Source organism: Aeromonas sp. 1805 (assembly GCF_013085525.1).
In the GTDB taxonomy this organism is placed as follows: Bacteria; Pseudomonadota; Gammaproteobacteria; order Enterobacterales; family Aeromonadaceae; genus Aeromonas; species Aeromonas hydrophila.
The window spans coordinates 4338270-4453612 of the sequence record NZ_CP038515.1 but is presented as its reverse complement, the minus strand read 5'-3'; the positions used below and the strand labels follow the sequence as shown (position 1 = coordinate 4453612).

Sequence of the window (115343 nt, the reverse complement as noted above, 5' to 3'; positions counted from 1 at the left end):
GCGGCTCGACCTACGTTGACCGGCAGGGGTTGCTGTACCGCAACCCTGACCCGGAGACGGGGGCAGGCATTCAGGCGGGCACCATCGACTATTCCAACGGGTTGGCGGTGCTGGCTGACTGGGCCGCCGGTCAGGTCGCCCAGCCGGCGCTGCAGTCGCTGGCCACCTCGTTCAGTGCCCAGTCGGTGGATGCGGTGACGTTCCGCACCCCGGGCGCCCCGCTGGCACCGGGCAGCCTCTACATCAGCGCCAACACCGCCAGCGGCCGCCGCATCGAGGCCACGGCAGACGGGGACGGCTATTTCACCACGGCTGACATGGATGGCCGGGTCAACTACCAGACCGGGATCGTGGTGGTGCGCTTTGGCCGCAAGGTCACGGCCGCCGGCAACGAAACCCAGCCCTGGTATGACCCCGCCCAAGTCGGCGAGGACGGCAAGATCTGGAAGCCGGTCAGCGTGGTGGCTGACACCATCCGGTTCAACTGCGTGGTGTTCAGCTATCTGCCGCTCGATGCCGACATCATCGGCCTGGATCCGGTGCGCCTGCCGTCCGATGGCCGGGTGCCGTTCCTGCGCAAGGGCAACACCGTGGTGGTGCACAGCACCCAGCGCGCAGCGTTCCCGCTCGGAGTGTCGGCCGGCCAGCAGCTCAACACCGGCCGCACCCGGCTGGCCTACGCCCATGTGGAGGACAAGAACGGCAAGCGACTGGCTGACGCGCTCTACAGCGCCGACCTGGACAGCGGGGTGGTCACCCTGGCCACCCCGCTGAACCTGACCGGCTACGTGGAGCCGCTGACCGTGGTACACCGCATCGAGGATATGAGCCTGGTCAGCGATGTGGAGATATCCGGCCGGCTGCAGCTGACCCGTCCGCTGTCACACGCCTACTCGGCCAGTGACACCTACGTGTCGAGCGCGCTGATCATGGGCAACCTGTGGGCCCGCTATACCAGCCTGTTCGATCAGAAAACCTGGACCAACAAGTGGCAGGACTATGTGGACGGTGACCAGTCAACGGCCCAGTACAACGACACCGACTATCCGCTGCTGCTGACCAACCGGGCCACCATCGAGGAGCGCTGGGCGATCATCTTCCAGTCCAGCACCACCTTTGTGCTGGTCGGGGAGCATGTGGGCCAGATCGCGCTGGGGGATGTGAATACCGACTTTGCCCCCACCAACCCGAACAACGGCCAGCCCTATTTTCGGCTGGACAAGCGCGGGTGGGGGGCAGGCTGGGCAAATGGCAACGTGCTGCGTTTCAACACCCAATCGGCCAACTTCCCGATCTGGGCGATCCGCACCGTGCTGCAGTCGGTGGCGGCCAGCCAGAGCGACAAGTTTGAGCTGCAGCTGCGCGGCAACGTCAACCGCTAACCGGTGGGGCACTCTTTGTTACCGAGAGTGCCCCACCCCTTATTTTGTCGTGGGGCACCGAGCCCCACTGATGGAGATAAACACGATGGCTTATCCGGTGAAGTGGTATTCGAGCAATATGCAGGGGGCCGGCAACCTTGGCGACACTACCGAGGGCGCGCTGACATCCCTGCTCAAATCAATTCTGGTAACCGGTTTCGGTACGCTGGCCATCAATGCCCTGTCGTTCGATACCGCCAAGGGCTGGGCGGTGGCGACCATCACCGGTGGCCATGCCTATCTGCAGGACTCGGTGGTGCAGGTCGATGGCGTGAGCCCGGCCGCTTACAACGGCGAGCACCGGGTCATGCTGGTGACTGCTACTCAGGTCTGGTTCGAGCTGGATGGGGGCAACCCTGGGTCGGCGGGGTCGGGTGCCTCAATGACCATGAAGGTGGCCCCGCTGGGGTGGTCGCTGACCCATGAGAGCGGTGACGGCAAGGTAGCCATCTATCGGCCGGCAAATATCAGCGAGTCGGGTAACGTCTCGCTGCGTATCGACAACTCAGCATTTTCAGGATGGTCAGGCCCGACTTACATGGGCTACCTTGCCAAGATCCAGATGGTCGAAGATGTGACCGATATCAATACCTTCACACTGATCAATGATGCCCGTTGGCCAGCAACGGCCCGCTATAGCGATAAGCGGTGGGATCTTATTGGCGACAGCCAGCTGTTCTATTTTTTGCCTACGTATGGCCTTGCCAATTATCAAGCCCTGTTCGCCTTTGGCTATATCAAATCTTTGCGCCCAGGCGACCGATATCACGCGATCTCATTGCACTACGGATCTATGGCTGCTGATGACGGTAACCGCCGCTGGAACATGGGCGCTGGTGCCAGTTTTACCAGTTATTACAATAACGCATTGACCTTTGACGACACCAACTATCGTGTTTTGGCTCGGCCATATAGCCAGTTATTTGGCACTGTAGGATGGTGGCTGAAAGGGATATTCCCTCGTTTTGGTACTGGCATGTCTGCCCCCAATGGTCCTGATAACGGGTTCTATATGTCGGTTGACCCGATCATGATATTGGAATCGGGTAACCACTTGCGGGGATATCTCCCAGGCCTTGTTTGCCCGTTTAGTAGTAATGGGCCCTGGAGTAGGAAAAATTTCGGCAACCTGCCAGCCCTACCCAATAAGGTGGTGCGTTTTATGTTTGCCGCATTTAATGAGCAAACGTCATACGGCCCTACCATGATGGGGTTCGATATCACTGGCCCTTGGAGGTAACCATGGCAACCCTGGCCGATACCATCAAGAGCACAGGCGGCCTGCTGGCCTATTGGCCGCTCACTGACAATACCGACCAGAGCGGTAATGGCCGGCATCTGACCACAATGGGGGCACCAACCTTTGGGGCTGCCCCAATGAGCACGGATGGGCACCCATCCGTACTGACACCTGACAGCGGTTCAACGCTGCGTATCGCCCAATCTACCTTGCCAAAGATCAGGGCCGTTGAGGGTTTTTTTAGACTAAACGGTGGCAAGAGTGCCGATTACAGTACCGTGTTTGGTCTCAATCAGCCGGCGACAGGATTCAATAGTCGCTTCATCCTGCTGTATGGCGGCTCGGTAGGTGTCTGTTCTTATCAGGCCATCAGCCCTTTGGGGGGAATACCTTCTACAAGTCGCTGACCAAGACCTGGGATGAGCTGTCGTATTCAGCACATCACTTCGTTGTGCAATTGAACGATGCCGGCACAACCACCGAGGTGTTTATCGACGGGGTAAAAGACCCGGCCATGTCGGTGCCGATGGATGTGTTCTTGCAGATAGCCGGGAGCTACTTGACGGTGGGGGCCTTTTACTACAACGGCGCGGTGGGGGGTGGCGCAGGGAATGGTCAGTTGAGTGACATGGCCATTTATGACCGCCCACTGACCCAGACCGAGATCACTGGTCGCCAGCAATACAAAATGCCGGAGCCAGTATTACGTCTTTTTTCAAACACGATCCGCGTAGCTAACCAAGAGCCCCGTAGCCAATTCATCCCGCAGGATGTTGTTTGGCGCGGTACTCCAACGATGTATGCCGGCCCCCTGCCAACCTTAAAACTGTCAGCCTTGGTCATGACAAAGGGGCGGGATCTCTGCTGGATCCGTGACGGTGTACAAAACGTAGCGCAGGGCTATATCCGCAGCACGGTGACCATCAACGGGGTGGGGGGCGCCGGCGCGTGCTCTGCTTTACCCAGGACGGCGATCTGGTCGGCGAGACCTACAGCCGGGCATCTGATGGGGTATATCAGTTTGACCTGCTGTGGTTGAACCGGCGTTATATGGTGGTGGCTCAGGATGACCCAGCCTATGGCCCTGCTGATTACAACGCGGTGGCCGCAGACTACCAAGCGCCAGCCCCATACCCTGCTGATGGTAGCGTGGTCCCGACTTTGTTACGTCAATAACCCAAGGAGCACCGCATGCTCAAGTTCAGTGACACGGTGCGCACCGCCCGCGCCCAGGTGCTGGCCACGGCCATCGACACCGGCAGCGCCGGGCCCGCCACCTTGAAGATCTACACCGGTGGCCGGCCTGCCCCCGGGGCCGCCATCACCAGCCAGCAGCTGCTGGTCACGCTCCAGTTCCAGAACCCCTGCGCGCAGTCGGTGACGGTTGGGGTGCTGACCCTCAAGCCGCTGGTCGAGCAGATGGCCACCAGTAACGGCTCCCCCGCGTGGGGGCGTATTTTTAACCGAGACGGCGCCTTTGTGGCAGATCTCGATGTGGGGCCGTCGGCCAGTGGGGCTGATCTGGAGATCCCCACCGACGAGCTGTTTGCCGGCGCCCTGGTGCGCATCAATACCGCTACCATCACCGAACCCTAACCGGAGCCACCTATGGCCAGAAAGGACGCCTCCCTTGAGCTGCGCAAGGCCCGCCAGAGCAATGGCAACCTGGAGCTCAACCAGGCCATGGTGGTGCGCTATGTGGCGGTGCTGCAGGGCACCAGCCTGCCGCCAGTGCTGGCCTGTTCGCCCGGGTTGGTACTGCCTGCGGTGGTGGCCGGCCAAGTCGCAGCCCCCGCGCTGGCAGTCGATGCAGGGCTGATCTACCCCGCTGCACTGACCAGCCAAGCCCCGGCCGTCGCCGCCGAGTTCGACGGCACTATCGTGATCTCCTGCAGCATGGCGGTGACCACCGAGGCGGTGACTCACCGCATCGAGGCCGGCTATGACGTAAACGTGTTCAGGGGGCCAAGCCATGCCGTTGCCAGCGACTGGGAACCGTCCGGCACAGTCAGCAGCGGAGTAACCAGCGACTGGCAGCGCCCTGATACGGTGCAGGCTACCCCGGCAGCAGACTGGCAAGAGTCTGCGCCGGTGCCGGCCAGCGTGGTGCAGGTGAGCGAAGTCATGCCCAAGCGCTATGAGCTGGCCCGTGGGATCTATGAGGAAGGGGTGCCGACCAGCACGGCCCACGGCCAGCCGTTCGACAACCTGCCGCCAGGGCATGCTGCCATCAGGACGCTGTGGGTCGAGGCTGCACCGGTAGATCGCTGGCAGGTGAGCGGCTACCGCAACCCTCCCCGCTTTGACAAGGTTTGGCAGGCTGACCTGTGGCAGGAGGGGGTCAAGCTCGGCAAAGCTACCGCCGGCCAGCAGTGGGGGCACGGTACGCCCAAGCACTGGCGCTGGCAGGAGCGCTGGGAGGAGGCCAAGCAGCCAGACCGAGGCCTCAGCCCGGATCCTAAGCCGCCGATCATCCCAGAGCGCCCCGACAAGCGCACCAAGGTGCTGGCGTTCGGCCGCAAGCGCGGCGACGCCTCGCTGGAGTTTGTCTGGTATGGGCAAGATGCCCGCATCGTTATCCTGACCCGGAGGGTTTATCTGGTGAGTAACACAGCAAGCATTGTGCGGGTACGGGATGGGCTCGACATCCCGGCCACCACTGTGAGTATCGAGCTCGATACCGACTCCTGGGCATGGCAGTTCAGTGCCCAGATCCCGCGCATCGCAGCGGCGGCCCTGACCGATGAGGAAGAGGTGAGCATCCACATCAACGGCCAGCAGTGGGAGTGCGTGTGCGATGGCTGGCAGTCGAGTCAGAGTTTTGCCCGCGAGTCGGCCACCCTGACCGGTCGCTCGCGCACCGCCTACCTGTCGCCGACCCATGTCTTGTCGCAAGCGGTGAGCGAGAGCTCGGCGGCCACCATGGCCCAACTGGCAGCGACTGTGCTGCCGTTTGGCTGGACACTGGACTGGCAGGCGACGGATTGGCTGGTACCGGCCGGATTTTTCAGCCTGGATAACCAGACCCCGATCGAGGTGGTCAAGTACCTGGCCGAGGCGGCTGGCGGCTTTGTGCTGCCACACCAGCGCAATCAGCACCTGGTCATCAAGCCGCGCTATCCGACCGTGCCCTGGCAGCTTGAGAGCGCTCTGGCCGATGTGGCTATCCCCCGCGCCATCATCACCACCCTGGGCAGTGACTTCCAGCCAGGTCATGCCGCCAACGGGATTTGGGTCAGTGGTGGCCATCAGGGGATCAGTGCACGGGTAGTACGCCAAGGTAGCGCAGGTGAACAGCAGGCACAGAGCATCACCCATCCGCTGGTGTGTGATGTGGCGGCAGCCCGTGCCCAGGGTGTAGTGGGGCTGGCCAAGAGCATGCCGAGGCGTACCCAAACCATCGCCCTGCCGCTCTCAAGCGATACGGGCCTTATCCTGCCCGGGGCACTGCTCGCCGTGGATAGTTGGAAGGGCTATAACAGGGGCGTCAGGGTCTCTGCTGAGCTGCAGAACAAGGCCATGACGGTACGCCAGACTCTCAGCGTGGAGCGATTTGTATGAACCTGTTTAAGCGATTCCTTGAGCTAGTCCCCGGTGCCGATCCACTGTTGGTTGGCACCGTGACCTCTGTGGGCTCTACCACAACCACCCTGGATACATTGGCGGGTGGGACAGTTACAGTACGGGGCACAGGGGTAGCCGTCGGCAAGAAGGCGTTTTACAGGGGAGGGGAACTGGCAGGGGAGGCGCCGGATTTACCGACCTATGAGATAGAGGTTTAATGCCGGTTTAACGGCCTTATCAAACTCAGCGATTCCTGAGCCATCAAGTTTGATAAACTGCCGAGCTGGTAGCTTTTCATTTTCACCGCCAGTCTTTTTCATTTTCGGCGGCGGGCTACACCTTTCATGACAATACCCGACCGGCTGAATACTAGTACAGGTTGTTTAGCTGTCGCCTCAGCCATCAGGGTTAATTGTTTGTTTTATCATTATCGGTCTTGTCATGTTGGCAAGCCGTGCAGAAGGGCGGGGAGGCCGGTCCCGCTCCGGCAGGCTGACGGCAGGCCCCTTGGGCGGCATTTGTCCCACGCTTTGCTCATTTTCCCTGCGATTCAACACATCAGAGCACCTTATCGCGGCAAGATGAGGTATCTTATGCCCCGATTTCATCCATTAAACGGATCCGAGACCCCATATGATCATCAAACCCAAGGTTCGCGGCTTTATCTGCACCACCACTCACCCGGTCGGTTGTGAAGCCAATGTTCGTCGCCAGATCGCTTATACAAAGGCCAAGGGCACCATCGAGAATGGTCCCAAGAAGGTGCTGGTGATCGGCGCTTCCACCGGTTATGGCCTGGCTTCCCGCATTGCCGCCGCCTTCGGCTCCGGCGCTGCCACCCTCGGTGTCTTCTTCGAAAAAGCCGGCAGCGAGACCAAGACTGCCACCGCCGGCTGGTACAACTCCGCTGCCTTCGACAAGGCCGCCAAAGAGGCGGGCCTCTACGCCAAGAGCATCAACGGCGATGCCTTCTCCAACGAATGCCGCGCCAAGGTGATCGAGCTCATCAAGCAGGATCTGGGTCAGATTGATCTGGTGGTCTACTCCCTGGCCTCACCGGTGCGCAAACTGCCGGATACCGGCGAAGTGGTGCGCTCTGCCCTCAAGCCCATCGGCGAGGTCTACACCACCACCGCCATCGATACCAACAAGGATCAGATCATCACCGCCACCGTCGAGCCGGCGAATGAGGAAGAGATCCAGAACACCATCACCGTCATGGGCGGTCAGGATTGGGAGCTGTGGATGGCCGCCCTGCGCGATGCAGGCGTGCTGGCCGACGGCGCCAAGTCCGTGGCCTACTCCTACATCGGCACCGACCTGACCTGGCCAATCTACTGGCACGGTACCCTGGGCCGCGCCAAGGAAGATCTGGACCGCGCCGCCGCCGCCATCCGTAGCGATCTGGCTGCCAAGGGCGGCACCGCCCACGTGGCCGTGCTGAAATCCGTGGTGACCCAGGCCTCCTCTGCCATTCCGGTGATGCCGCTCTACATCTCCATGGCCTTCAAGATCATGAAGGAGAAGGGCATTCACGAAGGCTGCATGGAGCAGGTGGATCGCATGATGCGCACCCGTCTCTACGCTGCCGACATGGCGCTGGACGATCAGGCCCGCATCCGCATGGATGACTGGGAGCTGCGCGAAGACGTGCAGCAGACCTGCCGCGACCTGTGGCCGTCCATCACCAGCGAGAACCTCTGTGAGCTGACCGACTACACCGGTTACAAGCAGGAGTTCCTGCGTCTGTTCGGTTTCGGGCTGGACGAGGTCGATTACGATGCGGATGTGAATCCGGACGTGAAATTCGATGTGGTCGAGCTCTGAGTCTGACCCAAGTGAAAACAGGGCCCCGCGGGGCCCTGTTTTTTTGGCAAAAATCCCGCTAAGTTGCGGAATTTTATTATCCGCGATCACCTTTTTCCCATATCAAACCCGCTAGTCTGGCGGTGATCGGATCACATGACGGCATTGCCGAGGTACGGAAGCTATGACCACTCCACATGAAGCGCCCAAAAAGCGCCAACTCCCCACTGTCTATACCCTGCTTTTCATCATCATCGCCCTGATGGCGGCCCTGACCTGGGTGCTGCCGGCGGGAAAATACAACTACGTGACGGCCAAGACCCAGCAGCCGATTGCGGCGGCGGCCGTGGCCGACTACAGCGGCGATGAGCGGCTGTTGCCGGTGCCCGGCAGCTACACCGAGCTCCCTTCCCAACCGCAGGGGGTATTCGAGGTGCTCAAGGCGCCCATCCAGGGCTTCCACAAGGCGGCCGACGTGGCGCTGTTCGTGCTCATCATCGGCGGTTTTCTGGCGGTGACCATGCAGAGCGGGGCACTGGATGCCGGGGTGGGGGCCATCGTGCGCGGCTTTGCCGGGCGCGAGCGGCTGCTGATCCCTGTGCTGATCGCCCTGTTTGCCCTCGGCGGCTCCACCTTCGGCATGGCGGAGGAGACGGTGGCCTTCTGGGCACTGATCGTGCCGGTGATGATGGCGGCGGGCTTCGATCGCATGGTGGCGGCAGGGATCATCCTGCTTGGCTCCGGGGTCGGGGTGCTTGCCTCCACCGTCAACCCGTTTGCCACCGGCATCGCCTCCGGTTTTGCTGGCATCCCCATTGGGGAGGGGATTGGCCTGCGGGTTGTGCAGTGGCTGCTGCTGGTGATCTTCGCCTCCTGGTTCGTGATGCGCTACGCCAAGCAGGTGCAGCAGGACAAATCCCGCTCCGTGCTGGCCGACATCGCCTATGACGACGAGTTCTCCCAGATGAAGAGCGGCAATCTCGCCTTCAGTGGCAAGCAGAAGCTCACCATGCTGGTCTTCTTCGGCACCTTCCTGCTGATGATCTATGCGGTGGTGCCCTGGTCGGATCTGGGCATCGACCTGCTGCCCACCCTGGGCTGGTGGTTCGACGAGCTCTCCACCCTGTTCTTCAGCGCCTCCATCCTGATTGCGCTGATCAACCGGATGCCGGAGTCCAACTACGTGGCGACCTTCCTCAACGGGGCGCGGGACCTCATCGGGGTGGCGCTGGTGGTGGCGGTGGCACGCGGCATCTATGTGGTGATGGAGCATGGGGTCATCATCGACACCATACTGCACTGGGCCGAGGGGCTGGTGAGCGGGCTGTCGTCATCGGTGTTCATCCTGATGGCCTATCTGGTGCACATCATCCTGAGCTTCTTCATTCCGTCCACCTCGGGGCTGGCGACCGTCTCCATGCCGCTGATGGGGCCGCTGGCAGACTTCTCCGGGATCTCGCGGGATCTGGTGATCACCGCCTATCAGTCCGCCTCCGGCTGGATCAACCTGTTCGCCCCCACCGCCGCCCATCTGGTGGCGGGGCTGGCGCTCGCCAAGATCCCCTACGATCGCTTCGTGCGCTGGGTGCTGCCCTTCATCATCGGGGTGGCCCTCATCACCATGGCGGTGCTGGTGGCCGGTGCCCTGCTGCATGGCTGATGGCGCGGCTAGAAAACGACAGACAACAAAAAGGCTCCCGCGGGAGCCTTTTTCATGAGCCTTGCTTACTGCTTGTAGCCCTTGAGGAAGCGGGCGAGACGGCCGATGGCCTCTTCCAGCTCCTCTTCCCGGGGCAGGAACACCAGCCGGAAGTGATCCGGTGCCGGCCAGTTGAAGCCGGTGCCCTGCACCAGCAGCAATTTTTCCTGCTGCAGCAGATCGAACACCATCTTCTGGTCGTCGCGGATGTCGTACACCTTGGGATCGAGGCGCGGGAACATGTAGAGCGCCCCCTTGGGTTTGACGCAGGAGACGCCAGGGATGTCGTTGAGCAGCTCCCACGCCTTGTCGCGCTGGCGGCGTAGACGGCCGCCCGGCAGGATCAGCTCGTTGATGCTCTGATAGCCACCCAGGGCGGTCTGGATGGCGTGCTGCATCGGCACGTTGGCACAGAGCCGCATGGAGGCCAGCATCTCCAGCCCCTCGATGTAGCCCTTGGCGCGGCCCTTGGGACCGGTGATGACCATCCAGCCCTGACGGAAGCCGCAGGCGCGGTAGGCCTTGGAGAGGCCGTTGAAGGTCACCACCATCACATCGTCGCACAGGGTGCAGACGCTGGTGTGGGAGATGTCGTCGTAGAGGATCTTGTCGTAGATCTCGTCGGCGAAGATGATGAGGTTGTGCTGGCGGGCGATCTCGATCACTTCCAGCAGGAACTCGCTGCCGTAGACGGCGCCGGTCGGGTTGTTGGGGTTGATCAGCACCAGGCCGCGGGTACGCGGGGTGATGCGGGCGCGGATGTCGTCGAGATCCGGATACCAGTCGGCCCCTTCGTCGCAACGATAGTGCACCGCATGGCCGCCGGAGAGGGTCACTGCCGCGGTCCACAGCGGGTAGTCGGGGGAGGGCACCAGCATCTCGTCGCCATTGTTGAGCAGCGCCTGCATCGCCATCACGATGAGCTCGCTGGCACCGTTGCCGATGTAGATGTCGTCGATGTCGACCTTGCGCATCCCTTTCTGCTGGTAGTACTGCATCACCGCCTTGCGGGCCGAGAACAGCCCCTTGGAGTCGCAGTAGCCCTGGCTGAGCGGCATGTTGAGGATCACATCCTTGATGATCTCTTCCGGCGCATCGAAACCGAACGGGGCCGGGTTGCCGATGTTGAGCTTGATGATGCGGTGGCCTTCGTCTTCGAGACGGCGAGCTTCTTTATGCACCGGGCCGCGGATGTCATAGCAGACATCGTCGAGCTTGTGCGACTTGTCGATAGTGAACATGGTGACTGTGATTCCTTCCCCTGGGGGCGCGTTGGCGAAAAAGGCGTTTTTTAGTATCAAATTTCTTTTCCCCTATTCTTCACAGAATTGAATGCTAGAACAATCCTCTTTTTAGTAGAATTCCCTGATTTTTAGCCCTAAAACAGGGTTGCCAAAACGTTAAATTCAGCACGATCGTTTGTGGTAACCGAGTTTCACCAGTGAAAGATGAGGGGCTGATTAACAAAGCTACCCGACTGTGTTGAAATATTCACTCTCGCTGGCACGATTGGCTTGCGTGAAAAATGTCATTATTTTTGTCGGCGCCGGCCCAAAAAGCAGAGCATGTGGTCTGTGCGCCATGCTGGCGCCGCCTGGCGTCGATATCGAAGGAGTTCCCATGCAAGCCCCCGCAGTTGGTCGCTACCGTCATTTCAAGGGTGGGTATTATCAGGTGTTGACCCTGGCCCTGCACACTGAAACCGGGGAGCAGCTGGTGATCTACCAGAGCGAGCAGGATGGCGCCGTCTACGCCCGCCCGGTGGTCATGTTCATGGAGTGGATCGAGCATCAGGGAGACGTGGTGAGCCGTTTCACCCCGGTTGCCGGCTAAGGCTGACCATTGACCATGAAAAAGGCGCCTGACGGCGCCTTTTTCACAACGTGAACTTACTGGTAGAGACCCAGGTTCTCTTTGGCATAGGCTTCGAAATCGGTGCAACCACCGATGTGCTGCTCGTCCAGGAAGATTTGCGGCACGGTATTGACCGGCTTGCCGGCGCTCTTGGCCAGATCTTCCTTGGTGATGCCTTCGGCGTGGATGTCCACGTAGCGGAATTTGAAATCGTCACGCTGTTCAACCAGCTGCTCGGCGATCTGTTTGGCACGGACACAATAGGGGCAACCGGGACGACCAAAAATCACTGCAAACATGTTCTCTCTCCATTCATATGAGGCTGGGGACAGGATAGCCCCGCCTCGTGACTAGTCAAAGTGGAAATTGTCGATACGGCCGTTCGCCATCTTCGATAAGGCGGCACTTCGCCGGCCGTCATCGTCAATCACCTTGCGGCAGCTCAACCCTGATCGGCGATCTGGATCGGCTGCTGCTGATAGATGCTCTCCAGCACTCCCTTCTCGAACACGGTCCAGGGCCAGGCGGCCTTGCTGGCGCGGTAGCGCTCGTGGGTTGCCGGATCCTGCGACAGGCCGCGCTGGAACATCACGAAGGCCTTGCGCTGGCCGCCGGCGGTGTCAATGAAGCCCACCAGGTTGGAGGTGCCGGTGATGGTGCCGGTCTTGGCGTGCACCTTGTTCTTCATCATGGGGGCGGTGACGCTGCGCCGCCAGGCCAGGGTGCCATCCACCTGGGAGCTTGGCAGCAGCTTGATGAGGCCAAGCTCGGCATCATTTTTCTGGATGAAGTTCAGCACCGACAGCATCTGGCGGGCGCTGATGAGGTTGTGGGCAGAGAGGCCCGAGCCGTCGGCCAGGGTGGCGTTGCCCAGATCGATACCGTTCTTGGTCAGGATGGCGCGCACCGCCATGGTGCCGCTGCGATAGCTGCCCGGCTTGTTGTAGTAGTGGCGGCCCACGGTCTTGAGGAAGGTATCGGCATAGAGGTTGTCCGATTTCTTCAGCATCTTGGCCAGCATCACCGGCAATGAGACCGAGTAGTGGGTACCCAGCGTCTCGGCATTGTCCGGCGACTTGTGGGTGACCCGCAGCAGGCCGTCATGCTTGATGCCGGCACGGTCCATGGCCCAGCGGATGTTGTCCCAGCCCCAGGCCTCCACGTCGTGGATGGCGAAGCGCAGCCCCTGGGGCTCCTTGTTCGGCGTGATGCAGCCCTTGAGCTCGTAGAAGTTGCCCTTGGCCATGTCCACTTCCAGTGCGCAGAACTGGCGCGCCATGTCGGCGTAGCTCATCACCTCCACGTTGTCGGCACCGATGCCGATGGGCACGCCGGTAGCCACGTTGCCGGTGGCGGGTTTGCCGATCTGGGTGGCGGTGATGGTGCCGTAGGCGCAGTTCTTGTCGATGATGACCGAGGAGACCGGGGCGGCGAAACAGAGAGTCTGATCCCCCCACGACCAGCCATTGCCGCGCTCGTAGCCGTTATAGGCGCCGGTGTTGACGTAGACGTTGCCCTTGATGCGGTTCACGCCGAGCTGCTTGAACAGGGCCAGCAGGTCCATCCGTGACAGGGTGGGGTCGCCGACGAAGTTGATCCAGATGTCGCCATTGATGGCATCACCCTGTTTGGCGCCAGGCTGAGCCTGGATGTCGGTGGCAAAGCGGAAGTCGGCGCCGAGCTCGAGACGGGCTGCCAGGGCGGTGAGTACCTTCATGGTGGAGGCGGGGGCGATCATCTGATCCGCATGGCGGGCAAATTCAACCCCGTTGTTGCCCTGCACTATGATGGCGTACTGGCCACCCTGAGGGGGTGTCAGCGGGGCGGCCTGGGCCGCCAGGGAAAAGAGAGCACAAAAACCAATCAACAGCCGCTGCATAACATCCTCTAAACGTGACGAAGGGGCTCGGCAGTGGTGCCGGCCCTGACAATTCAACCTTGTTTCACCCGCCGATGCGGGATCGACCGTGGCAAAGCCATTCATACGATTCATGCCGGTCGCCACTGGCCATCACGCCATCGAGTTGGCGGTGCGATAGCGACCCTCATAATCAAAAATCTTCTCTTTTATCTGCCAGAACCGCCCCGCTTTGCGGGCGATGACGAAATCGGGGTGGCGAAACTGGCTTTGCGCCGCCAGCACGCTCGCCAGGGTAGCAAATTCGGGTTCCAGACCCGGAGCGGGCCAATGATGACGCACAAAGACCTGTTGAAACAAGCGCCGTGCGCCCTGGGAGTGGAATCCGAAGTACTCATTGAGGGTGAGACCATCCTCATCGTGGTAGGTCACCTCCAGCCGCTCCCCCTGTTTGCCGCGCCCTGCGGTGAGGGTCAGCCCGGCGCAGCGGATCACCATGCAATCCTTGAGATTGAGCGCCTCTTTGAGCTTGTCGTCAGGATCCACCAGCAGTTGATCGCAGCTCTGGCAGCGGCGGGCGGCGATGTCGTTTTCGCTGCCGCAAGCGGGGCAGATCTTGGCGCGAAAGCGATAGTCGCACTCCTCGCGATGGCCCTCGTCATCTTCAAACAGCCCCTGACAGCGGCGACCGTAGTGCTCGATCACCTTGCCATCCTCGTCGGTCTTGCCCCAGAAGGTGTTGGCAAAGCCGCAGGCGGGGCAGAGCACCTGCACCGGCTCGGTGCCGGCGTGGGGTCTGGGCTCCCCCACTTCGGGGGCGAACAGGTTGAAGTTGTTGCCCGCATAGTCGAGCACCAGACAGTCCGTTTTGCCGGGCGAGAGGCGCAGGCCGCGACCGACGATCTGCTGGTAGAGTGACACCGACTCGGTGGGGCGCAGCATCACGATGAGATCGACGTGGGGGGCGTCGAAGCCGGTGGTGAGCACCGCCATGTTGACCAGAAACTTGAGCTCGCGCGCCTTGAAGGCGTTGATGAGGGCATCGCGCTCCGGCCCCGGCGTCTCGCCGGTGATGAGGGCCGCCTGCTGGCCTCTGGCGCCCAGCAGGCCATGAATTTCGCGGGCATGCTCGACGGTGGCGGCGAAGATCATCACCCCCTGCCGGTCGGCCGCATACTCCAGCACCTGGCTCAGGATATGGGGGGTGACCCGCTGCTGACGCTTGAGCTCGCCATTGAGATCCGCTTCGCTGAAGAGGCCATTCTCCCGCGCCACCAGCTTGCTGAAGTCGTAGTGGACGATGGGGGCATCCACCAGCCTGGGCGGCGTCAGGTAACCGTTTTTGACCATAAAACGCAGCGGCAGCTCGAACACGCAGTCGCCGAACAGCCGCTCGCCGTGGCTTTTGACCATGCCGTGGTAGTGGCGCCGGTAGATCCAGCCCAGCCCGAGCCGATAGGGGGTGGCGGTGAGGCCGAGAATTTTGAGGGCCGGATTGGCGGCCTTGAGATGGTCGATCACCTGATGGTACTGGCTGTCGTCATCAAGCGAGACCCGATGGCACTCGTCGATGATGAGCAGCGAAAACGCCCCATCGAAGGCAGCCAGATTGCGCGCCACCGACTGCACCGAGCCAAACACCACCTGGGCGCTCGCCTCCTTGCGATCCAGCCCTGCGGCGAAGATGTCGGCCTTGAGCCCCCACGCCTCGTATTTGGCGTGGTTCTGCTCCACCAACTCCTTGACGTGGGCCAGCACCAGCACCCGGCCGCGCGCCTTGCGGGCCAGTTCGGCGATCACCAGACTCTTGCCGGCCCCGGTGGGCAGCACCACCACGGTGGGATCCGGGTGCTGACGAAAATGGCTGATCACGGCGTTGACGGCGTCGGTCTGATAGGGTCTGAGGACGAACATGCAGGCTTGGGTGTGTCGATATGGGGTGGTGCAGGATGGCGCCATTATAGGGATCTTGGCGCAAAAAAACAGCGGGCCGGCATGGTGCCGGCCCGCTGGCGATGATGTCTTCGCTTAGTGGAAGGGGAAGACGTAGTTCATCCAGCTGGCCATGCGCAGCAGCACCTTGCGCATCACCGAGACATGGTGGAAGTGCTTGGTGTAGATGGCAGCCTGGCCGCTGGCCCCGGCGATCACCTGATACTTGGGCCATTCGGGGTCGGTGATGGAGATGAGCACCGGCAGGCGGCCCGGCTGAACGGCACTGGCCTGATCCAGCAGGCCGGCGTTGGCCTGCACGTTGCCGGCGGCGATGGCCGGGATCACGGCGGTCACCTGGCCCTGGAAGATCTTGCCGGGGATGCCGTCGATCACCACTTCGGCCTCATCGCCCACCGCCAGACGCTGCATGCTGTTCTGCCAGAACCAGCCCACATAGGCGGTCTCGTCCTTGTGAATGAAGGTCATCACCGGGCGGTACATGAAGGGGGTGGCTATCATGCCGGGGCGCAGGGCCAGCTGCACCACGTGGCCGTCGCTCGGGGCATAGACCACTGTCTGTTCGACCTGATACCTGGCCTCGTCGAGCTGGGCCTGCAGATCTTCCAGCGTCGCCTGTTGTTGCTCGATCTGGGCCACGATGTCGTCCACGTTGGCCTGGGTGACGTCGAGGTCACGCTGCTTGCCGACGCCGCGACGCATCAGGTCGCTGGCGCGATCCCGGTCGAGCTTGGCGGAGCGCAGCCTGGCCTCGATGGACTTGAGGTGGTTGCGGTTGGATTCAACCCGCGCCGTCAGGCTGTCCGCCCTCAACTGGAAGGGGGCGGCATCCAGGCGAAACAGCACGTCACCCTTCTTCACCGGCTGGTTGGCCTGTACCGGCACCTCGATGACCCGGCCCTTGACCAGCGGCACGATCGGGGTGGAGACGTAGTAGTTGCGCGCCATCTCGGAGTAGGGGTGGTTGTAGTTCATCAGCATGATCAGGGTGCCGATGAGCAGCACGCCACCCAGTGCGGCGGTGGGCACGGTCCACTTGTTGAGCGGGATACGGAAAATTTTGAAGATGGCCACGCAGACGGCCGTGTAGGTCAGGATCAGTAGCAGGTCCATGATTTATCCCTGTTGCTCGGTCTGTTCGATGGTATTGAGGCGGGCCTTGAGGTCGGCCAGCTCCTGTTTGAGCTGCTGGATATCATCTTCATCCTGCTGCAGCCGCTGGTTGAAGCCCCAGCCCCGCTCGGGACGATAGAGGGTGGCCCAGATCCAGAGGAAGGGCCACAGCACGTGCAGCGTGAACAGACTGACCCAGCCGGCCACGTGAATGGCGTCCTGATGGGGGTGTTGACGATGTTTGGCTATTTCATAGGGAATGTCGTGAATGACGATGACCCCATAAAAAATGACCAAACCCACAAAAAAAAGCAGACCAAGAGCAAAATAATCGAGTGCCATTTACGCCTCCGCTGGCTTGACGCACCGCATTGTCATTGGGAACAGGGCTCTGCAAGGCAGTCAGCCACCTGATTTCCCTCCTGTCGGGCCCGAAATCTTAAGTTGTTTTGTTGTACTGAAGCTTAAGTAGTTTCCAAGTCGTCAAAACAGACGCTGATGTTGTTGGGGGCAAGTCCGTAAAGTCGTATCCATGACAAGGACTTACGCTGGGAGTATGGCATTGCTGAAGGGAAATGTTCAGCAAAAAAAGGAGCCCTGACGGCTCCTTTTTTGACATGGTTGGCGTGGATCAACTTTCGCTGGGCTTGTTGATCAGCGCAGGCCTGAATTTCACCAGGAAGGCCACCGTGACGATCAGGGTGCTGGCCAGTCCAATCATGGTGGAGACGCCCATCTCCAGCCCGAACCCGATGGGGGCGTTGGCCAGGTAGGTGAACACCACGGCGGTCATGAACATGGCGGGAATGGTGCAGACCCAGTGCAGCTTGCCCTCTTTGGCGAGGTAGGCCGCCGCCGCCCACAGCATCATCACCGCAGTGGTCTGGTTGGCCCAGCCGAAGTAGCGCCAGATCACCCCGAATTCGGCCTTGGAGATGATGAAACCGAGGATGAACATGGGGATGGCGATCAGCAGTCGCTTGGCCATGGGTTTCTGGGTCAGTTTCAGGAAGTCCGCGACGATGAGGCGGGCACTGCGAAACGCGGTGTCACCGGAGGTGATGGGCAGGATCACCACGCCGAGGATGGCCAGGATGCCGCCGATGGTGCCGAGCAGGCTGGTGGAGACCTCGTGCACCACGGCAGAGGGGCCGCCGCTGGCCAGGGTGGCGTTGAGCGCCTCGGTGCTGTCGTAGAAGGAGAGACCCAGGGTGCACCAGATGAGGGCGATGATCCCTTCACCAATCATGGCGCCGTAGAAGATGAAGCGGCCGGAGCTCTCGTTTTGCATGCAGCGCGCCATCAGCGGTGACTGGGTGGCGTGGAAGCCCGACACGGCGCCGCAGGCGATGGTGATAAAGAGCAGCGGCCAGAGCGGCAGCTCGGTCGGGTGCAGGTTGGAGAAATCCATCCCGGTGTTGTAGAAGCCTTTGCCGGAGACGATGAGGCCGATGATGAGGCCGACCGACATGAACACCAGCAGCGCGCCGAAGATGGGGTAGAAACGGCCGATGATCTTGTCGATGGGGACTATGGTCGCCAGGATGTAGTAGGCGAAGATGGCCGCAATCCAGTAGACCAGATCGGTGGAGGTGAGGTTGGCCAGAAGGCCTGCCGGGCTCAGCACGAACACCACGCCCACCAGCATCAACAGCACCACGGCGAACAGGTTCATGAAGTGCTTGGCGGTGGTGCCGAGGTGTTCACCAACCACGGTCGGCACCGAGGCGCCCTTGGCGCGCACCGACAGCATGCCGGAGAAGTAGTCGTGCACCGCACCGGCGAAGATGCAGCCGAATACGATCCAGAGCATGGCGACCGGACCGTAGAGGGCGCCCAGGATGGGGCCGAAGATGGGGCCGACGCCGGCGATGTTGAGCAGCTGAACCAGATAGACCTTCTTGTCCGACATGGGGACATAGTCCACCCCGTCCGCCATGGTGATGGCGGGGGTTTTCAGCTCCGGCTTGGGGCCGAATATCCGTTCGATGAATTTGCCGTATACGAAATAGCCGGCTATCAGCAAGCCGACACAGAGGAAGAACCAGATCATTGCTACGCTCCTGCTTTGTTATTGTTGGGTGTGCGCGGCCAGTGTAGGGGCTTGCTCTGTTGACGGCAGGTAAAACGGCATGAGCGGTCATATGGCGGACCGAGCGGTCGGCGCTCGTGATCCGGCTCACATCGCGGGGCTTACTCCAGCCCCAGCATCTCCTTCAACTCCTTCAGGTATCGGCGACTGACCGGCACCCGGGTGCCGCTCGGCGTCACTATCTCCGCCAGCTGGTTCTCCAGCAGCCGGATCTCGAAGATGGCGGCCGGGGCCACCAGATACTGGCGGTGGCAGCGCAGCAGCGGGGTCTTCTCCTCCAGTGATTTGAGGGTGAGCTGGGTGTGAAACAGCTCGCCCTGGCTCGCCACGTGCACTCCGCCGAGATCGGAGAAGGCGTACTCCACCTGCTCGATGGGCAGCAGCCGTACCCGGTTGTGCAGGTAGCCAGGGATGTGGCGAATGGCGGGGGCGATCGCCGTCATGGGCTGGGGGCTGAGATCTTGCCTGAGTCGCGCCAGCGTCTTGGCGAGGCGGGCCGGCTCCACCGGTTTGAGCAGGTAGTCGAAGGCGTTCTCCTCGAACGCCTGGATAGCGTACTCGTCAAAGGCGGTGACGAAGACGATGCGGGGCAGGGGATCGAGCATAGCCACCAGCTCCATGCCGCTGAGCTTGGGCATCTGGATGTCGAGAAACACCACGTCGGGTTTGAGCCGCTGAATAAGCGGCAGCGCCTCGATGGCGTTGGCGGCCGCGCCCAGCAGTTCGATATCGGGCTCGGCGGCCAGGTGCTGCATCAGCTCCTCGCGGGCGTAAAGCTCGTCATCGACGATGAGGGTGCGGATCATGGGGTTCTCCTGCGTGGTTGGGGTAGTGAGTGAAGATGGTGTGGGACGGCGGCCGGATCATGGCAATTCCCTTGGCAGGGTGACGGAGACCCGGGTCCAGCAGTCGGGCTCGCAACTGACGCTCAGGCCATAGCGGTTGCCGAAGGCGCTCTTGAGGCGTCGGTCCACCAGGGTCATGCCGAGCCCGTCGCCGGCCGGTTTCTCCTGCCAGGTGCCGGCATTGTCCTCCACGTGAATGGTGACCCGCTCTGCCGTCTGCTCGGTGTAGAGGCGAATGTGTCCCTGCTCCAGCAGGGTGGAGATGCCGTGCTTGATGGCGTTCTCGATGAGGGGCTGCAGGGTGAAACTCGGCAGCTTGAGGTCGGCGAGGGCCGGCGGGATCTCGTTTTGCACCGTCAGCCGGTCGCCAAAGCGGGCCAGCTCGATCTCCAGATAGGATTGGCAGTGCTCCTGCTCTTCTTGCAGGGTGGCCAGGCCACTCTGGCGCTTGAGGTTCTTGCGAAAGAACAGGGAGAGGTGCAGCAGCAGTTGGCGCGCCCGCTCCGGTTCGCGCCGGGTGATGGCGCTGATGGTGTTGAGGGTGTTGAACAGAAAGTGGGGATTGATCTGGGCCTGCACCAGCTTGAGCTCGGACTGCACCAGCAGTCGCTGCTGCTGCTCCAGCCGGCCGGTCAGCAACTGCTGGGAGAGCAGGTTGGCAATCCCTTCCCCCAGGGTGTGGTTGATCTTGAGAAACAGCCGCTTCTTGGGCTCATAGAGCTTGATGGTGCCGATCACCCCCTCGTCGCCGTGCAGCGGGATCACCAGCACCGAGCCGAGCTGGCACTGGGGCGAGATGCTGCAGCGGTAGGGCTGGCTGTTGCCGTCGGCAAACAGCACCTTGTTGCGGGTGATGGCCTGCATGGTGATGGCCGAGGTGATGGGGGTACCAGGCTGGTGATGATCCTCGCCGATGCCGATGAAGGCGAGGATCTTGTCGGTATCCGTGATGGCGACGGCGCCGACCCCGGTCTCCTCCTGGATGATGCGGGCAATCTTGTGGCTGGCCTCGGGGGTGAAACCCTGGCTCATGATGCCGACGGTGCGGTTGGCTATGTTGAGCGCCTTGGCGGAGAAGACCCGGGAGAACTTCTCGTACATCTGCTGCTGATCGCGGATCATGCTGATGAAGAGCGCGGCGCCGCAGGAGTTGGCCAGGATCATGGGGGTGGCGATGGTGCGCACCAGCAGCAGGGATTTATCGAATGGCGTGGCCACCAGCAGGATGATCACCATCTGCATGATCTCGGCGTAGAGGGTGGTGAAGAAGGCGATGCGCGGCTCGAACAGCGCATCCATCTTGCCCGCCCGCATCAGCCGCCAGTGCACCAGCCCACCCAGCAGCCCCTCGCAGGTGGTGGAGATGGCGCAGGCGAGATCGGTGAAGCCGCCCAGGGTATAGCGGTGCAGGCCGCCGGTCAGCCCCACCAGAAAGCCCACCAGTGGGCCCCCCAGCAGCCCGCCCAGCACGGCGCCGACGGCGCGGGTATTGGCGATGGCGTCGTCGATGTCCAGCCCCACGTAGGTGCCGAGGATGCAGAAGCAGGAGAAGGTAATGTAGATGAGCACCTTGTGAGGCAGCCTGACCGAATAGTTGGCCAGCGGACGCAGCAGCGGACTCTTGGAAAAGAGGTAGGCGATGACCAGGCTGACGCTCATCTGTTGAAGCAGGGAGAGGACCAACTGCATAAAAAACGTTCCTCAGAGTCCGTGCCGAAAAAAGCGGCAACCTTGAATAAATGTGATCAGGATCTTGTTCTGCGGGGCGCCAGGGCGGGATTGCGGCCGCAGTGTGCCAGAAACGTGAAATAAAACCATATTAAATCAGCATGTTAAATTGATATTTGTGTAATCGCCCAAGGGTTGATATTGCTGGATGGAGCATGAATGTATCCGCTGGATACGCCACACGGAGGTGGCATGCTCCGCCCGGCCCCTTGGCTGGGCGTTTTTTATCCATGGTGGATGGCGAACAATTTTGCGGGCAATCGAGTGATTATTCAGGTTTGTCCAATGAGTTATCCCCAGCTTCTGGGGATAACTCAGAAGGCAAAATAGTAACAGAAGCGTCGGGTCAGGTTGAAAAACAGCCGTTGCCCCTCATCCAGCTCTTCCTGCTTGATAAATGATTTGATGGTGCGCTCATCTTCCCGCAGGTCGATCATCGCCACCCCTTCCGGCCGCTGTGCCTTGATGTAGGGCAGCACCTTGGGTTTGAGCGGCATGGTGGGCTCGGTGGAGAGCACCAGCGCCACCGAGTCGTCTGAGAGCATCACCAGCGAACCGGGCGGATAGACCCCCAGCACCTTGATCAGCAGCTTGACCAGATCCTGGTCGAATTTCTTCTGCGACAGCTTGTAGAGCTGGCTGATGGCCTGGCTCGGCGCCGCCGGCGTGGCGCTGTTGCGCGGGTGCAGCAGCTCGTCATAGTAATCCACCAGCCCGATGATCCGCGCCAGCGGCGGGATCTCGCCCCCCTTGATGCCGAGCGGAAAGCCGCTGCCATCGAGGCGCTCATGATGCAGATGGGCCACCTGGCGGATCTTGGGCTCGAAGGCCTGCAGCTGGGTCAGCATCTCCAGCCCGTACTGGGGGTGCATGTTGAGGAAGTTTTGCTCTGACTTGTTGAGCTCCCCCCGTTTCTGGGTGATCTGGGTCGGGATCTTCAGCTCGCCGATGTCGTGCACCAGGCCGGCCAGCCCGGTCTCTTCGATTTCAATGGGGTTCATGCCGAGCTCGCGGGCCATCAGCATGGCGATGAAAGCCACGTTCAGGCTGTGCTGCAGCAGGATGTCGGTATGCGGGCTGCGAATGAGGTGCAGGCCGAGCGGGCCTTCGTGAGCACTGATGCGGGCGGCGGCGTTGCGCACTATCTGCGCCGTGTTGGCGAGCCCTTCGTCTGGCTTGAGGTTGAGTGCCCCCAGCGCATCGCGCAGCTCGGACATGGATTGGCCGAAGGCCTTGTCGGCGGCGCGCAGAGAACGGCGAAAGGCTTTCTCATCAAACGGGGCAGGGCCGCTATCCACCAGCTCTTCGATGATCGACAGGTCAGGTCCGGCGGAAGGAATGTCACCGCGCAAGATGGGCTCGATAGGCAGGTCGCTCTTGTCAGGGTCCACCATCAGCAGGCTGAGATCGAGATGGCGAATGATGTCGAGTTGCTGCTGATCCTTGATCTTGAATGCATTGAACATAAAAGGGTGGTTAGTCCATCCCGTGGGGAGATGGATGTAGTGGCCTACCCGCAACTGCTCGATGGAGGCTTGTATCAGCGCCATACGCTAGCTCGCATTTCATGAATGCCTATGAACAAGCTAGCAAAATTAAGCAGATAGACAAACAAAAAAGCCCGCGCATGTGCGCGGGCTCTCGAGTCGGTTCAGCTTATCAGGCTTTGGACTTCTTCTTGCCTTCAACCTTGGCTTCAACCTTGGCCGCTACCTGAGCGTCTTCGGTGAAGGGACGGCCGTAGTAGGTGTCCAGCAGGATGGCTTTCAGCTCGCTGATCAGCGGGTAGCGCGGGTTGGCGCCGGTGCACTGGTCATCGAAGGCTTCCACGGCCAGCTGGTCAACCTTGGCCAGGAAGTCAGCTTCAGACACGCCGGCTTCACGGATGGAGGCCGGGATGCCCAGGGTGGCTTTCAGCTCGTCCAGCCATACCAGCAGCTTCTCGATCTTGGCGGCGGTACGGTCACCGGCGGCAGTCAGACCCAGGTGGTCGGCCACTTCGGCGTAGCGACGGCGAGCCTGCGGACGGTCGTACTGGGAGAACGCAGTCTGCTTGGTCGGGTTGTCGTTGGCGTTGTAGCGGATCACGTTGCTGATCAGCAGGGCGTTGGCCAGACCGTGCGGAATGTGGAACTCGGCACCCAGTTTGTGGGCCATGGAGTGGCACACACCCAGGAAGGCGTTGGCGAACGCGATACCGGCGATGGTGGCAGCGTTGTGCACTTTCTCGCGAGCAACCGGGTCGTTGGCACCGTTCTGGTAGCTGGACGGCAGGTACTCTTTGAGCAGTTTCAGGGCTTGCAGCGCCTGACCGTCGGAGTACTCGTTGGCCAGTACGGAAACGTAGGCTTCCATGGCGTGAGTCACGGCATCGATACCGCCGAAGGCACACAGGGATTTGGGCATGCCCATGACCAGATTGGCGTCGACGATGGCCATGTTCGGGGTCAGCTCGTAGTCGGCCAGCGGGTATTTCATGCCGGTGGCGTCATCGGTCACGACCGCAAACGGGGTCACTTCAGAACCGGTACCGGAAGTGGTGGTGATACAGACCAGTTCGGCCTTCACGCCCATTTTCGGGAACTTGTAGATACGCTTGCGGATGTCCATGAAGCGCATGGCCAAGTCTTCGAACGCGGTTTCCGGGTGCTCGTACATCACCCACATGATCTTGGCCGCATCCATCGGTGAACCACCGCCCAGCGCGACGATCACGTCCGGCTTGAAGGAGTGGGCCATCTCGGCGCCTTTGCGTACTACAGACAGAGTCGGGTCGGCTTCTACTTCGTAGAACACTTCCACTTCCATCTTCAGGCCCTTGAGCAGACGAACCACTTCGTCGGCGTAGCCGTTGTTGAACAGGAAGCGGTCGGTCACGACCAGTGCGCGCTTTTTACCTTCCAGGTCGCCCAGGGCGATCGGCAGGGAACCACGACGGAAGTAGATGGATTTCGGAAGTTTGTGCCACAGCATATTTTCTGCCCGTTTTGCGACTGTCTTCTTGTTGATCAGGTGCTTGGGACCCACGTTTTCGGAGATGGAGTTACCACCCCAGGAACCGCAACCCAGCGTCAAGGACGGTGCGATGGCAAAGTTGTACAGGTCACCGATACCACCCTGGGTGGTCGGGGTGTTGATCAGGATACGGGCGGTCTTCATCTTGTCGCCGAAGTACTTGATGCGGTCGGCGTTGCGATCCTGGTCGGTGTACAGACCGGAGGTGTGGCCGATACCACCGAGGTTGACCATGGTGCAGGCCATTTCGACGGCTTCTTCGAAGTTCTTGGCACGGAACATACCCAGGGTCGGGGAGAGCTTCTCGTGAGCGAACTCTTCCTCTTCACACACTTCCAGACCTTCACCGATGAGGATCTTGGTGGTGGGGGGCACGGTCACGCCGGACATTTCGGCGATCTTGGTGGCAGGCTGGCCCACGATGTTGGCGTTCATGGCACCGTTGATCAGGATGACCTTGCGGACCTTGTCAGCTTCTTCTTTGGTCAGCACATAACCGTTGTGAGTCGCGAAACGCTCTTTCACCTGGTCATAGATGGAGTCAACCACGATGACGGCTTGCTCGGAGGCACAGACCACGCCGTTGTCGAAGGTTTTGGACATCAGGATGGAGGCGACGGCGCGCTTCACATCGGCAGTTTCGTCGATGACAACGGGTACGTTACCGGCACCCACACCGATGGCAGGTTTGCCAGAGGAGTAAGCGGCTTTCACCATGCCCGGGCCACCGGTGGCCAGGATCAGGTTGATGTCGTTGTGCTTCATCAGGGCGTTGGAGAGTTCAACGGTCGGTTGATCGATCCAGCCGATGATGTCTTTCGGTGCACCGGCGGCAATGGCTGCATCCAGTACCAGCTTGGCAGCGGTATTGGTGGAGTTCTTGGCACGGGGGTGCGGGGAGAAGATGATGGCGTTGCGGGTCTTCAGGGAGATCAGAGATTTGAAGATCGCAGTGGAGGTCGGGTTGGTGGTCGGTACGATACCGCAGATGATACCTACCGGCTCGGCAATGGTGATGGTGCCCATCTCGTCATCTTCACTGAGGATGCCGCAGGTCTTCTCTTCTTTGTACTTGTTGTAGATGTATTCGGAGGCGAAGTGGTTCTTGATAACCTTGTCTTCGATGATACCCATACCGGACTCTTCCACGGCCATCTGGGCCAGGGGGATACGGGCATTGCTGGCGGCCAGGGCGGCGGCACGGAAGATCTTGTCTACCTGCTCTTGCGAGAAGCTGGCGAATTCACGCTGGGCTTCTTTGACGCGGGCGACCAGTGCATCCAGTTCAGCCATATTGGTTACTGCCATGTTTATCTCCTGATGATTTGAAAACTGTTTAGTAAGACGTTGGCAATGCCCGGCAATTATAGATGCCCTGTCAAGAACAGAATCACCACAACGGGGTATTTACATGCCTTACTAAATCGCTTTCTGAGTCGATTATAGAGCGGGGCTGACTCAGAAAAACTTGATCTGGATCATGTGTAACAAAAGAACAAAAGAAATTTTGTTTCACAATACATGTTTGCCAGATGTTGCGCAGTTGTTGAGTGGGCCAGAAGCGGGATGAATGGGGCGTGAACAGGGGCTCACGCACCATTTTTCAAGCAGTTAGCACGATTACGTCCCAGTGTCCCCGGTGCGGACCCTGGGGCAGTATGGGGGCGGCATTGTGATAGAAACGGCGATCATCCAGGATCAGATACTCGCCAGCGTTTAATTGTTGTTGAAAAAATGGTTGTTCTTTTAATCCATGATAGAGCTGCAAGGCGCCGCCGCTGACCCCGTCACTGCCACAAAAGAATACCCCGATGAAATCAAAGCCGTCCTGATGCACGCCTTCCGGGGCGGGCGGCACGCTTTCACCTTCGCCGGTGACGATGCGCATCTGGTGAATGCCGATGGCCTGGCCATCCGCCAGCCGGGTGTGGCGGGCAAAGCGGGTCAGCATCAGCTGGAAGGTGGGGTGGGCGACGAAGGCGGGATCCAGCTCGGCATAGGTTCTGGGCACGTCCCCCAAAAACTTGTTGATGGCGGCCGCCTGAAAGAAGACGCCGTTGTCGAGGGGATAAAAGCGGCTGCCCTCTTTTTCAACCCGGCCGTAACGGCGTTCGCGAAAGCGGCCCTGGATATAGGGATCAACCGGCAGCCGGTCGAAGAAACCCAGTAGGGGGGCGACACTGCCAGTGGGCAGTGAATCCAGATGCCATTGCAACTTGATGTCCGTATCAATCATTACAAAATCCTTTTTTACGAAGATGAAATGTTGCGCCAAAACTCCGTGGCCGCATAAAACTCGAAGTGATTTTATCAGAGTGTTAAATGGCGACAATATTTATTAACAACTTGATATGTTGAATTTCGTCGTGACATTAGAGGAACTAACTGAAAAGCCACGGAAAGGGTGAGATTATTTGATTGGTGAAGGTTTCGGCCATGGTGTAAATTTACGCACGGTTTATCGGGGTGGCCCGCAGGGCCTCGTTCTACTTCTGGATGGCGCCTATGGCAGCAATTGACGTCTCTTTATATCTGAAGTTTTTCATCGGTTTGTTCGCAATCATCAACCCGCTCGGCCTGTTGCCGGTGTTTGTCAGTCTGACCAGCCATCAAACGCCGGAAGAGCGGATGAAGACCAACACCACCGCCAACATTGCGGTGATGATCATCCTGCTGGTCTCCATGTACATGGGGCAGCTGATCCTCGATGGTTTCGGCATCTCGCTGGCGTCGTTTCGCATTGCCGGCGGCTCGCTCATCACCCTGATCGCCTGGTCCATGCTGCAGGGCAAGCTGGGGGAGGTGAAGCACAACAAGCAGGAGAAAGGGGAGCTCGCCGCGCGGGAATCTGTCGCTGTGGTGCCGCTGGCGTTGCCGTTGATGGCCGGCCCCGGTGCCATCTCCTCCTCTATTGTCTATGCCAGCCAGAGCACCTGGTCCCAGATGCTGGGGATGTCGGTGGTAGTGATGGTGTTTGCCTTCTGCTCCTGGCTCATCTTCCGCGCCGCCCCCCTGCTGTTCAAGGTGATGGGCAACACCGGCATCAACGTGGTCACCCGGATCATGGGTCTCATCATGATGTCGCTTGGCATCGAGATCATGGTGGCGGGGATCAAGGGGGTCTTCCCCGGATTGATGTGATTCAGGTCTGTTTTGTTGGAGCCGGTCCTCGTGACCGGCTTTTTATTGTTTCTTTTTTGTTGGTCATTTCCTAGAATCGAGCGGGTTTGTATAAAAAACGTCCATCACGCGATATTTAAATTCTGAATAATTGGTTAAAAGCTGCTTTTTTGACCATGAAGCCCAGTCCTGCCTGACAATATCTATTGCATTATCAGAAATGTCAGGGAATTATGCTGGCAGCGGGGTACTTATCCCGTTGATGGGAAATTGCATGGAATGTTCTTGTGGAGTATGGAAATGACTCATAAAAAAACAATGATTAATACCCTCTTGGTGGCAGCACTGTTCGGCGGTGTCAACGCGGCACAAGCCGCCGATGTTCCCGCAGGTACCAAACTGGCTGACGTTCAGCAGCTGGTAAAAGGCAATGGCTCCGAGCCTGCCACTCTCGACCCGCACAAAACCGAAGGAACGGTTGAATCCAATATTCTGCGTGACCTGTTCGAAGGTCTCGTTGCCTCCGGCCCCAAAGGGGAAGTGCTTCCCGCCATGGCCGAGTCCTGGGAAACCAAGGACAACAAACACTTCGTGTTCCACCTGCGCAAAGATGCCAAGTGGTCCAACGGGGATCCCGTGACAGCCCACGATTTCGAGTTCGCCTTCAAGCGGGCCGTGGATCCCAAGACGGCGTCTCCCTACTCCTGGTATCTGGAGATCCCGACCATCGTCAATGCCAGCGAGATCATCGCCGGCAAGAAAGCGGCCGACACCCTGGGCGTGAAGGCAGTGGACGACTACACCTTCGAGGTGCAGCTGGAGAAGGCGGTGCCTTACTTCGTCAGCATGCTCTCCCACACTACCACCTACCCGGTGCCGAAGAAGGTGATCGAGAAGTTCGGTGACAAGTGGACCCAGCCCGGCAACATGGTATCCAACGGTGCCTATGTGCTGAAGGATTGGGTGGTCAACGAGCGCGTCGACGTCGAGCGCAACCCGAACTACTGGAACAACGCCAAGACCGTCATCAACAAGGTGACCTATCTGCCGATCCAGTCCACCAACGCCGAGCTGAACCGCTATCTGGCTGGCGAAGTGGATCTCACCTACAACATGCCCATCGAGCGCTTCAAGCAGATGAAGAAAGAGCTGCCGAACGAGGTTAAGGTGAGCGGCTATGTCGGTACCTACTACTACCAGTACAACTTCAAGCACAAGCCGTTTGATGATGTGCGGGTGCGTACCGCCCTCTCTTATGCCATCGACCGCAACGTGATCGCCGACAAGGTGATGGGCAAGGGCGAGACTCCGGGCTACACCCTGGTGCCTGATTTCGTGGACGGCTTCAAGCCGGTGGCGCCGGCCTGGTCCAAGCTGACCCAGGCAGAGCGCGATGCCAAGGCGAAAGAGCTGCTGACCGAAGCCGGTTTCGGCCCGGGCAAACCGCTCAAGTTCGAGCTGCTCTACAACACCGACGACAACCACAAGAAGGTGGCGGTTGCCGTGGCTTCCATGTGGAAGAAGCTGGGCGTGCAGGTGAGCTTGGTCAACCAGGAGTGGAAAACCTACCTGGAAACCAAGAAGCAGGGTCAGTTTGATGTGGGTCGTGCCGGCTGGATCGCCGACTACAACGAAGCCTCTTCCATGCTGGATCTGATGCAGACCACCCACGGCAACAACGACGGCAAATACTCCAACCCGGCGTTTGACAAGCTGATGAACGAGTCGCGCAATCAGGTGGATGCCGATGCCCGCAACAAGCTCTATGTGCAGGCTGAAGAGATCCTGGCCAAGGACATGCCGATCGCTCCCATCTATCAGTACGTGACCTCCCGCATGGTCAAGTCCTACGTGGGCGGCTACCCGGCCAACCCGCTGGACAACCTCTACAGCAAAGACATGTACATCATTGCTCACTGAGTAAAGTAACACGTCGCATAACAAAGCAGGCCCGCCGGATGGCGGGCCTTTATTACAACCGCGACCCTTTGGAAGCAGTACAGGACAGGAATTGTCTATGTTGAAATTCATTTTTAAACGTCTACTGGAAGCGATCCCGACTCTGCTGGTCTTGATCACCGTCTCCTTCTTCATGATGCGTTTCGCGCCGGGCAACCCCTTCACCAGCGAACGCTCCCTGCCGCCGGAAGTACTGGCCAACATCGAAGCCAAATATGGCCTCGACAAGCCCATCGGCGTGCAATACCTCACCTATCTGGGCAATCTGGTGCAGGGCGACCTCGGTCCCTCCTTCAAATACAAGGACTTCACCGTCAACGATCTGGTGAGCCAGGCACTGCCGGTATCGGCCAAGATTGGCTCCTTCGCCTTTCTGTTTGCGGTGACGCTGGGGGTCACCTTCGGCACCATTGCCGCCTTGAAACAGAATACCGTCATCGACTACCTGTTGATGTCGTCGGCCATGGTCGGGGTGGTGATCCCGGGCTTTGTGTTGGCCCCCTTGCTGGTGTTGCTGTTCAGTATCCATCTCGGCTGGTTCCCGGCCGGTGGCTGGCAGGGCGGCGGGGTGCAATTCATGGTACTGCCGGTGTTCGGCATGATGATGTACTACATCTCCGCCATCTCGCGGATCATGCGGGGCAGCATGATCGAGACCATGAACTCCAACTTCATCCGGACCGCCCGCGCCAAGGGCTTGCCGCTGCGTCACATCATCCTCAAACACGCGCTGCGTCCGGCCATGCTGCCGGTGGTCTCCTATCTGGGACCGGCGTTCGTCGGCATCATCACGGGTTCCGTGGTGATCGAGACCATTTTCGGCCTGCCGGGGATTGGCCAGCTGTTCGTCAACGGTGCCCTCAACCGTGATTACTCCATGGTGCTCGGTCTGACCATTTTGGTCGGCGCCCTCACCATCACCTTTAACGCCGTGGTCGATATTCTCTATGCCTTTATCGATCCCAAGATCCGTTACTAAGTCGGGAGTACATCATGGTTGTCACAACTGAAAAACGCGAAGCCGTCGAGGCGTTCGCCCAGCAAGTGGAAGTGGTGGAAGGACGCTCCCTGTGGAAGGATGCCCGTCGCCGTTTCCTGCGCAACAAGGCTGCGCTCACCAGCCTGATCATCCTGACCATCATCGGTCTGGCGGTGATCGTGGGGCCACATCTGTCCCAATACACCTTCGACGATCCTGACTGGGGCGCTATGCAGGCGGCTCCGGACATGGAAACCGGCCACTGGTTCGGCACCGACAGCCTGGGGCGCGATCTGTTCGTGCGCACCCTGCTCGGCGGGCGCATCTCGCTGATGGTCGGCATCATGGGTGCCATGGTGGCCGTCATCATCGGTACCCTCTACGGCGCGGCCTCCGGTTTCATCGGCGGTCGGGTCGATAGCCTGATGATGCGGGTGCTTGAGATCCTCAACGCCTTCCCCTTCATGTTCTTCGTGATCATGCTGGTGACCTTCTTTGGCCGCAACCTGGCGCTCATCTTCATCGCCATCGGCGCGGTGAGCTGGCTCGACATGGCGCGGATCGTGCGAGGCCAGACCCTGAGCCTCAAGAGCAAGGAGTTCATCGAGGCGGCTCACGTCTGCGGCGTCTCCAAGTGGAAGATCATCACCCGTCACATAGTGCCGAACGTGCTGGGTATCGTGGCGGTCTACGCCACCCTGCTGGTGCCGGGCATGATCATGTTCGAATCCTTCCTGAGCTTCCTGGGGCTGGGCGTACAAGAGCCCATGACCAGCTGGGGTGCTCTGCTGGATGAAGGCTCCAAGTCGATGGAAGTGGCCATCTGGCAACTCCTGTTCCCCGCCGGTTTCATGGTGGTGACCCTGTTTTGCTTCAACTTCCTCGGGGATGGTCTGCGTGACGCCCTCGATCCGAAGGATCGCTGAGAAAGCGGCGAAAGATCGCTGACAGAACGGCGAAGAAGCGCTGAAACAACGCGCCGAAGGGCCGCAGAGTGCGGCTCAATCGGGCGGATAGCGCATCGGATCGACAGGAAAACGTCACGAAAGATCGATAAGGAGTTTTTATGAAATTACTGGATGTAAAAGATCTGCGGGTCGAGTTCAAGACCCCGGACGGCAATGTGGTGGCGGTCAACGACCTCAACTTCTCCCTCGCTGCGGGCGAGACCCTGGGGATCGTCGGTGAGTCCGGTTCGGGCAAGTCCCAGACCGCGTTCGCCATCATGGGGCTGCTGGCCAAGAACGGTGTCATCACCGGTTCGGCCAAATTTCAGGGCGACGAGATCCTGAATCTGCCGGAGCACAAGCTCAACAAGATCCGCTCCGAGAAGATCGCCATGATCTTCCAGGACCCCATGACCTCGCTCAACCCCTACATGAAGGTGAAGGATCAGCTGATGGAAGTGCTGATGCTGCACAAGGGCGTCAGCAAGGCCGAAGCGTTCGAAGAGTCGGTGCGCATGCTGGATGCGGTCAAGATCCCGGAAGCGCGCAAGCGGATGGGGATGTATCCTCACGAATTTTCCGGTGGCATGCGCCAGCGGGTGATGATCGCCATGGCGCTGTTGTGCCGGCCGCAACTGCTCATCGCCGACGAGCCGACCACCGCGCTGGACGTGACCGTGCAGGCCCAGATCATGACCCTGATGAACGAGCTCAAGCGCGAGTTCAACACCGCCATCATCATGATCACCCACGACTTGGGCGTAGTGGCGGGCATCTGCGACAAGGTGCTGGTGATGTATGCCGGCCGTACCATGGAGTACGGCAAGGTCAACGACATCTTTTATCGCCCGAGCCACCCCTATACCGAGGGCTTGTTGCGGGCCATTCCCCGCCTCGACACCGAAGGGGAAGAGCTGCCCACCATCCCGGGCAATCCACCCAACCTGCTGCGTCTGCCCACCGGCTGCCCCTTCCAGGAGCGCTGCCACCGGGTGAGCGAGATTTGCGGCAAGCAGTCGCCAATTCTGACGCCGTTCAACGACGGTCGGGAGCGGGCCTGCCACTGGGTATCGGATGCCATGATCAAGGGAGTGAACTAAATGGGGACTGACAAGAAACTGCTGCTGGAAGTGTCCGACCTCAAGGTCCACTTCAGCATCAAGAGTGACAAGGCCTGGCCCTGGGCCAAACCCTCCGCCCTGAAGGCGGTGGACGGGGTGACCCTGCGCCTGTATGAAGGGGAGACCCTCGGCGTGGTGGGGGAGTCGGGCTGTGGCAAATCCACCTTTGCCCGGGCGCTGATCGGCCTGGTGCCGGCCACCGACGGCAAGGTGGTGTGGCTGGGCAACGATCTGACCAAGCTCGACCAGAAGGCGCTGCGCGAGAAGCGCAAAGAGATCCAGATGATCTTCCAGGATCCGCTGGCCTCCCTCAACCCGCGCATGACCATAGGCGACATCATCGCCGAGCCGCTCATCACCTTCTATCCCGATCTTTCCCGAGATCAGGTGAAGGAGAAGGTGCGGGCCATGATGAGCAAGGTGGGGCTCTTGCCCAACCTGGTCAACCGCTATCCCCATGAGTTCTCCGGCGGTCAGTGCCAGCGCATCGGCATCGCCCGGGCGCTGATCCTCGAGCCCAAGATGATCATCTGTGACGAGCCGGTGTCGGCGCTGGATGTCTCCATCCAGGCGCAGGTGGTCAACCTGCTCAAGGCTATCCAGAAAGAGATGGGGCTGTCGCTCATCTTCATCGCCCACGACCTGTCGGTGGTCAAGCACATCTCGGATCGGGTACTGGTGATGTATCTGGGCAATGCGGTGGAGCTGGGGACCCGCAAGGAGATCTTCGCCAACCCCTTGCACCCCTATACCAAGGCGCTGATGTCGGCCGTGCCCATTCCGGATCCGGATCTGGAGCGCAGCAAGACCATCCAGATCCTGGAGGGGGATTTGCCGTCGCCGATGAACCCGCCCTCAGGCTGCGTGTTCCGCACCCGCTGCCCGGTGGCCGGCCCCGAGTGCGCCAAGACCCGGCCTCAGCTCGAGGGCAACTTCGACCATGCGGTCTCCTGCCTCAAGGCGGATCCGCTCTGAGGATGAGCAGGCAGAACTGGGCGCCCGGGTGGCGCCCTGTTTTTTTGCAGCCGGCATGAAGATGCCTCTTGGCGTTATCTTTTTCCGCTGTTACTATCCGGGCAACAAGGGGAGTAACTTCTCGCCGGTTTGTCGTCATTACGGTGCACCCATATCCTGCAGTGCACCCGGCAGCCGGGCAGTTGACGCCAGTCGGCTGTAAGTGAGACCTTGCCGAGAGGCAAGGTGTATCTGCTCCAAACGCAAACCCACGCCTCTCGGTCGTGGGTTTTGTCGTTTTTGGGAGAAGTGAACATGGGTGAATGGTGGATGTGGGCCGGTTTCTTCAGCATAGTGCTGGTCTTGTTATGGATTGATATCCGCTTTGTCGGCGGTGGCAAGGCGCACAAGGTGTCGCTCAAAGAGGCAGGGATCTGGTCCCTCATCTGGATCAGCGTGGCGCTCTTGTTCAACCTGGCCATCTGGTTCTGGCTGGATCACAGCGCAGGCCGTGAAATTGCCAACCAGAAGGGGCTGGAGTTCCTCACCGGCTACCTCATCGAGAAGGCGCTGGCGGTGGACAACGTCTTCGTTTGGTTGATGCTGTTCGGCTACTTTGCCATTCCGGCCGAGCTGCAGCGCCGGGTCCTGCTGTACGGGGTACTGGGTGCCATCGTGATGCGGGCCGGCATGGTGTTCGCCGGCAGCTGGCTCATCGAGCAGTTCCACTGGATCCTCTACCTGTTTGGCGCTTTCCTGCTGCTGACCGGGGTCAAGATGCTGTGGGCGGCCGACAAGGAGCCGGATCTGGCCAACAACCCGCTGCTCGGCTGGATGCGCCGTCGCTTCAAGGTGACGGAGACGCTGGAGGGGGAGAACTTCTTCGTCTGGCGCGATGGCGTGCGCTACGCCACCCCACTGCTGCTGATCCTGGTGCTGGTGGAGGTGAGCGATCTCATCTTCGCGGTGGACAGCATCCCGGCCATCTTCGCGGTGACCACGGATCCCTTCATTGTGCTGACCTCCAACATCTTCGCCATCATGGGTCTGCGTGCCATGTACTTCCTGCTGGCCGGCGTGGCCGAGCGTTTCGCCCTGCTCAAGTACGGCCTGGCGCTGATCCTGATGTTTATCGGGGTCAAGATGCTGCTGCTGGATATCTTCAAGATCCCCACCGGCATTGCATTGGGCGTGGTTGCGCTGATCCTGCTGGCTTCGATGGGGCTGAGCCTCTGGGTGACCCGCAAGAAAACGGCATAATTGGCAAACAAGCAAAAGGGCTCCCGCGGGAGCCCTTTTTTATGGCAAAGACTGGCTTAGCGCTTGATCTTCTTGGGGTTGGTGTAGCCCCAGATGGTGTACATGTCCGCCAGCAGGGCGCCGTTGTACTCCTCGAGATCCGCCTGTTTCACCTCGGCCTCACCCTGGCGGCCGAACAGCACCACCTCGTCACCGGGTTTGACCCCCTTGAGATCGGTCACGTCCACCATGATGGTGTTCATGGAGGTCTTGCCCACCACCGGCACCTTCTGGCCCTGGATCAGCACATAGGCCTTGTTGCTCAGCGCCCGGCGATAGCCGTCGGAGTAGCCCAGCGGCAGGTTGGCGAGCCAGGAGTCGCGCTTGAGGGTGAAGGTGCGGTCATAACCGACGGTGTTGCCGGCCGGGTAGTGGTTGACGGAGGCAACCTGGGTCTTGAACGCCATCACCCGCTTGTACTCGGTGTAGGAGGGGATGGAGTCACCGTACAGCAGGCCGCCCGGGCGCACCATGTCGAAGTAGGCGTCCGGCACTTCCAGGGTGGCGAAGGAGTTGGCGGCGTGGATGGTGATCTTGCTGCGATCCAGCCTGCCCGCTTCCAGCAGCCACTGGGAGTCCAGCTTGAACTGGGCCAGCCCCATCTTGACGTCCTCTTTCTCCTCCACCGGGAAGTGGGTCATGATGCCGACCGGGGTGATCCCCTTGAGCTTGAGCATGGCCAGCGCGTCTTCCTTGGAGTCAGCCAGACGCAGATCGATGCCGTTGCGGCTCATGCCGGCGGAGTTCAGTGCGATATGCACCGGGATATTGGTGTGGTGGCGCTGGGCGATGTCGGCGATGCCCTGGGCACTCACCAGGCTGCCGATGAGTTCTTCCATCTTGTAGGGCAGGGCCTGCTCCACTTCGGCCGGGGTGGCGGCACGTACCCGCATCAGGCGGCCGGTGAAGCCCTTCTCGCGGGCGACGCGGGCCTCTTCGTTGCTGGCGATGCCGATGCAGGGGATACCCGCTTTCACCACCGAGGGCACCAGCAGGTCGATGCCGTGGCCGTAGGCGTCGGCCTTCATGATGGCGCAGATCTTCGGCCCCTTGTCACCGAGGCGATCCTTGAGGGTCTGGATGTTGTGCTCGAAGGCGCCGAGATCGACTTCCAGCCAGGCATTGCTGGCGGTCTGCACTTCGCCGTTGCGATGATCGCTGGCCAGCGGCAGGTAAGGGGCCGCGACGGCCTGACCGGCCAGCAGGCCCAGGATCAGTGTGGCCAGCAGTGTCTTCTTGTGCATGGGGTGGTTCCTTTTTTATTGTTTGGGTTGAGGTGCATGACGGTCGCTAGGGGGCCGTTTTCACGCAGATGGGATAAAGTGTAGCCAAGGCATTGTTATTGTTATGAACTTTGACAATTTTCCAGGGCGCTATTCCCGTCGGGAAGTGTAACGCAAGGTGTCGATCGTGGCACCCTCCAGGAGTCAATAGATGATGAGTCTTGAGTGTCGGGTGCCACCGCTGCTGCTGTTTGGTCTGATCGTGGCGGCCATGCTGGTATGGGGGGGCGCCGCCGAGAGTGGCAGTGGCGCCGGTTGGCGGGTAGCTGCTCTGTTGTTGGCGGTGCTGGGCACTGTGTTTGGCTTGGGGGGAGTGCTGCGCTTTCGCCGCCAGGGTACCACGGTGACGCCGCTGCACCCCGAGCAGGCCAGTGCGCTGGTAACGGGCGGGCTCTATCGCCTCAGCCGCAATCCCATGTACCTGGGGCTGCTCTGCTGGACGATGGCACTGGCCTGTTATCTGGGCGGGCTGTGGGTGTGGCTCGGTCCGCTGCTGCTGTGGGGCTGGCTCAGCCGCTGGCAGATAGTGCCGGAGGAGCGGGCGCTGCAGGCCCGCTTTGGCGATGGCTATGCCGATTATTGCCGGCGGGTGAGGCGTTGGTGCTGAGCCTTGTCGTGTCGCCATGAAGCATAAAAAAACGGCCCGCGTCTGCGGGCCGTTTTGATGGCGGTGATGCGGGGATCACGCCTTGGCGGTATCCACCTCACCCAGAGGTTCGGTTTCACCCAGGCTGTCCTCGCTCTTGGCGACCACGCTGGCGGCGATGGCGTTGCCCAGCACGTTGGTGGCGGAGCGACCCATGTCGAGGAAGTGGTCGATGCCGAGCAGCAGCAGGATGCCCGCTTCCGGAATGTGGAACTGGTTGAGGGTGGCGGCAATCACCACCAGGGAGGCGCGCGGTACGCCGGCCATCCCCTTGGAGGTGACCATCAACAGCAGCAGCATGGTGATCTGCTGGGCCATGGAGAGCTCGATGCCGTAGGCCTGGGCGATGAACATCACCGCGAAGGTGCAGTACATCATGGAGCCATCCAGGTTGAAGGAGTAGCCCATCGGCAGCACGAAGCTGGCGATGCGTTTGTCACAACCGAACTTCTCCAGACGATCCAGGGTTTTCGGGTAGGCAGCTTCGGAGCTGGCGGTGGAGAAGGCCAGCAGGATCGGCTCGCGGATCATCGCCAGCAGGGTCACGATGCGGCGGCGGATAAACAGGCTGCCCATGGCGATCAGCAGCAGCCAGAGGCAACCCAGTGCCAGGTAGAACTGCGCCATGAAGGTGCCATAGGTGGCCAGGATGCCGAGCCCTTCCTTGGCGACCATGGCGGCAATGGCGCCAAACACCGCGAACGGGGCGAAGTTCATCACGTAGCCGGTCACTTTGAGCATGATCTCGGCGGCGCTGGCCATCAGCATCACCACCGGTTTGGCGGCATCACCCAGCGCGGCGGCAGCCAGCCCGAAGAACAGGGAGAACACCACAATCTGCAGGATCTCGTTGGTGGCCATCGCCTCGATCACGCTTTTGGGAATGGCGTGAGTGACGAAATCCTTGAGGGAGATGGCGCTGGCAACTACGCCGGAGCTGGCGGTGTCGTCAGGCAGGGAGAGGGAGAGCCCCACGCCCGGTTGCATCAGGGTGACCATCACCAGACCCAGGGTCAGTGACAGCAGGGAGGCCAGCATGAACCAGCCCAGGGTTTTGGCGCCGATACGGCCCACGGTGCGGGTATCGCCCATCTTGGCGATGCCGACCACCAGGGTGGTGAACACCAGGGGAGCGATGATCATCTTGATCAGCCGCAGGAAGATATCGGTCAACAGGGTGATGTCGCTGGCAAAGCCGGCGGCCTGGTCAGGGGCAAACATGCGATAGCCCTGGCCAGTCAGGATACCAACCAGCATCGCGATGAGGATGGCAACCGTCAATTTGTTCATTTTCATGGGGTGGGTCCCAGTTTTGATAAGTGCAGAGCGTTTCAAGCGGCAAGGGTGCCACTTCAGTCCGTTTTTGTGATCCGAGCCGTAGATTCCTGACAGCCGGTGTGCTGGCAGCATGCCTAATCCGGGGGGGTAAATCCAGCGCCTTGTGGCAGAATTTTATCTTGTCATTAGTTGTATGTGATATAGATCTTGCAATTTATCTATATTAATCGCTGTTTATTTTAATGTTTGCAAGATAATCGGCTTTCATGGTTTGGTCGTTTTTCGCGCTGCGAGTGAGGGTGAAGATGAGCAACGCCGAGATACGGTGCTCCACGGTGCGCTGATCCAGAAAGGGATCTGGCTCGTCGTCATCGAACCCGAACAGGGGGCGACTCGGCGTCACCCTGACCGCGTCCCGTTGCAGGGTCAATTCATTGACCTCAAGCCACTGATAACCTTCGGCTTGTGCCACTTCGCCCGCCCGTTTCAGCACATACTTGCGAGCGGTTTCCCGGCTCACCAGATCGTTGCCGACAAATTCCAGCTGCCACTTGTCAGGCCCGAGCCGGGTCTGGGAGAAACCGGTCTGGCCGTTCCAGAACGATGGCTGGCTCTGATAAGGGGTGGCGCAGCCGAGCAGCAGGAGAGCGCAGAGGCCGAGCCACAGCAGACGCTGGCAAAAGGGGCGGGGAGAGGGCATCTCGAACACCGGTTGGCAACACAGGGCATCACTACAGCACAAACCGATCGGCGGCACAACGCAGGCTGCGTGGTGGCGCGCCGGGCCAAAAAGAAAAGGCCTTGTCATCTGACAAGGCCTTTCTCGGGGAATTTGGTCGGTGTGAGAGGATTCGAACCTCCGACCCTCTACACCCCATGCAGATGCGCTACCTGGCTGCGCTACACACCGACGGAGTCAGCTCGGCTGACGGGGGCTGAGTTTATGGAGATGGACCCTGCCTGTCAACAGTGGAAATTCCACTCCGGGATCGTTCGCCTGCTTTGCGAGCAATCTGCGCTTAAAGTGCCGCCAATCGCCGAAAAACCGCGCATGGCAGGGCCGTGAGCGGCTGCAAAAAAACAGGCCGCCCGGGTGGGCGGCCTGTGGTGGCGCTGTGTGACGGCGCACATAGAAGAGGGATCAGCGGGTGAAGGTGAGCCGCTTGCCCAGCACCTCGTTGGTGACCTGGCCGTTTTGCCAGGCAATCTGGCCGTTGACCAGGGTCATCTCCACCGTGCTGTGGAAACGGTAGCCGTTGAAGGGCGACCAGCCGCACAGATAGAGCAGGTTGCTGTCGTTGACCACGTAGGGCTTGCCCAGATCCAGCAGCACCAGGTCGGCGAAGTAACCCTCGCGGATGTAGCCGCGATCCTGCACCTGGAAGCGCTCGGCCACCGCGTGGGAGGTCTTCTTGACGATGGTCTCCAGCGAGAATACCCCGTTGTGGTAGAGCTCCAGCAGGGCCAGCAGGGAGTGCTGCACCAGCGGCACGCCGGACGGTGCCTTGAAGTAGCTGTTCTGCTTCTCTTCCCAGGTGTGGGGGGCGTGGTCGGTGGCGATGATGTCGAGCACGTCATTGCGCACCGCATCCAGCAGAGCGTGCTGGTCGGCGGCGCTCTTCACCGCCGGGTTGCACTTGATCTGGCTGCCCAGGGTGTCGTAGTCCGCCTCGTTGAAGAACAGATGGTGAACGCACACCTCGGCGGTGATGTTCTTGTCCTTGAGCTCCTTCAGATCCGGGGTGGCGGTGAAGAGCGACAGCTCCTTGGCGGTGGTCAGGTGCAGCACGTGCAGCTTGGCGCCGTACTGCTTGGCCAGGGAGACCGCCAGGCTGGAGGATTTGTAGCAGGCGTCGGCGCTGCGGATGCGGCCGTGCTCGCGCATCGGCACATCCTCGCCCCACTTGGCGCGGGCTTCGTCTTCCAGCACCTTGATGGTGGGGGTGTCCTCGCAGTGGGTAACAATCATCACCGGGCTCTCGCGGAAGATGGCGGCCAGGGTCTCCTGATTGTCCACCAGCATGTTGCCGGTAGAGGCACCCATGAAGATCTTGATGCCGCAGGACTGTTTGGGATCGAGCTTCTTGATCTCTTCCAGATTGTCGTTGGTGGCGCCGAGGTAAAAGCTGTAGTTGGCGGCGGAGGAGTTGGCGGCTATCTGGTATTTGGCTTCGAGGGCATCGAGGGTGGTGGTCTGGGGGTTGACGTTGGGCATTTCCATGAAGCTGGTGGTGCCACCGGCCACGGCGGCCCGGGATTCACTGGCGATGGTCCCCTTGTGGGTCAGCCCTGGCTCCCGGAAGTGGACCTGATCATCGATCATTCCGGGGATGAGGTGACGGCCCGCGGCATCGATCACCACTGCATCGGGGGCGCTGATATCCGGGGCGATGCGGGCGATCCGTTCCCCCTCGATCAGCACGTCGGAGGCATAGATGCGGCCTTCGTTGACCAGGGTGGCATTCTTGATAAGCAATTTGTTCATGGGGGGTTCCAGTTCCTTTGCCGATAATCGCGGGTCATAATAGCGCAAACCGCCCTTTCTCTGTAGCAAGGCCTGACTGATGAAGTTATTTGTAAAAGATTTGACCGTGATCGACTCCAGCTACCTGTGCGAACGCCGCGGTATGGTGGGGGAGAGCTGGCTGGTGGACATCGAAATGAGCGGCGAGCTCAACGAGATGAGCATGTTGCTGGACTTCGGCCGGGTCAAGAAACTGATCAAGTCGATCATCGACGACGAGGTGGATCACAAGCTGCTGGTGCCGACCGAGTGCCCCCTGGTGCAGGTGGCCCAGCTGGACGGTGACGAGAGCACCGTCGATCTGCTGCGGCCGGGTCGCTCCATTCACCTGCGCTGCCCGAGCCAGGCCTTTGCCTTCATTCCGGCCCCTCAGGTGGACAAGGAGTCCGTCACCCGCTATCTGCTGGCGGTGCTGGCCAAGCGGCTGCCGGGCAACATCAAGGATCTGTCGCTGACCCTGCGCCAGGAGGCCATCGACGGCGCCTTCTACCACTACAGCCACGGCCTCAAGAAGCACGACGGCAACTGCCAGCGCATCGCCCACGGCCACCGCTCTCCCATCGAGATCCACGTGGACGGCGAGCGCGACCAGGAGCTTGAGCTCAACTGGGCCGAGCGCTGGGCCGACATCTACCTGGGGACCGACGAGGATCGGGTGGCCCTCGGCGATCTCACGTTGAGCGAGCAGGCCAAGACCATCCTGCAAGAGGCTGGCGAGCACTACGTCGGCTTCAAGTATGTGGCACCGCAAGGGCTGTTCCAGCTGGCCATGCCGGCGGCGGAGGTGGAGATGATCGACACCGACACCACCATCGAGCTGCTGGCCCATTACATCGCCCGCGAAGTGAAGAAGAGCGTGGGCGACAAGTTCATCAAGATTGTCGCCTATGAAGGGGTGGGCAAGGGCGCCATCGCCTACGCCTGATCCCGCGCCGCTTGCCAGTAAAAAGCAAGGCCCCGCATCTGCGGGGCCTTGTCGTTGCTGGGCCTGGCGTCAGGCGCTGAGCCGGAAGCGCTTGACCAGGCTCTCCTGCTGCTCGGCCAGCGAGTCGAGCTGCTGGCTGGTTTCGGCCACCCGCTCTATGCCCTGATAGTTGAGATCCGAGATGTCGGAGATGCGGTTGAGGTTGGTGGCGATGTCGGCGCTGGTGGCCTGCTGTTGCTCGGCGGCAGAGGCGATCTGGCTCGACATGTCGCTGATGAGCACCACTATGCCCTGTACCTCCTCCATGGCGTTGTTGGCGTGGGAGCTCTGATCCATGCAACTGTCCATCTCGCGCGAGCACTCCTGCATCACGGTGACCGCCTTGGCGACCCCCTGCTGCAGGTTCTCGATCATGGTCTGGATTTCGCTGGTGGACTGGGCGGTGCGTCCGGCCAGGCTGCGCACCTCGTCGGCCACCACCGCAAAGCCGCGTCCCTGCTCGCCGGCCCGCGCCGCTTCGATGGCCGCATTGAGGGCCAGCAGGTTGGTCTGCTCGGCGATGCCGCGAATGACGTCGAGGATGTTGCCGATCTGGCCGCTCATGGCACTCACGTCGCCAATCACCTTGCCGGTCTGCTGCAGCTTGCCCGCCAGCTGGTGGGTGGTGGTGATGTTGCCGGCCATCACCTTGCGGCCGGTCTCGGAGGCTTTCTCCACGTCCATCACCCGCTCCAGAGTCTGGTTGGCGGCCTGGGCCACCTCGCGCACCGAGGCCTCCATCTGGGTCATGGCGGCGGCGACCGAGGCGGTCTCCTGGCGCTGTTTCTCCAGATCCGCCCGCACCGATTCGGTGGTGTGGCGGTTGTCATGGGCGGCGTTGTTGAGCTGGGCCGACGCCTGGGAGAGCTGGCTCAGCACCTCGCCCATCTGCTCGATCAGCAGGTTGACCTGGCTGCCTAGCCGGCCAAATTCGTTGTTGCTGCGAAAACCGATGCGCTGGGTCATGTCGCCCTGGGTCACCTCGGTCAGCACCCGCAGCAGCTCCTTGAGCGGACGGCGAATGGCCTTGCCGAGGGTGTAGGCCACCAGGATGGCGATGGTGATGGCGATGACCAGCGCCACCCCCTGGGTGAGGGTGCTCTGGGTCTGCACCTTGCCGGAGGCGCGAATGCTGTTGTTCATCAGTTGCTGGCTCTGGGCGGTGATCTGCTCGAGCTTGCTCTGGATGTTGACGATGAGCTTGCTGGCCTGCTTGCTCTGCTCGCGCATCCGCTCCTGCTGCTGCATCAGCGCCAGGTACTGGGCCAGCACGCCGTCGCTAGCGGTGGTGTCGCGCACGAAGCCGTGCACGTAGTGGCCCATGTTGTTGTCGAAATCCTTGAGCTCCCCCTGCAGATCCTTGATGGTGCTGTTGAAGCCCTCGATCTGCATCTTGTTGCGCTTGAGCGCCGCCTCGATGGGGGCGGGGATGCTCTGGTTGAGAGCATCCATGGTGGAGAGTTCAATGGCGGAGAGCTTGGTGGTCAGGGTCTCGGAGAGCATCTTGATGAAGCTGTCGTCGATGGTGATCATCATGTCCCCCAGGTTCTTCTTGAACTGGGGCAGGCTGACCTGGAACTGGCCCTTGGCCTGGTTCACCTTGTAGAGCCGGGTGAGCAGAGCCTGGTGTTCGGTGGGCAGGGTGTCGGTCAGCTGCAGGTAGTCCTTGACCAGCTGGTTGAGCGCGCCGAGCTCCCCCTGCAGCTCCGGGTGTTCCGCCGCCTGCCGGGCGAGGGTGGCGAGGGTCTGGTCGACCAGCGCCTTGGCCTGCTGCAGCTCGGCCACTTCGGCCGGGATCTGCTTGAGATCCTGCTCGGTCAGCACGTCGGTGAGCCACTTGTTGGCGCTGAGCAGGCTGATCTGGGTCTGGCTGCTGGCGATCACCAGCGGCATGGTCTGCCGGGTGACCTGATCCAGCGCCTGATTGAGCTCGCTCTGGCTGCGGAAGGTGAGTACCGAGGTGGCCGCCATCACGGCCACCAGGATGGCAAAGCCAAGATAGACCCTCTGCAAGATGGAGAGGTCTGACATTGTTTGTTTCATTATTGTCCCGCTGTATATGCAAAAGTCCCTTGCCTGAATACCCCGTCCATTTGATACCCTGCTACCACTGTGGGCGAGCAACGTCGGCAGACGTCTTCCGGCTATCGGTATTTTTAACAATAACTGAAGAGAATGGGACAACGGCTGTGTCAAATGTCGGCTTGTGTCACACTTGCCGGGCCTCGATGACGGGCGTTGGAACCGCTTGAGACAGGCATTGAATTTTCTTTTTCATATAAAGGAGTTATCCATGGCGCAAGAAACCATTTTCAGCAAAATCATCCGCAAAGAGATCCCCGCCGACATCCTTTATCAAGACGACCTGGTGACCGCCTTTCGCGACATCCAGCCCAAGGCCAAGACCCATATCCTGATCATCCCCAACGTGCTGATCCCCACCGTCAACGACGTGGAGCCGGATCACGAGCTGGCGCTGGGCCGGATGTTCACCGTCGCCCGCAAGCTGGCCAGCGAGGCGGGCATTGCCGAGGATGGCTACCGCCTCATCATGAACTGCAACCGCCACGGCGGGCAGGAGGTCTACCACATCCACCTGCATCTGGTCGGCGGCCAGCCGCTGGGACCCTTGCTCAGCCTGTGATGCCGCGCCTTCCTCTGGCCGGTCTGTTGCTGGCCGGTTCCCTGCTGGGGGGCTGTGCCTCCCACTGGCAAGACATGTTCGTCTCCTATTCCGATCAGATGGTGCCGCTGCGCAACCAGCTGTTGCTGGGTCATGCCGCCGAGGCGCTGCCCGAGGTGCGCGACTCCACGCCGGGGGACGATACCTATGTGCTGGACCGGCTCGAGCAGGGGCGCATCGCCTGGCTGGCGAGTCAGGATGCCGCCAGCAAGCAGGCCTTTGCCGCCGCCGACAGCCGGCTGGCGTGGGAAGACAATCAGGCCGAGTACCGGGTCAGCCAGGGGCTGGCCCAGGCGGGCAGCCTGCTCACCAACGACCAGACCATGGTTTATCGGGCGCCCGATTACGAGCGCACCATGCTGCACCACTATCTGGCTCTCAACTACCTGCAGCGCGGGGATGCCGAGGGCGCTCTGGTGGAGGTGCGCCGCGCCAACCAGGTGCAGGAGCAGGCCCTCAAACGGCGGGCCGACGAGGTGCGCAAGGTAAAGAATGAGAGCGAAGAGGCCGAGGCGGAAGGGGAGATGCGCCAGCTGATGTCGCGCGGCGCCCCCGAGCTCGACCGGCTGATCGGGCGGGTCAAGAACGGTTTCCAGAACGCCTACACCTTCTATTTCTCCGGCGTGCTCTATGAGGCGGCCGGCGATCTCAACGATGCCTGGGTCGACTATCAGCGTGGTTACCAGATAGCGCCGGACAACCGCAGCCTGCAGGATGCCTTGCTGCGCCTGGCTGTGCTGCGTGGCGCCGCGGACGAGATCCGCGACACCGAGAAAAAGGTGGGCCGCAAGGCACCGCCCTTGGCCAAGGATCAGGGCCAGCTGGTGGTGCTGTTTGAAGATGGGCTGATCCCGGCGCGGCGCGAGCTGTTCCTGCCGCTGCCCATTGCCACCTCCGGCGGCGATTTTCGCACCTTTACCGTGGCCATCCCCTATTACGATAATCGGGCCAGCGACACCGGGCCGCTCACGGTATCGGTGGGCAAGCGGGTCGAGCAGACCAGCGAGCTGGTCAGGCTGGAGGCGCTGGCGGCCAAAGATCTGCAGGAACGGCTGCCCGGCATGCTGACCCGCCAGGCGCTGCGGCTGGTGGCCAAGGAGCAGGTGCGCCGCACCGCGGCCAAGGAGGGGGGCGATGTGGGCAACATTCTGGTCGGCATCTTCAATACCCTCTCGGAGCGGGCTGACACCCGCAGCTGGCTGACGTTGCCGGCGCAGGCTGCGAGCTGGCAGGGGATGCTGCCTGCGGGCGAGGTGAAGCTCACCCTGGGGGCGGGGGCAGCCCAGCGGCAATTGCCGCTCACCATTCACAAGGGACGCACCACCCTGGTGTGGGTGCAGCGCCTCGGCGCCGGGTTGACGACGCGGGTGATGCCGCTGTGACGGCGAACGATGGCAATACACATGAGTGACCGGTCGGGCCCCTCGGGGTCGCCGGCAAGGAGAGCAAGATGAAAGCACACGGGTTGGCTCTGGGCCTGGTTCTGCTGCTGGCAGGCTGTGCCACCAATACCTCCGGCGTGGCGCTCTATGGGGCGGCGGGCGCCGCGCCAGTGGCGGAGCAGCATCAAAACGTCAATGTCACCCTGACCGAGCTCAGCCGGCGCGAACAAAACGGCCTGTTGCAGGTCAATGTGGCGGCGGCCAGCACCCAGCGCGGTGACAACAAGCTGCAATACCTGTTCTATTGGTATGATGAGGCGGGGCAGGAGGTGGCCAGCGATGGCCGCGGCTGGACGCCGCTCAAGCTGCACGGCTATCAGACCCGCACCCTGTCTGCCCTGGCGCCGAGCCCGGCCGCCCGGGGCTACCGGATTTACGTACGCGAAGTGATTGAGGAATCCTACTGATGAAAATGAATCATGCCCTGCTGATCCTGACTGGCGCCCTGCTGCTGGGCGGCTGCTCCAGCACCACCGTCAGCTATGGCGATCCGACCGAAACCGAGACGGTGACCGTCGATTACGGTTCCAGCGATCTGCAGGCCATCGCCGACAAGATGGCGGATTCCATGCTGGCGTCGCCAGCCACCAGCGAGATCACCGCCGGCGGCCGTCCGGTGATGTTCATGGACTCCATCCGCAACAAGACCTCCGAACACATCGACACCGAGGCCATCACCGACACCATCCGTACCAAGCTGCTGCGCGCCGGCAAGTTCCGCTTCGTCGACATGAGCAAGGTGGCGGCGGTCAAGCAGCAGCTCGAATACCAGCAGAGCAGCGGCATGGTGGATCCTGCCTCCATGGTGCGCCTTGGCAAGCAGACCGGCGCCCGCTACATGGTCTATGGCAACCTCGCCAGCATCGTCAAGGACAATGGCAAGGTGAAGGATGTCTACTACCAGATGACCATGAACCTGATGGATCTGCAAAACGGCGAGCTGCTGTGGGCAGACCAGAAAGAGATCCGCAAGCAGGCCAAGAAGTCCACCTTTGGCTGGTAAGTCGAGCGAGGGCTCTCTGGCGGCCGCCGAGCGCACCCTGCTGGCCAGCCTGCCGCCACCCTGGCGCTCGGGCCGGCTGGAGCCATTGGCCAGCGGCCTGACCAACTGCAACTATCGACTGCGCCTCCCCTCGGGGCGCAGTCACTTTTTGCGCCAGGGCCACCCCGATCCGGTGCGCCTTGGCATCGATCGGGCCACCGAATGGCAGCTCTATCAGGGGGCCGTGGGGCAGGGGCTGGCCTTGCCCTGCCATCACAGCGATCCCGCCACCGGTCTGATGTTGCTGGACTGGTGCGACGAGCCGAACTGGCTGGCGGCGCCGCCCCCGGCTGCGTTGCAGCCAGTGCTGCTGGCCGGGGTGCTGACGCGGCTGCACCGGCTGCCGGTACCGACCGTGGTGATGGCGGTGCGGGCCCACAGCGCCGGCTATCGTGCCAGGCTGGCCCGAGTGCCGGCCTGGCTGCCGGCGCTGGAGCGGGGGCTGCTGGCCAGCCGCGAGCCCGCCGATTGCTGGCTCCCTTGCCATCATGATCTCAATCCGGCTAATTTGTTGGGGAGCCGGCCCTGGGTCATCGACTGGGAGTATGGCGCCGCCGGGCATCCCGGTTTCGAGGTGGCCAGCATCCAGCGCACCCACGGCTGGCAGGATGCCCAGCGCGAGGCACTGGAGCAGGCCTACTGCGAGCGGGCAGGGGGGCCGGTCGGCCCACGCGGCTTTCAGAGCCGGGCCTTTTTGCCCTGGGTCGATTACATCGGGCTGCTGTGGGCGCTGCTGATGGCCGAGCAGCAACCGGGGCCCGACTACCAGGCGCTGATCGATCTCAACCGGCAGCGGCTGGAGTAGGCATCAGGCATTATGAATCATCCGTTGCGTCAACCCTGTTTCATCAACATTGGAGCCTTGCATGGTGACCACCTTTTCCTGGCGCAAGCCCAGTAGCTGGAGTCTGCTGCTGCTCTGTCTGCTGCTGGCCGGCTGCTCCACCCGGGTCGTCTATTACTGGCTCGACGTGGCCATCGTCTGGCAGCTGGACGACTACTTCTCGCTGGATCGCGGCCAGAAGCGCTTGCTGGACAACGAAGTGAAGGGGCTGATGGCCTGGCACCGCCAGCGCGAGGTGCCCCGTTATGCCGACGATCTCGATGCGCTGGCCAAGGCGGTGGCGAGCCCCATGACCCCGGCCCAGGTCTCCCGCCATCTGGATGCGGCCCAGCAGAGCCTGACCCGCACCCTGGAGAACACGGTGCCGCGGGCGGTGCGGCTGGCGCGCACCCTGACCGAGGCGCAGGTGGCCATGTTCATGAAGGACCGACTCACCCGCCAGGCGGAACGGGAAAAGGAGTTTGCCGACAAGCCCAGGGAGGAGATGCTCAAGGAGTTTCGCGACAAGATGAACGAGCGGCTGGTGTTCTGGATTGGCGAGGTGAAACCGGCCCAGGCTCCGCTGGTGGCCCAGTGGGCCCAGTGGCAGTACGAGCTGCAGGCCCCCTGGCTTGAGTTCCAGACCGCCTGGACCAAGGAGCTGGACCGGCTGATGAAGCAGCGCCAGAGCCAGGACTTCGGCGCCCAGCTCACCGCCCTGCTGCAACAGGGGGACGGCCTGATGGATGGCCGCTTCACCGGCTACACCGATCAGTCGCGCCAGCGCACCGTCAACTGGCTGAGCGATCTCAGCCAGTCGCTGGACATCTCCCAGCGGGCCCACCTCTACAGTCTGCTCAAGGGCTATGCCCGCGATTTCAGACAGATGTCGGAGGGATAATGGCGCCAAGGGGCCGCAGGGCGGGGCCCGGCCGGCCCCCATGCCCTTGTTCTGACGGGGCCCCTGTGGTAGTTTGCCCTTTCTATTATGCGGGAATTAACTTTTTGAGCCTGACCGACAAAGTGAAACTGGCGCTGATGACCCTGCTCATCACCCTCGCTCTGTTGTTCTCTACCCTCTCGGTGGAGGGGTTCAAGCTGCCCGCAGCCCAGCAGTCGAGCCAGCAGGTACAACTGATGGGGGATACGGTGGCGCCGACCGATGGCGCTCCGGTGATCCACAGTGCCAGCGACAGCGACGACGGAGTCGTCAAGTTCGTCAGCTCCCACCAGAATCACCTGCTGCGGCTCGAACATTCCCTGCGCAGCGATCATCAGCCCGGCAACGTGGTGTACCAGCTGATCATGAGCTGGTCCCAGCAGGCGATCCTGCTGCTGCTGTGCGGCCTGCTGTTCTATGCCGCCCTCTTCTATCGCAAACACAGTTTCCGCGATCGGTTTGCCACCATCCATCGGCACCGGTTGCAACGCCAGCACCTGCAATACCGTTTCTGTCAGAGTTACCTCGCCTGATCCCGATGGGGTCCGGTCCTTTCGCACCACCTCATCGCCTCCTGCTGCCTGCTCACCGCGCGTGAACGGGCCACTGTCTCATTCGTATTTTCTTGCGTGCCGCCTGCGTGGCGAGTGCGCAGCCTTCTCCTGACAGAGGCTGATTTCATGAGAAAAAAGAGTCGTATCACCTTGAACCGCATGAACATGTGGCAGTACGCCCTGCTGCTGCTCATGCTGTTCACCTTTGCGTTTTACTCCCTGCCCACCTTCTTCGGTGAGCAGCCTTCCCTTGGTCTGCACGGCCAGACCAGCCTGACCGAGGCGCAGCGTACCCTGCTGGCCGACAACCGCATCGAGCCGCAGAAACAGGTGCAACAGGGCGAGCGGGTCGAGCTGGTGTTTGCCAGCCAGGCCGAACAGCAGCGTGCCAAGCAGCTGCTGGAGCAGCAGGGCTATGACAGCTCGGCGCTGACCCTGGAGTTCTACTCCAACGCCCCGGGCTGGATCAGCCAGCTCGGCGCCGCCCCCATCAAGCTCGGGCTGGATCTGCGCGGCGGCTCCCAGCTGCTGATCGGGGTCGATCTGAGCTTTGTGGTCGACAACCAGACCAAGAACCTGGTGGACATGCTGCGCACCCTGTTTCGCGAGGCGCGCCTGCGCGGTGCCAACGTGGCCCGGGTGAGCGAAGGGGAGGTGAGGGTAATTCTGCCTGAGGTGGCCGATCAGGCGCCCTGGCTCACCATCATCAAGGATTCCGCCGGCACCCGGCAGGATCAGTGGACCCTCAAGCGCAGCGGCAACGAGCTGCGGCTGGTGATGAGCGAGGCCGAGCGCACCCTGCTGGCCAACAACGCGGTGACCCAGAACCTGTCGATCCTGAAAAAGCGGATCAACGAGCTCGGCATCGTCGAGGCCTCGGTACAGCGCCAGGGTCAGGACGGCATCCGCATCGAGCTGCCCGGGGTGCACAATCCCAAGCAGGCGAAAGAGGTGATCGGGGCCACCGCCTCGCTGGCCTTCTACGAGGCCCAGGCCGACAGCCGCTTCTTCATGGCGGATCGCAACGGCCAGGCGGTGGGGCTGGCCCGCAAGCCGGTGCTGACCGGTGAGCACATCGTCGATGCCCGCGCCAACATGGGCGAGATGGGGCAACCCCAGGTCAACATCGTGCTCGACAGCCTGGGTGGCAGCAAGATGAACCAGTTCAGCCGCCAGAACGTGGGCAAGCCGATGGCCACCGTCTTTACCGAGTACAAGACCAATGCCGAAGGCAAGCTGCGGGCCAGGAGCGAGGTGATCAACGTCGCCACCATCCAGACCGCCCTTGGCAACCAGTTCCGCATCACCGGGATCGGCAGCCTGCCGGAAGCCCAGGAGCTGGCCATGCTGCTGCGCGCCGGCGCCCTCACCGCGCCCCTCAAGATCCTGGAAGAGCGCAGCATAGGCCCGACCCTGGGTCTGCAGAACATCGAGGCGGGCTTCACCGCGCTGGCGTTCGGCATGGCGGGCATGATGCTGTTCATGATGGCCTGGTATCGCAAGTTCGGCTGGGTCGCCATCACCGCGCTCATCACCAACCTGCTGATGCAGGTGGGCATGCTGGCGGTGCTGCCGGGCGCCGTGCTGACCCTGCCGGGGATCGCCGGTCTGGTGCTCACCGTCGGCATGGCGGTGGATACCCATGTGCTGATTTTTGAGCGGATCAAGGACCGGCTGCGGGAAGGGGGCTCGTTGGCCAACGCCATCGATTTTGGGTACCGCTCGGCGTTTCGCACCATCTTCGATGCCAACATCACCACCCTGATCTGCGCCGTGGTGCTCTATGCCATCGGTTCCGGGCCGCTGCAGGGCTTCTCCATCACCCTGATCCTGGGCCTCATCTCCAGCATGGTGACCGGCATCTGGGGCACGCGCGCCATCATCAACCCCCTGTGGGGCAAGAGCAGCGCCAAGCTGCTGAGGGTGTGACCATGACTGACCACCACCTGTGTCATCGCGCCGCGCGTTCGAGCCTGCTCCGCGCCCGCGTCACGCGCTTCCCTGCGGGAAGCCCGAGCCATCTGCTGTCGAGGGAACAACAATGCTGAGAATGATCATTGCCATGGGGCTGACCCGCTGGCGTTACATCGGCCTGTGGGCCTCCGTGCTGCTGACCGTGGCGAGCATCGCGGTGCTCGCCATCAATGGCCTCTCCCTCGGTCTCGACTTTACCGGCGGCATCCTGCTGGAGTTTCGCATCCAGACCCTGAAGGAGGCCCATGAGCTCAACGCCCTGTTGACGGCGCCCCTGGCGGGCGTGGTCGAGCTGCACGGCGCCGGCGTGCCCGGCGAGTGGCTGATCAAGCTGCCGCCCCACGAGCTGCCCTGGGCGGCCGAGGAGCTGGCGGTGATGCTGGGTCAGCAGCTCAACCTGCCGGTGGAGCTGCTGCGCACCACCATCGTCGGCCCCCAGGTGGGCGCCGAGCTGTTCCAGCAGGGGATGCTGGCAGTATTGGTGGCCTCGCTCGCCATCTCCGCCTACCTGGCGGTGCGCTTCGAATGGCGCCAAGCCATCGGCATCCTGGTGTCGGTGCTGCACGACGGTCTGGTGGCGCTGGGGCTGCTGGCGCTGTTCAACATCGAGTTCGATCTCAACGTCATCGCCGGTCTGATGGCGGTGATCGGCTACTCGCTCAACGACAGCATCGTCATCTCCGACCGCTTGCGGGACTTGCTCAGCTCGCGCACCCAGATGGGGATCCACGACTGCTCCGACGTGGCCATCAAGGCCACTTTCAGCCGCACCATGATCACCTCGGGCACTACCTTGTTCACGGTGGGGGCCCTGCTGCTGTTCGGCGGCGACGCCCTCTACGGTTTCTCCTTCACCCTGTTCGCCGGCATCCTGGTGGGCACCATCTCCTCCATCACGGTGGCCTCCACCGTGCAGGAGCTGCTGGGTCTCTCACCGCAGGCTTACCAGAAAAAAGAAGAGGAGCTGGCGGAGGCGGCGTGACCCCGCCATTCCCATGCAAAACGGGCCCTCGGGCCCGTTTTTTTATGCGCATCTGAAATGAGGCTCAAAAGCCCGAGCCAGGTTGCAGCAAGAAGGCGGCCTCCTCGGCCGTGTCCTGGCGGCCCAGGATGGCGTTGCGGTGGGGGAAGCGGCCAAAACGCTCGACGATCACCTGATGGCGGCGGGCAAAGTCGGCAAAGCCGGCGAAGGTCTCCCGCGCCGGGCCGTCAGCCTGCTCGGCCGCCAGCCCCTCGAACAGGGTCACGCTTCTGGCCTGCTGCTCGCGGGATTCGGCGTGCTCCAGCGGCAGGTAGAAAAAGACCCGTCCCAGCGGTGGCAGTGCCAGATCCGCCCCCAGAGAGAGCCCCTTGAGGCAGAGATCGCGCGCCTTGGCATCCTGGGCAAAGGCGGCGGGAGTGCCACGATGGATGTTGCGCGGCAGCTGGTCCAGCAGCAGGATCAGGGCCAGCCGGCCCTCGGCCGAATCGGCCCAGTGGGCGAGCTCGCCGGCAGCGGCTGCCGTGGCCAGGTCACCCAAGCGGCTGGCGAGCAGGGCGTCGGTGTCGCTGTTTTTGCCCCACCAGAGGGGCGCTTGGCGTTTGGCGCGGGTGACGTCGTCGGTCTCTTCGCCAAACCAGAATGTGATCAGCGGTTGCCAGGGTTGCATGGAATACTCCTTGGGCCTGCGGGCACCGGATGAATCAAGGCCAAATGACCCTGATGTGGTTGCTGCCGAACGGGCGGCTTCTCGTTACACTGTGCCATCTTTTCCCGCAATAGGGATCCCCCTTCGGTCGGCATCGCTCTCGACGTCGGCTGTTGCCACCGGTGAACCGTGGGACCCTGACTACCCTGATGAGGATTTTCTGATATGGCCGGAACCAGTTTGTTGGCCCTGCTCGACGATATTGCCAGCGTGCTCGACGACGTGGCGCTGATGACCAAGATGGCGGCGAAGAAGACCGCCGGGGTACTGGGGGACGATCTGGCCCTCAATGCCGAGCAGGTCTCCGGGGTGCGCGCCGAGCGGGAGCTGCCGGTGGTGTGGGCGGTGGCCAAGGGGTCGTTTCGCAACAAGCTGATCCTGGTGCCTGCCGCCATCGCCATCAGTGCCCTGGTGCCCTGGCTCATCACGCCGCTCCTGATGCTGGGGGGCGCCTACCTCTGCTTCGAGGGGCCGAGAAACTGGCCCACAAGTTTCTGCCTCATGAGGCGAGCGAGGGGGAGGCGCACACCGCCCCCATTCCCGATGATCTGGTGGCGTTTGAACAGCAGAAGATAAAGGGGGCCATTCGCACCGACTTTATTCTGTCGGCCGAGATCATCGTCATCGCCCTTGGCACAGTACAGGGGGCGAGCCTGGCGCTACAGCTGTCGGTGGTGGCGGGCATCGCCCTGCTGATGACGGTGGGGGTCTACGGCCTGGTGGGGCTCATCGTCAAGCTGGACGACATCGGCCTGCACCTGCTGCAAAAGCCCGATGGCAGTGCCTTGCGCCGGGCGGTGGGGCAGGGGCTGCTGGCGATGGCGCCGCGGCTGATGCACCTGCTGGCTCTGGTCGGCACCATCGCCATGTTCATGGTGGGGGGCGGCATCCTGGTGCACGGCTGGCCTTTGGTGCATCACCTGATTGAAGGGGCCGCCGCCGCCGTGGCCACCCTGCCTGCGGTTGGCGCCGCCCTCGCGCTGGTGACGCCGACCCTGCTCAACGCCGTGGCCGGCGTGGTGGCCGGGCTGGTGCTGGTGCTGGCGATGACCCTGGTGAGCAAGCTCAAGCCCGCCAAATAGTGGCGGCGGGCTGACCCTCGCGGGGCATATTCCTGCGAGGGAGGTCCTCCCGTCAGATACTGTCTCGTCTGTTGCCTCGGATGGGGGCTAGGCAAGGGCCTGCCCCCTTCGTACTATCCGGCTGACACCCGCTCACAGAGGCGGGGTCAGCCCACATGGACGCAAACAGACAAGGAAGGTCATGAAACCACCCGTTTGGCTGGATGATCACATCTATGCCGCCCCCGACTGCCCGGCGATCGACGCCGATTTCCAGCGTGCCCGCGAGGCCCTTAACCGCCTGCCACCCCTGCTGGATGAACTGCCCAAGACCAACGACATCAATGCCTTGCGCCATCTGCTTCGGGCCATCCGGGCCTGCTGGCGCGAGGTTCGCCGGCTGGAGTGGAACTGCCAGACCTACGGTTACAACCGGCTCAGCCGGGATGGGCGCGACGAGGCGGCCCGGGTGCTGCTCTCCCGCGGCCAGCAGTTGCAGGCAAGCCTGGCCCAGCTTTGCAAGCCGGTGACCCTGTTCTGGGTGCGTGCTCCCGAGGAGCAGGTACGCGCCCTGCTGCAGGATCCCGAGCTGTTCGAGCTCGCCTACGTCATTCGTCACGACCGGCGCCAGCAGGATCAGTGGCTCTCTCTGGAGAGCGAACAGCTGATCGCGGGGCTGAGCGTGGACGGTCTGCAGGGGTGGGGGGATCTCTACGGTAGCCTGGTCGGCAAGCTCAGGCCGGTGGTGGAGGGGCAGCCCATGGGGCTGGCCCAGGCAGACAACCTGCTGGCCCACCCGCAGCGGGCGCGGCGCGCCGCCGCCTGGCACGCCATCCAGGCTGCCTGGGGGGCGGAGCAGGAGACGGTGGCCGCCATCCTCAACGCCATCAACGGCTGGCGCAACGAGCTGACCCGCCAGCGTGGCAGGGAACGCAGCTGGGATGCGCTCGACGTTTCCTGCCATCAGGGGCACCTGGAGCGGGTGACCCTGGAGACCCTGATGACGGCGGCCGGCGAGCACAAGGAGCTGGGGCGGCGGGCCCTGCGCGCCATGGCCTGTGCCCAGCAGATCAACGACTTCGCCCCCTGGGATCTCTATGCCCCGGCGCCGGCTGCGGCGAGCGGCCTGATCAGCTTCGAGCAGGCACTGACCCTGGTGGCCGACGCCTTCGCCGGCTTTGACCCCGAGATGGGGGCCTTTGCCCGCATGATGGCGGCCAATGGCTGGATTGACGCCGCCCCGAGCGAACACAGGCGCAGCGGTGCCTACAGCACCGAGTATGCCGATCCACCCGAGCCTCGGGTGTTTCTCACCTTCGAGGGGACCCTGGACAACGTCATCACGCTCGCTCACGAGTTGGGACACGCCTGGCACAGCTGGCTGCTGCGGGAGTTGCCGCTGGAGCAGCGTGACTACCCCAAGACGCTGGCGGAGACCGCCTCCCTGTTTGCCGAGGCGCTGGTGCGCGATGCCCTGCTGGCGGCCACCGACAACATGGAGCAGCGCCGGGCCATCGCCTGGCTGGACGGGGAGCGCGCCGCCAGCCTGCTGCTCGACGTGCCGGCCCGCTTTACCTTCGAGCGGGCCCTGGTGGCGGCGCGGGAGGAGGGTTATGTGGGGGCCGGCCAGCTGCGGCAGATGATGAAATCGGCGCAGCAGCAGTGGTATGGTGACACCCTGAGTCAATATGACGAGCTGTTCTGGGCCAGCAAGGGCCACTTCTCCATCGCCGAGCTCGGGTTCTACAACTACCCCTATCTGTTTGGCTACCTGTTCAGCCTGGGGCTCTATGCCCAGCAGGCGCGGGCGGGGCGCGAGTTCATCCACGCCTATCGTGAGCTGCTGCGCGACACCGGCCGCATGAGCGCAGAAGAGCTGGTGGAGAAGCATTTGGGGGTCGACATCCGTGAGCCCGCCTTCTGGCAGGAGAGCCTCGATTATGTGGAAGAGGCGGTCGCCCGCCTCGAGCGGCTGGTGTAGGTAGCCCGGCGGTTTTTATCCTGGTGGCGGGCCCTGTGGCTCGCCACGCGCATTCAAAGGGGCTCGGCCCCGCAACCTGATGACGAGCATTTGATGCAGCAACGAATCTACCCACAACAGTGGCAAAACCAGCATATCTATCCCGCCCTCGACTGCCCGCAGGTGGCAGCCGATCTCGCCCTGGCGCGCGCCAGTGTGGGCGAGCTCGGCCTGTTCATCGAGGGGCTTGGCGCCGTGCGAGCCAATGCGCAGGCGCTGCAGGATTTTCTGCGTGAGGTGCGGCTGCGGGCCCAGCGCATTCGCAACATCGGCTGGAACCTGGCCGTGCTGGCAGCCTGTCAGGGCAGTCAGGATGCCCGCGACGAGCTGGCCAAGCAGCTGGCCTCCCGCGCCCGCGCCCTCAATGCCGATCTGTTCAAGACCCTGGCCCCGGTCGAGGATCTGATGCTGGCCCTGCCGGAGGCTGAATTCGAGCAGCTGATGGCCGACTCCCTGCTGGGGGAGGAGGCGTACCGGCTGCGTCACGAGCGCCGCTTGCAGGATCAGCGCCTGCCGGTGCAGGCGGAGCAGCTGGTGATCGGCCTTGGCACCGACGGTCTGCACGCCTGGGGCAACCTCTACAACGATCTGGTGGGCAAGATCCGGCTGGTGATCGATGGCCGCGAGATGGGGCTGGCCGAGGCGAGCAACCTGCTCTCCAGCCCGCTGCGTGCCCTGCGCCGGGAGGCGTTCGATGCCATCAGCGCCGGCTGGGAGGGGGAGCAGGAGACGGTGGCTGCCATTCTCAACGCCATCAATGGCTGGCGGCTTGAGCTCTCGCGCCAGCGCGGCCGCAGCCGCCAGCTCGATGCGCTCGATCTCTCCTGCCATCAGAGCCATATCGAGCGGGCGACCCTGGATACCCTGATGCAGGAGACCTGGCGTGCACGCGGGCTTGGTCAGCGGGCGCTGGGGCTGATGGCCGAGCGCCTCGGCATCGAGGAGCTGGGGCCGGAGGATTTGTTTGCCCCGCCGCCGGCCGCGGTGAGCCGCGAGATCCCGTTCGAGGAGGCGATCGAGATCATCGCCGAGGCGTTCTCCCGTTTTGATCCCGAGATGGGTGAGTTTGCCCGCATGATGGCCGAAAAGGGGTGGATCGATGCCGCGCCCACCCCCAACCGGCGCACCGGGGCCTACTGCACCAAGTTTGCCGAGCCGGTGGAGCCGCGGGTCTTCATCACCTATGCCGGCACCATGGACAACGTCATCACCCTGGCCCATGAGCTCGGCCACGCCTGGCACAACTGGCTCATTCGCGATCTGCCCATGAGCCAGCGCAGCTACCCCATGACGCTGGCCGAAACCGCCTCCATCTTCGCCGAGACCCTGGTGCGCAGCGCCCTGTTCGAGCAGGCGCAGACCCCCGAAGAGCAACAGGCCATCGCCTGGGCGGAAGCCGACGGCGCCGCCACCTTCCTGGTCAATATCCCGGCCCGTTTCGATTTCGAGCGCGCCCTGGTGGCGGAGCGGGCGGCGGGCTATGTCTCGCCGGCGCGGCTCAAGGCGCTGACCGACGAGGCTTGGGGCCGCTGGTACGAGCAGAGTCTGTGCCGCTATCACCCCCTGTTCTGGGCGGCCAAGGCGCACTTCTCCATCGCGGGCTTGGGTTTTTACAACTATCCCTACTTGTTCGGCTATCTGTTCAGTCTCGGCGTCTATCAGCAATTGATGAGCCGTCAGGCGGCGGGGGAAACTAATGTGGCCCAGGCCTACCGCGACCTGCTGCGGGACACCGGCCGCATGAGCGCCGAAGATCTGGTGGCCAAGCACCTGGGCCAGGACATCTGCCAGAGCGCCTTCTGGCAGGGCAGCCTGGCGCTGGTCGAAGCGGCTGTGGAGCGTTTCGCCCAGACCCGCGGCTAACACAGGCTTGCTGAATGAAACCGCCGGGCAGCCATGCTGCCCGGCGGTTTTTTATGGGGCGGGTTTGCCTGGTTGCGGCTGAGCGGGCGGGCGTACCGGCCCCACCAGCAGGGGCCTCGGCTGGTGGCGCAGATCCGGCTGGTAGCCGTTGAAGAAGAGGTTGAGCAGCACCGAGCTGAGGGTGGCCAGCAGGATGCCGCTGTGAAACAGCGGTTGCAGGGCGGCGGGGAAGTGCTGGAAGAAGTGGCCGGAGACGGTGGGGATCATGCCGACCCCTAAGCTGATGGCGACGATGTAGAGGTTGTGGCGATTGCTGTTGTAGTCGGCCCTGGCCAGGATGCGGATGCCGGTGGCCAGTACCATGCCGAACATCACTATGCCGGCGCCCCCCAGCACGAAGGGGGGAATGGAGGCGACCAGCACCGACATCTTGGGTACCAGGCCGAAGGCGAGCAGGATCCCCCCCGACATGACGCAGACCCAGCGGCTCGACACCCCGGTCACGCTCACCAGGCCGATGTTCTGGGAGAAGGAGGTGTGGGGGAAGCTGTTGAAGATGCCGCCGATGATGGTGCCGATGCCGTCCACCCGCAGGCCGCGCACTATGTCGCCCCGGCTGGCCGGGTGGCCGACGATGTCGCCGAGCGCCAGAAACATCCCCATCGACTCGATGAAGGTGATGAGCATGATGACGGTGAGGGTGGCGATGGAGATGGGATCGAAGGTGGGCCAGCCGAAGGCGAACGGCACTATGGGGGCGAACCAGGCGGCTTCACTCAGGCCGTCCAGGCTCACTTCCCCCATGGCGATGGCCACCCCGAAGCCGAACAGGATGCCGAGCAGCACCGAGATGTTGCTGAAAAAGCCCTTGGTGAAGCGGGTCACCAGCAAGATGAAGGCCAGCACCAGGAAGCTGGTGCCTATGTAACGCAGGCTGCCGTACTCGGGGTTGCCCTTGCCCCCCGCCATCCAGTCGATGCCCACCTGCATGATGCTGATGCCGATGGAGGTGATGACCACCCCGGTCACCACGGTGGGGAAGAGCGGCATCAAGCGGCCGATGAGGGGCACCAGCAGGGTGGAGAGGATACCGGCGGCGATGGTGGCGCCGAAGATGCCGGTGAGCCCCAGCGCCGGGTTGGCGCCGATGGCCAGCATGGGCATGACGGCGGCGAAGGTGACCGACATGATGACCGGCAGGCGGATCCCGGCGAAGCGGCCGATGCCAAGGCACTGCAGCAGGGTGACGATGCCGCAGCAGAAGAGATCCGAACTGATGAGATAGGAGATTTGATCCTTGGGCAGCCCCAGGCTGCCGCCGATGACCAGCGGCACCGCCACGGCGCCGGCATACATCACCAGCACATGCTGCAGGCCGAGGGTAAAGAGCTGGCCGGGGGGGAGCAGGCGCTCCACTTCGTCGATGGCGCGGCCCATGGCCGCCCCGGGGGGCTGGGTCTGGTTCATGAACAGATCACTCCTTGCGACCCGGCGGCTCTGGCCGGGCAAGATGGGGCAGGCTGGCTGCCCCGTTCATGGATGGGGTCCGGGTCGCCCTGGATCCGGCCGCACAGGCGAAGGTCGCCTTCACGCGGTATCGCAGGGGGAGTGCAGGAACCGTGCTCAGCCGGCATGCATGGGTGTCTGTTGGCCCTGTTCATGCGTATTTTTGCAGGCGGGATCACGCTTGCACGCGCCGATGGCTGACAATCGTTTGCCAGTCGATGGGGGCGGGCTTTCAGATTGGTAGCCCGGTTATCATTTCGGTCGGTCGGGCTCTCAGATTGATAGCCGGCAGTGGACTGTTGCGCTCCGTCTGGTTTCATCCGTAACCGAGGGCGTGATCCAAAGCAAGAAAGTAGGATGTTTTGGTGGCGCAGGGCCCCGCCGCTGGGGTAGTTTCGATAAAACCGACACAGATCCTGAGGTCTTATCCATGATCATCTATCTGCATGGCTTCGATGCCACCAGCCCGGGCAATCACGAGAAAGTGCTGCAGTTGCAGTTTATTGATGATGATGTGCGTTTCGTGCACTACAGCACGGTTCACCCCCGTCATGACATGAGTCACCTGCTCAAGGAAGTGAAGAAGCAGCTCGACATGAGCACCGATCCCAAGCCCCTCATCTGCGGGGTGGGGCTGGGTGGGTACTGGAGCGAGCGCATCGGCTTCCTGTGCGGTATCAAACAGGTGATCTTCAACCCCAACCTGCACCCCGAAATCACCATGCAGGGCAAGATCGACCGACCGGAAGAGTACGAGGATATCGGCACCAAATGTGTGTCTGAATTTCGTAGTAAAAATTCAGGAAATTGCCTCTGCATCCTTTCCGTTCAGGATGAAGTGCGCGATAATGGCGAAACTGAGCGTGAATTGAAGAATTATTACAACATCGTGTGGGATGAGCGAGAGACGCACAAGTTCAAGAACATCTCTCATCACCTGCAACAGATGAAGGCTTTCAAAGAAGCCTGATTGATCGTCACGTCATGGATTCAACTATCAAGGGAGCCGATGGCTCCCTTCGCTTTAATGGAACCGAGGTAATTAACCATGACCAATATTGTTGTCGTCGGCGGCGGTGCCGGCGGTCTGGAGCTGGCCACCAGCCTGGGCCGCAAGCTGGGCAAGAAGAACAAGGCCAAGATCACCCTGGTTGATCGCAACCGTACCCACCTGTGGAAACCCCTGCTGCACGAAGTGGCCACCGGCTCCATGGACGCGGGCATCGACGCCCTGAGCTACCAGTCCCACGCCAAGAACCACGGCTTCGACTTCCAGCTGGGTACCCTGACCGACATCAAGCGCGACGAGAAACGCATCGTGCTGGGGAAGATCGTCGACGATAACGGCGACATCGTGGTCAACGAGCGCGAGCTGCCCTACGACTACCTGGTGATGGCCATCGGTTCCGTCTCCAACGACTTCAACACCAAGGGCATCAAGGATCACTGCATCTTCCTGGACAGCCCCACCCAGGCGCACCGCTTCCACAACAGCATGATGAACCGCTTCCTGCAGTTCGCCACCGAATACCAGCCTGGCGACAAGGTGAAGATTGCCATCGTCGGCGGCGGCGCCACCGGTGTCGAGCTCTCTGCCGAGCTCTACAACGCGGTCGAGCAGCTCTATGCCTACGGCTTCAAGAATCTGACCACCGACAGCCTGAAGGTGACCCTGGTGGAAGCGGGCCCCCGCATCCTGCCGGCGCTGCCGGAGCGCATCAGCGGCGCTGCCCATCAGGAGCTGGTCAAGCTCGGCGTGGACGTGCGTACCGCCACCATGATCACCGAAGCGACCAGCGAGGGTCTGCACACCAAGGATGGCGAGCTGATTGAAGCGGACCTGATGGTGTGGGCGGCCGGTATCAAGGCGCCGGACTTCATGAAGGATATCGCCGGTCTTGAGACCAACCGCATCAACCAGCTGGTGGTGAAAGAGACCCTGCAGACCACCCGTGACGAGAACATCTTCGTCATCGGTGACTGCGCCGCCTGCCCGCAGCCGGACGGCAAGTTCGTGCCGCCGCGCGCCCAGTCTGCCCACCAGATGGCAACCCAGGCGTTCAAGAACATCCTGGCCAAGATGAACGGCGGCGAGCTCAAGCCCTACCTCTACCACGACCACGGTTCGCTGGTATCCTTGAGCCGCTTCTCCACCGTGGGCAGCCTGATGGGCAACCTGATGCGCGGTTCCATGATGGTGGAGGGCTACATCGCTCGTCTGGTTTACATCTCGCTCTACCGGATGCACCAGATCGCCCTGCACGGCTACGTCAAGACCGGCCTCATCATGCTGGTGGGTCGCATCAACCGGGTGCTGCGCCCGACCCTGAAGCTGCACTAAGCCGCTTGGGGCAAACGTGCCGGGGCGGCAATGCCCCCGCGCACCATGAAACGCGCACTATGAAAAAGGAGAGGCCTTGGCCTCTCCTTTTTTGTTGCTGGGGTATCAGGAGGCATCCACCAGCAGGGTGCGCACCTCGGTGAGGGCGGCGGTGAAGAACAGCCGCGCCAGCTCCGGATCTCCTTGCCCGGCATCGCGGGCGACGTTGGCAATGTCACCGCCGAGCAGGGTGATGGTGTTGCCGACCTTGCTCACCCGATCGATGAGGGAGCCAAATTGCTGGGAGAAGGCCGTCGTCTGGCCGAGGAAGCCTTGCTGACGCTGGATCTGCCCCTCAATCTGGTTCACCTGTCCCTCCAGGCTGCTCACCTTGTTCTGGGTCTGCGTCAGGGTGACGGCCAGGGCGATAAGACCCGGCAGCCCCAGCAATCCCAGCCCCAGCAGGTAGAGTTTTTTCTTGTTGAGGGAGTCCAGCTCCTGGCGGGCGCCGCCCAGGTTGGATTGCAGCCCGGCGATGGTGGCTTGCAGCTCCACGCCGATCCGTTGCAACGCGATGTTGTCTTGCGTGATGCGATCGTTGGCGGTCTGGCTGGCGGTCAGGGTCTGGGCGGTCAGGGTCTGGATGGGGGCGATCTCCTGCTGGACCAGATCGACGAACGCCTTGAGCGCATCGGGGTTGAAGGGGCCGGTATTGGCCAGCTGCTGGGTCAGTTGCTGCTCCAGGCGGGCAGCAAATGCCAGGACTTGCTGCTGCATGGTTTGCACCTGGGGCAGCAGGGCGGCAACCACCTCACCGACGTTCTGCTGGATGTTGACGGCGTTTTGCGGCAGACCGCTGAAGGACTGAATGGTCGCTTCGGCCTGCTGCATGTTGGCAATGGATTGGGAAAGAATGCCGTTGCTCATGGGGTCTCCTTATGAAAGAGGGCGGCCAGGCCGCCCTCCCGGGGTTTAGGCGGCCAGGCGCGCCACGAAGTTGGCGATGGTGTCGGTCTGCGGCACTTGCAGCGGGCTTACCCCGGCCATCTGGGCCTTGATGGTGGTGACGTCGGTGAGCACCGTCTTGACCGTGGTGTCGGCGGCGGTCAGCCAGAGCTGACGGATGTCGTCGCCGCTGGTGATCCCCTTGTCCAGGTCGGTGATCAGGCTGCCCAGATCGGAGGTGAGGGAGTCCCAGGCGTTGCTCATCTGGGTGGCGGCGGTGACGGCGTTTTGCGCCTGCACCTGCAGCCCCTTGTAGCCGTTGCCGATCTGGGTGGCGATCAGCACCTCGCTGTTGAGGCTGCTGCGTTTCTGGTACAGATCCTGACGGGCGCCCAGCGAGTTGTGCAGCACAATGGCGCCAGCCGTGATGCCGCCGGCCCCGGCGACCATCATGGCAACCCCGCCGATGACCACCGGGGTCGAGGTGCCGGCGGTGACGAAGTCAGCCACGGCACCGATGGCGGTGACGAAGGCGCCACCAATCACCAGCAGCCCCCCGGCGACGATGCCGGCGATGGCGCCGTCGATGGCCGCGTTTACCTTGTCGATGTCGCCGTTGAGCTGGGCGAGCACCCCGTTATCCCCCTGCACCTTGCTGTTGAGGTTCACCACGATTCCCTGGAAGTTGCTGGAGTCGGTGATGAGGTTGTTGTTGAGATTGACGATCACCAGGCGGGTGTCGGCGGAGAGCCGCTGATATTCGGTGGCCTGCTCCTTGATGACGCTCAGCTGCCTGAGCCACTGCGCCTTGGTGGAGCCGGGTGGCAGCACGGCCGGAATGGCGTTTTGCAGGGCAAAGTAGTTGGAGATGTTGCTGATGTTGGTGATGATCTGCGGCTGGATGGTATTGAGATAGAGGTCGGCGTGCCCCTTCGCCAGATCGAGCCCCTGGTTGATCTGGGTCTGGTTGTCCTTGAGGTTCGGGAACTGGCTGAAGTCAACCGGCACCTGCTGCTTGACGCTGTTGCAGTAGGTCTGGATCTGCATGGCTTGGGAAGCCTGGTTGGCCATACCCTGGTCCATGGTGATGGTTGTTGCGTTGGTCATTTGACGTGTCCTTGCGTGGTGGGATTAAGCGTCGGGCAGGATGCCGTTGCCGGCGTAGGCTGCCTTGATGTCGTCAACCTGGCTCGAGAGCAGCTGCCAGGACTGGGTGTTGAGCGCCACGGTGCGCCGCAGCTGGCGTACGTCGTCGGGGCTGTTGAGGTCAGTGACCACGGGCACGGCCCCTTGGTAGGCGTCGGCCACCTTCTGCCAGCCTGTGGGCAACTGGGTGACGGTGTCGGCAACCCGGTTGTAGGTGTCGACAAACAGCTGGTTTTGCGCCTGCACCGACTTGGCCACGCTCAGCAGGGTGTTGGTGGCGGCCAGCGCCTGATAGGCCTGGGCCAGCTTGTCGGTGTTGGTCTTGAGCTCGCGGGCCGCCTGGCTGGAGCCAGCGATGCCTGAGGAGAGCGCCTTGAGGCCGGAGATCATGTACTGGGTCTGCTGATCGGTCTCTTTGGCTATCTCCTGCGACGTGGCGGGTTTGGCCCCCTTGTCGGCCGGTTTCTGCTCCAGCGTCAGCGAGGTGACGATGGCCCGCCCCAGCTGGTTGACCCCTTCACCGGCCTTGCCACCCTCATCGACGATCGCCTGGATATTGGCGGCGATAGCCTGGTTGAGGGCGTCAATGATCTCGGTCTGACGCTTGGCGTCGGCCATCAGATCCTGCTCGAGCTGGGTGATCACGCCGTTGAACTGGGTCATCAGGGGGCGCAGGGAGCCCCAGGCCACCTGCACGCGGGTATTGAGTGCCTGGGCATTGAGCCGGTAGCTCTGGGCCTGATCGACGAGGGACGTCAGTTGCTGTCCCAGCCGGGCCCCGCCCGCGAGAACGGCGGCGTCGTCTTCCTGACCCAGCAGGCGGTTGAACGCGGCGACCAGGGCGTAGAAGTTGGAGCCGTTGCTCAGCAGGTGGATAAGACCGGACAGGTTGGTCTGCTGGTAATAGCGTGCCTGATTCATCATCTGGGCCTGATAGGCCTCGATTTTTACCGCGAGGGTGGAGTCGATCTCGCTGTTGGCCAAGGACTGCTGCATCAACAGCAAGTTCGCATAGGTCTGGTTGAGCAGGGCGGGTGAGGTCGCCGACAGGTAGGCGGCCAGCAGACCTTGATCCCCCAGATCCAGGGTGGCGATCGTGGTCATGACATGGCCTCCATCGCGGTGTCGGCGAGCGGGCTGGCGGGGGAACATGCCCCCAGTGCGAGGGTGGGGTGAGGTAGTCGGGTATCCTGCTGCATCATGCTGCTCTCCTCGTGACGAAGTGGGTCTGTCCCCGCGCTGGTGCCGGGACAGACTCACCCTAGGGAAAGGCAAAATGGGCCACAACTGATAGTTTTGTCACTTGATGTTTGAGCCGGATCGGCTAATGAAAGGGGCGTCTGCACGGGGCATGCCGGTGGCCCGGTGTTGCTTTTCACCGGTGCCTTCCACCGGTAAACAGGCCTGCCAACGGGCTGTGGCTTCGGGATATGGGGCACGATCAGCCAGGGTCTGACTGGCACGTATCGAGTCTGTCTGCTTGCCTGGTCCCCTGCGCTGCTTTAGGCTGTCTCCCCAGTACACTCCACAAGGAAAGCAAGATGATCCTCTCAACCACTCCCACCCTGGAAGGCAAGACCATTCGCGAGTACCGCGGCATCGTCGTGGGCGAAGCCATTCTCGGCGCCAACGTGTTCAAGGATCTGTTCGCAGGCATCCGCGACATCATCGGCGGCCGCTCCGGTGCCTATGAAAAAGAGCTGGCCCGGGCCCGGGAAATCGCCTTCGACGAGCTCAAGGAGCGCGCCGCGGCACTGGGGGCCAATGCGGTGGTCGGCATCGACATCGACTACGAGGTGGTGGGACAAAGCGGCAGCATGCTGATGGTCAGCATCAGCGGCACTGCCGTGCTGGTTTAAGCCTGCGTTCCTGCTGTTGTGATATAGGCCGATAACTTGGTTATCGGCTTTTTTGTGGGTGCTGGCGGTGCCGCTTCCCTGGCCATCAGCGGGAAATGTGCCAATGTATGCTCATAACTTGTTGATTTTTATCTTTAATATTTTTTAATAATGGCCCGCTGCCAATTTCATATTTTTTAACTGGGCGGCGGTGAGCCGTCAGCACTAGAGTGTGTGCCATCAGGACGACATCCGGCATGGATGAATTTCATCTCTCTCAAGGCGAATCAAGATGCACAAGAAATCAGCTCTGTTGACCATCATCACCCTGGCCATCACCGCCCATGCTGGCAGCGTTGCGGCGGCCGTGCCCAACTTCAGCGCCAGCTGCCCCATGAATATCCAGGTCAAGGGAGAAGGGGGAAGCGTCTACATCAACGGCAAGAAGGCCACCCTGAAAACCGATGCCCCCAATGCCTATTCGGCCCAGAGCGGCAAGATCATGATCGGCATCACCTCGGATTCCGCCACCAGCGAGCCCAACATCGACTACGCCATCAAGCACGACAAGCGCGCCAACGGCCTTTGCACCGTGCAATCCTGGTCGGCAGGCAAAGCGGCCGCGTTGCCGATGGCCAAGGGGGACTCTCCCTATCAGGGCAAGTGGACCGCCAAGAACAGCGGCACCGGTCAGACCGTGGCCGAGATCCGGATCGACGGCAAGGAACAGGTGTGGGTCAACGAGGTCAAGGTGAAAGCCAAGCGCACCGACGGTGCCCTGCAGTTTCGTCAGGGGATGATCCTCTATACCCTGCAGGGCGATCCCCGAGTGCGCAGCGAAAGCAGCTGGCAGGATACGGATGCCGGCTCGACCGGTCCGATCACGCTGGAATAACCGACAGTTCATCTGGGGGTAACAGCGGCGTAGGCGATGGCTTGCGCCGCTTCTTTGTGCGGCTAAGAAAAAAGGGGAAGCGGAGCCACGCGCTGGCCGACGACAGATCCCCACCGGTTGTCGACCTTGATGCTCTGCTTCCCCAAACGAGGTTACGGCTGGGTTGCGATGTTGGACGAGCCGGCCTGTTGCCCGGCTGCATCACTCTCTGTCGGTGCTAGTTGAATAGAGCCGCCTGATAGCCGGCGCACTTGCCCATCACGTAACCGAGCTCCAGCTTGTCGGGGTCACGGGTAAAGCGGGAGACCGGGAAGTAGTCGGCCGGCGCTATCACCTCTATTTGGCAGTCCGCCGGCGGATGGGCGATGAAATCGAGCGCCTCGTTGTAGTTGCGATCCCGCTGCTCCAGTGCCTGCGCCAGGGCGGGGCGAGTTTTCAGCAGGGTGCGGATCATCCAGGGGAAGGGCATCGGTTTGAGCCGATAGCCCAGTGGTTCGGAGAGGATCACCGTCAGCTGACGGGCGCCGCGCCGGTAGGCCTCGATCACCGGGATGGAGTCGGCCACCCCGCCATCGGTCATCGGCACCCCGTGCACCTCCGGGTATTCACGAGAGGCGAGGGGAATGGCGCAGCTGGCGGGCAGTACCTCGTTCATGTTCTCCGGCTTGACCCGGATGTACTCCGCCTTGCCGGTCAGGGTGTTGGTCACCACCGCGTAGAAGGGAATGCCGCTTTGCCGATAGCTGTGTACGTCCAGCGGGTACTTGCGACAGCTGGTGTGCCATAGCCAGTGGATATCCACCAGATTGCCCCCCTTGGCGAAGCGCAGCGGATCCATGAACTCCTGGCGGCAGGCCAGTTCGGTCAGAATGTCGTGGCTGCGACCATGCTGGCTGGCGAGATAGGCCAGCAGGTTGGTGGCGCCCGCCGAGACGCCGATGGCAAAGTCGAAAGGGTGGTAATCGTGCTCGATGAAGGCATCCAGCACACCGCTGGCGAAGATGCCGCGCATGGCGCCGCCTTCGACGACCAATGCGTGGGGAGAGGTGGTTCTGTTCATATGGAGGCCTCATCGCTGAGCCGGCAGTGCCGAGTCGTGTCGAAAATGCCAGCGCGGGGCTGACGAGCGGAGTGGGGCCATTCTAGGCAGGGGCTGTTGTTCGGGATATCTGTCAATTTCAAATCAGTCGTTTTGTTTTTATGAACAAAACAACCCAAGGTGACCACTTGTGATGCTCGCTGGAACTGGACTAGGATGGAGACTGTTTTTGTCCGTGGGCCCCGGGAGCGGGGCCCCATCATCTCTGTCAGGGAGTACGCAATTCATGGCTCTGCTCAAACCGCCGGGGCTCAAGCCCGGCGATACCATCGGCTTTTTTTCTCCCTCCAGTGCGGCCACCGCCTGGGCGCCAAACCGCTTTGCCCGTGCCGGGGCGTTTCTGGAAGGGCAAGGCTTCAGACTCAAGGCGGGCAGCCTCACCGGCCAGCAGGATCACTGGCGATCCGGCTCCATCGCCGCCCGGGCTGACGAGCTCAATGCCCTCATTCGCGATCCAGCGGTGCGCTGTATCATGTCGGTGATTGGCGGCAACAACTCCAACTCCCTGCTGCCCTACCTCGATTTTGATGCGCTCAAGCGCGATCCCAAGATAGTCATCGGCTACTCCGACGTGACGGCCCTGCTGCTAGGCATTCATGCCCGTACCGGCCTCGTCACCTTCTACGGCCCGGCGCTGGTGGCCTCGTTCGGCGAGCTCTCGCCGCTGGTGGACGAAACGCTGGCGGGCTTTCGCCAGATCTGCCAGGCCGGGGGCGCTGCCGCGCCCCACACTGTGCCGACCCCGGCGCAGTGGACCGAGGAGCGGCTTGACTGGGAGAACCAGACCCGGGCCAAGCAGTGCCAACCCAACCGACTGATCTCGGTGGGCACCGGTCGGGTGCGTGGCCGGCTTATCGGCGGCAACCTCAATACGATGGCGGGGATCTGGGGCTCCCCCTATATGCCGGCCATCGAGCAAGGGGACATTCTGCTGCTGGAAGACAGCCTCCATTTGGCAGCGACGGTGGAGCGCTCGTTTGCCCACCTCAAGCTGTGCGGGGTATTTGATCGCATCGGCGCCCTGGTGCTCGGCAAACACGAGCTGTTCGACAGTCAGGGCAGCGGCCGGCGGCCGCTCGATATCCTGCTGGAGGTGGTGGGGGAGCCAACCTTCCCCATTCTGGCGGAGTATGACTGCGCCCACACCCACCCCATGCTGACTCTGCCCCTTGGCATCGAGGCGATGCTGGATCTCGATGCCCAGCGCCTCACCCTGTGCGAGCCCTGGCTCGGCGAGTGAGCCCGCTTTGGCTGCCATGGCCGCATCGGCAAATAGACAAAGAGGTCGCCTGGGCGACCTCTTTGTCATCTGTCCCGCGGTAGCGGGGATCAGGGCAGGGCGTCGGGCCGGAAGCTGGCGCGGATCTGCGGCACCAGAGGGGCGACATCGAATCCCTTCTCTTCGCCCAGCACCGGGTGGAGCAGGGCAAGATCCGGGATGGGGGTCATGTCGCCCGCCAGCAGCTGGCGAGTGGCCTGGCCCATCTGATAGAGCTGGCGCACCGGGGCAAACTGGGTCGCCAGATTGAGGGGATCATCGGTGCGGGCAAAGGCCATCATGGGGATCTGGTAGCTGGCATCGCGGGGTGGCTTGTCGCCGTGAATGCCCTTGCCGGCGGACATCAGGAACGGCTGGTGATCGCCAAACGCCACCACCAGGTAGCGTTTGCCTGAGCGATCCAGGCTGGTCAGCAGATGCTCCAGCGACGCCATGGCATCCACCACGCCGGTGTAGTAGGTGTTGAGCAACTGGCGATCGGCGTCGCTCTGATCCGGGCAGGCTTTGTCGAGCTGCTGGGCCTGGTAGCGATCCCCGTCGAAGGGGCCGTGCCCCTGCATGGTGACCGCGTAGGCAAACAGCGGCTGCTCATCCTGCTCGCTGCGCTTGAGCAGGTGGTCGATGAGGGCATCGTCCGAGATATAGAGCCCCTTGTGCTCGAGCGTGGAGAAGCGGGTATCGAACCAGCGCTCCTCATAGCCAAGGGCCGGGATCGCCTTGGCGCGGCCCCAGAACTTCTCCACATAGGGGTGGGCAAACAGGGTCTGGTAGCCACTTTGCTTCGCACTTTGCGCCAGGCCCGGCACCTGCTCCGAGAGGTAGTAGTAGGGCACCACCCCCTGTTTGAGCAGCCCCACCGGCAGGCCGGTGTTCATCTCGAACTCCGCCAGTACCGTCATGCCGCCGGTGGTGGGAGAGTGGATGGTCTTGTGCCACTGCTGCACGCTGGCCGGCAGGCTCAGGGTGGGGGGTGGCGCACAGATCTTGCCCTGCCAGCCGAGCCAGAGGGATTCATATTGCAGCACGATCACCAGATCGAAGCGGGGCGGCTGGCTCAGGCTGACGTGGCTGAGCTGAGGGGTGAACTCGTTGATCTGCAAGGGATAGCGAAACACGCTGCCACTTTGCAGCATCTCGTCCACCAGGTTGAACAGATAGAGGCCGGGCCCCGAGCGGATGATGTCCCTGTGGTAGTTGACCGCTCTGTCCACGTAGCGAATGTTGGGCCCCAGCAGCTTGTTGCCGGTCTGGGTGGCGAACACGCACAGCGCAAAGAAGGCGGCGGTGGCGGCCAGGGTGCGCAGGATCCAGCGCGACAGGGCGAAGCGCCAGCACAAGAAGAGGGCGAGTGCGCCGCCCAGCAGCGGCAGCACCGGGTGCTGCTCCAGCAGGATGCGCAGCAGCGCCACCAGGTTGCCGAGATCGTCTCCCCCGAGCGGTACCCCGTAGATGGCGATCTTCATGAAATTCGCCAGCAGCCCGATGCCGGACAGCGCCGTGAACACCAGCCCCATGTAGAGGTTGAAGCCCGCCAGCGCGCAGAGGCTCCAGCCCAGCACCATGCTGCCCCAGGCCAGGTAGTAGTGCTCCGGGCGAAAGCCTGACCAGAGCAGAAACTCCCCCAGTTTGAACACCACGAAGCCGTGCAGCAGCACGAAGGTGAGGTTGCCGAGCAGCAGGCTGCCGGCGATGCGCCAGCGCAGATTGCGCCTGAGAGTGGGCAGCACCACCTTCAGCACGGCGGCGCTCAGGGCCAGCACCAGCAGCAGGCTGGTGCAGAGATAGGTGAGGTTGAAACCCCGCTCCGGCAGGGTCTGCAGGATCTGGCTGAATTCACCGCTCTCGGGCCTCTCCTTGAGCAGCAGGCCGATCCGCAGCTGATAGCGGCTGGCCAGGGCGTCGTCGGGGGCACGCAGGGTGCTGTTGAGATCCAGGGTGCAGCGCCCCTTGCGGCACTGCTGGCGCTTGTCCACCGGCTGGCTCAGCTGATCGATGCGCTCGCCCCTCTCATTGAGCAGCTCCACCCTGACCTTGTCACCCTCCTGCAGCGGCCCGCGCAACTGCCACTGGCTGCGAACCACCAGATAGAGGCCGCGGCTGTCGCTCTTGTAGAGCAGGGCGTGACGGGTGAGGGTGGCGATGGGGTTGTCCGCCGGCCCCAGCACCAGCGGCTGGGCCCGGCCGAGCCAGCTGGCGGGGTTGATCTGCGGCAGCAACAGGGTCAGCAGCAGCAGCGCGGCCAGCATGGCGAGCAGCACGGCGGGCAGAGCGGGCACCCTGGCTGACAAGCGCGCTGAAGTGGGGGCTTTCATATGGGCTCATCCTTTGAGCGAGTGACGATGAAACATGGCCGCTGCATTTAATTTGACCCGATGGTGATGGGCTTGTTCCTTGTTGTCAATTTAATGACCGAACAATGAACATTGCGTGACCGTGAAACCATGCAAACTGTGATCCCGATCCGGGGGCCACACTCATTCTGTGATGAAAGCGTCATCATGGCGCTTTGCCGCTGGCCTGCCTCTGCCTTGCTGCTTAGTCTCTCAATATGGATGGAGGTACATGTATGAATCCCAAAGTAGCGGCACGTCAGGCAAGATTGCTCCGCATGCTGGAGAGCAAACAGGAGATCCGGATCGGGCGCGAGCAGGACTGTCCCTTGTCCGTGGCCAAGCTGGTGCGACTCAAGGAGGATCATCCGGCGGTGCTCAAGGTCTATCGTCACGGCCTCACCGCCGAGGTGTTCCACCTCAAGGTGGAGGGACATCACTGGTGCCTGAAGCGGCGCCGGCACGACTCCCTGGTGGCCAACGTGGACGGCAGAACCGCCTTTCTGACCGAGCTGGAGCGCCGCCGCGAGATTGAGGCCCTGCGGGAGTTGCACCCCACCATCCTGGCCAACGTGGTCTGTACCTGTTTTGGCTCGGCCCGCGCGGGCGTGCTGGTCTCCCCCTGGCTACGGGGCGTGCCGGTGCATGAACTGAACGAGCGCAACCTGGCGCAGATGCTGGCGGTGCAGGCGGAGCTGGCCCATTGGGGCTGGTTCGACTGGGATCCGAGCCCTGGCAACCTGCTCGACGACGGCCAGCAGATCAGCGTGTTTGACTTTGGCTACATGTGGCCCTTTGACCCCCGCCATGAATTCAACTCCAACGGCCTCACCGATCCCGCATTTCACGTGCCGGAGCGGCTGGAGACCCGCACCCTCTCGGGCCTGTGGCTCGACGAGCCGGATCCGCTGGCGCAGTTTCGCTACTGGCGCGGCCTGTGCATCAATTGGGCGCAGCGGGAGCTGCAACACCTGACCCGGGAGGGGGCGAGCGCACCGGTGCTGGCCCGCTTGCAGAGCCTGCTGGGGGAGTGGCGCTCGGCGCTGGCCAGCGAGGAAGCGCTGGCTGCCAACTGGTGGCGCGACATGTATCGCAGCCATCGGCTCGACATTGCCGACGATCTCAGCGGCAAGAGCTGCGGCCCGCTCACCCTGCGCCGGCTCGACTGGTTGCAGCAGGCGGTGACCGAACACTTCGCCGAGCTGGTGGACAACCTGGGCCCCGACGAGGCGGGCTTAAGTCAGGCGGCGCTGCTGAGCCGACTGGAAGGGCTGCGCGAGGAGATCCGGGCCAACTTGCTGCCGGTGCCGACCCTGGTGGGCTAGGGAGAACCGCATTTAGATTTAATCTTCATATCACCACATATAAAAAGAGGGGCCAGCCGGCCCCTCTTTATTATTTCCATGCGGTGTCAGTACATCAGTCGAGCAGCTCCTGGTGGAGGCGGTTGACGATGTGGCCCGCCTCGTCTTCCTTGACCAGGAAGCAGAGGTTGTGGGCGCTGGCGCCGTAACAGATCATGCGGATGTTGTGCTCGCGAATGGCGTCAAAGACCTGACTGCCCACCCCGGCCGCCTCGCTCATCCGGTTGCCGATGAGCGCTACCAGCGCCAGCCCCGTCTCCACCTGCACCTTGCACAGCTGGCCAAGCTCCGCCAGCACCTTGTCACCGAGGATGGGCTCGCCGTTGCTCTGGCTGCCGGTGTGATCCAGGGTCAGTGACACGCTCACCTCCGAGGTGGTGATGAGATCCACCGAGATGCGGTGGCGGGCCAGGATGCCGAACACCTCGGCCAGAAAACCGTAGGCGTGGAACATGTTGAGGCTGTGCAGGGTGACCAGCACTTGGTTGCGGCGCAGGGCCACGGCGCGAAACAGCGGATTGGTGCGAGTGCTGGCGCGGATCCAGGTGCCGCCAGCGGCCGGATCCTTGCTGGAGCCGACAAACACCGGGATGTCCTGGCGTACCGCTGGCTGCAAGGTGGCCGGGTGCAGCACCTTGGCGCCGAAGGTGGCCATCTCGGCCGCCTCCACGAAGCTGATTTCGGGGATGGGACGGGCCCGGGTGACCAGGCGCGGATCCGTGGTGTAGATACCGGGTACGTCGGTCCAGATCTCGATGGTTCCGGCGTCGAGTGCCTCGGCCAACAGGGCCGCGCTGTAATCAGAGCCGCCGCGGCCCAGGGTGGTGGTGCGCCCATCGCCGTCGGCACCGATAAAGCCCTGGGTGATGATGAGGCTGTCGCCAAGCAGCGGGCCCAGCGCGGCCTGGCAGAGGGCGCGGGTGGCGGCCAGATCCACGCTGGCCTTGCCAAAGCGGCTGTCGGTGCGCAGCAGCTGGCGCGCATCCTGCCAGCAGGCTTTCACGCCGCGCTGGCGCAGCAGCTCGGTAAAGAGGCGGGTGGACATCAGCTCGCCGCAGGCGATGAGGCGATCCGCCAGTTCGGCATCGGTGTGCAGATGAGCCTGGCGTGCCATGGTGCGGATCTCGCCGAGCTGGCCGTGGATGAGGTCACTCAGATCGCCAGGATCACCCAGCTCGGTCAGAATGGCCTGCTGGATCTCGGTGAGCCTGGCAAGTTGCGCCTCCTGGCCCGCCTCGTCCAGATCACCCTGAGCCAGTGCCACCAGCAGGTTGGTGACGCCGGCGCTGGCGCTCAGCACCACCACCCGGGTGGCCGGGTTGGCCAGCACCACCTCGGCGCAGTTGTTCATGGCTGCCGCGTTGGCGACGCTGGTTCCGCCAAACTTGGCGACATTGATCGGGCTCATTGCTTACTCCTGTCTTAATATGAAAATCCGGATCCATCGGGCAAAAAGAGAGGAGGAGGCTGAAAATGGCAGGAATGATCGAAGCTATCCCGGCCAGAAGCACTCCACCCGCAGAGCCCATCCCGTACCCGCCCCTGACGGGGCGCGGTGGGGGATGACCACTACCGATGACAACCCGGGGGATTCAGCCCCCGCAGCCGACACTGAGGTATCCAGTTGCCTCAGATGTCTCGGCGCTGCTCCCCCTGACCCAAGTTCACCGGACACTGGTGTCCTCCCTCGGGCTGCCTGGGCAGCGCTCCTCTTCTGGCTCCACCAGGGCGGTGGAGTGCATTTAGAAATACCTTGCGTTGGATTGCACTGTCAATCGAGTTTGTGAAAAAGTTCAAAAAGTCAGCCAAGCCAACGTAAAATCAATGACTTATACGATTGTCTTTGACAAAACCTTGGAGCGACGCTGCCAGTTGTAGAGGCGCTGGCGCGCCACCGGCAGATCTTCCACCTCCAGCGGATCGAAGCCCCGCTCCCGGAACCAGTGAATGGAGCGGGTGGTGAGCACGAACAGACGGCGGATGCCGAGCCGCTTGGCCCGCTCGGCCACCTTGGCTACCAGCTGATCCCCCCGGTTGGAGTTGCGATAGTCGGGGTGGATGGCGACGCAGGCCATCTCTGCCATCGCCTCTTCCATGAAGCAGTAGAGCGCCGCGCAGCCGATGATGAGGCCGTCGCGCTCGATGATGGTGAACTTGTCGATCTCCATCTCCAGCTGCTCGCGGGAGCGGCGGACCAGGATCCCTTCCTCCTCCAGCGGGCGGATGAGATCCAGGATGCCACCAATGTCCTCGATGGTGGCGGCGCGCGCCTGCTCGGCGCTTTCCCGCACGATCTGGGTGCCGAGGCCGTCGCGGCTGAACAGCTCCTGCAGCATGGCACCGTCATCCTGATAGCTCACCAGGTGGGAGCGGGGCACGCCGCCGCGGCAGGAGGCGATGGCCGCGCGCAGATAGCGGGCGGTGCCGGACATCTCTTCTCCGGCCTGCTCCAGCTCCACCAGCAGCTCTTCGGCCTGCTCGGGGAAGAGCTCGGAGATGGCCTCGCCGTGGCGGTCCATCACCCCCTGGGTGCTGCTGAAGCAGATGAGCTTGTCTGCTTTCAAATCTACCGCCACCCGGCGGGCCACCTCTTCCGAGCTCAGGTTGAAGCTCTCGCCGGTGACCGAGCAGCCGATGGGGGAGATGAGCACCAGGCTCTTCTGATCCAGCTGGCGGGCGATCCCCTCCACGTCGATGCGGCGCACCCGGCCGCTGTGGCAAAAATCGATGCCGTCATCCACCCCGAGCGGCTGGGCGGTGACGAAGTTGCCGCTCACCACGCTGATGCGGGCACCCTGCATTGGGGTGTTGGCGAGCCCCATGGAGAGCTGGGCAGTGATGTCGTACTGCAACCCGCCGCACACCTGCTTGATGATGGCGAAGCTCTCGTCATCGGTGACCCGGATGCGCTTGTGGTACTGGGCCTCTATGCCGGCACGGGCCAGCGCCTCATCGTTCTGCGGACGGGAGCCGAACACCAGCACCAGGCGTATCCCTAAGGTCTGCAGCAGGGCGATATCGCTGACGATATTGGCGAAATTGGGGTGGCAGAGGGCTTCCCCCCCCATCATCAGCACGAAGGTAGCGCCTCTGTGCACATTGACGTAAGGGGTTGACTGCCGAAAGGCATAGACCAGGCTGGGTTCGCGTTCACGCACTTGAGGCTTCTTCCATAAAAAAACAGCAATGGGCTCAATATATGAAAATAAATTCACAAATCAAGATTAAATATTGATTTGGCGCGATTTTGTCATCGGGACGGCCTGGCGGCCCGAACAGCGGCGACACCAGGCGGGGAAGGGGTGTCAGCGGTATGACGGTGCGCCTCAGGTTGATCCCGGCCCATAAACTGTTATCTTCGATATTCCTTTTCGTCAGCTGTGCGATCGCACAGGTTTTTATACAAGGACAGGGTGCATGGAACAGATTATTTCGCCGGCAGACGCGCTGCCGGGACGCCGCGAGGCGATGGTGATTGGCCAGCAGCATGCGGTCAATGGTCATCCGACTCAGGGACCCTGGCCTGAAGGGATGGCGGTGGCCTGGTTCGGCATGGGCTGCTTCTGGGGTGTGGAACGTCTGTTCTGGCAGCAACCCGGGGTCTACTCCACCGCAGCCGGCTATCAGGGTGGGGTGACCCAGAATCCCACCTACAAGGAGGTGTGCAGCGGATTGACCGGCCATGCCGAGACGGTGCAGGTGGTGTTTGATCCCAAGGTGATCAGTTACGGCGATCTGCTCAAGCTGTTCTGGGAGCAGCACGATCCGGCCCAGGGCATGCGCCAGGGCGGCGACATCGGCACCCAGTACCGCTCCGTCATCTTCTTCGGGGACGACACCCAGGAGGCGATTGCCCAGCAGAGTTTGGCCGCCTACCAGCAGGCGATGACGGCCAGCGGTGACGGGCGTACCATCACCACCCGCATTCTGCCGCTGGCGCCCTTCTATTACGCCGAGGATTACCATCAGCAATATCTGGAGAAGAATCCGGACGGGTATTGCGGCCTGGGGGGCATCGGCGTCTGCCTGCCACCGAGCCTCAACCGCTAGGTAAAGATGACGGGTATCTGTTACTTGTCATTGATGGTGAAAAGAAAAAGGCCGCGTTTGCGGCCTTTTTATCGGGCTTTGTCAGGAGAGTGAAAAAAATCATAAAAAAATGTGTCATGAGCGGGAACTAAATTGAACCTGCTTTGCCTAACCTAGTAGCCACCATGGATGGCGGCTAAGACCAGACACATTTCTTGCCTCGAAAATTCATAAAAGTCATTGAAAAGCTTGATGAGTTGAAATGATAGCAAGCAGGGCTGCCCGTTGAAGGCGGCCCTTTTCATGTTTGCGGTGCGGGAAATTTGCGAGGGAGTGGCGAACTTGGCGTTCGCCATTGTGATCAGCTGATGGCGCCGTCAAACAGGTTCTTGATGAGATCGATGAACTCTTCGAGGAAGGCTTTCTGCTCCGGGGTCGGGGCGCGCAGCCAGACGGCGGAGAGCACCTCTTCCAGATCGGCCACCACCGCATCGGCTTCCTGCATGATCACGAAGCGCAACTTGGGATCGAGCTGCGGGTTCTGTTCGCAGATGGCCATCAGGTTGCTGGCCACCCGGCCGCTCACCAGATCTTCGATGGTCTGTTCACCACAGCTCTGTTGCTGGGTTTCAAACAGTCCCAGACTCTCCACCAGATACTCAATCAGGGCGATATAGCCTTCGCTTTCTACAACCATGGCGGCCTCAATCCTCAACAATACGAAAAAACTGTGCGTATTTTAGTGGCTGGACCTAGCTTGGCAAGCGGCAGTGCAGGCGATAACGGATAAAACCGACCCCGCCGCGCTCCACGCTCTCCAATCCGGTCAGCTCAAAGCCATACCGTAAAAATAGCCCATAGCTGAAGGCGCTGGCTTCCGTTGTCAGCTGTGTGAGTCCGAGCCGTTTTGCCTCGGCGAGGGCCGCGGCCAGCAGCAGGCCGCCATAGCCCCGGCGCGGGTGATCGGCGCTCACATAGAGCAGGCTGAGGTGGCCATCCTGGCTCAGGGTGACAAAACCGAGTGGCTCGCCGCCTTGCTCCAGTATCCAGCCGTGGTGCTCGCGCAACTGGCCGGCAAAGCCGGGGTGATGGGCGCCGAGGGCCCACTGCTCCACCTGCTCCGGGCTGTAGTGCTGCGGGCCAATCCTTCGCACCGACTGCTCGAACAGGGCGCAAAGGGCGGGGATGTGTTGCTCGTTCAGCTGAACGAGCCTGGGCTCTGCCGCCATGGCTGGGCTCATCGCTGCGGCGCCTGCGGGCGCTTGGCCTTGGGCAGACCGGCCACCACCCGCTCGTAGGAGTGATGCACCCAGCCCTGCCAGAGATCGTCGGCCAGGCCATCGCTGAAGGTGACCGTGTTCCAGTGCTGCTTGTTCATGTGCCAGCCCGGTTTGACCTCGGGGTGGAGTTCGCGCAGCAGCAGGGCCAGCTCGGGTTCGCACTTGAGGTTCAGCCGCAGCGGCTCGGCCTGCCAGTCCAGCAGGGCAAACATCTTGCCGGCGATGCGATAGACCAGGATCTCTGGGCCGAAGGGGGTATCCTCCTGAGCGCCCGGCAGGGTCAGCAGAAAGGATCTCAAACGGGTCAACTCCATGGTCATGCTCCTCGCCGCTTGCGGTGCAAACGTATTAGTCGGGTGAAAAAATCTGCTAAGATGCGCGCCTACTATACCCCAATGCCGTCGATGAGGGAGTCGCAAGATGCTGTATCACAAGACCTTCGAGCTGGGTCCCGAGCGGGATTGGGTAGTCTTCGTGCACGGGGCGGGCGGCAGCTCCTCCATCTGGTTCAAGCAGCTGCGCGCCTATCGCGAACACTTCAACGTGCTGCTGCTGGACTTGCGCGGCCACGGCCAGTCCCACAAGCTGCAGCAGGTGATCAAGGGCCACTACAGCTTTCGGGCGGTGACCGAGGATATCCTGCAACTGCTCGATCATCTCAACATTCGTCGCGCCCACTTTGTCGGCATCTCCCTTGGCACCATCCTCATTCGCCATCTGGCGGAGCTCTGTCCCGAGCGAGTCAAGAGCATGGTGCTGGGCGGCGCCATTCTGCGGCTCGACATCCGCTCGCGGGTGCTGGTGCAGCTGGGGCGCCTCGGCCAGCATATCCTGCCTTACATGTGGCTCTACCGACTGTTTGCCTTCATCATCATGCCGCGCCAGCACCATCAGGAGTCGCGCAACCTGTTCGTGCGCGAGGCGCGCAAATTGTGCCAAAAAGAGTTCAAGCGCTGGTTTCGCCTCGCCACCGAGGTGAACCCCCTGATGCGCTACTTCAAGGAGCGGGCCCTGCCCATTCCGACCCTCTATGTGATGGGGGAGGAGGATCACATGTTCCTGGCGCCGGTACGCGAGCAGGTGGCGCGCGACCCCTACAGCCGGCTCGAGATCATCGACGGCTGCGGCCATGTCTGCAACGTGGAGCGGCCCGAGCACTTCAACCGCCAGTCGCTGGCCTTTCTCACCGCCCAGCCCGGCTGAGCTGGCGCCAGCCGCCGCTTTGATGCGGCCCTGGTGGCTTGAGTCTGCGAGGTCATGTCAGGTTTTGGCCGGTAATCACCGGGTGCTAGTCCACTACTACCCGGCCGGCTGAGCCCTTGGTTACCCTGTGACTCCCATCACCAAGGAGTCCCTATGACCAAACTCGTCCACACCATGATCCGGGTTCGCGACCTGGACAGATCCGTGCGTTTCTACCGCGAGGCCCTCGAGCTGGCGGTGCGGGATCACTTCCCCTTCGACGGTTTTTCCCTCACCTACCTCGCCAATGACCAGAGTGGCTTCGAGCTCGAATTGACGCACAACCAGGGGCAGGCCGAGCCCTACAGCCATGGCAACGGCTATGGCCATCTGGCGGTGACGGTGGAAGACATCGAGGCGACGCATCAGCGTCTGACGGCGCTGGGTCTGGCCCCTGCGCCGGTCAAGGCGATGCACCATGAGGGCACCCTGCTGGCCCGACTGTTCTTTTTGACCGACCCCGACGGTTACCAGATCGAGTTCATCGAGCGGGCCGGCCGCTTCGCCTGAGCTTGAAGAGGTGAATATGAAGGGCTGCAGCCTGGTGCTGCGGCCCCTTTTTTCATGAGGAAGGAAGCTGCGTCCTTCAGGCGGCGACGTCCTGCTCCTGTCCTGTTTCCAGATGAACCAGGCAGGAGCAGCGCAGCAGGGAGGCAAAGTTGCTCATCTCCATGCCGTTGCCGAGCGCCTCCTGATAGAGCTCGGAGAGAAACAGCCCCATGGAGCGCCCCTGGGCCTGACAGAGCTGCTCCAGGATGGTCCAGAACTTGTTTTCCAGCCGGATGCTGGTGCTGTGGCCGCAGATCCGCACCGAGCGGGTGGTGCAGGCGTAGTGACTGGGATCCTGGCCGGAGAAGACGGTGCACATGGGCTGGTCCTGAGCAGTAAAGGGGAGGCCATGGTAGGCAACTCTGCCGTTCGGGTCAAAAAAGCCCCCCGTAGTACAGGATGCTCGCCATCCTCCGTCAGCCAAAATAGTGGGCGATGTCGAGGTAGCGCTGGCGGATGTGCTCGATCAGCAGCCGGATCTTGCGCGGTGGCTGGCGGGTAAAGGGGTAGACGGCGTAGATGCCGAGCTTCTTGCCCACCTGATCGGGGAAGAGATCCACCAGCTCGCCATTCATCAGATCGTGATAGACCAGGCAACGCGGCACATAGACGATGCCGCGCCCCCCCAGCGCCGCCTTGCGCAGGGCGCCGGCGTTGTCGGTGCAAAAGCTGCCCGACACCGACAGCAGATAGTTGCCCTCTTCCCCCTTGAAGGCCCACTCCGAGGCCCCCGTGCTCTGGTAGGCGTAGCGCAGGCAGTTGTGGGTGAGCAAGTCTGATGGCTCGCGCGGCGCCCCGAAGCGGCGCACGTAGGCGGGGGCGGCGCAGATCACCCACTGGGAGTCGAGGATGTGGCGGGCGATGAGGCTCGAGTCATCCAGATAACCGGTGCGAATGACCAGGTCAAACCCCTCTTCCACCAGATTGACGAAGCGGTTGTCCAGCGACATCTCCACCGTGAGTCCCGGGTGCTGCTGGCAAAAATCGGCCACCGCGTCGGCCAGCAGCAGCTCGCCGGAGATGGTGGGCACCGACATCCGCACATGGCCGCTCACCTTTTCACCGAATCCCGCCACCGCGTCGAAGGCGTCCAGTGCGGCGGCCTTCACATTTTTGGCACCCTGATAGAGCGCCTTGCCCGCCTCGCTCAGGGTGAGCCGGCGGGTGGTGCGATAGAGCAGCTGCACCCCGAGTTCTTCCTCCAGGCGCCCGATCCGTTTACTAACTACCGAATTTGTCAGGGAATTTTGTTCAGCTACCTTGCTGAAGGAGCCGGCCTCCACCACCTGGGCGAAGAGGATGAGGTCGTCGGTACTGGCCATATTGATCAACTTTTGGAACGAATGTTGTTCATTATTTCCATATATCGCGAAAAAGGAACAGGGTAAGGTCACGTCCGCTTAACAAAACAACAACAAGGTGCGCCTCTGCACCGCTCGGACAAGGACGCAATGATGACAGACACCCTGCTGGCCCTGGTGGCCTTCTCGCCGATCCTGGTGGCCGCCGTGCTGCTGGTCGGCCTCAACTGGCCCGCCAAGCGCGCCATGCCCGTCGCCTTTTTGTTGACCGTGTTCATTGCCCTGTGGGGCTGGCAGATGAGCCCGACCCGGGTCTTTGCCTCCACCCTGCAGGGGCTGGTGATCACGGTGACCGTGCTCTGGATCGTGTTCGGCGCCATCCTGATGCTCAACACCCTCAAACACACCGGCGCCATCAGCGCCATTCGCGGCGGCTTTACCAACATCTCGCCGGACCGGCGCATCCAGGCCATCATCATCGCCTGGTGCTTCGGCGCCTTTATCGAAGGGGCCTCCGGTTTTGGCACCCCGGCCGCCATCGCGGCGCCGCTGCTGGTGGCCATCGGCTTTCCGGCGCTGGCCGCGGTGCTGCTCGGCATGATGATCCAGTCCACCCCGGTGTCGTTCGGTGCGGTGGGTACCCCCATTCTGGTGGGGATCAACAAGGGGCTCGACAGCCAGACCATCGGACAGACCCTGACTGCCGGCGGCAGCAGCTGGGAGGTCTATCTGCAGCAGGTGACCACCAACGTGGCCCTCATTCACGCCGTGGTCGGCACCCTGATGCCGGTGCTGATGGTGATGATGCTGACCCGCTTCTTCGGCCGCCACCGCAGCTGGACCGAGGGGCTCGTCATCCTGCCGTTCGCGATTTTCGCCGGGCTCGCCTTCACCGTGCCCTATGCCCTGACCGGCATGCTGCTTGGCCCCGAGTTCCCGTCCCTCATCGGCGGTCTGGTGGGGCTGGCCCTGGTGGTGACGGCGGCGCGGGCCGGTTTTCTGGTGCCAAAAACCAGCTGGGATTTCGCCCCCGAGCAGGAGTGGCCTGCCGAGTGGCTGGGTTCCCTCAAGCTCGATCTCAAAGAGGCGGCCGCCCGCCCCATGTCGCTGCTGCTGGCCTGGCTCCCCTATGTGGCGCTGGCCCTCTTGCTGGTGGCCAGCCGGGTGAGCCCGGCATTCAAGGCCAGCCTGTTGTCGGTGAGCCTCGCCTTCACAGACCTCTTGGGGGAGAAGGGGGTCAGCGCCTCCATTGAGCCGCTCTACCTGCCGGGGGGCCTGCTGGTACTCTGCGCCCTGCTCGCCACCCTGCTGCAATCGCGTTCCCTCGCCCCCTTCGGGCGGGCGCTGGGGGAGTCCAGCCGCACCCTGATCGGCGCCGGCTTCGTGCTGATCTTCACCGTGCCCATGGTGCGCATCTTCATCAACTCCGGCGTCAACGGGGCGGATCTTGCCAGCATGCCGGTGACCACCGCGAACTTTGCCGCCGGGCTGGTGGGGGCGTTCTTCCCGGCCCTGAGCGCCACCATAGGCGCGCTGGGGGCCTTTATCGCCGGCTCCAACACGGTGTCGAACATGATGTTCAGCCAGTTCCAGTTTGAAGTGGCGCAGACCCTGGGGGTCTCCACCGCCGCCATGCTGGCGCTGCAGGCCGTGGGTGCCGCCGCCGGCAACATGATTGCCATTCACAACGTGGTGGCGGCGTCGGCCACCGTGGGGCTGCTCGGCCGTGAGGGGGCGACGCTGCGCAAGACCGCGCTGCCGACCCTCTACTACCTGCTGGCCACCGGCCTTATCGGGCTGGCGCTCATGTACAGCTTCCACATCTCGGACGTCCTGCTGCAGTTGAAGTAAAGGAGAGCAAGTGATGAAGGTAATGCGGGTCTATCCGGCCAAGCCGGCCGATGTCTATCTCTATGCCACCTGTCTGGTGGACCTGTTCGACCCGGTGGCGGGGCTCGATGCCATCGCCCTGCTCGAGCGGGAGGGGATAAGGGTGCACTTTGTCGAGAAACAGACCTGCTGCGGGCAGCCGGCCTACACCTCGGGCCATGAAGAGGAGGCGCGCCAGGTGGCGCAAAGCCAGATGGCACTCTTCCCCGAGCCCTGGCCGGTGGTGGTGCTGTCGGGCTCCTGCGGCGGCATGATGCACCACCACTACCGCCGCCTCTTCCCCGAGAGCCGCGAGGTGGCGGCGTTTTGCGAGCGGGTGTTCGAGCTCACCGAGTTTCTGGCCCAGGTCTGCCGGGTGCGCTGGCACGGGGTGGGGAGGGCGAGCATCGTCATGCACACCTCCTGCTCGGCCCGGCGCGAGATGCAGGTACACAGCCGGGCCCGCGCCCTGCTGGGTCAGCTCGATGGGGTCACCTTGCATGAGCAGGCCTACGAGAGCGAGTGCTGCGGCTTTGGTGGCACCTTCTCGGTGCGCCATCCCCACATCAGCCAGGCCATGGTGGAGGACAAGACCCGCCACCTGCTGGCCACCGGCGCCGACACCCTGGTGAGCGCCGACTGGGGGTGCCTCTTGAACATCAAGGGCTCCCTGGCCTATCAGGGCAAGACACTGCCCGCCATGCACCTGGCCAGCTTCCTGCTCGCCCACAGCAAGCCTTTGTCAGAAAAAGAGGAGGCCCATCATGAGTGAGCACGCCAAGTATTCGCCGCGTCGCTTTCATCCCCAGGCCGAGGCGGCCCTGGCCGACCCGGTGCTGCGCCAGAACTTTCGCGGCGCCATGGATTACCTGCGTGGCAAGCGGCGGGATGCTTTCGCAGACCCGGCCGAAGAAGCGGCGGTGCGCGATGCGGCGGAGCACATTCGCCAGCGCTGCCTCTCGCGCCTGCCGGAACTGCTGGAGCAGCTCGAAGCCAACTGCGAGCGCAACGGCATCCGGGTGCACTGGGCCCAGACCCCGGACGAGGCCAACGCCATCATCCTCGGCATCGCCCAACAACATGGGGTGAGCAGCATCGTCAAGGGCAAGTCCATGGTGAGCGAGGAGGTGGGTTTCAATCACGAGATGGCGCGCCACGGCATCCGCTGCCTTGAGAGCGACATGGGGGAGTTTATCGTCCAGCTCGACGGCGACACCCCGTCCCACATCATCATGCCCGCCATCCACAAGAACAAGCAGGAGGTGAGCGACACCTTCGCCGGCAATCTGGCGGATTTCACCCCCACCACCGACGTGGACGCCCTGATCCAGACCGGGCGGCGGGCCCTGCGCGAAGAGTTTCGCCGCGCCGGCATGGGGCTGTCGGGGGTGAACTTCGCGGTGGCCGAGACCGGCAGCCTGTGTCTGGTCGAGAACGAGGGCAACGGGCGCATGTGCACTACTGTGCCGAAAGTGCATGTGGCCATCACCGGCATCGAGAAGGTGGTGGAGTTTTTATCCGACATGCCGCCGCTTTACAGCGCCCTGACCCGCTCGGCCACCGGCCAGGCCATCACCACCTACTTCAACGTCATCAGCGGCCCGCGCCGGGCAGGGGAGCTGGACGGCCCGGACGAGGTGCACCTGGTGCTGCTCGACAACGGCCGCAGCCAGGCTTACCGGGACGAGGAGCTGCGCAAGACCCTGCAGTGCATCCGCTGCGGCGCCTGCATGAACCACTGCCCGGTCTACACCCGCATCGGCGGCCACGCCTACGGCACCATCTACCCGGGCCCCATCGGCAAAATCATCTCCCCCCACCTGCTGGGGCTGGAAAGCACGAGCGATCTGGTGACTGCATCGAGCCTGTGCGGCGCCTGCGGCGAGGTGTGCCCGGTGCGCATCCCCATCCCCGACCTGTTGCAGCGCCTGCGCCGGGAGGCCAAGCACGACGCACAGCCCGGCCACGAACCGCTGGCGGGGCAGGGGGCGGCCAAGAGCCGGCTCGAGACCCTCGCCATGCAGGGCTTTGCCTTTGCCGCCACCCACCCGCGCCTCTATCACGCCGCGACCGGAGTGGCTGGTCGCCTGCGGGGCTTGATGCCCAAACACCTTGGCCCTTGGACCCAGTGCCGCGAGGCCCCCAAACCCGCCCCCCAGAGCCTGCACGCCCTGCTGCGCCAGAAGAAGAAGGAGTCCTGAGATGTCGAGCAAAGAGGCCATATTAAGCCGCCTGCGCGGCGCCGCCACCCCCCTTGCCCACGCTCCCCATAGCTGGCAGCCCTGGCGCGGGGAGGGTGAGCAGGCGCGGCGCGAGCGCTTTGTTGCCGGGATCAGCGCCAGCCACGCCGAGATCCTCACCGTCAAGGAGGCAAACCTGACCCGGGATCTGACCGCCTGGCTGGATGAAGAGGGTGTGACGAGTCTGGCCTGTGGCCAGGGCGGCCGCTGGCAGGCGGCGGTCGCGGCCGCCTGCGCCGGGCGATCTGTGTTGACTCCGGCGGGGGAGTTTGCCGGCTGGAAAGACGATCTGTTTGACGTCTGTCAGGCGGGCATCACCCACTGCGCGGGGGCCATCGCCGACACCGGGACCCTGGTGTTGCTGCCGGATGGCGGCGAGCCGCGCACCCTATCCCTGGTGCCCCCCTGTCATGTCGCCCTGCTGGCGGCCTCCACCATCGCTGACAACCTGGCGGGGCTGGTGGCAGCCGGGTGCTGGCAGCAGGCCATGCCCACCAATCTGTTGCTGGTGTCCGGCCCCTCCAAGACCGCCGACATCCAGCAGACCCTGGCCTACGGTGCTCACGGCCCGAGCCGCCTCTTGGTAGTGCTGGTGGAGGATTGCTGATGCGCTGGAATGAATTTGACGCCGCCGTGCTCTCGCGTATCCCGCCGGAGCGGCTGGTGAGCGCCCCTGATCTTCGGCTCGCCCACGGCACGGACGCCAGCTTCTACCGGCTGGTGCCCGAGCGCATCGTGCGCCTCGACTCCCTCGATGAAGTGCGCTTCGTACTCGGGGTGTGCCGCGAATTGGGCCTGCCGTGCACCTTTCGCGCCGCCGGCACCAGCCTCTCGGGCCAGGCCCTGAGCGATTCGGTGCTCATCACCCTGACCGACAGCTGGCGCGGCCACCGCATTCTGGACGAGGGCGCCCGCATTGCCCTGCAACCCGGGGTGATCGGCGCCGATGCCAACCGCTATCTGGCGCCTCTGGGCCGCAAGATTGGGCCGGATCCCGCCTCCATCAACGCCTGCAAGCTTGGCGGCATCGCTGCCAACAACGCGAGCGGCATGTGCTGCGGCACCGCCCACAACAGCTATCACACCCTGCACGCCATGACCCTGCTGCTGGCCGATGGCACCGTGCTGGACAGTGGCGATCCCCACAGCCGCGCCGCCTTGGCGGCCAGGCGCCCGGAGCTGCTCACGGGGCTCGCCGCCCTGCGTGCCGAAGTGCTGGCGAACGCCGAGCTTGCCGCCAAGATCCGCCACAAGTACCGGCTCAAGAACACCACCGGCTACGCCATCAATGCCCTGCTCGACCATGAGGACCCCATCGATATCCTCACCCACCTGATGATTGGCTCGGAGGGGACCCTCGGCTTTATCGCCGAGGTGGTGCTCGACACCGTGCCCGAATATCCCCACAAGGCCTCGGCCCTGCTGGTGTTTCGGGACGCCGAGCAGGCGTGTCTGGCCACCTCGTGCCTGAAAAGCGCCCCGGTGGCGGCGGTGGAGCTGATGGATGGGCGCTCCCTTCGCTCGGTGGCGGGCAAGCCCGGCCTGCCGGACTTTATCAAGACGCTGGACTTAACCGCCTGCGCCCTGCTTGTCGAGGTGCATGGGAAATCGAAAGAGGAGCTGGTGGATCGCTGCGAGCAGGTGATGGCCATGGCGGCCGAGTTCGTTCAGGTCGCCTCTGTGCCCTTTACCAGCGACAGTGCCGGCCTCTGGGCCATTCGCAAGGGGCTTTTCCCGGCGGTGGGGGCGGTGCGCACCACCGGCACCACCGTCATCATCGAGGATGTCGCCTTTCCCATCGAGCGCCTGGCGGAAGGGGTGGCGGGGCTGCAGCAACTGTTCGATCGCTTCGAATACGGTGAGGCCATCATCTTCGGCCACGCGCTGGAGGGGAACCTGCACTTCGTCTTTACCCAGGGGTTCGATGATCCAGCGCAGGTGGCCCGTTACGGCGCCTTTATGGATGCGGTGGCCGAGCTGGTCGCCGTGCGCTTTGGTGGCTCGCTCAAGGCCGAGCATGGCACCGGCCGCAACATGGCACCCTATGTGGAACTGGAATGGGGGCCGGAGGGGATGGCGCTGATGCGGCGCATCAAGGCGCTGCTCGACCCCGATGGCCTGCTTAATCCCGGCGTCATCATCAACGACGACCCCAACGCCCACCTGGCCCACCTCAAACCCATGCCGGCGAGCGATGCCATCGTCGATCCGTGCATCGAGTGCGGCTTTTGCGAGGCAGTCTGCCCCTCGCGCACCCTGTCACTGTCGCCGCGCCAGCGCATTGTGCTCTATCGCGAGCTGGCCCGCCGCAATCGTGCCGATGAGCCCTCCAACCAGCTGGCCCGGCTGTTTGACTATCAGGGCATCGACACCTGCGCTGCCACCGGGCTCTGCGCCGATCGCTGCCCGGTCGGCATCAACACCGGAGCGCTCATCAAGAAGCTGCGCACTGACAAGTACCGACGCTTCGTGCCCATCGCCCGCTGGAGCGCCGAGCACTTCGCTGGCGTCACCCGCACGGCCCGCGGTGTCCTCGGCCTCAAAGCCATTGCCGGCAAGCTGTTGGGAGGCAGGGCGCTGGCAGGATTGGTAAACGGGGTTCGCCATCTGAGCGGCCAGCGCACGCCCGCCTGGCTGCCCACCCTGCCGGGGCCGAGCCGCTACCAGTGGCCGCCAGGGGAGGGGAGCCATGGCGGATCCAGCGAGCGCGCTGTGGTTTATCTGCCGTCGTGCGCCAGCCGGGTATTCGGCCAGCAGGAGGATGCCCCATCACTGCCGGAGGTGGTGCAGTCCCTGCTCAATAAAGCGGGCTGCCGGGTGATAGTGCCGCCAGGCATCGAGGGGCTCTGCTGCGGCATGCCCTATGACAGCAAGGGGATGGTCGAGGTGGCAGCAGCCAAGCGTACTGAGCTGGCGGCTGCGCTGTGGCAGGCAAGCGAGCAGGGGCGCTGGCCCGTGCTGCTCGACACCAGCCCCTGCGTGCAGCGGCTGCTCTCGGGGGCGCTTGGCAAGGGCCTGCGGGTGTTTGAGCCCTCCGCCTTTGTGCTGGAACACCTGCTGCCCCACCTTGAGCTGACCCCCATCGATGAGACTGTGATGCTCCATATCACCTGCAGCAGCCGGCGTATGGGGCTGGGGGAGAAGATGCAGGCGCTGGCCCGCGCCTGCGCCCGCGAGGTGATCGTGCCTGAGCATATCCAGTGCTGCGGCTTTGCCGGCGACAAGGGATTGATGACCCCGGAGCTCAACGCTGCCGCCCTCGCCAGCCTGCCTACCCAAGTGCCCGTCGATTGCCGTCAAGGTTTCAGCAACAGCCGCACCTGCGAAATGGGGCTGAGCCAGCACGCCAGCATTCCCTATCACAGCATCCTCTATCTGGTGGATCAGGCGGCGAGATAAATAACCCCCCTGACAGAATATATTCTGTCAGGGGGGTTATTGGATGGATATGTACAGTAAGTGTGTGCCTCTCTTGGCTTGAGACCACATTTACAGTTATCTTATCTTTGCTTGGAATTCAGGGAAATTACTTAATGCATCAAATGCAGAAAAAACACTCCAGCCATGTTTTCTCAACACGTGAGAAGTCGTCATACTTATCAACACGGCGACCTTTCGTCTAGGCCAGCAAAGATCGATTGAAATAAATTTCCCACCATCATTGATTACTATACCAAGCTCCGGACCAGGAAGAGCGGAGGTTTGACATTTTAACACCAACCCTTCCAAGGCTGAATCAGTGCATTTTACTATATTGTTATAATTGAATACGTCAAACTTATGCTGTTCACGCCGACACTCGTTAATTTTCAAAGTATCCTCATTACTTACATACAAATGACCGTGGTGTGGTTGCTTTTTATGACAGTCCGCACACAATGTGCGCAAGTTTTTTCTGCTATTGTCAGCTTTATTTCCATTGATGTGATGGACATGCAGTAATTTAGTTTGCTTGGTAAGATTAACTCCGCATTGCTCACAGGTATAGTTTAATTCACTTCTTAGCTTCGATGAAATTGCCGCCCAATCAGGTGTATAACTACTTGACTGTAGTACTACAGTGGACTTGGGTAAAGACTTAAAATATGAACTGTAGGTTTCGAAAAAATTAGCATATGAAAAATCATCAACTAATTTAGCCTTATCTCCCCAGCTGAGATTTGAAAAATTCTTGTGATTAAGGAGTGTAAGACAATTCTGGCATACAGCAAGTTCGGCCTCGCCTTTAATGTTTTCATGTGAATGGTATTCAGAACCGAATACTGGAAAAAAACCATCCATTCGATTGATAACATCATATCTGTCATTGAATCTTCCACGTTCACGCATACCTATTATTGTTTTACACTCCGCAACGTGTACTCGCTTTGCTCCTTTTTGCTTACCATCAGCAAGAACCTGATTAATAAAGGCACCTTGGTCTGGAATGTACAACATAACCTGATGACCATTGTAGTGAAGTATGCCTTCGCTGCCATCAATATCATCCAGCTGGATGTCTTTTCCTAAAATCATCCCACTTTTCAGGTGCTCCCCAATATCTATCCATCCTCCAGATATACTCTTTATTGAAAAATCTGTTATTATCTTGCCAAGAGGTGCAACTGCCCGATGCAATGCACTGAGATCAACATTCAGTTTCACTTAATTATTCTCCAATATTCGCTTGATTTGAATATCGGCATTAGTTATTGCTCTAAATGAAACACGACGAGATTGTGCCGCATCTTCTACGCCATCTTTCATGATCAAACGAGAGGAGGAGAAACCTACAGCTGCTATATTTGCTTTGATCCAGCTTGTTTCATCAGGCATTAATCCATAGGCGTATTCCAACACGGCACGGGTTCGTCCCTGAGACAAGCGCATATTATAGAAGTAAGCTTGGCCCTCGCTCGAACCTCTAAGCCCTGCGCTTGATGTATGACCCTCAATTCTAATCTCATTGAGAGACTCACGATAAGGTCTCAGTACATCTATATATCTAGGGAAAAAATCATTCAAAATATTTTTGTATGCATCACTAAGAGTTGTCTCATTGTTAGCAAACAAGACGTCAGGAGACTGAAAGTTAAATGCTAGAGTTTCTTTGTCTATGGTTGCTCCCCACTTGTTGAGATCATTTTTAAATTCTGTCTGTAGCGCCTCATAGATAGCTACTTGATTCTGTTGATAAGCTACAGCGACATCCTTGATTTTGTCATTTTTTTTCTGAGTATTCATCATGAAAACGATGGCAATGAACAAGAATACCATCATCAGACCGGCCATTAGATCAGAAACGGTCAGCCAATGTTCGCCATTCTCCTGGGTTGAATTACTGGTTCCAAAGAACTTGTCCATTATGCTACTCGCTTACTCACAACTTCATTCATTGCCTGGGTCAATCTGATGTAATCTTCAACAAACTTACCACTGACTTGAGCCAGAGCTTGCCCCATCTCGTTCATTACTCGGTTTATTTCTTGCTGCATTGCAGAGTCAATTAGTTTCAGTTGGGAGTCAACAGCTTCGGCTGTAAAACCAACTTGCTGTTTAACTTGAGCTTCCATTGCATCGAATGTCCGTTTGGCTTGATTGATCTGCTGGGTAGCCGCTTCATCAATCACTTCATTCAATCTCAGCTGAAGTTTTTCCGCAGACTGAATGACGGTATCGCGTACTTGTACGGTATCGACTACCAAATTTTGGTTGGCCTCTTTTATAGTTGAGGTCATATCTTTTGCATCGATCACCATTTTTTCAATCATGTCGCGCATCACACTATTAAGGTCACTTACCGCATCTTGCAGGTGCTGCTTGATGATATCAGTTTGAGCTTGTAAATAATCGGAGCTGGTTTGTAATGCCTCATTGGTGCGAGAGGTGTTATCCGTGAATTCGTTGGCTGCTACTTCAACATCTTTACTGATACGTTCAGAGCTTTCTTTCAGCCTCTCACCAACATGAGTGATCCCCTTTTCTGTCTCACTAGCAAATTTTTCTAGCAGGACATTGGAGGTATTAACGTGAGCTTTGATGTACTCATCGGATTCAGATAGTAACTGTTTATAGTGTTCACTGGCTGTAATAACTGCCGCAGATATATCATTAACAGTCGCCTGTACCTGCTGCTGGATTTGTGGTACAGCTTCGACAGCTTTGTCACGCATTATTTGAAATGCTTCAAGGTGACGTTCCAGCTCAGCGAGTTGATGCTGGTTCACTTCCATAACATTTTTTAAATCATTCATGGATTCAGGAATTACTTTGCTTTGCTCGCTGATATGGGCTACCGAGGCCTCGGTGGCAGTAATGGATTCAACACCACGTGCATATTGTTGTTGCATTTGATCCAATTGCTGCTTGTAGTTCTCCTGCCACTCAACCAACTTGTGAACAGCTTCATTGAGATGCTTAAAGTTTTCACCAAATTGTTCAGTGATTTTGTTATTGAAATCAACAATAACTTGCTTGAGAGCTTCGATAACTTGCTCAGTAGCAGATTTGGATAAGGTATCTGCGAAGTCTTGCAGCTTCAGCCATAACTTCTCAGAGAATGCCTCAAAGTTATGTTGGTTTTTCTCGGCTTGAGTCATAGAACTGTTCAAAGATAGCTTGGCATTATCATTAATATCTCCACGCAGAATTTTAAGTTGGCCAAATAATGTCGATTCTTCATTACCTGTCATCGCTTCTTTTAGCGCTATTATTTCGATTACCTGAGCTTGCATTGCTCCTAGGATTGCCTCTGGGGTAGCATGAGTAATACTTTCTTCGACCAGTTTTGGTTTGAGAAAGGAAAACGTTGATAAGGTCTTGAAGACAAGTGAGAAAAGAATGCCCGCTAAGCTGGTTATGAAGGCAGTCTTTAGGCCTTCCAGAAGGGGGGGGATACTGGCCTCAATATCATTTTGATTAAAGTCGAGAAGACCCATCACAATGCCCAAAAAAGTACCAAAAATACCTGTGGTGGTTAACAATGTCGGCACATAATTTACGAATTCTACCTGTGTTCCCTTTTTGGTAAATCTGAGCCCGAGAACGAATACGGCCAGCATGCTGAGTAAAAAAACAATATTGACCACATCTGAACTAAGACTGCGTAGTAAATTTTCTAATATGCTCATATTTATTCTCTGTTATTAGTGCTTTTCGATTAAATTAATTAAGGGCTATAATTTCATATTTCTAAAGCTATGTATTGGTTACTATATAAGTTATGTAATGTGCTTCGATAATTGATGACCTTGCATCCAGAATTTCTACCACACGGATCACTGCTTTCACTTTGCTGCTATTAACCGAATTGATGTGGGAAAAATTATGGTTGTTCCCTGGCTGCCGGGTGCCTTTGGCGCTGATGATTAGGGTATCAAACGTCGGCTAACTTTGTTGAGTTAAAACACAACCAGTTCGTGGGATTTGAATGAAATCTTGATGGCGGTCAGATTTTTACACGGAAAGGTCAAGAGAAGCGGGGGGAGGAGAGACGGCTTCTCTTCTTGTTGCTGCACCGCCCGGCCAACCAAGTCATGTGTTATCTCTTGCTCATCAATGCCTTGTAACAGCTGGTTACAGATCTTGCGTCGACCGGCGAACCCTTCCTCCAGTAAATTCAGCGGCGATTGAATGCACCTCACATAACAAAGCAATTGCAAGGAACAAGAGTCATGAGAATGCACCACAAAGCCATGCTGGCCATCGCCTGCACCGCCGCCCTGTCCGCCTGCGACAGCGAGAAGGCGGCCAACAGCATCGCCAAGCGCGCGCCGCTGCCGTTGCCCGATGCCGGCGTCTATGAGGCGAACCTGCTCAGCCGCGATGGCGATCAGGGGCCGCTCAAGATGATCAAGGGAGTGGAGGGATTGGCGCTGGTCTATCCCAAGGGGGATGGCGAGCAGCGCTGGGGCGTCTGGGTCGAGAACGACGGCAAGTCGATTACCTCTTCGCAATGGATGGGGCAGGCGGCCCAGAAGGAGAACAAGGATGGCATCTATCCGGTGCTGCTGGAGCGCACCTCGGTGCGGGGCAAGCGGCTCGATGCCCAGAGCAACGACCACAACCTCATCAGCTTTCAAGACAAAGCGGTAACCGATCTGGCTGGCAAGGAGGTCAAGCGCTGGACCTTTGACTTCAGCCGTACCGGCACCCAGTTCCGGGATCCGGATCAGAGCACCGCCCTCTATCGCGACTGGAGCGGCCACCTTGCCGTGAGCAAGCTTGCCACCCGGACGATCACCAACGACAGCTGGCGGGTGGCAGAGGATGCCGGCTTTGGCGATGCCATGGTGGGGCTGATCCGCAGCACCAACAATGGCGGCTCCCTGACCCTGGAGATCGAATTTCCCAAGGCGGGCTGTACCCTGACCGGCAAGGGCAATGCAGAGTCTGGCAAGGGGCTCAGCAAGCTTAACCTGAGCGGGTTTGGCAAGTGCAGCTTCAAGGCATCAAGCGATCTCAGCCCGCTTGAGAACAAGTGGATGCTGGGCCTGGCCAAGGCTAAAGAGGGGGCAACGGCCTACGTCGCCGCGTTCGAGATGCCGGATACCCGCAAGACGACCCTGGTGGTGGGCTTCCCCGAACAGTACGGCCTGCTGATGGTGGGCGACAAGCAGCCCTGATCCCGTCTTGATATCCCGTCACAGCACTGCGTTGTTACCCCGGCCTGGCCGGGGTTTTTGATGGCGGGTGGGCCTGCCATTAGAGGGGGGAATTGGGCAAGGCTCAGTAGCCGGTCATCTCCAGATAGCCGACGCCCTTGGCATCCCCCGAGACGGAGACCGCCCCTTCCCAGTAGTCAAAGCGTCCCGTCATGGCCTGATTAGGCTGTCGAGCCTGAATGCGGAGGTTGAGATCCCCGGCCTTAAGCTGCCACTCGATGGGGTAGGCTTGCCCCTTGGGGCCGCGCCAGGTCTTGCCGGGGGTGAGGCGGATCTGCTCAGGGCTTAGCACCCGACTGCTGCCGTCCCGTTCAATCAGGATGCCGTAGCGGTTCTCCGGCTCAGAGTGTCCTGCCTTGGTGCGCAGGCGAAACAGCATCAGCTCGCGGCCATCTTCAAACTGCAGCGAAAACCAGTCCCAGCCCGATTGCCACTCGGCCAATACCGAGCTGCTCCACTCGTGATCAAACCAGCCCTCACCGCTGACGTGGCGGGTCTCGCCATCCAGGGTCAAGGTGCCGCTGATGGTCAGGCGCGGGTAGGAGTAGTAGAAGGAGGCGTTGCCCGGGCTCTTCTCGCTGTAGCCCGCTTTGCCCTGCAGAACCGCCGGCTTGGCGGCACTCACCTGCAAATCAAGATCCCCCGCCTTGCTCTGCACCTTGAGGGTGGCGGGAAAGAGCGATTCCCCTTGAGAAGCCAGCACCCACTCTTTGAGCCAATACTGACCGCCGCTGGCACCGGCGAGCCCTGGTCCCTGGCGGCTGGTTCGCTCGTCCTGTTGGTGGCTGCCTTTGCTCAAATCCGTGATGGCGAACTGGGCCAGCCAGAGCTGGGGCGTGAGCCAGGGGTTGTCGAATGTTATCTCCTGCTCGATGCCTTGGCGAAACAGGGTCCACTGCATGCCGTAGCCGCGTCCCTGCTCGTCCTTCAAGTTGCCGGTGAGATACCACCACTCGGAGCGGTAGTCGGGGTGGGCACCGTGATCTGTGGGCAGGTTGATGGACTGGCCCGGCAGGGCCTTTTTGAAGTGATCGTTGCCGCCGCCAAGGATGGCGCCCAGATCGTTGGCACTGATCCCGGTGCCATACAGGGTACAGATCAGTGCCAGCGACCAGATGTTGAATGTTTTCATACCACTCTCCTTGCGGCATACCAGGAGGCGAGCGCGCCACAGACGGGGGCGAGCAAGAGCGCCGTGACGGCGTGCAGGGGGGCGGCCTCGAAGGTCAGCCGCCAGCCGAAGGCACGGGGGTTGACCACCTCAATCAGCACCCAGGCAAGGCCATAGCCCACCGGCAGGGCCAACAGCGCGGTGAGCAGCCCGAGGCCCGCCCCTTGCCACACCAGCAGCCGGCGGCAGTGGCGGGGGCTCAGGCCAAGGCTTTGCAGGGTCTGCAACTCGCCGCGCCGGGCCAGCCCCAGCACCATGAAGGCCGAGCCGATGCCGACGAAGGCGATCCCCAGAATGAGCAACTTCAATAGCTCGGTCACCACAAAGGTCTGATCGAACACCCTGAGGGCGGCGGCGTGGATGGCGGAAGCGGGCAACAGGTTCACCCGCTCGCCAAACTGGGCCCGCAGGCGATCGGCGAGGCGATCAACGTGCTGGCTGAAGAGAGCCAGGGATTGCACCTTGCCCCCCTCGAAGGCGTGCAGTATCTGCCCCTTGTCGCTGCCGTAATCCTGATAGACGCCGGTGACGGTGAAGGTGCGTGGCCCCTGCTCGCCGCTTACCTCGAGGCGCTGGCCCACCTTGACCCCGAGGCGCACCGTCAGCGGTTCGCTGGCCAGCACCTCGGCGGGGGTGGCGGGCCAGCGCCCGGCCAGCAGGGGGTAGGCGGCTTTCAGCTCGGGAATAAAGTCCATCTGCGCCCACTCGATGGGCTGCCCCTGCCAGCGGGCCGGGTGCACCGAGCGGCGCGAGGCGGCGCGCACGTCCGGCGCGGCAAGAATGGTGTTGAGGGTCTGCTCGCTCAGCGCGCCCTTGCTGCCGGCCACCCCCTTGGGGGCGGTGACATAAAGATCGGCGGCCAGACGCTGGCCGAGCCAGATCTCCACGCTCGAGCGAAAGCTCGACACCATGACCCCGATGCCGATGGCTGCCGCGATGGCCAGTTGCAGCGCCATCACCGCGATGGCGGTGCGATCCAGGTGATAGAGGGTTTCGGCCACCCCGAGCCGGGCGCTGAGGGAGCCGCGCTCGCGTCGGCGCAGCCGGCCCAGCAACCAACGCAGGGCATCGGGCAGGGCGAGCGCCATGGCCAGCAGCCAGCCGCCGGCCACGAAGAGGGCGCCGCCTAGCCCGGTTTCTGGCCGCCATAGACAGAGCGCGCAGAGCAGCAAGATGGCGATGGCGAGCCCCCGACGTTGCCAGGGATGAGCCGGCGGGCGGCTGTTGCCCTCTCGCAGCTCAAGAGGGGATTGGCGCAGCAGTTGCCACCAGCCGGGCAGGTTGGCGGCGAGCGTCCCCAGCAGGCCGATCACCAGCGCCTTGCCAAGGCTGGTGGGGGAGAGGCGCAGCAGATCGATGGGGTTGGGGCCATAGAGATCGGCCAGTGCCTGGGTGAGCTGCCCCATCAGGGCAAGGGCCAACAGGCTGCCGAGCAACAGCCCGAGCAGGGTGCCGATGCTGGCGAGGATCAGGATCTCCAGGGTCAGCCAGCACAGCAGCCGGCGCGGTGGCATGCCGAGGATGATGAGCTGGGCCAGTTGGGGGCGGCGCACGCTCTGCACGAAGCGCTGGGCGTTGAACACCAAAAACAATCCCACCGCCATGGCGAGCAGGGAGAGCGCCGTGAGGTTCAGCGCCAGCGCATCGCCGAGCTGGCTGGCATCGAGCGCCGGGCTGATGGGCTCAAGCCACAAGGAATGAGCGGCGAGCCCGGTTCCCTGCGCAGACTGCAGGACGCGTTGCAAGGCCGTGGCCTCTTGCTCGCTGAGCTTGAAGACGATGCGATCGAGCCGCCCCGCCTTGCCAAGCAGCGGCTGGGCGAGGCCGATGTCGGTCACCAGCAGCCGCTCCATGGGCACGGCGCCGGGCTCGAAGGTGCCGGCCAGGGTGAGGGTCAGTGGGCGGGGCGGCGCTCCTTCACCGCCGCCCAGCACGAAGCGCCGGCTCTGGCCCGTTTGCCAGCCAAGGCGGCTCGCCTCGGGGGCGGCCAGCCAGACGCTGTCGGCGCGGGTGAGGGCGAAGGTGGGCGTATTGTCCGGCGCGGCGCCAAACAGCCGGCGCAAGGGGCCGGGGTTGAACAGATCCATCCCCAGCAGCTGAAAACTGCGCCCCTGCTCATCTTGCAGCCAGCCGTGCAGCTGGGGCATGACGTCGAGGTTCGGCTGGCTGCGCACCAGCGTCACATAGAGCTGCTCGTCCAGCCCGCCGTCCGGCGCCAGCCGGTAGTTCGCTTCCCCCGCCAGCTGGCTGCGGGCGGCGACGAAGTTGGTGCGGGCGCTGTGGTTCAAAAGCTCGATGGCCACCACCAGGGATACCCCGAGGGTGAGCCCGACCAGGCTCATCAGCAGCAGCCAGGGGTGGGCGCGATAGAGGCGCAGCAGCGCCTTGAGCGGCAGCGGCAGCATCACTGCCCTCCGTGGCGGACGTCAGTCATGGCGGCGCCCCTTGAGCTCGACCAGCTGACCCCCTTCAAGGCGCAGCACCCGATCCGCCAGGGCGCCATAGGCGGGGTTGTGACTCACCAGCAAGAGGCCGGCGCCGGTGCCCCGCACCGCTGCCATCATCAGCGCCATCACCTGCTCGGCGTTGTGTTCATCGAGACTGCCGGTGGGCTCGTCGGCGAGCAGCCACTGGGGCTGGTGAATGAGGGCGCGGGCCAGCGCTACCCGCTGGCGCTGGCCGCCGGAGAGCTGCTCCGGCCAGGCGTGGCGCTTGTGAGCCAGATCGAGGCGCTCCAGCAGGCCGTCAATGCGTGTCTCATCGCGGGCAAGCTGGTTGATGGCAAGGGGCAGGGCGAGGTTCTCGGCCACGGTCAGGGTCGGCAGCAGGTTGAAGTCCTGATAGACGATGCCGAAATGGCGGCCACGCAGGCGGGCCCGCTCGTCCGCCGACTGGTTGTCAAGGCGGGTCTCCCCCAGCCAGATCTCCCCCTCATCCGGGGGAGGAGGCCGGCGATGAGGTTGAGCAGGGTCGACTTGCCGCAGCCGCTCTGCCCCAGCAGCAGGGTGATCTCGCCGGCCGCCAGGGCCAGATCAAGGTGGTGAAACAGCGGCAGCCGTTCGCTGCCGTTATCGAAGCTCTTGCCGAGATTGCGCAGGGTCAGCATGGGATAACCGGTTGATGGTCAATGGCTTTCATCATGCCATGTACGTTGCTCCCCTGCCTAATGATCACGCGGCTTTGCCCTTGGGCGAGAGTGCCAGTTAGTGATCAAGGCTGCAAAAGAGGTGAGGATCCTGGCTGGATCCCGCTCGCCTGTGGTGGTTAGAATAGGGGCCTCCATGGGTCACAGGATGCGCAAGGATGTTACACAAGCAAGTCAGTTTTATCATCGACAGCAAGGGCAACAAGCAGGCTGCCGTGGTCCCCATCGAGATTTACAACGAGCTGATGACCCTGCAAAAGGCGCTCTCCGACAACAAGCCGGGCGAGCGCGAGCTTTACCACTTCAACGGCAAGGGGGCCGAGGCACACGGTTATCCGGTGGGCAAACGGCAGAACCCCGGCTTCATGGTGCTGGCGGGCTCCACCGCCAACGGCGAGGATGCGGCTTCCCTGCGCGAGGCGGTTATCGAACTGCGCCAGGAGCTGCTTGGCAAGGGGATCCTGGCCCCGCGCAGCGAAGGGGGCTTCGTCTTTACTGCCGATCAACTCTTCAACAGCCCGAGCCTGGCCGCCAGCCTGGTGGCGGGCAACAACCGCAGCGGGCTGGACGCCTGGCAAAACAGCGCCGGCTATACCCTCAAGCGCTCGGGGTTTGGCAAGAAGTAGGCTGAGTCCTCACCCCTCGGGGCAGAGAATGCGTTGACAACGTGCAGATAACACAAGGCCGCCCCCTGCGATGCAGGTGGGCGGCCTTGTTGTTTGTCGCTTGTTGCTTGTTGATGGTTGGGGCTTATTTTTTGCCGGTCAGCAGCCAGTAGCTCAGGGTCGAGCCGAACCCGCAGCTGGCGATGGCGATGGCCATCGGCAACGGCGATTCGGGGGGATTGAGGTTGACCAAGATCCCCACCACGGCGCCGATGCCAAAGCGCAGGGTGCCTGCCAGCGCCGAGGCGGTACCTGCCGATTGCGGGAAGTGGCCCATCAGGCCGGTCATGGCGTTGGCACCCACCAGGCTGATGTGGCCGACGAACAGCACCACCGGAATGACGATGCCCCACAGGCCGCCGGTCTGGCTCCAGGCGTTGTAGATGAGCAGGGCGCCGGCACAGGGCAGCACCAGCAGGCCGTATTGCAGCATCCGCTCGGCACCCACCCCCTTCACCAGCCGGCTGTTGACGAAGGTGACCACCATCATCAGCAGGATGTTGAGGCCAAACAGCCAGCCATAGTGCTCGGTCGGTACCTTGAAGTACTCGATGTAGACGTAAGGGGAGGCGCTCAGGAAGGCGAACATGCCCGAGCTTGAGAGCGAGCCGCACAGCACGTAGCCCATGGCGCCGCGATGGGAGAGTACGCCCCAGTAGTTTTTCAGGATCTGGCCGAGGTTGAGGGGCTGCTTGTGCTCGGGCTTCAGGGTCTCCTGAATTTTCCACTGCATCATCAGGCAGATGAGCAGGCTGATCCCCACCAGCAGCCAGAAGATCACCCGCCAGTCGCTGTGGGCGCTGATGTAACCGCCCACCACCGGCGCGACGAGAGGGGCGAGCGTCATCACCAGAATGACGAACGACATGGCGCGGGAGAAGGCCTCCTTCTCGAACAGGTCGCGCAGCAGCGCATTGACCACCACCGAGCCGGCCGCCCCGCCGGCCGCCTGCAACATCCGGTATGCCAGCAGCTCCGGCAGGGAGTCCGCCATGGCGCAGCCCACCGAGGCGATGGCAAACATCACCAACCCCGCCAGGATAACCGGCTTGCGACCATAGCTGTCGGCGAGCGGGCCGTAGAACAGCTGGCCGATGGCAAAGCCGCCCAGAAAGGCGCTGATGGTGAGCTGGGCGCCGTCGATGCTGGTGGCCAGGTCCCGGGCGATGGCCGGAATGGCGGGCAGGTACATGTCGACCGCGAGCGGGGTCAGGCCCGCCAGCGCGCCGAGCAGGATGAACAGGAAACGGGGGGAGAGGGGGGCGTGGGGCATAGGCTATCCAGTCTTGATGAGTGCGAAGTCAGGGAGTGACAAACATCCAGTCTACCAGTTTTGGTGACGGGGGTGATCCTGTATGCCGAGCCAAAGGCCGGGCTCGGCGTGAAAGCGGGGGGCAAACCAGACCCGTTGGCCGCCGGCGGGCAGATCCTCCGGGCTGAGGGGACGCCGGCTGAGCCGGCAGGCCCCTTGCACCAATGCGAGGTGGGCATCCCCCTGATACCAGCCGTCGGTGACGGGCAGGGCCGTGGTTTCCCGCAGCAGCCTCACCCCCCACTGAGTCACCAGCGCCGGGCACGCCTGCTCGGCCAGCCTGGCAGCCCGGGTCATGGCTGGCGCCGCCGGCGGGGTGAGGGTGCAGAGCAGCAGTAAGAGGGATCCCAGCATGGCTGGCAGCTCGCCCCGGCGTGGCAGCCAGCCTGCCAGCAGCACCAGGCCGAGCAGGGTGATGGGCGCGAGATGGCGCGGATTGTCCGGGTTCTGGCCAAGCAGGGTCCACAGCAGCAGGACGAGCCAGTAGAGGAGCCAGCAGGGGGAGAGGGCTGGATTGTGATCCTTTGACCGCTGCCAGAGTGGCAGTACCAGCAAGGCCCCCATCAATAGGGGCCAGAGCGGGGTCAGCTGCTCGTTCAAGGTACGGGTCCAGCTCAGCAGCCGATCGCCATGAGCCGCCGCCGTGTTGCCCCACAGGGTAAAGTGACCGTCGGTAAAGCGGCGCCCCTCGCTGAAATAGGCCCAGCCGTCGGCCTGCCAGACAAACAGCAGGCAGGCTAGCCCCACCAGCGCGATGGGGAGCACAAATCTGACGCGCGCGCCCTTCTGTGCCATCCCAAGCCAAAGGGGCAGCAGGGCCAACACGAAGTAGGAGGGACGCAGCGCCAGCATGAGGCCCAACAGCAGACCCGCCAGCGCTATCTTGCGCTGCTGCAAAGCCAAGAGCGCGCCCAGCCAGGCGGCCAGCGCCGGCCCGTCCGAGAGGCCGGAGAGCGCCAGGGTCGGGGTGAGCGGCAGGGCCAGCACCAGTAGCCAGACCGGCGCCAGCAGGCTTGGCCGTTGCCACAATCTGACCGCGAGGGAGGCGGCGAGCGGCGCCAGCAAACTGCTACCCAAGAGGCTGGCCCACTGCACCGCACGGGCCGGTTCGTCCACCGCCAGATTGATCAGCCGCGCCAGCCAGATAAAGGCGGGGTAGCCCGGAAAGTGGGGGGAGAACTCCAGCACGCTGAAGCGCACTACCCCGTGGGCAAAGTTGAGGGCATCGTCGGAATCGAGCGCCACCGGGAAGGTCAGCAGCCAGCCAAGCCAGGCCAGTTGCAGCAGGGCAAGCAAGTAGGGTCGATTGGCGACGCGTAATCGGCCGTGGTGATCCCTCCCTTCTCCCGCAAGGGAAGAAGGGGGCAAACCGGCGTCCGGGTGCATCTATCGGCCGGCCGTGCGTAGGGTGGGTAGCGCGCAGCGAAACCCACCGTTTGTCACAGCACGGTGGCGCAATGATTGGCTGGTGGCTATCAAAGTGGCGCCAGCACGGCCATCAGCGACTTTTCGGCTTCGGCGAAGGCGGTGGCATCGGCAGGCTTGGCGCCCACCCCGAACACCCCCGGATTGCCGATGGCATCCAGCACTCTGGCCAGTGCCTGTTCGGCGGCCTTGCGATCCCCTTCATTGAGCGATGGGAGGATCAAGTCGAGGAAGCGCTTGCTCTTGACAACCAGCACCTTGGCGGTCTGATAGTCGCCAAGGTTCTGGCTGGCCCCCTCGAGGCGGCGCTCGATCTCAGCCTTGTAGGCCCGGTTGAGCAGGGCCGCGGTAGCCGCGGCGTCTTTGGCCTTGATGGCGGCCGCGAGCGGTGCTTGCAGCTCGACCTTGTGGTGCTGTTCCAGATAGGTCAGCTCCTCGGCGATGTCGCTCAAGGTGGCGCTGGCATCCTTGCCGTCAGTGGCGGCGCCCAGCAATGCTTCGCGGGCATCGATCAGCGGCTCCTTGCCGGCGGCGGCGTAGGAGTAAGCCTGCGCCTGGCCGCTCAGGGTCAGCAGCAGGGTGAGGGCGAGTAAACCCGGGCGGATGGTCATCCTGTTCTCCTTACTTATGCCAATGGCGCGGTCAGGCCACGCTCTGGGTTTCGATCACGGTGTTTTCGTTGCGATGATTGAAGGTGTTGCGGCTTCTGTCCACCTCCCTCATTCACCACATTCAGGGGCCATCAGGCCACGCTCTGGGTCTCGATCACGGTATTTTCGTTGCGATGGTTGAAGATGGCGTGACGTCTGTCCACCCCGTCGATCACCATGTCGGCGGCCATCATCCCCATCTCCATGGCGGTGTCGGTGAAGATGTAGCGGAATGTCCCCTGACGGCCGGTCATGATGAGGTTGCCTATCGGCATCAGCGTCTTGATGGCGTCGTTGCGACGGGCCTGATAGCCGAGATCCATCAGCGGATAGGCGTACTCGCTGCGTGCTTCAAAAGTTTCATCGCCAAGCTTCTGGGTATCGACACCGAGGCTGGCTAGATCGGCGGTGACCCGACCGCGCAGATCAGCGAGCGGCGCCTGCCAGGTGGCATCTCCCGGGTTGCAGGGGATCTCCAGCATCACGGATGTTTGCCCCATTGGCGCCATAAAGGGGCTGCGGCGGCGCGGCTCCTGCAGGCGGGTAGCCAGGATATGGGGGTCGGAGAGGTACTGCCAGGTGTTGTCCGACAGGTTCTCCTGTTTGAGCGGCATATTGACGAAGCGAAGCGACCGGTAGTGCAGATCGCACGGCAAGCCCAGGTGCTGGCAGGTGAGCGGCAGTGGCAGGGTGGAGATCACCTGATCAAAGCGCTCGTTCTGCTCCACATTATCTTGTGACCAATAAACCCGTTCAATCCGGCCATCGGTTTGCTCGAGACGGGTGATGGTGGCGCCGGTTTTGAGCTCAACTCCCTCGGCAACCAGCCGCTCGCCCAGGGTGGTGAAGATCTGGCCGAAGCCGTACTTGGGGTAGCGGTACTTGCGGGCATAGGTGCGAACCGAAATGCTGCCGTTGCGCCTTGGCAGCAGGCGGCGCGCCACGTCTTTGAGGTCAATCAGGCTGATGCGCTGGCCGGCCCAGTCGGCGGAGAGCTGGTCCGGGTTGATGCCCCACAGCTTAGCCGTGTAGCCCTCGAAGAACTGGCGGTAGAGGGTGCGACCGAAGTGGCTCTGGATCCACTCGGCAAAGCTCGCCTTGGCAAAATCGGTGGGCTTCTTGGCAAAGGGCAACAGCAGCAAGTCTTTCACCGCCCCGGCCATCAGGGCGAGCGGCGCCGTCTTGAGCAGGTTGGGCAGGTTCAAGGGGTAGTCATAGGTGCGCCCGCCAAAGCGGATCACGCTCTTGCGCTCGGCGTGGAGCAGGTCGTCCCCCATCAGCTCGTCGATAAAGGCGAGCAGCTCGGGGTTCTTGGTGATAAAGCGGTGGCCGCCGTAGTCGAAGCGATACTCGCCGTCGCGCCCCTTGAAGGTCTGGGTGGCGCACATGCCGCCCACCACGCTCTCCTGCTCGAACAGGGTGACCGCAAAACCGGCCTGGCGCAGGCGCCAGGCGGCCATCAGACCGGCAGGGCCGGCGCCCAATACCGCAATGTGTTTTGTGTTGTTGTCGCTCATGACTCTGTTATCCGAAAAGCTGACCAAAAGAGAAGACGTTGAAAAGGCGGCCCCGCTGAGCCGCCTTGTCATCCGCTGCCGCGCTGGGCGATCAGCGCTGGGGACGATAGTTGCGATGCCAGACGGTGACGAAGATCACCAGGTAGCTGGCCCAGGTCAGCAACTGCAGGCCGGCTGGTGAGGCATTGTAGCCAAACAGGGCGCGCAGGAAGGTACCAAATACCCCCTGATCGTCGAGAATGTGACTGATGTTGAAGACAGGCTCGGTCCAGAAGGTGATGAGCCCGGCCGCTTGCAGCATGTTTACGGCGGACGACAGCAGCCCGGCGGCGATGATGATGATGAGCAGGCCGGTCCAGCGGAAGAAGGGGGCCAGCGCCACCTTGCGGGTGGAGCGCAGCAGCCCCCACACCAGCACCACCGACAGCAGCAGACCGCCCAGCGCCCCCATCAGCCCCTCATGCAGATCCACCCCTTGCCCGGAGTAGACCAGGGCCGAGAAGAACAGCACGGTTTCAAACCCTTCGCGCATTACCGCCAGGAAGGCGAGCAGCACCAGACCAAACAGGTTGCCGCCATCGATGGCGGCATCGATGCGCGCCGTCATGGCTCCCACCTGGGATTTGGCCTGCTTCTGCATCCAGACCGCCATGTAGGTGAGTACCAGAGTGGCGAAAATCAGGATCCCCGCCATCAGTAAATGGTTGTAGCGCTCGCTCTCGAACTGGCTCACCACCACCTGGAACAGGAAGGCGACGACGAGGGAGGCAAACAGACCCAGCCCCACCCCCAGATAGACGAACTTGTTGTAGCGGCTTGCCCCCAGCTTGGCGAGGTAGGAGAGGCAGATGCCGACCAGCAGGAAGGCTTCCAGCCCCTCGCGCAGGGTAATGAGAAAACTTGCAAACATCAGGATTGAGGCTCCGTAGCGGGCGTGACGGGGAGGGGCTGCAGGGTGAGTTGCAGCCGATTGAGTAGCACTATGGGTGGCTCCGGCAAGCTCGGCTCGGCGGCGCGCACCGCATCATTGACCCACTTGGGGTAGGTGCGGAAATTAAGTTTGATATCGGCCTTGAAGGGCCCCTTGGCATCCGCCGGCAGCGGCCAGGCTTCATCGCGCCAGCCATCGGCCGGAATGCGGGTGTCTTCCAAGAGCTTGGCGTAGCGCCAGAACTTGAGCCCCACCGGCTTGCCCTCGGCATCGCCGAACACTTTTCTAAATAGCCGCGCATCCTCAGGGACGGCGCCATCCACCGGCTGGCCGCTGGCAAGCACCCGCTTGCCGCTGGCGTCGGTGACGGTCAGCTCCAGCCAGAGTTCACGAAAATCGGCGACCCCGGTGGGCAGGGCGTGGCCGGCGCCGGTATTGGCGACCCGCACCACCAGCTGCGGGCTAGCGGCCCCCTGCTCGATGCGGGCCGAGAGGGTAGCGCTTGAGCGCAGCAGCGCCAGGCTCTCCTGCTCGAGCGTTGCACTCCTCAGCCCCACCAGCTGGTGCTGGGCGCCGGTAAAGTTGTGGCGATAAAGCCGTTCTTTCACGGTGCCGTTTTCGGTGGACTGGCCGGCCACCGGCGCGCCGCCGTTGCCCGGCTCCGGGTTCATGTGGCAGTCGATGCAGGTGCGCCGCTTGGCGGGATCCTCCGCCTTGGCGAAGCTGGAGTTCTCCCACTCGTCCCAGGTGTTGACGATGTTGGCGCCGGTGCCGGGGGCAAACTCGTTGTGGCACGACTTGCACAGGGCCGCGTCGCGGTAGAAGTCCTTCTGGTAGGAGGCCTTGTGCATGGCGGGGCGGGCGTTGATCTGCCGCTCCGCCAGCCAGTGCTGGAGGCTGCCACCGGCGGCATCCTCGAACACATAGCTCTCGCGGTCTTTCAGATTCACGGTAAAGGCGCTGTTGCCGCCAGCATCCTCGAGCCGGGTGATGCGATGGCAGAGCACGCAGCCGGTGCCTTCTTCCACCACCGGTTCGCCTGCTTTGTGGGCGGCGATCAGCGAGGCGCCACCCTGCTCGAACATGTGGGAGCCCTTGGGCAGATCCTGCTGGCCGTTCATCACCTGCTGGGGCATGTGGCAGCCCTGGCACCACTGGCCGAAGGCTTCGCCCTCGGTTTCGCGGGCCAGCGCCTGCACCACCTTGTAGTAGGGGTGGGAGTTGCCCATCAGCCGATGGTTGCTCTCGCTCCAGTCCTGGAACGCCTGTTGGTGGCAGTTCTGGCAGGAGGCGGAGTTGAGCCACTCCTTGGGATGAGTTGTCGGCGCCTTGGCGGGATCCGTGCGCGGGGCATCGAGCCTGAGCCAGTTGGCAAGATAGGGGAGGTTGCCATCGGCGGTGACGAAGGCGTGCAGATCCTCCATCATCGCTTTCACTTCCGGTTGTGGCTTGGCGGGGTCAACCGGCTCGGCGCCATCGCGGTTGTCATGGCCCATGCCGCCCTGAGTCTGTTGGGTCATGCGCAGGTATTCGCCGATAAAGTCCCCGGCCACCATGTTGGCGAGGTTGGCATGGCCGTTGATGGCGTTGTCGCCGCTCTGCTGGCGATGGGCCGCCATCAGATAGCGGTTGGTGAAGTTGAACCCGTCCAGATGGCAGGAGTTGCAGCTCATCCAGTTGTCCCCCGCCATGGGGAAGCGGCTGTTGGCGCCGTTGTTGCCGAGCGTGTTACCAAGATGGAACAGCCGCTCGCCGCGCTGAAGCGCCTCGGGGCGGGGATCCGTCTCCACCAGCTTGGCGAAGTGGGGCACATCCACGGTGACCCGGGCGAAGGGGCCGCTGCCGCCGGTGTTGAGGCGGGTAAGATCCTGCCCCATGACGTTGTGCACCAGGATGTGGTCGTTGTCTACAAACAAGTCCCGCGGATTCTGGCCCGGCAGGTGGCGAAGGAGCTGGGTCGCCTTGGCGCCGCCCTGGAACTTCTTGCGGCGGTGGCGGTTGCTGTTTTGCTTGCCGCTGCGCGACAGGTCGAACACCAGCAGATCCTCCGAGCCCGCCAGGGTCAGATAGACCCGCTTGCCATCGGCGGCGAAGCGCGCCGCGAACGGATTGGAGACGATCTGGCTGCGGTTGCCGACGCTGGGCAGGTTGATCTGCAAAAAGAGCTGCTTGCGCTCGTCCACCCGCTCTTTCTCTTCATCGAGATCGATGATGGAGACGGCCGGGAAGACGGTGCTCTGAAACTGGAAGGGGTGGTCGAAACTCCACAGCACGTGGGGCAGCCAGGCTTCGCTGCCATCGGGGGAGAGAGTGATGCCGTCCAGCAGGCGCGGCAAGCCCTGCGAGTCGCTTGGGGTGTCGCTGTGGGTCTCGGCCAACGTGATCAGGTGCGGTTTGGGCAGGGTGGTGCCTTTGGCTCCGCTCTCGAGCTTGCCGAGATCATAGATGGCGAGCTGGCCGGTCATGGCGAGGGTGAGCAGCAGGCGGTCATTGTCGGTCAATGCCAACCCGCGCGGGGTCTCGGCAGTGGCCACATCCAGCTGCAGCTTGCCCGCTGTGTCATAAGCCTGCAGGCGGCCAGCCTCGAACAGCGTGACCCAGAACCACTGCCGCTTGGGATCGAAGATGACCCCGTAGGGGCGATGGCCGGTGGGGATCGCCTTGTCCAGGGTGAGATCATCATCCAGCAGCAGCAGGCGATCGCCGCGATAGTCGGTGACCAGCAGGGTGCCGTCGTCTGCGCGGGCCAGCTGGCGCAGATCGCCACCTAGTTGTGCCTCTTTGAGTCGCTTGCCGCTATCGCGCTCAAGCAGGGTGACCGAGCCGGCGCTCTGGTTGGCGGTGACCAGGCGCGGGGCGTTCCCCTCGTCATAGGCAATCATGGCGGCGCCCATCTCCTGGGCCGAGGCGGTCCCCAGCAGCAGGGCGGTCAACATCAGGGATAACAACAACTTCAACATAAGATCAGGTGCGCCATTTCAAGATGGTCCAGCGCCAGGCGTGGCGCAGCACCAGGGGAGTCAACGCGAGCGCGCTCAGCCAGTGGGCCCAGCTGGCAAGGTTGCCCATGCCATCGCCCGGGGTGCCGTGCAGCACCAGCAGCAGCCCGCTGGCCAGACAGATCAGCAGCAAGGCTTCGATGATGCGGCCGGTGGTGCGCAAGAAAGGCTTGCGGCTTTTGCGCAGCAGGCTGCGATGGGAGAGCCAGAATGCGCCGAACAGCAAGGGGAACAGGGTGAGCGAGAGGGCGACGTGCAGGAACAGGTTCCAGCGTGCCAGCGACCAGAGCGGGGTCAGCGGTTCCCACAGCAGCAGGCCGGAGAAGAACATCAGATAGAGGGAGCCCTCGGCGGCCTGATGGTGATAGGCCAGCCACTGCCAGCAGTGTCGTGGTGAGAGGGAAAGGCTTGTCATAGGTGCTCCAACGCCCGGGCAGTGCAGCCCGGGGGAGCAAGTTTACAATGCAGGAAAGGTAATGAAAAGAGTTATCAATTCCGCTCTTGATGAATAAAGGCTGAATGAAAAACGGCGCTATTTGTGGTCCGCCAGCCGCTCGGTCACCGCGTAGATAAGCGCCGCGGTGGAGAAGGCGAGGAACACGATCACCGACCACTTCATCTCCACCTCGTTGCCGACCCCGTCATCCAGGAAGGCCTTGAGCACTTCAATCCCGGCGATGGTGACCAGGGAGTTGATGACGATGAGCTTGAGGGAGGCGAAGTTGATCTTGCTGAGCCAGTTGTTGCCGAGCGCCTCGCGCTGCTCCTGGGTCTGGATGAACTGCACATAGCCGCAGATGGAGACCAGTATCAGCATCTGGGCCACCAGCACGAAGTCCACCAGGGTGAGTACGCCGGTGATGAGATCCATGTAGTGAATGCCCACGATGTCGATGCACAGGGCATAAAGCAGCATGGCGAATTTCACCATCAGCAGGGCCACGCAGACCAGAATGCAGACATAGAAGGGGAACATCATCAACCGGCTGCCATTGAGCATGAAGTTGAAACGGCGCATGAAAACTCCTGAAGAGGGTGAGGTTGCGCTGATTATGGCGCGGATCCGCCATCGAGGGCATCCCTGTTTGCGCACAGAGGGCTGATGGCGGCAGAGCAAGGGGAAACGAAAAAAGCCCAGCCATAAGGCTGGGCTTTCGAATGTGGCTCCCTCGACAGGACTTGAACCTGTGACATACGGATTAACAGTCCGCCGTTCTACCGACTGAACTACGAGGGAATTGGCTCCTCCTACTGGACTTGAACCAGTGACATACGGATTAACAGTCCGCCGTTCTACCGACTGAACTAAGGAGGAATTGCCTGTCTCGTCGAGACGGTGCGGATATTAATGGCCCATCCGCCGGGTGTCAACCCGCGATCCGCTGCAAAAAGGGGATTTTGGCCCGTTTGCCCAAAACTTGGCCGCTGCGGACTATTTTCAGCACAATCAGCAGTTTGGCGTTGGCCCCTTGGGCTGAGTGAGACGGCTCAGTGGCATGAAGAGGGGATGGATGAGGATATGTCGATGCCCGGGATGGCATGGCGCGGGATAGGCAGCTGTCTTAGGGCCGAGCAATGGCAGATACAACAGAGGGGAGAGACAGGGCATGCATAAGGGCGGAATAAATTGGTTAGCAGGCGAAGTGAGTGTGCTGCGTAATGGTGAGAAAAGTGGTCGATATGCTGACAATAAACGCTAATTCTGCGTGGTAACGGCCATTCATTGATCCCGCCCATCGAAATATTTCATCGGCTGGGGTATGGTTGGCCAGGATACCATCGCCGTGTCGACAGCTCTGCCGGCCCTTGATGATGATCGGGCGCCGGTTCAATCCGGCCTTTATCTCCCTCTTCTGGTATTACGAATACATGCACAACCAAGCACCTTTGCAAAGCGTGAAGCTGGCCATTGCTTTACGCCAATCCTGTATTGACGAACCCTACAGCGTTCCCCGCTTCGGCCGCGACCTGATCGCCGGCATCACGGTCGGCATCATCGCCATTCCGCTGGCCATGGCGCTGGCCATCGCCAGTGGCGTGCCGCCGCAGCACGGTCTCTATACCGCCATCATCGCCGGCATCGTGATCGCCGTGACCGGTGGCTCCCGCTTCTCCATCTCGGGGCCGACCGCCGCCTTCGTGGTGATCCTCTATCCGGTAGCCCAGCAGTTCGGCGTGGGCGGCCTCTTGATGGCAACCCTGATCTCGGGCTTCTTTCTGGTGGCCATGGGGGTGGCCCGGCTCGGACGCCTCATCGAGTACATTCCGCCTTCGGTGACCTTGGGCTTCACCGGTGGTATTGCCATCGTGATTGCAACCCTGCAGATCAAGGACTTCTTCGGCCTGCACGTGGCCGAGATGCCGGAAACCTACCTCGGCAAGGTCGAGGCGCTGGCCCATGCCCTGCCCAGCTGGCAGTGGGGGGATACGCTGGTCGGGGTTGCGACCCTGGCGGTGCTGCTGCTCTGGCCACGCCTGCGGCTGCCGGTGCCAGGCCATCTGCCCGCCGTGCTGGTGGGGGTGGGTCTTGGCTTTGGCCTGCATCAGTTCGGGGTGGATGTGGCTACCATCGGCAGCAAGTTCAGCTATACCCTGGCCGACGGCAGTCAGGGCATGGGGATCCCGCCCATCGCGCCGACCCTGGTAATGCCCTGGGCTCTGCCGGGGCCGGATGGCTTGCCGGTGGAGTGGAACCTGGCCGCCATCGAGCGCCTGTTGCCCGCGGCCTTCTCCATGGCGATGTTGGGAGCCATCGAATCCTTGCTCTGCGCCGTGGTGCTGGACGGCATGACAGGTCGCAAGCACAGCTCCAACGCTGAGCTGGTGGGGCAGGGGCTTGGCAACATAGTCGCCCCCTTCTTCGGCGGCATCACCGCCACCGCCGCCATTGCCCGCTCCGCCGCCAACGTGCGGGCCGGGGCTACCTCTCCCATCTCCGGCATCGTGCATGCGCTGGTGGTGCTGGCGGCCATTCTGGTGCTGGCGCCCTGGCTCTCCTGGCTGCCGCTCTCGGCCATGGCGGCCCTGCTGCTCATCGTCGCCTGGAACATGAGCGAGGCGCACAAGGTGGTGGAGCTGATCCGCCGTGCCCCCAAATCCGACGTGCTAGTGCTGCTGGTCTGTCTGTCGCTGACCGTGATCTTCGACATGGTCATCGCCATCACCTTCGGGGTGATCCTCGCCTCCCTGCTGTTCATGCGTGAGATTGCCAAGATGACCAAGCTGCACGATCTGGCGGATCACAAGCGCTATGCCCATGAGGTGCCGGAGCAGGCGCTGCTCTACAAGATCAACGGTCCGCTGTTCTTTGCGGCGGCCGAGCGGGTGTTCGGCGAGCTGGTAGCCCAGGTCAAAGGCCACAAACTGCTGGTACTGCAGATGGAGGCGGTCTCCATCCTGGACGCGGGCGGGCTCTCCGCCTTCCTGCAGTTTGAAAAGCAGATGGCCAAGGCGGGGGTGCAACTGAGGGTGGCCGAGTTGCAGTTCCAGCCGCTCAAGACCCTGGCGCGCGCCAAGGTGCGTCCGGTGCCCGGTCAGCTGGAGTTTTACGGCTCGCTGGAAGAGGCGCTCAAAGGCGAGCACTTGCACGAAGCGACTGGAAATTGATGGAAAGGGATACGAAACGGCATGTTTTTAGTCACTTGGTTCGGATAATGAGCAAACGAACGCAAAAAGTGAAAAATTGCATTGACCGCATGCCGTCGTATCCCGTACATTACGCCCCGTTCCAGCGCAACAGCGCAGCGAACATCGTGCTGGCTGAGCACGTTAAACAGCAGACCAAAATTTGGTGAGGTGTCCGAGTGGCTGAAGGAGCACGCCTGGAAAGTGTGTATACGGCAACGTATCGAGGGTTCGAATCCCTCCCTCACCGCCAAATTACAAAAAACCGACCTGATGGTCGGTTTTTTGCTTTGGGGAAAGGATTATCAGCTCATGTCGAAGAGGGAGGGTAAGAACCCTCGCCGGGTTCGAGCAGAGCAGCTTGCTGCGATGAACGGCCGCAGGCCGCCCCGAAGGGGTGAGCCACGCAGTGGCGAATCATCCCTCCCTCACCGCCAAATAAAGTAAAAGGGCCTGTCGCAAGACAGGCCCTTTTACTTTATCCGGTGACGGGCGGCCCGGTTCGAGCCCTGGTTCGACAGGTGGGCAGGATAGTCCATCTGGATGTCCAGAGGCCGCCCGCAGGGCGAGCGCCAGGGATGGCGCGAGTCAATCCCGACCCATCGCCCATATTGAAGAACCGACCTGATGGTCGGTTTTTTGTTTTGGGCGCAGCCATATCCGAGCTCGCCACCAATTGGCAAAGGCCCCGTCGTAAGATGGGGCCTTTTTGTTTATCAGAAGGCGTGTTTAACAGGATATGGTTTGTCACCTCGCAGCGGCCAGCCTCAGCCGTGTGGTTCCACTACCGTCATGGTAAAGCGCAGCACGCTGCCGCCTGCGTTGCGATAGGCGTGGGGCAGGTCGGTGCGAGCCACGGCCGAACAACCCTGAGTGACGGCAAGCTCGCTCTCTCCCAACTGCAGTTGCAGGGTACCCTGCTCAACGTGAAACAGTTCCACCGTGCCGGGCGGGTGACCGTCAGAGTCAAACTGCTCGCCGGGGTACAGCTGCCAATGCCACAGCTCTATCATGTCCGGTCCCCGGGTACCGGCCAGCAGGCGGGCCGAGCCGCCGAGCGGGCCCTGCCACAGGGTCGGGATGGCTTGCGGCTCGATCAGGTGCACCGTCGGGGTACAGGCCACGTCGACGATATCGGCAACCGATACCCCGAGCGCGGCGGCCAGCTTGCACAGGATGGCGATGCTGGGGTTGGCCGCCCCCTTTTCGACTTCTACCAGCATCCCCTTGCTCACCCCGGCCCGGCGCGAGAGCTCATCGAGCGACAGCCGGCCCTGTTGTCTGTACTCCTTGAGCCGGCGGGAGACGGCGGCGGTGACATGCTCCACGTCGGCGCCGGCATCGGTCGTTATATTGACTCTCTTGGTCATCGGTCATTATCATGAAATAAAATAGTCGATATAAGGATATTCCATGAGATCGGTACAACCGTCAATCGATCCCGCGCTGGCGACGCTGGCTCCGGGATTTCGGGCTATCAGCATTACCCTGCAGACCGACGAGATCGTCAATCCGGCCATCGCCGTCGATGAGCTGGCACAGGCCAGCCAGCGGGTTCTGCACGACCCCGCACCCTGGACCGAGGCGCATCTGGCCGCCTGGGCCGCGGTATTCAAGGGGTTTGGGGCCAAGCCCCAGCGTACTCCCTGTTCGGCGGATGCCCTGCGCAAGCGGGTGCTGCGTGATGGTGCCCTGCCGAGCATCGATCCCGTGGTGGATCTCTACAACGCCATCAGCCTCGCCTACGCCCTTCCGGTCGGCGGGGAAAACCTGGCCGCCTATGTCGGGACACCCCGGCTGGTCATTGCCGATGGCAGCGAAGCCTTTGACACCATGAAAGAGGGGGCGCCAGCGCAGGAGTGCCCGGAGGCGGGCGAGGTGATCTGGCGCGACGATCTGGGCGTTACCTGCCGGCGCTGGAACTGGCGTCAGGGGGTGAGAACGCGTCTGGATAGCGATGCCAGACAGATGTGGTTCATTCTGGAGAGCCTGCCCGAGATGCCGCTGGCGGCGTTGCAGGAGGCCGCTGCCAGGCTGGTGGACGGGCTGCGGCGCATGATGCCTGACGCCGGCATCGAGCAGAGCCTGGTCGGCTTCGATCTTCCTTGAACCGGGCCGCAGGGGCGCCCTTCATCCCAACGCTGGGAGGAAGGACGCCCCCGCCGTGGTATTGCAGCTCCCGCCATGAGGAGCGGCCAACTTATTGCCTGATGACGGCATAACAGGGCCCACATCGCAGGCCCGTACTCGCTGCTCAGGCCAGCTTCAAGAGTGGCATCTGTTCGCGCTTGTCGCAGTGCGTGAGATGAACCCGGCTGGTCAGGCGGGTCAGCAGCTCGTAGGGGATGGTGCCTATCTTTTCGGCCACCTGTTCCACCGGCAGCCCTTCCCCCCACAGCGTTACTTCGTCTCCTACCTTGTCGCTGGCCGCCGGCCCCAGATCGACGGTGATCATGTCCATGGAAACCCGACCCACGATGGGTACCCGGCGGCCATTGATCAGCATGGGGGTCCCTTCGGGCGCCATGCGGGGATAACCATCCCCGTAGCCCGCCGCCACCACGCCGAGGGTGGTATTTCGATCCGCCACCCAGTGCCCCCCATAGCCGACCGCTTCGCCCTGCGCGCAGGCGCGGGTGGCGATGAGCTGGCTCTTGAGGGTCATGACCGGACGCAGATCATGGTCGGCGGCGAGCTGACCGGCAAACGGGGAGGCGCCGTAGAGCATGAGGCCGGGCCGGATCCAGTCGCTGCGCGATGCCGGCCAGGCGAGGATGCCGGCGGAGTTGGCCATGGCCCGCTCGCCCGGCAGATGGGCAGAGAGGCGGTTGAACTCCTCGATCTGCAGCCGGGTGGCCTGGGTATCCTGTTCATCGGACTGGCTGAAGTGCGTCATCAGATGGAACGGCTGCACCACGTTGCGACAATGGCTCAGCCGCTCGATGAAGGCGGGCAGCTCCAGGGCGCGCAGCCCGAGCCGGTTCATCCCGGTATCGAGCTTGAGCCACACCTTGATGGGGGCGGGCAGACTGGCCTGCTCGATCAGTGCCAGCTGCTCCCAGGTATGCAAGGTGGTTTGCAGTTCGTGTTTCACCAGCAGCGGCAATGCCTCGGCACTGAAGAAGCCTCCCAGCACCAGAATGGGCTTGGTGATGGCGTTGGCGCGCAGCACCAGCGCCTCCTCGACCCTGGCCACCGCATAGGCATCGGCCTGGGCGAGTGCATGGGCCACCGGCAGCAGCCCGTGGCCATAGGCATTGGCCTTGAGTACCGCGATGATCTTGCTGTGGGGGGCATGGCGGCGCACCACGGCGAAATTGTGCTGGAGTGCATCGATATCGATGCTGGCCGTAACTGTGTTCATCATGGGGTCGGGTGTCTGCTCGATGAGAAGTTGGCTGCTGGTTTCAATCCTGATCCGGTGATCCTGGCTGCCGCGATGAGCAAACGGGGGGCCACTGAATCATGTTGTTTTATATGCTTTAAAATGTAAAAAGATGTTATCAGTTGTTTTTTGGTTGGTAAATTGTGTGGCGAATGGGAATGTGGAAATGCGCAAAATACGGGATATTCCTCTGTGTAAATTTGCCTGCCAACGCTTTCTCTGGCTCCCTATGACCCAGTATTTATCACTGGTTTTGTCCCTCCAAACGGGAGGGGCATGAGGCTGTTTTGGACTGTTTTTGATGGATGTTTGAGTGAATGCCGTGCTGATGTCGGTATTCCTGCGCCGGACCGTCGTGAGCCCGTGGCAAGGAGGCGGGGTAAAGATGGGAGCTTGATGGAAAGGTGAAGGAGATAGACCCGCTCGGCCCATGACCGGGCGGGTTTCGGCGTTTTTATTAGACCTTGAAGAACCCGATGCCCTGGTTGAGCTGCTGGATGATGGTGGTCAGCTGGGAGGCGTCGTGATTGACGCTCTCGGCGGCGGAGACGTTCTCCAGCGACATCTGGGTGATCTCTTCCACCGACTGGGCGATGAGCTGGCTGGCGGCGGCCTGCTCGTGGAGCATGGAGCTTATCTCCTGGATCAGCTCCACTACCTTGCGGGAGCTCTGATCTACCTGGGCCATGGTTTCGCTGGATCCCTCGGTGGTCTCCCGCACCGTGCTCATGCTGTCGGAGCAGGCGTTCATCCCCTTGACCGCGCTGGTGGCCCCCTGCTGGATGGAGGTGAGCATCTCGTTGATCTCCTGGGTGGCCTGGGTGGTGCGCGCCGCCAGGGTCCGCACCTCGTCGGCCACCACGGCGAAGCCGCGGCCCATGTCGCCGGCCCGGGCTGCTTCGATGGCGGCGTTGAGCGCCAGCAGGTTGGTCTGATCCGCGACCCCCTGGATCATCACCGAGATCTGGCTGATGCGGGTGATGTCGTCAAACAGTCCCTGCACCTGCTTGGCGGAGTCGTTGACCGCCGTGGTGACCCTGAGCACCTCCTGGGAGGCGTGCTTGACCTGCTTCTCGCCGGCCTGGGCTATCTCCCCGGATTGCATCACCACGCTGTTGGCCTGATTGGCAAACGAGGAGAGCTGGGAGACGGAGGTAGTAAGCTCTTCGACCGAGGCGGCCGTGTTGGCGGTGGCGAGGGACTGCTGCTGGGAGCTGGTATTGACCTGCTCGGCCGCCGCCCCCAGCTGGGAGGCACTGGCGGTGAGGCTTTCGGCAGCATGCTGCATGGTCG

General features: G+C 61.9%; 96 protein-coding genes, 4 tRNA genes, 1 other RNA gene, 2 pseudogenes and 1 riboswitch (2 of these 104 cut by a window edge). Of the genes and pseudogenes, 51 read left to right on the top strand and 52 right to left on the bottom strand.

The genetic code is table 11. The features are described from left to right. From E5E96_RS20630 to E5E96_RS20600, 9 genes are all read left to right on the top strand, one after another. On the top strand, nt 1-1382 hold the final stretch of the coding sequence (locus E5E96_RS20630) for a curculin (mannose-binding) lectin protein (protein WP_171283012.1). It extends 2233 nt beyond the left edge of the window; only the last 1382 of its 3615 coding nucleotides appear in the window; the start codon falls outside the window, past its left edge; its stop codon occupies nt 1380-1382. 85 nt (nt 1383-1467) lie between these two features. Continuing rightward, nucleotides 1468-2661, top strand: a complete 1194-nt coding sequence (locus E5E96_RS20625; RefSeq protein ID WP_171283011.1) for a hypothetical protein — start codon at nt 1468-1470, stop codon at nt 2659-2661. A 2-nt stretch (nt 2662-2663) separates the two neighbouring features. Next, nucleotides 2664-3068, top strand: a complete 405-nt coding sequence (locus E5E96_RS22650; protein ID WP_253264673.1) for a hypothetical protein — start codon at nt 2664-2666, stop codon at nt 3066-3068. 44 nt (nt 3069-3112) lie between these two features. Then, nucleotides 3113-3700 (top strand): hypothetical protein, encoded by a 588-nt coding sequence (locus E5E96_RS20620; protein WP_253264672.1) that lies wholly within the window; start codon nt 3113-3115, stop codon nt 3698-3700. A gap of 152 nt (nt 3701-3852) precedes the next feature. Continuing rightward, entirely contained in the window at nt 3853-4257 is a 405-nt protein-coding gene (locus E5E96_RS20615; RefSeq protein ID WP_171283010.1) for a hypothetical protein, read from the top strand. Nucleotides 4258-4269: 12 nt separating this feature from the next. Continuing rightward, nucleotides 4270-6222, top strand: coding sequence for a hypothetical protein (locus E5E96_RS20610; protein WP_171283009.1), 1953 nt, complete (start codon nt 4270-4272; stop codon nt 6220-6222). Further along, nucleotides 6219-6443: a hypothetical protein gene (locus E5E96_RS22875; RefSeq protein WP_367396505.1), complete on the top strand. Its 225-nt coding sequence runs from the start codon at nt 6219-6221 to the stop codon at nt 6441-6443. The genes E5E96_RS20610 and E5E96_RS22875 overlap by 4 nt, the downstream gene beginning before the upstream one ends. 415 nt (nt 6444-6858) lie before the next feature. Then, a complete protein-coding gene (gene fabV, locus E5E96_RS20605) occupies nt 6859-8052 on the top strand; it encodes an enoyl-ACP reductase FabV (protein WP_171283008.1) in 1194 nt (397 codons plus the stop codon). 163 nt (nt 8053-8215) lie between these two features. Then, nucleotides 8216-9691 (top strand): YfcC family protein, encoded by a 1476-nt coding sequence (locus E5E96_RS20600; RefSeq protein ID WP_171283007.1) that lies wholly within the window; start codon nt 8216-8218, stop codon nt 9689-9691. A gap of 65 nt (nt 9692-9756) precedes the next feature. On the opposite strand, the gene E5E96_RS20595 is transcribed toward E5E96_RS20600, so the two are convergent. Then, nucleotides 9757-10971, bottom strand: a complete 1215-nt coding sequence (locus tag E5E96_RS20595; RefSeq protein WP_011706443.1) for a pyridoxal phosphate-dependent aminotransferase — start codon at nt 10969-10971, stop codon at nt 9757-9759. A gap of 379 nt (nt 10972-11350) precedes the next feature. Between E5E96_RS20595 and E5E96_RS20590 the strand changes: the two genes are divergently transcribed. After that, on the top strand, nt 11351-11563 hold the full coding sequence (locus tag E5E96_RS20590) for a DUF1653 domain-containing protein (RefSeq protein ID WP_171283006.1): 213 nt from the start codon (nt 11351-11353) through the stop codon (nt 11561-11563). Nucleotides 11564-11619: 56 nt separating this feature from the next. Here E5E96_RS20590 and E5E96_RS20585 read toward each other — a convergent pair whose 3' ends face one another. The 11 genes from E5E96_RS20585 to E5E96_RS20535 form a co-directional block, all read right to left on the bottom strand. After that, nucleotides 11620-11883, bottom strand: coding sequence for a GrxA family glutaredoxin (locus tag E5E96_RS20585; RefSeq protein ID WP_010633640.1), 264 nt, complete (start codon nt 11881-11883; stop codon nt 11620-11622). A 143-nt stretch (nt 11884-12026) separates the two neighbouring features. Continuing rightward, nucleotides 12027-13463 (bottom strand): D-alanyl-D-alanine carboxypeptidase/D-alanyl-D-alanine-endopeptidase, encoded by a 1437-nt coding sequence (gene dacB / locus E5E96_RS20580; protein ID WP_171283005.1) that lies wholly within the window; start codon nt 13461-13463, stop codon nt 12027-12029. Nucleotides 13464-13595: 132 nt separating this feature from the next. After that, nucleotides 13596-15356, bottom strand: coding sequence for a DEAD/DEAH box helicase (locus E5E96_RS20575; RefSeq protein WP_171283004.1), 1761 nt, complete (start codon nt 15354-15356; stop codon nt 13596-13598). Between the two features lie 114 nt (nt 15357-15470). Beyond that, nucleotides 15471-16508 carry an HlyD family secretion protein gene (locus tag E5E96_RS20570; protein WP_011706439.1) on the bottom strand — a complete coding sequence of 346 codons (1038 nt, stop codon included), beginning with the start codon at nt 16506-16508 and terminating at the stop codon, nt 15471-15473. 3 nt (nt 16509-16511) lie between these two features. Continuing rightward, nucleotides 16512-16850, bottom strand: coding sequence for a DUF3302 domain-containing protein (locus E5E96_RS20565; RefSeq protein ID WP_011706438.1), 339 nt, complete (start codon nt 16848-16850; stop codon nt 16512-16514). 289 nt (nt 16851-17139) lie between these two features. Continuing rightward, nucleotides 17140-18561 carry a carbon starvation protein A gene (locus E5E96_RS20560; protein WP_171283003.1) on the bottom strand — a complete coding sequence of 474 codons (1422 nt, stop codon included), beginning with the start codon at nt 18559-18561 and terminating at the stop codon, nt 17140-17142. 140 nt (nt 18562-18701) lie between these two features. Then, nucleotides 18702-19406 (bottom strand): two-component system response regulator BtsR, encoded by a 705-nt coding sequence (gene btsR / locus E5E96_RS20555; RefSeq protein ID WP_171283002.1) that lies wholly within the window; start codon nt 19404-19406, stop codon nt 18702-18704. Between the two features lie 57 nt (nt 19407-19463). After that, nucleotides 19464-21134, bottom strand: coding sequence for a sensor histidine kinase (locus E5E96_RS20550; RefSeq protein WP_171283001.1), 1671 nt, complete (start codon nt 21132-21134; stop codon nt 19464-19466). Between the two features lie 353 nt (nt 21135-21487). Then, a complete protein-coding gene (locus tag E5E96_RS20545; RefSeq protein WP_171283000.1) occupies nt 21488-22723 on the bottom strand; it encodes an HD-GYP domain-containing protein in 1236 nt (411 codons plus the stop codon). Nucleotides 22724-22832: 109 nt separating this feature from the next. Beyond that, nucleotides 22833-25496 (bottom strand): bifunctional acetaldehyde-CoA/alcohol dehydrogenase, encoded by a 2664-nt coding sequence (gene adhE / locus E5E96_RS20540; RefSeq protein WP_016351087.1) that lies wholly within the window; start codon nt 25494-25496, stop codon nt 22833-22835. Between the two features lie 295 nt (nt 25497-25791). Further along, the gene (locus tag E5E96_RS20535) at nt 25792-26424 is read right to left on the bottom strand and encodes a 2OG-Fe dioxygenase family protein (RefSeq protein WP_171282999.1); all 633 of its coding nucleotides are present in this window, start codon (nt 26422-26424) and stop codon (nt 25792-25794) included. Between the two features lie 269 nt (nt 26425-26693). On the opposite strand from E5E96_RS20535, the gene E5E96_RS20530 reads away from it, so the two are divergent. The 7 genes from E5E96_RS20530 (at nt 26694) to E5E96_RS20500 (ending at nt 34528) form a co-directional block, all read left to right on the top strand. Next, entirely contained in the window at nt 26694-27329 is a 636-nt protein-coding gene (locus E5E96_RS20530) for a YchE family NAAT transporter (RefSeq protein WP_016351085.1), read from the top strand. 279 nt (nt 27330-27608) lie between these two features. Further along, on the top strand, nt 27609-29228 hold the full coding sequence (locus E5E96_RS20525) for an ABC transporter substrate-binding protein (RefSeq protein ID WP_011706430.1): 1620 nt from the start codon (nt 27609-27611) through the stop codon (nt 29226-29228). Nucleotides 29229-29325: 97 nt separating this feature from the next. Then, a complete protein-coding gene (gene oppB / locus E5E96_RS20520; protein WP_171282998.1) occupies nt 29326-30246 on the top strand; it encodes an oligopeptide ABC transporter permease OppB in 921 nt (306 codons plus the stop codon). Between the two features lie 14 nt (nt 30247-30260). After that, entirely contained in the window at nt 30261-31172 is a 912-nt protein-coding gene (gene oppC / locus E5E96_RS20515; RefSeq protein ID WP_011706428.1) for an oligopeptide ABC transporter permease OppC, read from the top strand. A 140-nt stretch (nt 31173-31312) separates the two neighbouring features. Further along, complete coding sequence (locus tag E5E96_RS20510) at nt 31313-32293, top strand: ABC transporter ATP-binding protein (protein WP_017408089.1); 981 nt, start codon at nt 31313-31315, stop codon at nt 32291-32293. Continuing rightward, nucleotides 32294-33289, top strand: a complete 996-nt coding sequence (gene oppF, locus E5E96_RS20505; protein WP_011706426.1) for a murein tripeptide/oligopeptide ABC transporter ATP binding protein OppF — start codon at nt 32294-32296, stop codon at nt 33287-33289. 294 nt (nt 33290-33583) lie between these two features. Then, complete coding sequence (locus E5E96_RS20500) at nt 33584-34528, top strand: TerC family protein (protein ID WP_011706425.1); 945 nt, start codon at nt 33584-33586, stop codon at nt 34526-34528. A gap of 56 nt (nt 34529-34584) precedes the next feature. On the opposite strand, the gene alr (E5E96_RS20495) is transcribed toward E5E96_RS20500, so the two are convergent. Next, on the bottom strand, nt 34585-35811 hold the full coding sequence (gene alr / locus E5E96_RS20495; RefSeq protein ID WP_171282997.1) for an alanine racemase: 1227 nt from the start codon (nt 35809-35811) through the stop codon (nt 34585-34587). A gap of 190 nt (nt 35812-36001) precedes the next feature. On the opposite strand from alr (E5E96_RS20495), the gene E5E96_RS20490 reads away from it, so the two are divergent. Continuing rightward, nucleotides 36002-36457, top strand: coding sequence for an isoprenylcysteine carboxylmethyltransferase family protein (locus E5E96_RS20490; protein WP_171282996.1), 456 nt, complete (start codon nt 36002-36004; stop codon nt 36455-36457). 75 nt (nt 36458-36532) lie between these two features. Here E5E96_RS20490 and E5E96_RS20485 read toward each other — a convergent pair whose 3' ends face one another. The 4 genes from E5E96_RS20485 to E5E96_RS20470 all read right to left on the bottom strand — a co-directional run bounded on the left by E5E96_RS20485 (nt 36533) and on the right by E5E96_RS20470 (nt 40259). After that, nucleotides 36533-37792, bottom strand: a complete 1260-nt coding sequence (locus E5E96_RS20485) for a dicarboxylate/amino acid:cation symporter (protein ID WP_024944897.1) — start codon at nt 37790-37792, stop codon at nt 36533-36535. A 205-nt stretch (nt 37793-37997) separates the two neighbouring features. Further along, the gene (locus tag E5E96_RS20480; protein ID WP_044800235.1) at nt 37998-38474 is read right to left on the bottom strand and encodes a hypothetical protein; all 477 of its coding nucleotides are present in this window, start codon (nt 38472-38474) and stop codon (nt 37998-38000) included. Nucleotides 38475-38607: 133 nt separating this feature from the next. Next, nucleotides 38608-38684: transfer RNA gene (locus E5E96_RS20475), tRNA-Pro, on the bottom strand. A 231-nt stretch (nt 38685-38915) separates the two neighbouring features. Continuing rightward, on the bottom strand, nt 38916-40259 hold the full coding sequence (locus tag E5E96_RS20470; protein WP_049047775.1) for a dihydroorotase: 1344 nt from the start codon (nt 40257-40259) through the stop codon (nt 38916-38918). 79 nt (nt 40260-40338) lie between these two features. Here E5E96_RS20470 and E5E96_RS20465 point away from each other — a divergent pair, with 79 nt between their 5' ends. Continuing rightward, nucleotides 40339-41223, top strand: a complete 885-nt coding sequence (locus E5E96_RS20465; RefSeq protein ID WP_171282995.1) for a 6-carboxytetrahydropterin synthase — start codon at nt 40339-40341, stop codon at nt 41221-41223. A gap of 69 nt (nt 41224-41292) precedes the next feature. Here E5E96_RS20465 and E5E96_RS20460 read toward each other — a convergent pair whose 3' ends face one another. Next, nucleotides 41293-43293, bottom strand: coding sequence for a methyl-accepting chemotaxis protein (locus E5E96_RS20460; protein WP_227656830.1), 2001 nt, complete (start codon nt 43291-43293; stop codon nt 41293-41295). Between the two features lie 262 nt (nt 43294-43555). Here E5E96_RS20460 and hinT point away from each other — a divergent pair, with 262 nt between their 5' ends. The 9 genes from hinT (at nt 43556) to secF (ending at nt 51702) form a co-directional block, all read left to right on the top strand. Next, entirely contained in the window at nt 43556-43906 is a 351-nt protein-coding gene (gene hinT, locus E5E96_RS20455) for a purine nucleoside phosphoramidase (RefSeq protein ID WP_010633658.1), read from the top strand. Next, the gene (locus E5E96_RS20450) at nt 43906-45327 is read left to right on the top strand and encodes a COG3014 family protein (RefSeq protein ID WP_171282994.1); all 1422 of its coding nucleotides are present in this window, start codon (nt 43906-43908) and stop codon (nt 45325-45327) included. The genes hinT and E5E96_RS20450 overlap by 1 nt, the downstream gene beginning before the upstream one ends. 68 nt (nt 45328-45395) lie before the next feature. Further along, on the top strand, nt 45396-45794 hold the full coding sequence (locus E5E96_RS20445; protein ID WP_010633660.1) for a YcfL family protein: 399 nt from the start codon (nt 45396-45398) through the stop codon (nt 45792-45794). Continuing rightward, nucleotides 45794-46390, top strand: coding sequence for a penicillin-binding protein activator LpoB (lpoB, locus tag E5E96_RS20440; RefSeq protein WP_005302153.1), 597 nt, complete (start codon nt 45794-45796; stop codon nt 46388-46390). The genes E5E96_RS20445 and lpoB overlap by 1 nt, the downstream gene beginning before the upstream one ends. Then, nucleotides 46380-47234, top strand: coding sequence for a choline kinase family protein (locus E5E96_RS20435; RefSeq protein WP_135319540.1), 855 nt, complete (start codon nt 46380-46382; stop codon nt 47232-47234). The genes lpoB and E5E96_RS20435 overlap by 11 nt, the downstream gene beginning before the upstream one ends. A gap of 61 nt (nt 47235-47295) precedes the next feature. Further along, a complete protein-coding gene (locus tag E5E96_RS20430; RefSeq protein ID WP_011706414.1) occupies nt 47296-48153 on the top strand; it encodes a DUF6279 family lipoprotein in 858 nt (285 codons plus the stop codon). A gap of 65 nt (nt 48154-48218) precedes the next feature. Next, nucleotides 48219-48725 carry a hypothetical protein gene (locus E5E96_RS20425; protein ID WP_073350666.1) on the top strand — a complete coding sequence of 169 codons (507 nt, stop codon included), beginning with the start codon at nt 48219-48221 and terminating at the stop codon, nt 48723-48725. Nucleotides 48726-48872: 147 nt separating this feature from the next. Then, entirely contained in the window at nt 48873-50675 is a 1803-nt protein-coding gene (gene secD, locus E5E96_RS20420; RefSeq protein ID WP_171282993.1) for a protein translocase subunit SecD, read from the top strand. Nucleotides 50676-50787: 112 nt separating this feature from the next. Further along, nucleotides 50788-51702 carry a protein translocase subunit SecF gene (gene secF / locus E5E96_RS20415; protein WP_024944906.1) on the top strand — a complete coding sequence of 305 codons (915 nt, stop codon included), beginning with the start codon at nt 50788-50790 and terminating at the stop codon, nt 51700-51702. Nucleotides 51703-51766: 64 nt separating this feature from the next. Here the strand turns inward: secF and E5E96_RS20410 are convergent, their stop codons facing one another. Further along, nucleotides 51767-52369: a DUF924 family protein gene (locus E5E96_RS20410; protein ID WP_171282992.1), complete on the bottom strand. Its 603-nt coding sequence runs from the start codon at nt 52367-52369 to the stop codon at nt 51767-51769. A 204-nt stretch (nt 52370-52573) separates the two neighbouring features. On the opposite strand from E5E96_RS20410, the pseudogene E5E96_RS20405 reads away from it, so the two are divergent. The 3 genes and pseudogenes from E5E96_RS20405 (at nt 52574) to E5E96_RS20395 (ending at nt 57352) form a co-directional block, all read left to right on the top strand. After that, nucleotides 52574-53490: pseudogene (locus E5E96_RS20405) on the top strand (DUF808 domain-containing protein). A gap of 181 nt (nt 53491-53671) precedes the next feature. Further along, complete coding sequence (locus tag E5E96_RS20400) at nt 53672-55450, top strand: M3 family oligoendopeptidase (protein ID WP_171282991.1); 1779 nt, start codon at nt 53672-53674, stop codon at nt 55448-55450. Nucleotides 55451-55543: 93 nt separating this feature from the next. Beyond that, nucleotides 55544-57352 (top strand): M3 family oligoendopeptidase, encoded by a 1809-nt coding sequence (locus E5E96_RS20395; protein WP_171282990.1) that lies wholly within the window; start codon nt 55544-55546, stop codon nt 57350-57352. Between the two features lie 51 nt (nt 57353-57403). Here the strand turns inward: E5E96_RS20395 and E5E96_RS20390 are convergent, their stop codons facing one another. Then, nucleotides 57404-58819, bottom strand: a complete 1416-nt coding sequence (locus E5E96_RS20390; protein ID WP_171282989.1) for a nucleobase:cation symporter-2 family protein — start codon at nt 58817-58819, stop codon at nt 57404-57406. Nucleotides 58820-59288: 469 nt separating this feature from the next. On the opposite strand from E5E96_RS20390, the gene ycfP reads away from it, so the two are divergent. Both ycfP and E5E96_RS20380 read left to right on the top strand, forming a co-directional pair. After that, complete coding sequence (gene ycfP, locus E5E96_RS20385) at nt 59289-59828, top strand: alpha/beta hydrolase YcfP (protein WP_016351064.1); 540 nt, start codon at nt 59289-59291, stop codon at nt 59826-59828. Nucleotides 59829-59906: 78 nt separating this feature from the next. Then, nucleotides 59907-61199, top strand: a complete 1293-nt coding sequence (locus tag E5E96_RS20380) for an NAD(P)/FAD-dependent oxidoreductase (RefSeq protein ID WP_011706404.1) — start codon at nt 59907-59909, stop codon at nt 61197-61199. Between the two features lie 105 nt (nt 61200-61304). Here E5E96_RS20380 and E5E96_RS20375 read toward each other — a convergent pair whose 3' ends face one another. The 3 genes from E5E96_RS20375 to E5E96_RS20365 are packed head-to-tail and all read right to left on the bottom strand — an operon-like array spanning nt 61305 to nt 64373. After that, nucleotides 61305-62105: a hypothetical protein gene (locus tag E5E96_RS20375; protein WP_171282988.1), complete on the bottom strand. Its 801-nt coding sequence runs from the start codon at nt 62103-62105 to the stop codon at nt 61305-61307. Nucleotides 62106-62150: 45 nt separating this feature from the next. Further along, entirely contained in the window at nt 62151-63230 is a 1080-nt protein-coding gene (locus E5E96_RS20370; RefSeq protein WP_017408109.1) for an HBL/NHE enterotoxin family protein, read from the bottom strand. 24 nt (nt 63231-63254) lie between these two features. Further along, the gene (locus E5E96_RS20365; protein WP_171282987.1) at nt 63255-64373 is read right to left on the bottom strand and encodes a hypothetical protein; all 1119 of its coding nucleotides are present in this window, start codon (nt 64371-64373) and stop codon (nt 63255-63257) included. Between the two features lie 437 nt (nt 64374-64810). Here E5E96_RS20365 and E5E96_RS20360 point away from each other — a divergent pair, with 437 nt between their 5' ends. Beyond that, the gene (locus tag E5E96_RS20360; protein WP_011706400.1) at nt 64811-65128 is read left to right on the top strand and encodes a heavy metal-binding domain-containing protein; all 318 of its coding nucleotides are present in this window, start codon (nt 64811-64813) and stop codon (nt 65126-65128) included. A gap of 85 nt (nt 65129-65213) precedes the next feature. On the opposite strand, the gene E5E96_RS20355 is transcribed toward E5E96_RS20360, so the two are convergent. Then, nucleotides 65214-65366, bottom strand: coding sequence for a hypothetical protein (locus E5E96_RS20355; protein WP_171282986.1), 153 nt, complete (start codon nt 65364-65366; stop codon nt 65214-65216). A gap of 33 nt (nt 65367-65399) precedes the next feature. On the opposite strand from E5E96_RS20355, the gene E5E96_RS20350 reads away from it, so the two are divergent. Then, nucleotides 65400-66002, top strand: a complete 603-nt coding sequence (locus E5E96_RS20350) for a hypothetical protein (protein WP_171282985.1) — start codon at nt 65400-65402, stop codon at nt 66000-66002. A gap of 217 nt (nt 66003-66219) precedes the next feature. Here E5E96_RS20350 and E5E96_RS20345 read toward each other — a convergent pair whose 3' ends face one another. After that, nucleotides 66220-67062: a patatin family protein gene (locus E5E96_RS20345; protein WP_171282984.1), complete on the bottom strand. Its 843-nt coding sequence runs from the start codon at nt 67060-67062 to the stop codon at nt 66220-66222. Nucleotides 67063-67327: 265 nt separating this feature from the next. Here E5E96_RS20345 and E5E96_RS20340 point away from each other — a divergent pair, with 265 nt between their 5' ends. After that, a complete protein-coding gene (locus E5E96_RS20340; RefSeq protein ID WP_171282983.1) occupies nt 67328-68341 on the top strand; it encodes a S66 peptidase family protein in 1014 nt (337 codons plus the stop codon). 89 nt (nt 68342-68430) lie between these two features. Here E5E96_RS20340 and E5E96_RS20335 read toward each other — a convergent pair whose 3' ends face one another. Beyond that, on the bottom strand, nt 68431-70692 hold the full coding sequence (locus tag E5E96_RS20335) for an LTA synthase family protein (RefSeq protein ID WP_171282982.1): 2262 nt from the start codon (nt 70690-70692) through the stop codon (nt 68431-68433). Between the two features lie 254 nt (nt 70693-70946). On the opposite strand from E5E96_RS20335, the gene E5E96_RS20330 reads away from it, so the two are divergent. After that, nucleotides 70947-72035 (top strand): hypothetical protein, encoded by a 1089-nt coding sequence (locus E5E96_RS20330; protein WP_171282981.1) that lies wholly within the window; start codon nt 70947-70949, stop codon nt 72033-72035. Nucleotides 72036-72129: 94 nt separating this feature from the next. Here the strand turns inward: E5E96_RS20330 and lysC are convergent, their stop codons facing one another. After that, nucleotides 72130-73482, bottom strand: coding sequence for a lysine-sensitive aspartokinase 3 (gene lysC / locus E5E96_RS20325; RefSeq protein WP_011706390.1), 1353 nt, complete (start codon nt 73480-73482; stop codon nt 72130-72132). An 89-nt stretch (nt 73483-73571) separates the two neighbouring features. Beyond that, a riboswitch (Lysine riboswitch) is annotated at nt 73572-73796 on the bottom strand. A gap of 107 nt (nt 73797-73903) precedes the next feature. Continuing rightward, nucleotides 73904-75232, bottom strand: a complete 1329-nt coding sequence (argA, locus tag E5E96_RS20320) for an amino-acid N-acetyltransferase (RefSeq protein ID WP_045527013.1) — start codon at nt 75230-75232, stop codon at nt 73904-73906. A gap of 259 nt (nt 75233-75491) precedes the next feature. Here argA and msrA point away from each other — a divergent pair, with 259 nt between their 5' ends. Next, nucleotides 75492-76124: a peptide-methionine (S)-S-oxide reductase MsrA gene (gene msrA, locus E5E96_RS20315; RefSeq protein WP_024944924.1), complete on the top strand. Its 633-nt coding sequence runs from the start codon at nt 75492-75494 to the stop codon at nt 76122-76124. A 340-nt stretch (nt 76125-76464) separates the two neighbouring features. On the opposite strand, the gene E5E96_RS20310 is transcribed toward msrA, so the two are convergent. Genes E5E96_RS20310 through E5E96_RS20300 form a run of 3 tightly spaced genes read right to left on the bottom strand, consistent with a single transcriptional unit; the run spans nt 76465 to nt 77697 of the window. Next, on the bottom strand, nt 76465-76800 hold the full coding sequence (locus E5E96_RS20310; RefSeq protein ID WP_016351048.1) for a DUF3802 family protein: 336 nt from the start codon (nt 76798-76800) through the stop codon (nt 76465-76467). A gap of 55 nt (nt 76801-76855) precedes the next feature. After that, entirely contained in the window at nt 76856-77344 is a 489-nt protein-coding gene (locus tag E5E96_RS20305) for a GNAT family N-acetyltransferase (RefSeq protein WP_171282980.1), read from the bottom strand. Next, nucleotides 77341-77697: an MmcQ/YjbR family DNA-binding protein gene (locus tag E5E96_RS20300; protein WP_016351046.1), complete on the bottom strand. Its 357-nt coding sequence runs from the start codon at nt 77695-77697 to the stop codon at nt 77341-77343. The genes E5E96_RS20305 and E5E96_RS20300 overlap by 4 nt, the downstream gene beginning before the upstream one ends. Before the next feature lie 106 nt (nt 77698-77803). On the opposite strand from E5E96_RS20300, the gene E5E96_RS20295 reads away from it, so the two are divergent. Together E5E96_RS20295 and E5E96_RS20290 are read left to right on the top strand one after the other, a co-directional pair. Further along, nucleotides 77804-78586: an alpha/beta fold hydrolase gene (locus E5E96_RS20295; protein ID WP_005302068.1), complete on the top strand. Its 783-nt coding sequence runs from the start codon at nt 77804-77806 to the stop codon at nt 78584-78586. A gap of 153 nt (nt 78587-78739) precedes the next feature. Further along, a complete protein-coding gene (locus tag E5E96_RS20290) occupies nt 78740-79135 on the top strand; it encodes a VOC family protein (protein WP_171282979.1) in 396 nt (131 codons plus the stop codon). A 76-nt stretch (nt 79136-79211) separates the two neighbouring features. Here the strand turns inward: E5E96_RS20290 and E5E96_RS20285 are convergent, their stop codons facing one another. Both E5E96_RS20285 and E5E96_RS20280 read right to left on the bottom strand, forming a co-directional pair. Further along, nucleotides 79212-79493 (bottom strand): ribbon-helix-helix domain-containing protein, encoded by a 282-nt coding sequence (locus E5E96_RS20285; protein WP_171282978.1) that lies wholly within the window; start codon nt 79491-79493, stop codon nt 79212-79214. A gap of 97 nt (nt 79494-79590) precedes the next feature. Continuing rightward, entirely contained in the window at nt 79591-80568 is a 978-nt protein-coding gene (locus tag E5E96_RS20280) for a LysR family transcriptional regulator (RefSeq protein WP_011706382.1), read from the bottom strand. Between the two features lie 60 nt (nt 80569-80628). Here E5E96_RS20280 and E5E96_RS20275 point away from each other — a divergent pair, with 60 nt between their 5' ends. From E5E96_RS20275 to E5E96_RS20255, 5 genes are read left to right on the top strand one after another with little or no spacing between them, the layout of a single operon-like run. Then, nucleotides 80629-82326, top strand: a complete 1698-nt coding sequence (locus tag E5E96_RS20275; protein WP_171282977.1) for an L-lactate permease — start codon at nt 80629-80631, stop codon at nt 82324-82326. A 13-nt stretch (nt 82327-82339) separates the two neighbouring features. Further along, entirely contained in the window at nt 82340-83116 is a 777-nt protein-coding gene (locus tag E5E96_RS20270; RefSeq protein WP_171283264.1) for a (Fe-S)-binding protein, read from the top strand. After that, the gene (locus E5E96_RS20265) at nt 83109-84545 is read left to right on the top strand and encodes a LutB/LldF family L-lactate oxidation iron-sulfur protein (protein ID WP_101149523.1); all 1437 of its coding nucleotides are present in this window, start codon (nt 83109-83111) and stop codon (nt 84543-84545) included. Before E5E96_RS20270 ends, E5E96_RS20265 begins: the two co-directional genes overlap by 8 nt. A 1-nt stretch (nt 84546) precedes the next feature. Then, nucleotides 84547-85191, top strand: coding sequence for an LUD domain-containing protein (locus E5E96_RS20260; RefSeq protein ID WP_049047830.1), 645 nt, complete (start codon nt 84547-84549; stop codon nt 85189-85191). Continuing rightward, nucleotides 85191-87983 carry an FAD-binding and (Fe-S)-binding domain-containing protein gene (locus tag E5E96_RS20255; RefSeq protein ID WP_171282976.1) on the top strand — a complete coding sequence of 931 codons (2793 nt, stop codon included), beginning with the start codon at nt 85191-85193 and terminating at the stop codon, nt 87981-87983. The genes E5E96_RS20260 and E5E96_RS20255 overlap by 1 nt, the downstream gene beginning before the upstream one ends. A 96-nt stretch (nt 87984-88079) precedes the next feature. On the opposite strand, the gene E5E96_RS20250 is transcribed toward E5E96_RS20255, so the two are convergent. Genes E5E96_RS20250 through E5E96_RS20240 form a run of 3 tightly spaced genes read right to left on the bottom strand, consistent with a single transcriptional unit; the run spans nt 88080 to nt 91693 of the window. Beyond that, nucleotides 88080-89228 (bottom strand): HNH endonuclease, encoded by a 1149-nt coding sequence (locus tag E5E96_RS20250; protein WP_171282975.1) that lies wholly within the window; start codon nt 89226-89228, stop codon nt 88080-88082. After that, nucleotides 89229-89927, bottom strand: coding sequence for an OmpA family protein (locus tag E5E96_RS20245; protein WP_171282974.1), 699 nt, complete (start codon nt 89925-89927; stop codon nt 89229-89231). It abuts the gene before it with no gap. Further along, nucleotides 89927-91693 (bottom strand): hypothetical protein, encoded by a 1767-nt coding sequence (locus tag E5E96_RS20240; protein ID WP_171282973.1) that lies wholly within the window; start codon nt 91691-91693, stop codon nt 89927-89929. Before E5E96_RS20240 ends, E5E96_RS20245 begins: the two co-directional genes overlap by 1 nt. A gap of 549 nt (nt 91694-92242) precedes the next feature. Between E5E96_RS20240 and E5E96_RS20235 the strand changes: the two genes are divergently transcribed. Next, complete coding sequence (locus tag E5E96_RS20235; protein WP_171283263.1) at nt 92243-93187, top strand: hypothetical protein; 945 nt, start codon at nt 92243-92245, stop codon at nt 93185-93187. 103 nt (nt 93188-93290) lie between these two features. On the opposite strand, the gene E5E96_RS20230 is transcribed toward E5E96_RS20235, so the two are convergent. From E5E96_RS20230 to E5E96_RS20220, 3 genes and pseudogenes are all read right to left on the bottom strand, one after another. After that, entirely contained in the window at nt 93291-94358 is a 1068-nt protein-coding gene (locus tag E5E96_RS20230; protein WP_171282972.1) for a lipocalin-like domain-containing protein, read from the bottom strand. Continuing rightward, complete coding sequence (locus E5E96_RS20225) at nt 94355-96802, bottom strand: FtsX-like permease family protein (RefSeq protein WP_171282971.1); 2448 nt, start codon at nt 96800-96802, stop codon at nt 94355-94357. The genes E5E96_RS20230 and E5E96_RS20225 overlap by 4 nt, the downstream gene beginning before the upstream one ends. 21 nt (nt 96803-96823) lie before the next feature. Next, a pseudogene (locus E5E96_RS20220) lies at nt 96824-97503 on the bottom strand (ABC transporter ATP-binding protein). A gap of 197 nt (nt 97504-97700) precedes the next feature. On the opposite strand from E5E96_RS20220, the gene E5E96_RS20215 reads away from it, so the two are divergent. Continuing rightward, nucleotides 97701-98168: a DUF4357 domain-containing protein gene (locus E5E96_RS20215; RefSeq protein ID WP_016351033.1), complete on the top strand. Its 468-nt coding sequence runs from the start codon at nt 97701-97703 to the stop codon at nt 98166-98168. 124 nt (nt 98169-98292) lie between these two features. Here the strand turns inward: E5E96_RS20215 and E5E96_RS20210 are convergent, their stop codons facing one another. From E5E96_RS20210 to E5E96_RS20165, 10 genes are all read right to left on the bottom strand, one after another. After that, the gene (locus E5E96_RS20210; protein WP_171282970.1) at nt 98293-99480 is read right to left on the bottom strand and encodes a Bcr/CflA family multidrug efflux MFS transporter; all 1188 of its coding nucleotides are present in this window, start codon (nt 99478-99480) and stop codon (nt 98293-98295) included. A 51-nt stretch (nt 99481-99531) separates the two neighbouring features. Further along, nucleotides 99532-100815 (bottom strand): hypothetical protein, encoded by a 1284-nt coding sequence (locus tag E5E96_RS20205; RefSeq protein WP_171282969.1) that lies wholly within the window; start codon nt 100813-100815, stop codon nt 99532-99534. Between the two features lie 179 nt (nt 100816-100994). Continuing rightward, nucleotides 100995-101555 (bottom strand): hypothetical protein, encoded by a 561-nt coding sequence (locus tag E5E96_RS20200; RefSeq protein ID WP_171282968.1) that lies wholly within the window; start codon nt 101553-101555, stop codon nt 100995-100997. Nucleotides 101556-101686: 131 nt separating this feature from the next. Next, complete coding sequence (locus tag E5E96_RS20195) at nt 101687-103111, bottom strand: FAD-dependent oxidoreductase (RefSeq protein WP_171282967.1); 1425 nt, start codon at nt 103109-103111, stop codon at nt 101687-101689. A 91-nt stretch (nt 103112-103202) separates the two neighbouring features. Then, nucleotides 103203-104021 (bottom strand): FTR1 family protein, encoded by an 819-nt coding sequence (locus tag E5E96_RS20190; RefSeq protein ID WP_171282966.1) that lies wholly within the window; start codon nt 104019-104021, stop codon nt 103203-103205. Continuing rightward, nucleotides 104021-107002 carry a YncE family protein gene (locus tag E5E96_RS20185; RefSeq protein WP_171282965.1) on the bottom strand — a complete coding sequence of 994 codons (2982 nt, stop codon included), beginning with the start codon at nt 107000-107002 and terminating at the stop codon, nt 104021-104023. Before E5E96_RS20185 ends, E5E96_RS20190 begins: the two co-directional genes overlap by 1 nt. 4 nt (nt 107003-107006) lie before the next feature. After that, nucleotides 107007-107456, bottom strand: coding sequence for a hypothetical protein (locus E5E96_RS20180; protein WP_016351026.1), 450 nt, complete (start codon nt 107454-107456; stop codon nt 107007-107009). Nucleotides 107457-107573: 117 nt separating this feature from the next. Then, nucleotides 107574-108059, bottom strand: a complete 486-nt coding sequence (locus E5E96_RS20175; protein ID WP_011706364.1) for a YqhA family protein — start codon at nt 108057-108059, stop codon at nt 107574-107576. A gap of 143 nt (nt 108060-108202) precedes the next feature. Next, nucleotides 108203-108278, bottom strand: a tRNA-Asn gene (locus E5E96_RS20170). A 2-nt stretch (nt 108279-108280) separates the two neighbouring features. Next, nucleotides 108281-108356, bottom strand: a tRNA-Asn gene (locus E5E96_RS20165). Nucleotides 108357-108850: 494 nt separating this feature from the next. On the opposite strand from E5E96_RS20165, the gene dauA reads away from it, so the two are divergent. The 3 genes from dauA (at nt 108851) to E5E96_RS20150 (ending at nt 111102) form a co-directional block, all read left to right on the top strand. Next, nucleotides 108851-110647 carry a C4-dicarboxylic acid transporter DauA gene (gene dauA, locus E5E96_RS20160; RefSeq protein WP_171282964.1) on the top strand — a complete coding sequence of 599 codons (1797 nt, stop codon included), beginning with the start codon at nt 108851-108853 and terminating at the stop codon, nt 110645-110647. A gap of 183 nt (nt 110648-110830) precedes the next feature. Continuing rightward, nucleotides 110831-110918 (top strand) — tRNA-Ser (locus E5E96_RS20155). 55 nt (nt 110919-110973) lie between these two features. Further along, nucleotides 110974-111102, top strand: a non-coding RNA gene (locus E5E96_RS20150) — RtT sRNA. Nucleotides 111103-111432: 330 nt separating this feature from the next. Here E5E96_RS20150 and E5E96_RS20145 read toward each other — a convergent pair. Then, nucleotides 111433-112035, bottom strand: a complete 603-nt coding sequence (locus tag E5E96_RS20145; protein WP_171282963.1) for a helix-turn-helix domain-containing protein — start codon at nt 112033-112035, stop codon at nt 111433-111435. Between the two features lie 43 nt (nt 112036-112078). Here E5E96_RS20145 and E5E96_RS20140 point away from each other — a divergent pair, with 43 nt between their 5' ends. Further along, nucleotides 112079-112774 (top strand): B3/4 domain-containing protein, encoded by a 696-nt coding sequence (locus tag E5E96_RS20140; RefSeq protein WP_171282962.1) that lies wholly within the window; start codon nt 112079-112081, stop codon nt 112772-112774. Between the two features lie 145 nt (nt 112775-112919). Here the strand turns inward: E5E96_RS20140 and alr (E5E96_RS20135) are convergent, their stop codons facing one another. Next, entirely contained in the window at nt 112920-114032 is a 1113-nt protein-coding gene (alr, locus tag E5E96_RS20135) for an alanine racemase (RefSeq protein WP_171282961.1), read from the bottom strand. A gap of 475 nt (nt 114033-114507) precedes the next feature. Then, a protein-coding gene (locus E5E96_RS20130) for a methyl-accepting chemotaxis protein (protein WP_171282960.1) crosses the window boundary here: on the bottom strand, nt 114508-115343 show its 3' portion. The gene runs 796 nt beyond the window's last position; the window shows 836 of its 1632 coding nt (coding positions 797-1632); its start codon lies off the right edge, out of view; the stop codon is at nt 114508-114510.

Excerpts from the sequence above, each read along its gene's own strand:
- E5E96_RS20625 (WP_171283011.1), top strand. The coding sequence starts at position 1,468 with ATGGCTTATCCGGTGAAGTGGTATTCGAGCAATATGCAGGGGGCCGGC.
- E5E96_RS22650 (WP_253264673.1), top strand. The coding sequence starts at position 2,664 with ATGGCAACCCTGGCCGATACCATCAAGAGCACAGGCGGCCTGCTGGCC.
- E5E96_RS20615 (WP_171283010.1), top strand. The coding sequence starts at position 3,853 with ATGCTCAAGTTCAGTGACACGGTGCGCACCGCCCGCGCCCAGGTGCTG.
- E5E96_RS20610 (WP_171283009.1), top strand. The coding sequence starts at position 4,270 with ATGGCCAGAAAGGACGCCTCCCTTGAGCTGCGCAAGGCCCGCCAGAGC.
- E5E96_RS22875 (WP_367396505.1), top strand. The coding sequence starts at position 6,219 with ATGAACCTGTTTAAGCGATTCCTTGAGCTAGTCCCCGGTGCCGATCCA.
- fabV (WP_171283008.1), top strand. The coding sequence starts at position 6,859 with ATGATCATCAAACCCAAGGTTCGCGGCTTTATCTGCACCACCACTCAC.
- E5E96_RS20600 (WP_171283007.1), top strand. The coding sequence starts at position 8,216 with ATGACCACTCCACATGAAGCGCCCAAAAAGCGCCAACTCCCCACTGTC.
- E5E96_RS20595 (WP_011706443.1), bottom strand. The coding sequence starts at position 10,971 with ATGTTCACTATCGACAAGTCGCACAAGCTCGACGATGTCTGCTATGAC.
- E5E96_RS20590 (WP_171283006.1), top strand. The coding sequence starts at position 11,351 with ATGCAAGCCCCCGCAGTTGGTCGCTACCGTCATTTCAAGGGTGGGTAT.
- E5E96_RS20585 (WP_010633640.1), bottom strand. The coding sequence starts at position 11,883 with ATGTTTGCAGTGATTTTTGGTCGTCCCGGTTGCCCCTATTGTGTCCGT.
- dacB (WP_171283005.1), bottom strand. The coding sequence starts at position 13,463 with ATGCAGCGGCTGTTGATTGGTTTTTGTGCTCTCTTTTCCCTGGCGGCC.
- E5E96_RS20575 (WP_171283004.1), bottom strand. The coding sequence starts at position 15,356 with ATGTTCGTCCTCAGACCCTATCAGACCGACGCCGTCAACGCCGTGATC.
- E5E96_RS20570 (WP_011706439.1), bottom strand. The coding sequence starts at position 16,508 with ATGGACCTGCTACTGATCCTGACCTACACGGCCGTCTGCGTGGCCATC.
- E5E96_RS20565 (WP_011706438.1), bottom strand. The coding sequence starts at position 16,850 with ATGGCACTCGATTATTTTGCTCTTGGTCTGCTTTTTTTTGTGGGTTTG.
- E5E96_RS20560 (WP_171283003.1), bottom strand. The coding sequence starts at position 18,561 with ATGATCTGGTTCTTCCTCTGTGTCGGCTTGCTGATAGCCGGCTATTTC.
- btsR (WP_171283002.1), bottom strand. The coding sequence starts at position 19,406 with ATGATCCGCACCCTCATCGTCGATGACGAGCTTTACGCCCGCGAGGAG.
- E5E96_RS20550 (WP_171283001.1), bottom strand. The coding sequence starts at position 21,134 with ATGCAGTTGGTCCTCTCCCTGCTTCAACAGATGAGCGTCAGCCTGGTC.
- E5E96_RS20545 (WP_171283000.1), bottom strand. The coding sequence starts at position 22,723 with ATGGCGCTGATACAAGCCTCCATCGAGCAGTTGCGGGTAGGCCACTAC.
- adhE (WP_016351087.1), bottom strand. The coding sequence starts at position 25,496 with ATGGCAGTAACCAATATGGCTGAACTGGATGCACTGGTCGCCCGCGTC.
- E5E96_RS20535 (WP_171282999.1), bottom strand. The coding sequence starts at position 26,424 with ATGATTGATACGGACATCAAGTTGCAATGGCATCTGGATTCACTGCCC.
- E5E96_RS20530 (WP_016351085.1), top strand. The coding sequence starts at position 26,694 with ATGGCAGCAATTGACGTCTCTTTATATCTGAAGTTTTTCATCGGTTTG.
- E5E96_RS20525 (WP_011706430.1), top strand. The coding sequence starts at position 27,609 with ATGACTCATAAAAAAACAATGATTAATACCCTCTTGGTGGCAGCACTG.
- oppB (WP_171282998.1), top strand. The coding sequence starts at position 29,326 with ATGTTGAAATTCATTTTTAAACGTCTACTGGAAGCGATCCCGACTCTG.
- oppC (WP_011706428.1), top strand. The coding sequence starts at position 30,261 with ATGGTTGTCACAACTGAAAAACGCGAAGCCGTCGAGGCGTTCGCCCAG.
- E5E96_RS20510 (WP_017408089.1), top strand. The coding sequence starts at position 31,313 with ATGAAATTACTGGATGTAAAAGATCTGCGGGTCGAGTTCAAGACCCCG.
- oppF (WP_011706426.1), top strand. The coding sequence starts at position 32,294 with ATGGGGACTGACAAGAAACTGCTGCTGGAAGTGTCCGACCTCAAGGTC.
- E5E96_RS20500 (WP_011706425.1), top strand. The coding sequence starts at position 33,584 with ATGGGTGAATGGTGGATGTGGGCCGGTTTCTTCAGCATAGTGCTGGTC.
- alr (WP_171282997.1), bottom strand. The coding sequence starts at position 35,811 with ATGCACAAGAAGACACTGCTGGCCACACTGATCCTGGGCCTGCTGGCC.
- E5E96_RS20490 (WP_171282996.1), top strand. The coding sequence starts at position 36,002 with ATGATGAGTCTTGAGTGTCGGGTGCCACCGCTGCTGCTGTTTGGTCTG.
- E5E96_RS20485 (WP_024944897.1), bottom strand. The coding sequence starts at position 37,792 with ATGAAAATGAACAAATTGACGGTTGCCATCCTCATCGCGATGCTGGTT.
- E5E96_RS20480 (WP_044800235.1), bottom strand. The coding sequence starts at position 38,474 with ATGCCCTCTCCCCGCCCCTTTTGCCAGCGTCTGCTGTGGCTCGGCCTC.
- E5E96_RS20470 (WP_049047775.1), bottom strand. The coding sequence starts at position 40,259 with ATGAACAAATTGCTTATCAAGAATGCCACCCTGGTCAACGAAGGCCGC.
- E5E96_RS20465 (WP_171282995.1), top strand. The coding sequence starts at position 40,339 with ATGAAGTTATTTGTAAAAGATTTGACCGTGATCGACTCCAGCTACCTG.
- E5E96_RS20460 (WP_227656830.1), bottom strand. The coding sequence starts at position 43,293 with ATGTCAGACCTCTCCATCTTGCAGAGGGTCTATCTTGGCTTTGCCATC.
- hinT (WP_010633658.1), top strand. The coding sequence starts at position 43,556 with ATGGCGCAAGAAACCATTTTCAGCAAAATCATCCGCAAAGAGATCCCC.
- E5E96_RS20450 (WP_171282994.1), top strand. The coding sequence starts at position 43,906 with ATGCCGCGCCTTCCTCTGGCCGGTCTGTTGCTGGCCGGTTCCCTGCTG.
- E5E96_RS20445 (WP_010633660.1), top strand. The coding sequence starts at position 45,396 with ATGAAAGCACACGGGTTGGCTCTGGGCCTGGTTCTGCTGCTGGCAGGC.
- lpoB (WP_005302153.1), top strand. The coding sequence starts at position 45,794 with ATGAAAATGAATCATGCCCTGCTGATCCTGACTGGCGCCCTGCTGCTG.
- E5E96_RS20430 (WP_011706414.1), top strand. The coding sequence starts at position 47,296 with ATGGTGACCACCTTTTCCTGGCGCAAGCCCAGTAGCTGGAGTCTGCTG.
- secD (WP_171282993.1), top strand. The coding sequence starts at position 48,873 with ATGAGAAAAAAGAGTCGTATCACCTTGAACCGCATGAACATGTGGCAG.
- secF (WP_024944906.1), top strand. The coding sequence starts at position 50,788 with ATGCTGAGAATGATCATTGCCATGGGGCTGACCCGCTGGCGTTACATC.
- E5E96_RS20410 (WP_171282992.1), bottom strand. The coding sequence starts at position 52,369 with ATGCAACCCTGGCAACCGCTGATCACATTCTGGTTTGGCGAAGAGACC.
- E5E96_RS20400 (WP_171282991.1), top strand. The coding sequence starts at position 53,672 with ATGAAACCACCCGTTTGGCTGGATGATCACATCTATGCCGCCCCCGAC.
- E5E96_RS20395 (WP_171282990.1), top strand. The coding sequence starts at position 55,544 with ATGCAGCAACGAATCTACCCACAACAGTGGCAAAACCAGCATATCTAT.
- E5E96_RS20390 (WP_171282989.1), bottom strand. The coding sequence starts at position 58,819 with ATGAACCAGACCCAGCCCCCCGGGGCGGCCATGGGCCGCGCCATCGAC.
- ycfP (WP_016351064.1), top strand. The coding sequence starts at position 59,289 with ATGATCATCTATCTGCATGGCTTCGATGCCACCAGCCCGGGCAATCAC.
- E5E96_RS20380 (WP_011706404.1), top strand. The coding sequence starts at position 59,907 with ATGACCAATATTGTTGTCGTCGGCGGCGGTGCCGGCGGTCTGGAGCTG.
- E5E96_RS20375 (WP_171282988.1), bottom strand. The coding sequence starts at position 62,105 with ATGAGCAACGGCATTCTTTCCCAATCCATTGCCAACATGCAGCAGGCC.
- E5E96_RS20370 (WP_017408109.1), bottom strand. The coding sequence starts at position 63,230 with ATGACCAACGCAACAACCATCACCATGGACCAGGGTATGGCCAACCAG.
- E5E96_RS20365 (WP_171282987.1), bottom strand. The coding sequence starts at position 64,373 with ATGACCACGATCGCCACCCTGGATCTGGGGGATCAAGGTCTGCTGGCC.
- E5E96_RS20360 (WP_011706400.1), top strand. The coding sequence starts at position 64,811 with ATGATCCTCTCAACCACTCCCACCCTGGAAGGCAAGACCATTCGCGAG.
- E5E96_RS20355 (WP_171282986.1), bottom strand. The coding sequence starts at position 65,366 with ATGCCGGATGTCGTCCTGATGGCACACACTCTAGTGCTGACGGCTCAC.
- E5E96_RS20350 (WP_171282985.1), top strand. The coding sequence starts at position 65,400 with ATGCACAAGAAATCAGCTCTGTTGACCATCATCACCCTGGCCATCACC.
- E5E96_RS20345 (WP_171282984.1), bottom strand. The coding sequence starts at position 67,062 with ATGAACAGAACCACCTCTCCCCACGCATTGGTCGTCGAAGGCGGCGCC.
- E5E96_RS20340 (WP_171282983.1), top strand. The coding sequence starts at position 67,328 with ATGGCTCTGCTCAAACCGCCGGGGCTCAAGCCCGGCGATACCATCGGC.
- E5E96_RS20335 (WP_171282982.1), bottom strand. The coding sequence starts at position 70,692 with ATGAAAGCCCCCACTTCAGCGCGCTTGTCAGCCAGGGTGCCCGCTCTG.
- E5E96_RS20330 (WP_171282981.1), top strand. The coding sequence starts at position 70,947 with ATGAATCCCAAAGTAGCGGCACGTCAGGCAAGATTGCTCCGCATGCTG.
- lysC (WP_011706390.1), bottom strand. The coding sequence starts at position 73,482 with ATGAGCCCGATCAATGTCGCCAAGTTTGGCGGAACCAGCGTCGCCAAC.
- msrA (WP_024944924.1), top strand. The coding sequence starts at position 75,492 with ATGGAACAGATTATTTCGCCGGCAGACGCGCTGCCGGGACGCCGCGAG.
- E5E96_RS20310 (WP_016351048.1), bottom strand. The coding sequence starts at position 76,800 with ATGGTTGTAGAAAGCGAAGGCTATATCGCCCTGATTGAGTATCTGGTG.
- E5E96_RS20305 (WP_171282980.1), bottom strand. The coding sequence starts at position 77,344 with ATGAGCCCAGCCATGGCGGCAGAGCCCAGGCTCGTTCAGCTGAACGAG.
- E5E96_RS20300 (WP_016351046.1), bottom strand. The coding sequence starts at position 77,697 with ATGGAGTTGACCCGTTTGAGATCCTTTCTGCTGACCCTGCCGGGCGCT.
- E5E96_RS20295 (WP_005302068.1), top strand. The coding sequence starts at position 77,804 with ATGCTGTATCACAAGACCTTCGAGCTGGGTCCCGAGCGGGATTGGGTA.
- E5E96_RS20290 (WP_171282979.1), top strand. The coding sequence starts at position 78,740 with ATGACCAAACTCGTCCACACCATGATCCGGGTTCGCGACCTGGACAGA.
- E5E96_RS20285 (WP_171282978.1), bottom strand. The coding sequence starts at position 79,493 with ATGTGCACCGTCTTCTCCGGCCAGGATCCCAGTCACTACGCCTGCACC.
- E5E96_RS20275 (WP_171282977.1), top strand. The coding sequence starts at position 80,629 with ATGACAGACACCCTGCTGGCCCTGGTGGCCTTCTCGCCGATCCTGGTG.
- E5E96_RS20270 (WP_171283264.1), top strand. The coding sequence starts at position 82,340 with ATGAAGGTAATGCGGGTCTATCCGGCCAAGCCGGCCGATGTCTATCTC.
- E5E96_RS20265 (WP_101149523.1), top strand. The coding sequence starts at position 83,109 with ATGAGTGAGCACGCCAAGTATTCGCCGCGTCGCTTTCATCCCCAGGCC.
- E5E96_RS20260 (WP_049047830.1), top strand. The coding sequence starts at position 84,547 with ATGTCGAGCAAAGAGGCCATATTAAGCCGCCTGCGCGGCGCCGCCACC.
- E5E96_RS20255 (WP_171282976.1), top strand. The coding sequence starts at position 85,191 with ATGCGCTGGAATGAATTTGACGCCGCCGTGCTCTCGCGTATCCCGCCG.
- E5E96_RS20245 (WP_171282974.1), bottom strand. The coding sequence starts at position 89,927 with ATGGACAAGTTCTTTGGAACCAGTAATTCAACCCAGGAGAATGGCGAA.
- E5E96_RS20240 (WP_171282973.1), bottom strand. The coding sequence starts at position 91,693 with ATGAGCATATTAGAAAATTTACTACGCAGTCTTAGTTCAGATGTGGTC.
- E5E96_RS20235 (WP_171283263.1), top strand. The coding sequence starts at position 92,243 with ATGCACCACAAAGCCATGCTGGCCATCGCCTGCACCGCCGCCCTGTCC.
- E5E96_RS20230 (WP_171282972.1), bottom strand. The coding sequence starts at position 94,358 with ATGAAAACATTCAACATCTGGTCGCTGGCACTGATCTGTACCCTGTAT.
- E5E96_RS20225 (WP_171282971.1), bottom strand. The coding sequence starts at position 96,802 with ATGCTGCCGCTGCCGCTCAAGGCGCTGCTGCGCCTCTATCGCGCCCAC.
- E5E96_RS20215 (WP_016351033.1), top strand. The coding sequence starts at position 97,701 with ATGTTACACAAGCAAGTCAGTTTTATCATCGACAGCAAGGGCAACAAG.
- E5E96_RS20210 (WP_171282970.1), bottom strand. The coding sequence starts at position 99,480 with ATGCCCCACGCCCCCCTCTCCCCCCGTTTCCTGTTCATCCTGCTCGGC.
- E5E96_RS20200 (WP_171282968.1), bottom strand. The coding sequence starts at position 101,555 with ATGACCATCCGCCCGGGTTTACTCGCCCTCACCCTGCTGCTGACCCTG.
- E5E96_RS20195 (WP_171282967.1), bottom strand. The coding sequence starts at position 103,111 with ATGAGCGACAACAACACAAAACACATTGCGGTATTGGGCGCCGGCCCT.
- E5E96_RS20190 (WP_171282966.1), bottom strand. The coding sequence starts at position 104,021 with ATGTTTGCAAGTTTTCTCATTACCCTGCGCGAGGGGCTGGAAGCCTTC.
- E5E96_RS20185 (WP_171282965.1), bottom strand. The coding sequence starts at position 107,002 with ATGTTGAAGTTGTTGTTATCCCTGATGTTGACCGCCCTGCTGCTGGGG.
- E5E96_RS20180 (WP_016351026.1), bottom strand. The coding sequence starts at position 107,456 with ATGACAAGCCTTTCCCTCTCACCACGACACTGCTGGCAGTGGCTGGCC.
- E5E96_RS20175 (WP_011706364.1), bottom strand. The coding sequence starts at position 108,059 with ATGCGCCGTTTCAACTTCATGCTCAATGGCAGCCGGTTGATGATGTTC.
- dauA (WP_171282964.1), top strand. The coding sequence starts at position 108,851 with ATGATGATCGGGCGCCGGTTCAATCCGGCCTTTATCTCCCTCTTCTGG.
- E5E96_RS20145 (WP_171282963.1), bottom strand. The coding sequence starts at position 112,035 with ATGACCAAGAGAGTCAATATAACGACCGATGCCGGCGCCGACGTGGAG.
- E5E96_RS20140 (WP_171282962.1), top strand. The coding sequence starts at position 112,079 with ATGAGATCGGTACAACCGTCAATCGATCCCGCGCTGGCGACGCTGGCT.
- alr (WP_171282961.1), bottom strand. The coding sequence starts at position 114,032 with ATGATGAACACAGTTACGGCCAGCATCGATATCGATGCACTCCAGCAC.